This window comes from Caballeronia sp. ATUFL_F2_KS9A (assembly GCF_023630765.1).
Lineage (GTDB): Bacteria > Pseudomonadota > Gammaproteobacteria > Burkholderiales > Burkholderiaceae > Caballeronia > Caballeronia zhejiangensis.
Genome location: NZ_JALQEK010000024.1, coordinates 57,672 through 149,098, shown reverse-complemented (window position 1 = coordinate 149,098; position 91,427 = coordinate 57,672). Strand labels below are relative to the sequence as shown.

Here is a 91,427-nt window from a genome sequence, read left to right as displayed (position 1 = left end):
CCGGTCGCGTTCTCGTTCAACGCGGCGCGACCGTTCAGTTCGACGTTCATCGACTTGACTTGCGTGGTGAAGAGCCATTCGGCTGCGCTTACCGTGCTGTCCTTGGTGGCCTGCCATGCGCCGCAGCCGGCGAGCGTAAGCGCGCCGATGAAAAAGAGCGCCGAGTTCACGCTTCGGGTCGCGCGGGCGACGAGGCCATCGCCGCGTAATTCGTTCAATCTGTTGTGCCGCATTGCTGGTTATTGTCGATTTCGATTCGGTTTGATGTTTGAAGCCATCGGTCTTTTGTCGCGACCGCCCTTTAGCTACGATGCCGACGACAGACGCTGCCGCGCGTCATTTCTTGCCCGCCTTCGCCTTGCTTTCCATATCGAGCTTGCTGTCCGCCAGCGTCAGCTTTACCGGCGCGTCGTCAGGGAGCTTCCTGGCCGCGATGACCTGCTTCCAGCCGCCCGCCTGATCGGCGTTCCGATAGAACGCGGCAATCGCGATGAACGCGGTCTCCTTTTGCATCGGCTGCGACACGCTCGCCGATGCGCCGGGATTGACCACGGCAGACACGCTCGCTTGCAGATCGCGCCCAAGCACGCTGCGGTCGTGGTGGAGGAGCTCGTTGAACGACGCGCTGTCGAAGCGCGCGCGATCCTTCAACTGATAGACGCGCACCGCCACCGGATGCGGATGGCCCGAAGCGTCCGGATTCAGGTCGGCACGGGCGCGCATGTCGACGTCGACCGCTTTCACGCGCCAGTCGGTCATCGCTTGATAAGCGCTCGTGGCTCCGTCGGAGGTCGCCTGCCAGAGGCCGCAGCCTGACAGCCCGAGAATGAGCAACACCGCGCAGGCCATTTGATTCGGTTTCGACATCATTCGGCCTCTCATGCGGCATGCGGTTCGAGGTACGGGTTCGGCTGCGGTGCCGGAAACGCTTCGCAGACGCCCAACTCGACCGTGATCTCGCGTTCCTGCCGAACGGGCAGCACCACCGTCCAGCCCAGACGCGGCGATACGGGCGCACGCGCTTTGCCCACCATTGGCTCGGGCGTGAATCGCGAGGACATCTGCATGCGCAGATGCACGTCCGCCTTCGTGCCGATATAGAGCCGCGCCAGCGCCATCAAATCGCGATGGAGCCACGCACCAGGCAACAAGTCGTGCGCCTGTTGCGCGTTCGTCGGACGCAGCGTCACGCGCACCGCGCGACTGCGGTAATGCACGCGCTTGCCGAGCACGTAGCCGCCGCCCAACCCGCGTGGCTTGCCTTCCATCATCGCTTTCGCGCTTAGCGGCTGGCCTTGTCCCGCGCGCCTCGCCACGGGCCAGAATTCGTCGACGCGCACATCCACGCCCGGCGCACCCAAAGCGATCACGCCCGCCAGCCCTTCCGGCGTGCGCGTGCGCTGAATGAGCAGACCAAGAAGCGCGAGCATGCGGGAGTCGGGCAAGCCCGCACGCGCGGGTTTATTGCCCCAGCCGAAGCCGGCGAGACACAGCAGGTTCCTTGAGTACGGATCGGCGCCGCCGTGCCGGAAGGTCTCCGGATAGCGGTACTTCTTCCACGCGCGATACAACAGCGTCACGAACCGGTGATTGAACTGGTCCAGAAACGCTTCGACGGCTTCGTGCCCTTCCTCGCGCATGGCGATGTCGTCGAGGTAGTGCGTCGGCATCACCGCGTCTACGCCGTACAGGCCCATGAAGGTCGTGCGGATCGTCGGCGGCAGCGGTTCGCCGTATCCGCCGTCATCGAGGTCATCGAACTCGACGGCAGCGATTTCGCCAGCGGGAAAACCCATGCGCGCGCGCGACCGGAAACGCACCGGCTCGTGCGCGGGCGTATCGCGTTCACCGAAACCGGGACGATCCGGCGCGCTCGCTTCGAACAGCCGGCACAACTGCATGAAGTTCATGCGCGGGGCGCGTGCGAGCAACGCCGCGACCAGCGGCTCGACATTCGGAAAATCGCGCGGCTTCATAGCGGCGCCCGATGCGTCTTGCTGCGCGGCCATTCGATGCGCGCCTTCGATGGCAGCGTCACCAGCGCGAGCTTCGTGAAGAGGTTCACCTCTGCATACAGCTCGAAGAAGCGATGCAGCAGCTCCCCGAACAACATCACATCGCCTTCGCCCGAGAACGCTTGCGAATCCAGCGTGACTTCGACCAGCACGCCGCGCTCGACCGCGCCGCCCGTGATCTCTTCGAGCAATTCCTCCGACACATGCAGGATGCCCGCCAGCCGCCTTCGATTCAACTCGTCGTTGGTCCAGTCGTAGAGCGCGAGGGCGCCACGCAGCACTTCTGCGTTCATCATCGACAGGAAGTTCGGCGCGAGATGCGAAAGCACGCGCCATTGAAAGCGGTCGCCCGTGGGCGGATAGAGCGGTAACGTGGGCGCCACGAGATTGCGCACGCCACCGACGTTCGGCGTACTCTCGGCGAGTTCGTCCAGACGTGCTTCGCGCAGGCCCTTGCGCGGCAGCAGCCCGTTGGTGCCGGTCACGCGCAGCGACAGGCTTTCCTCGGGCAGATCCGCCATCGACTCCCATGCGTTGCCGCCCAAGATCAGCCACGTTTCATGCAGACCATCCAGCCCCGCGCGCACCCGCGTATGGAAATACCGCTCGGGCGACTCGTGCCGCAGCATCCCGCCGCGATGCCGAAAGGTCGCGAACGGCACGTACTCGTAGCGCTCCGAGGTAAGGTGATCGAACGACTCTACCGCGTCGACGGAATACGTTTCGACGTGCCCGCCCTGATAGCCTGCCGGCACCACGCGATACTCGGTCTCGTGATGATCGATCGTGACGGTTTCCGCGTCGAGTTGAAACAGATTGATGACCGGCGAACAGAACAGGCGCACGTTGTCCTTCGTGAAACGCTGGTCTGCCGGATACGCCTTCTTGAGCACGAACTCCAGTTCGAATTGCGTCGATGCTTCGGGAAGCTGATTGAGATCGAATCCGCAGATATCGACGAAGAGGAACTTCTCGCGGAACGTGAAGTATTCGAGCAGCAGTTGATAGCCGGAAAACGCGGCGTCCGCCTTCGGCCACAGGCGTTCTTCCGGCGAGAAACCCGCTGCTTCGAGCGTGACGCCCGAGAGAGCGCGCGCCTCGCCATCGCGTATTTCCGGCACGCGCCATTCGACCGATTCGACATGGCGGGTAAGCGCCAGATGCATCGCGAAAGCCGTCGGAAGTTCCGCGCTCAAGTGAAGGCGGATGCGGGACAGATCCGTTTCCGCCCGACGCGTCGAACGATCCAGCTCGAACGCGATGCGAATGACCGATTTGCCGTCGTGCCGCACGGCGGGGCCGGCGCGCGCGATCTGGATCGGCTGAAGCGTCACGGCCTGCGTCGTGCGATAGAGGCACTGCACCGTCTCGGGCGTGATGCCTTCACCGCCGTCCTTCGGGACCGGAATCGGCGCGGACCGTACAGCCACGCCCGCGGGGACGAGAATCGTGCTCTGCATCTTCTCGCCGAGCGGAATCAGCTCCACGACCGACAACGACGGAATCATCCGCAGATAGTGCGGCCACAAGAGGCTGACGAGGCCTTCGGTCAACTCGGGCAGTTCGTCGTCGAGCTTCTGCTGCAGACGGCCGGTCAGGAACGCGAAGCCTTCGTAGAGCCGCTCGACATACGGATCGCGGTCACCGACGCGGTCCAGATTGAGCATGCGCGCACGGTCCGGATGCGCGCGGGCGAATTCGCGCCCGGACTCGCGCAGATAGCGCATCTCGGCTTCGTAGTAGCCGAGCACCGGATCGTCGTAACGGCTGTCGACATCGGCGTTCAGATCGCCGTCGATTACGTAGGGGTTCTTCATTGCCTTGTTATGAAAGCGTCAGCGCGCGGGCGGGATCGAGCACGGTCAGTTCGTTGCGCAATTCGTTGATGCGCGAGCCCAGAGCGATTTTGTCGGCGTCTTTGCGCGTGGTTTGCGTTTTGAGCGCGCGCATCAATTGCTGCTTTACTTCGAAGACCAGCGCCGGTTCCCAGCGCGTGAGCGGCAGCGAGTGCGACGCGGCGTCCAATTCGGCGAGCAGCGCGAGCGCGGTATCCGCACGGCCCGCCGAGTCGGCGACGCGCGCCATCACCAGGCGTTGCAGATATCGATGGCGTTCGGTCTTCATGCCCGGTAACGCATCGAGCCACGCAAACGCCGCTTCGATGCCTTCGCGTGACGACAGATCGCGCGCTTGCGCTTCGATTTCGGGCCAGTCGCCTGCCGCGTGCTCATCGGCATCCGCGGATACCGGCAGCGACGCCACGCTCTCGCCCGCTTCCAGATCGCGCACCACGGCGTGGCGGGCGATCCATTCGAGCGTGGCGTCGTCGGCGAACGGAGTGCCGTCGTTGAACGCGAGCCGCTCGATGCCCGGCAGCCGTTCGAGAAAGAGCGCGAAGTCGGCGCGCAGCAGATCGCGCCATGCGTTGTAGGGCGCGCCCACGTTATCTAGCGCGACGTGCTGGAAATACTGCAGGTCGAACCACAGGTGGTTGACGCCCTCCATGAACGCGCCTTCGACGCGTTCGAGCAGTTCGTTCCACTGTTTCTGCAGCACGAGCCGCTTGAAATGCTGGCGGATTTCGCTGCGTGGCGGCTCGATCCGCGTGCGCCCGCTCGCATCCCCCGGCGGCACTTCGTGCAGCGTGTCCCAGCGGATGCTGCGCACCAGACGCGCCGCCGGCAGATAGCCGTTTTCCTGATCGCGCAGCCATGCGGCCATCGTGCGTGCCTGGTCGAGCAGATCGCGTGCGGAGACTATCGGACCGGATGACGGCAGCGACGAGCTTGCGGGAATCGGCGCGCTCGCGCTCGGTTCGGCGCTTTGTATGGCGTCGTCGTGGCGCTCAAAGCGCGCGACGAGCGCCTGCAGGTTCGGACGCGCGCCTTGCGCCCATGCGTTGGTGCGCCCGACGATCACATCGAGCGCGGCGATCGCGCGTTCAAGATCGGCGGGGGCGAACGCGCCACGGGCGTCGAGCAGATCGAGGATGCGCGCGGTCGCCAGCATCTCGAGCGCGCCCTTCCTGGCTTCGGCACGGGATGGATGCACCGACTCGCCGAACCGGTCTACCAGCGCGGCCGTCAGTTCGAGCCCATCGGCAAAGCCTGCTGGCCCATCCTGGCGCAGACGCGCGAAGGCATAGAAACCCGCCACGCGCAGATCCTTGCCGACTTCCGTGGTCAACTGCTCGCATGCGCGAACGATCGACGCGTCGTCGATATTCGAGAGCTTGCCCGCTTCGTCCTTCACTTCGAAGAAGGCATCTTCATAGCCGGGATCGCGGCCGACGCCGTTCTCGCCAGACAACGGCGTGAGCCACGCGTTCCATGCATCGAGACGCGCTCTAGTGAGCTGCTCGGCGTCCTGAGACGGGAGAAGTTTCTTGAGCAATCCGGCCAGCATCATCGACCTCCCGGCAGCGGCACGCCAACTTTCTGCGCCGCTGAGAACGCGCCTGGCGGTAAAGGCGGCGGGTTCGGGCCCGAACCTCTCTCAGCAACGGACTTTGTCATGAAGATGTGCGTCGGCAGCGTGAAGTGGCGCAGCGCCAGCACATCGAGCGGCCCCGCGCCGCTTTCAGCGCGCAGTTGCACCGAAAGCGCCGGACCCACGCCCTGGTCGGGCGTCCACGACAACACGTAGCGCGCGTTGTCCTGCTGCGAGACCTTGGCGCGCTCCATCAGACGGATGAGCGCAAAGCGGCCTTGCGCGTACATCGTCGAGCGCAGGCCGCCTTCCTCCGTTTCCCATTGAAGCTGCGCGTCGTTATCCAGCGCCTGGCCTGGCCATTCGAACGGCACCCACTGTTCCATCTGATTGAAGTAATGAAGCTGCTGTCCCGATGACACCAGCTTCATGTCCGTGATGCCCGGTGTGGGCGCGCCGCGTAGCTCGAAGCGCACGCGGGCGTCGCCCGAGGGGAACAGCGCGGTCGATACACGCGTCAGCTTGTTCAGCGCAGCGAGGAACGCGGGATCGAGCGTCAGCGTGCCCTGGTCGGATCCCTGCGCCGCGACCCACTGATCACCTTGACGCTTGACCACGCCCGCCAGTTCCGTCGCCACAAACTGAGCGATGACACCGTTATCCATTCGCATGAAGCGCGCCATGTCGGGCAGCGACGCGTCGTTGTCGGAATCCGCGAACGGATAGCGTCCGCCAAACGCGCGGTTCCAGTCCGCCAGAATCGACGTGCGCCAGATCTCGTTCAGGCTCGATGACGCGGGCTGCACGACCACCTGCCAGGTCTGCTCGAGCGGCGCTTCGAAGAGCCGGCCGAAACCCGACCATTGCTCACCGAGGCTGGCGGCCAGCCGGCTCGCGTAGTCGCGACTGTCGGCGATATCGGATGAGCGCCACCTCCGTGCCGTGGATCAACGGCATGTGATGACCGTAGTCCGCCCCCGCATAAGGCTTGGCCATACGAATAGGACGGCTCGCGCCCCCCGGACTCCACTCGTCCAGATCGAACGGCATCTTGACGACATACCGTCCCTTTTCATCCAGATAGCCATAGTGATAGTTGCCGGGAGAATCCACCCTGGCCGGCCAGATGCCTTCGGCCTTGGGACGCTCGATCACGTCGATGCTCGTGCGCCACTTGCGATCCGCCGGGATCGCCCGGAAAGTGTTCCAGTACGACACGCCCCGGCCGCCGCCGCAACGCATCGACGTAACGAGCAGGCCGTTGGGCGCATCCTTGGGATTCACGTCCAGCCGGATCACCTCGCCCACTTCGAGCGAGAACGGATTGCCCCGAGCGCGATAGCTGATCTGGGTGGCGATGTGCGCTTCATGGCGCAGACGCGCGATCTGGCGACCTTCCTCCAGCGTTTCGTAATGCTCGCCCCACGTCCCATCGACACCATCGGTGGTCTTGTCCGCGCGCGCGGTGTTCTCCTCGACCAACAGATTGACGTCCGCCTGACGATGGTTGTAGTCGTTCAGTTGCACCGCCTCGGGCACGCGCTGCGTGATCGTCCTGAGCGAACGGATCGATTCGGCGCCCACGCTTTCCAGCCCCGAGTGGCTGCGATACGGAACCACCCGCTGCTTGCGGGCATACGCATCCAGATCATCCCCGAAGATGATCACCGTCCGATCGCTCTTCTGCTCGAAGCGAAACCAGATGCCCGCTTCGGCGCAGAGGCGCTGAATGAACGAGAACGTGGTCTCGTAGAACTGAGTCTCGTATTCGAGCCGCTTATACGTGCCGCGCAGACTCTTGAAATCGAAATCGACACCGAGGCGATAATCGTAGTGGCGCAGCGTATCGGTGATGATCTCGACGACCGATTGCTTCTGAAACAATCGGCATGTGCGGCCTCTCGCCAATTCAGCGATCTTCGGCACGAGGGTGACGCGATACCGGGTTTCATCGGCCGATGTGCCGAGCGTCTCAAACCTGTCAATGACGCCATGCGTGACGCTAGGCTCCGGCGCCTTGCTGAAGTCCTTCCATCGTTCACCGAACATCTGCCGCAGATAAGCTTCTTGAGGATCGATGGGGGCGATGGTCAACACCGCAGACCGCCCAACGACCTGATCCATCGGAATATCGGCGACAGGGCTCGTAAATTCGATATTGAACTTGTAGAGCGCGCTAATTTGCGCCTCGCCATTGAAGCTCAATACTGAGATGGGCGCGGGGTGGGGCTTCAACTGGAGGCCGTAGGCCTGACTTGGCAATACCATTGACATGCGAAAGCACTCTCCCTGATAAGCGCCACCTTCGACGACAACTTAGGTAGACGTTTTAACGTCCCGAGGATTGCATCGCGCAATCGCTTGGCATTCCGAATCGGGACAATTTAGCCGGGGATTGTGACCTAATATTCCGTCGCTCGGAGCGACGTCATTGTCATTTAGGAATGGTCCGAAGACGCTTGCGGCACTGATCGGACGTGGGGCCGCTCGACATGGAAACTGCACCCAGCCTTTAGCATGTCCAGGTTAAAGCAGCGATCGCAGCGATCGCAGTGACGCGCACCCGAACTGCAATTCTGCACGTTGCTCGTGCTCGCAGAGGCGGTGCGGAGTGGGAGGTCATGACACAACTGGTTGCGCGCATCGGGCTCGACCGCCCGAGCTTCGGTCAAACGATGATCGTTAACGTCCGCTGATGGGCAATCGTCGCGCGTATCGAATATTTGAGAAAACTAAGCCCGATTCCGCATCAACAGCAGCGTCTCCCCGTCCTGCACGACGTTCCCCAGTTGATTCAGCACGCGCAGCTTCAGCGTCGCGATTCCTCGGTCGATGCGCTTCGTCACCCGCTTACCGACGACTTCGATTTCGACCTGAATGCGATCGCCGATATGAAGCGGCGCCCGAAACGACCAGTTCCATCCCAACGTCGCCAGCGCGCTCATGCGCACCGGTGAGCGCGTCTTCAGACCATCCGTGAGCGCGAGGCCGAGCAGTCCGTGCGCGATCCGGCCGGGAAATCCCGCCTGCTGCGCGGCCACATCGTCGAGATGGATGTCGTACATATCGCCCGATACACCCGCGTAATTGACGATATGCGCTTCCGTCAACGTCATGCCCGACGTGACGAAATGATCGCCTATCTCGAGGTCGTTCAGGTCATACATGCCCGGCGCGAGCAAACGCCCGCGCTGTACGGCGGCTTCTTCGTTCTGTAATTGGGTCATGTCTTCCATCTGTCCTTGTAATGTGCCTTCAAGAAAGTCGGCGTTCAAAGTCCGAGCGTCTGCATGACGAGCCGCATTCGCTGAACCGCGAGATCGGGATTGCGCAGCAGGCCGGCCTTATCGGCGAGACGGAACACGTCCGCGAGATAAACCGGCGGACGTGCGCCGTGGTGACCGCCGAGCATGAAGAAATGCGGCTGAAATCCGTTCAGGTAGGCGAGAAAGACGACGCCCGTTTTGTAGTACTGCGTCGGCATGCGAAAGATGTGGCGCGAGAGCGCCACCGTCGGCGCGAAAACCCGCTCGTATCGCGCGAGATCGCCTGCAGCGAGCGCCGCGAGCGCCTGCGATGCAGCCGGCGCGATCGCATCGAAGATGCCGAGCAACGCGTGCGAGTAACCTTCTGCATCGCCCTTGATGAGCGACGGATAGTTGAAATCGTCGCCCGTATACATCCTGACGCCTTCGGGCAGGCGTCGCCGGAAGGCAATCTCGCGGGCATCGTCGAGCAGGGAAATCTTGATGCCGTCGATCTTGCCAGCGTTCTCCGCGATGACCGTCAGGCACGCGTCGGCTGCTTCGTCGAGATTGTCGCTGCCCCAGTATCCCTTCAACTCCGGATCGAACATGTCGCCGAGCCAGTGAAGGATCACGGGCTTGTCGCACATCGCGAGCACTTCGCCATACACACGCAGATAGTCATCGCGACTTCGCGCCACGCGGGTGAGCGCGCGGCTTGCCATCAGGATCACCCGGCTGCCCGTGCGCTGAATCGCTTCGAGCTGCGTCGCATAGGCGCGGATGACGTCATCGCACGACGTGGCCGACTGCGCGGGAAGATGATCCGTGCCGCATCCCGACGCGATCCGCGCACCGGCCATGTCGCGCGTTTCCTGCATCGTCCGCTCGATGAGCTCGAGCGCCGTGTCCCATGTGAGGCCCATGCCGCGCTGCGCGGTGTCCATCGCCTCCGCGATGCCGAGCCCCTGGCCGATCAGATATCGCCGATATTCGATCGTGCGCGCCCAGTCGAGTGCGGCGGGCTGATTCAGTTCGCCGCTGCGAAGCGGATCGGCCACGACGTGCGCGGCGGAATAGGCGATGCGGTTGAATGTCGATCCCGCCGGCGCGCCGCCGATCGGATCGCCTTTGAGCGTGTAGTTTTCGAACTCGCCGGAAGCGGTCGGAAGAACGATATGCATGGTAGTCAGGTCCGGATAGGCGCGTCGAAAAGGATAGGGAACGCTGCGGGCATGTCGATGCCGAAAAACGTCGCGAACGCCGCGAGCTGCCCTTCGATCATCGGCCGTCCGTTGGTCGCGCGACAGCCGCACTGCCGCGCATGTTTCAGCAGCGGCGTTTCGGCGGGCGTCATGATGATGTCGACGACCTGCATCGCTTCGGAAAATGCGCCAAAGGAAGCCGGCATGCCATCGCCCGGCTTCATGCCGACCGGCGAACAGTTGATGAGCAGATCCACGCCCGCGACATTCGCCGGATCGACATCGACGCGAGCCTCGCAATCCGGATAGAAGCGGTTCAGTCGCGCCGACAACTGCTCGGACAGCTCGCGCTGCGGATCGCTCAGCGCGATGCTCGCCGCGCCCGCCTCGGCCAGCGCGTGCGCGACCGCGGCGCCCGCACCGCCCGCGCCGAGCTGCTTCACGCGCTGGCCGCGAACCTCGAAGCCGAGACGCGTCAGTCCCTGCACGAGGCCTGTGCCGTCGAACATATCGCCGTACCAGGTGCCATCCGGCTGCTGCCGCATCACGTTGATCGCGCCGACGCGCCGCGCCGTGTCCGACATGTCGTCGACCATCGCCATCGCGCGCACCTTGTGCGGCACGGTGACGACCAGGCCATCGAGATTGCCGAGCGCCTGAAGTCCGGCTACGGCCGGCTCGAACACGTTCACGGGCACATCGAACGGCAGGCATGTCGCATTGATGCCGCTTGCGTCGAAGAGCGCGTTCATCAGTTGCGGTGTCTTCACCTGCGTCACCGGACTGCCGACGATGCCGAAGAGGCGCGTCGATCCATCGATTCGAAGAGCTTGCAACTCGCGCTTCACCGCTCGCCCCCCGCTAACGCAGCAAGCCGCGGATGACACGGCCAGCCTTGCGACGCCATCACGGCATCGAGGCCCATCGGTTCGGGACGGAAGAGTCGCTCGTCCATCAGCTTGAGATCGGGCGAGATGACGGGGCGAAACGCCATGTGCGCGAGCACGTCGCGCTCGAGATCGACGCCCGGCGCGATCTCGATCAGTTCGAGCGCGCCGTCGATGGCGCGGAACACCGCGCGCTCGGTGACGAAGAGTGTCGTCTGCTTGCGCTCCTGCGCGAAAGGTCCGCTGTACGACACCTGCTGCAGCTTCGACACGAACTTGCGATGCGCGCCTTCCTTCAGGATCTGCAGCTTGCCGCCTTCGCAGGACACTTGCAGGTTGCCCGCCGTGAACGTGCCGCCGAAGACCATCTTGCGCGCGTTCTGGCTGATGTTGATGAACCCGCCCACGCCGATCAGCTTGTTCGCGAAGCGGCTGATATTGACGCTGCCCTGCGCGTCGATCTCGACCGCCGAGAGAAACGCGATATCGATGCCGCCGCCATCGTAGAAATCGAATTGATACGGCATGTCGACGATCGCGCTGTAGTTGCGCGCGGCGCCGGCATCGAGTCCCGCCGCGGGCGCGCCGCCGATCAGCCCTTGCTCGTTCGTCAGCACGATGTGATGCAGCACGTCCTCTTCCGCCGCGACGAGCCCGATGCCCGTGCACACGCCCGAGCCGACGTTGCACACCGCGCCCATGCTCAGTTCCATCGCGAGACGCCGCGCGATGATCTTGCGTTCGTCGAGCGGAAGGCGCGGAAAACCGCCGAGCGGAATACGCATTTCGCCGGTAAACGACGGATCGTAAGCCGTCTGATACGTCACCGGCTGATCCTTCTGAACGACGACCGCGTCGACGAGCATGCCCGGAATCTTCACCGTCTTCGCGGGCAAGGTGCCGCGCTTCGCAAGCCGCTTCACCTGCACGATCACGACACCGCCGTTGCGCTTCGTCGCCTGCGCCATCGAGAGCATGTCCGCGAAAACGGCTTCATGCTCCATCGATATGTTGCCGTCTTCGTCCGCCGTCGTGCCGCGCAGAAAAGCGACATCGACTTCGAACGGCTTGTAGAACAGCCACTCGCGGCCGTCGAGCTCGATCAGGCTGACGAGTTCGTCATCGCTCGGCGCGCCCTGAAGCCCACCGCCATTGCGCGGATCGACGAAGGTATGCAGCCCGACATGACTGACGAGCCCCGGCCGCCCCGCCGCCATCTCGCGCGTGAGCTGCGAGAGCGCGCCCTGCGGCAGTGTCCACGCTTCGACTTCATTGTTCAGCGCCATCTGCGCGAGCGCCGGCGAATCGACCAGCGTGCCGCATACGACACGCTTGAGCAGCCCCGTATGCGCGAGCCGCGATGCGCCGCGTTCGCCGCGATCGCCGAGGCCGACCGGATGAAACGACGTGATCCGGCGCGGCTCGCCCTGCGCAAGAAAGCGCCGCTCGAGCGCCTCGATCAGCGCTTCCGGCACGGCGTGCCCGCTTCCCGATCCGCCGATCATCAAGGTATCGCCATCCTTCAGCAGGGATGCAGCCTGGTCGGCGGTCAAAATTTGCATGTCATCTACTCCGGTATTGTCTGTGTTTGCGTCGATGCCCGCATCGGCGTCAGATTGCCGAATGCGATTCCTGGAACACGGGCTGATCGTCCCGATGACGCGAGAGGCGTTTGCCGAACAGCGCCGCGATCAGCGTGAGCAGGCAGAAGACGGCGAGGAACACCATCACGTAAGTCGGCTTGCCGCCCGCGTATGCGACGAGCGCGGTCGCGATGAACGGCGTCGGCCCGCCTATCAGCGCGCCGGAAAACTCGCGGCACATCGCGATGCCGGAGAAGCGGTACTGCGTCGGAAACAGATTCGACAGGAACGCGCCCTGTGCGCCGCAGGTGCAGCCCCAGCTGATTCCATAGACCGCGCACATCGCGATCGTGGCGAGCACGATGTCCTTCGAATCGATGGCGCGGAAGAGCGGCCACACGAGCGCGAGCGCGATCATCGCGCCGGCGGCGAACACATTGCCGCTGCCGTATTTGTCCGCGAGCATGCCGCCGACGGGCGCGCAGAAAAGCGAGAAGCCCAGCGCGATGATCAGTACGACGAGGCTGTCTGCCTTCGCCATGCCGACCGTGTTGGTCATGTAGCTCAGCGCAAACGTATTGAGCACATAGCTGAGCGCCTGATGGCCGCCCATCGCGAAGAAGCCGCACAGCAACTCGCGACGGCTGTTGCGAAACAGGTCCGCGACGGGCACTTTCTCGGCCTTGGCCTTCGCGCTCGCCTTCTCCATCGCGGCGACGTATTCGGGCGTTTCATCGAGCTTCGAGCGGATGTAGATCGCGACGCCGAACAACCCGAGCGACAGGATGAACGGCACGCGCCACGCCCACGTGAACAGGATGTCTTCCGGCACGTACGAGATCATCAGGAACGTCGCGATCGCGATCATCACGCCGAAGTTGGTGGCCGCGTTCGGAATCGACGTAAAGAACGCGCGCCGGCTCGGCGGCGTGTATTCGGCGATCAGCGTGATTGCGCCGGCGAGTTCCGCGCCGGCGCCGAAGCCCTGCATCATGCGCAGCAGCACGAGCAGGATCGGCGCGATCACGCCTGCCTGCTGCCACGTCGGCAATATGCCGAGGCCGACGGTCGCCGCGCCCATGATCGTCACGCAGAACACGAGCGCGGGTTTGCGGCCGTATTTGTCGCCGATATGCGAAATGACGATGCCGCCAACCGGCCGGATGATGAAGCCGACCGCGAAGGTCGCGAACGCCGCGAGCGTGCCCGCAAGCGACGACAACTGCGGAAAGAACAGCTTGTTGATGATGAGGCCCGATGCCGCTGCATAGAGCCCATAGTCGTACCATTCGATGATGGTGCCGAGCGTCGACGCGAACACGGCGCGTCGGATGTTCCTGCGGTCTGCGTTCTGCGCATGTGCGACTTGCATGGCGCTGTCTCCTGCTTCTCTTTGGTCTGGTTATGTTCGACGTGACGTACTTGTCCGCGAATCAGTTCCGGCTTGCGCGATTGCCGAATGCGTTGGCGCCCTCCTCGTAGTTGCCCGAGGCGAAGCACAGCGACGTCAGCTCGTTCTCGTAGCGAATGCCCTGTTCGACGCTCATCGAAAGCGATGCGCGCACGGCCGCCTTGACCGACTGCGTCGCGATCGGGCTGAACTCGGCCATCTTGCGGCACAGCGCCATCGCGGTTTCGACGACGGCCGCATCCTCGACCACCATCTCGACAAGGCCGATGCGGAGCGCCTCGTTCGCATCGATGGTGTCGCCGGTCAGCAGAAGGCGCATGGCCTGCCCGTAGCCGATGAGGCGCGGCAGCATTTGCGACGCACCGCCGCCGCCGACCCAACCGCGCACCACTTCAGGCGCGCCGAACTTGGCGCTTTGTCCCGCGACGCGGACATCGGCGCCAAGCATCATTTCCAGGCCGCCGCCCAGCACCCAGCCTTTCAATGCCGCGACGACGGGCTTGGTGAATTCGCGCACGACCATCGCGTAATCGGTGCGGGCGCGAAACTCCCACGTCGTGCGATACGTCTTGAGCGAATGGAGATCGCTTCCCGCGCTGAATGCGCGCTCGCCTTCGCCGCGCAGCAGCACCGCGCGGATCGCTTCGTCACGCTCGATGTCCTGCCGGATGCCGGCGAGCGTCTGCGTCATCTCGGGCGTGATCGCGTTCATCTTCTCCGGTCGATTGATGACGATCTCCGCGACCGCGCCGTGTTTGCGCACCACCATGTGTTCCTGCATCGCGCCTCCTTTTTTTTCACTGCCGAAGCAGTGATGTCCCATTCGAGTATTCCCTTATACTTACTTACTAGTAAGTACGTTGAGCGGACATTAACATCATTTCCGGGCACTACGCAACGAGATTTTCGGGAGGCGAAAAATGGAACGCGCGCAGTCGTTTGCGGAGAAGGCGGCGAAGAGCTCGACAAATGGGGGTCGTGTAAAATCAACCGCAAATTCCGCAGCATCCCCGTCCGTTGCTTCGCCTCGTTCGAGGCCGAGCCGGCAGTCCGATCCCCACCGAGATGAACCGTTGAGTCAGAACGACAAGACCGACAAAACAAGCGCCGCGCCCAAAAAATCTCCGATGTACGACAGCATCAAGGATCTGGCGAAGAAGCTCCTGATCGCGCACGGCTATCACAAGACAACGTTTGGCGTGATCGCGAAGGAGCTCGGCATCACGACCACCAACATCCACTATCACTTCGGCAACAAGAACAGTCTCGTCGAGGAAGTGGTGAAGGAATACGTGGCCGGCGCCACCGCGGGACAGAAGAAAATCTGGCTCGACGAAACGCTGTCGCTGCGAGAGAAGCTGCAGGCGGAAGTCGCCTACAACCGCAATCTGTTCCGCAAATACAATCCCGGCGGCAAGACGCGCAGGCCGTGGAGTCTGATTGGCCGGCTTCGCCTGGAAAGCGACGTCCTGACCGACGAGGCGCGCGCGGCGCTCGCGGGCTTCACGACCGAGATCCACGCGGCCGTCGAAGTCGCCGTCGAGCATGCGAGCCGCACCGGCGAGCTGAAGCGCGACACGCCGAAGGAAGACCTGATCTTCCTGCTCACGCACCTCGTCGACAGCCTGTCGGTATTCGCACAGGACGCGGGCGGCTTCGAGCGTGTCGAACAGTTCATGAACTCTTTCTCCGTCGTGGTGCTCGCGAAATACACCAAGTGAATCTTTCCCGTCGATGTCATCGGCGGCTGGACAATTAGATCGATCTACCTTATTGTCTTTCAACGGAGACAATAGACATGAACGAGACCGGTTTCAAGCTCGCAGTCGTCGGCGCGGGCATGGCATCCGCGCCGCATCTGGCGAGTCTGCTGGCCTTGCAGGACCGCGCGACCGTTCGGTATGTCGTTGCGAGGTCGCGGGAACGCGCAAGCGCTTTCGCCCGACAATTGCCGCATGCGCGCGTCACGCTCGATCTCGACACCGCGCTCGCCGATGACAACGTCGACGGCGTGCTGCTGCTGACGCCGCCGAACACGCATCTCGAACTCGGCGCGATGATCGCGGCGGCGGGCAAACATCTGCTGGTCGAGAAGCCCATCGACCTCACCACGTCCCGCGCGCGCGAGCTGGTCGCGCTATGCGAGCAACGCGGCATCGTCGCGGCTGCGGTGCTGCAACATCGCACGCGCGACGCAGCGCGCAAGCTCCGTCAATTGCTCGACGCGGGCGCGCTCGGCGACATCCACAGCGCGAGCATCGCCGTTCCGTGGTGGCGTCCGCAGTCCTATTACGACGAACCCGGACGCGGCACGCGCGAGCGCGACGGCGGCGGCGTGCTGATGACGCAGGCCATCCATACGCTCGATCTTTTCTTGTGGCTGGTCGGCCTTCCCGACGAAGTGTTCGCCTACGCGATCACGAGCCGCGCGCACCGCATGGAATGCGAGGACACCGTCGCGGGCGTCATGCGATACCGAAGCGGCTGCGTCGCGTCGCTGCACGCCAGCACGGCCATCTTTCCCGGCTTTCCCGAACGCATCGAATTGAGCGGCAGCAACGGCAGCGCGACGCTCGGCGGCGGCAGGCTCGTCGTGCAGTACATGGACGGCACCACGCTCGACGAAGGCGAAACCGCTTCGCTCGGTTCAGGCGCGAACCCGATGGCCTTCTCTCATCACGCCCATCAGGCCGTGATCGCCAATTTCATCGACGCCGCCACGCACGGAATCGAGCCGGTCGCGTCATTGCGCAGCGCCTTGAATGCGCATCTGCTGATCGACGCGCTGATCGCCTCGTCGGATGAGCATCGACTCATGATCGTCAACCCGGACTCGTCATCATGACTTTCGCACTGAACGCCGCTGTTTCCGGAGACACGCGCCTCTTCGCCATCGTCGGCGATCCGATTGCGCAAGCGCGCTCGCCGCTCGTCTTCAACGAGATATTCCAGCGCATGGGCGTGAACGCGGTGCTCGTGCCGATGCAGATTCCCGCCGCGTCGCTCGCGACCGCCATCGCCGGGCTGAAGACGATCGGCAATCTCGATGGCATCGTCGTCACGGTGCCGCACAAGATATCGATGACCGGCCTCGTCGACCGGCTCCTGCCGATGGCGCGGAAAGTGGGCGCGATCAATTGCATGCGCCGCGTCGAATCGGGCGAATGGGTCGGCGAGATGTACGACGGCGAAGGCTTCACGCGCGGACTGCGAAAACAGGGCCACGAGCCGCGCGGCATGTCGGTGTTTCAGGCGGGCGCGGGCGGAGCCGGAAAAGCGCTCGCGCATGCTCTGTCCAGCGCGGGCGTGAAAGCGCTGCAATTGATCGATGTGGATCGCGCGAAGCAGGACGCGCTGATCGCGGAGCTTGCGCACGCTTATCCCGATGTGAACGTCTCGGCCGGAAGCGCCAGTCCCGCGGATGTCGATATGGTCGTCAACGCGACGCCGTGCGGCATGGCGGCCGGAGATCCGTTGCCGTTCGACATCGCGCGGCTCGACCGCCGCGTGCTGGTGGCGGACATCATCATGAAGCCTGAACGCACACAACTGCTCTGTCAGGCCGAAGAACGCGGCCACCGCATCCATCTCGGGCGTCGTCTGCTGGAGAATCAGGCGGAGATCGTCGCCGAGTTCTTCGGCATCGCGCATGGCTGACCGGAAGACGGATCTCGCGGCCGATTCGGATACACTCCGGGCATACGACTCATCGACCGTTCCAATGACCCGAGGCAAACCAGGTTCTCCCGTCACGCTGCTGGATATCGCAAACGATCTCGGCCTGTCCCGCGCAACGGTCTCGCTCGTGCTGCGCAACAGCCCGCGCATCTCCGAAGCCACGCGCGAGCGCGTGCTGGAAGCGTTCAAGCGCAAAGGCTACGTCTACAACCGCCATGCGGCGGGCATGCGCAGCAATCAGACGAACACCGTCGGCGTCGTCGTCAACGACCTCGCCAATCCGTATTTCACGATGCTCGTCCGCTCCATCGAGGCGAGCCTGAGCACGCAAGGGTTCATCACGCTGCTCGGCAACACCGACGAATCGCTCGAACGCCAAGGCCGCTTTCTCGATACCGTGCGGCAGCACAATATCGACGGTCTCATCGTCTGTCCGACCGAATCGACGACGGCCGCGCAGATGCGTCAGGTGCTCGCGTGGGGCATTCCGTGCGTCTTCGCTTCGCGTTACGTGCCGGGCCTCAAGGCCGATTACGTCGGCGTGGACAATCGTCGCGGCATGGCGCTCGCGACCTCGCATCTGATTTCGCTCGGGCACACACGCATCGCGATGATCGGCGGCGTGATGCGCGCGTCGACCGGCAGCGACCGCGCCGAGGGCTATCGCGACGCGCTGCGCGACGCGAAGATCAAACTCGACGAACGGCTGCTCGTGCCGTCGCCGCTGACGCGTCACGACGGAAAGCGCATCATCACCGAACTGCTTGCGCTGAAGAATCCGCCGACGGCCGTCGTATGCGGCAACGACATCGTCGCGTTCGGCGTGATGCTCGGACTGCGCGCCCACGGCATCGAGCCTGGCGCAGACTTCGGCGTCGTAGGCTTCGACGACGTGCCGGAAGCCGAACTCTGGGAGCCGCCGCTGACCACGGTCCAGGTCTTGCAGGACGACATCGGCCGCGCCGCCGCCGATCTGCTGCTCAAGCGCATGACGGAGCCTTCGCGCACGCCCACGCGCATCGTCTCGGAGCCGGTTCTCGTCATCCGCGGAACCTGCGGCGCGCGCAAATAAGCGCCTCATACCCGGACGTGCTCCGTTCGGGTTTCCCTTATAAAAATCTCCTTGCACCGTATCCGCGCAGCTTTTACCCTGTAGTAGATCGATCTAACAGATTTTCGCAGTCGCATCGGCAGCGTCTCTTCGCGCCTTTTTCGTCGCAATGCAATATGGACATCAGACCCATAGGAGTCCGAGACATGCATGACTATCTGCTTTCTCGCCGCAAGATTTTGATGCTCACGGCTGCGTCGGCGGCCGCGGGTTGCCTGCCGCGCCTGGCGAGCGCCGACACCCCGACGATCCGCATCGGCGATGTCGTCGACCGCCACAATCCCGAGGTCATCACCGAGAATCTGATGGCCAAGCGTCTGAAGGAAACGACCGGCTTCGACGCGCGCGTATTTCCGGACGGCGTGCTCGGCTCCCACACGCGCATGAACGAGCAACTGCGCAACGGCACGCTCGAAGTCACGGTGACCAACGTGGCGGACCTGGAAGGCTACGACAAGCGTCTCGGACTCTTCGCGATGCCCTTCGCGTTTCCCGACCGGAAGTCGCTCTTCGCGGCTCAGGACGGTGCGCTCGGCAAGGCCTATGCGGGCATCCTCGACAATCTCGGCTTCGTGCTGCTGGGCTGGTTCGACTCGGGCTTGCGCAGCGTCTACAACCGCACGCGTCCGATCAACGAACCCGGCGATCTGAAGGGCCTGAAGATCCGTACGCAAGGCAATCAGATCATGATCGCGACGTTCAACCAGCTCGGCGCACAGGCGACGCCGCTCGACACGACGCAAATCTATTCCGCGTTGCAGCAGGGCGTCGTCGATGGTGCGGAGAACTCGGTGACGTTCTTCGTTCAGCAGCATCACAGCGAGGTGGCGAAGCACTACTCGTACACGAATCACTTCTTCTCGATCGATCCGATGCTCGCCAGCAAGAAGTGGTTCGACTCGCTCGACCCCAAGAAACAGGACGCCGTGAAGGAAGCCGCCGCGCAGGCTCAGCAGCACGAACGCGATCTGTGGCTGGCTTCCGATGCGAAGTATCTGGCCGAAGCGAAGAAGGCCGGCGTGGCGTTCAACGACGCGAATCTTCCCGCGTTCCAGGCAGCGGTCAAGCCGATCTATACGAAGTACCGCGCCAACTTCGCCGAACTGGGCACCTACCTGCCCGCCCTCGGATAACCGCCGGAGGTTCCCGACATGAAACCCGATCCGCGTTCGCGCGAGCCACGGGACAGCATCAACAAGGTTGCGGCGTTGCGCGTGCTCGCGAGCGTCGAAGACCTGCTGATAGCGGTCCTGGTTTTCGCGATCTTCTGCGTCGTTCTTGCGGGCATCCTGTCCCGCTTCGTCTTCCACGTCTCGCTCTCGTGGAACATCGAGGTCAGCGTCACGTTGATGATCTGGATGACCTTCATCGGCATCGCGGTCGGGGTGCGCGACAAGGTGCACGTCGCTTTCGAACTCTTCGAAGACAAGCTGAGCGGCCGATGGCTCGCGCTGGCGTCATTCGCGCAGATGCTGTTGATGGGCTTCCTGCTCGTGGCGCTCACTTGGGGCGGCTGGCAGTTCATGCAGCTCGGGCTCAACCAGATGACGCCGAGCGGCATCCCGCAATGGATATCGTTCGCCGCGATTCCCGCCGGCAGCGCGCTGGGTCTGCTGCATCTCGCGGCGCACGCATGGGACCTGGCCGCCCACGCTAACCTCGAAAGCGCGCAACACGGCCACGGCCATACCGAGACGAGGACGCAATGATTCTGACCGTCGGACTGCTCGCGCTATTCGTCGTCGCCGGCGCGCCGATCATCGCTTCGCTGGGCGCGGTCGGCACCATCGACGGCCTGATGCAAGGCCTGCCGCTGACCAACATCGCGCAGGCGATGTATCACGGCGTCGATTCGTTCACGCTGCTCGCGGTGCCGCTGTTCATCCTCGCCGGAGAAATTCTCTTTCATTCGGGCTCGGCCGGGCGCCTCGTCAACTTCATGAATCTGCTGGTGGGCCGCGTGCCCGGCGGGCTCGGCGTTTCCGCCGTCGCCTCGACGATGGTCTTCTCCGGCTTGAGCGGCTCCGTCAACGCGGATGCCGCCGCGATCAGTTCGGCGATGCTGCCGTCGATGGAAAAAGCCGGCTATCGCAAGGAATGGTCGTCCGCGATTATCGCGGCGGCGGCCGGCACGGGCATTTTGATTCCGCCGTCGATCACGATCATCGTGCTGGCGACGGTCGCGAACATGTCGGTCACGAAGCTCTTTCTCGCGGCGACGCTGCCTGCCCTGCTGGTCGGCATCACGAAGATGCTCATCATCATGTATCGCGCGCGCTCCGAGCCGCCCGTCGCGCCGGTCCACTTCAGCGTGCGCGAGCTCGGCCGCGCGTTCATGCTCGCGATCCCCGCGCTCGGTGCGCCGATCATCATCCTGGGCGGGATCTTCATGGGCTTCTTCACGGCGACCGAGTCCGCTGCGGCGGCGGTGGCCTACGTGACGATCATCACGCTCGTGCAGCGATCCATTCCGAACCGCGCATGGCTCGGCATTCTGATCAAGGCGGGCCGCACCAGCGCAATCGTGCTGTCGCTCGTCGGCGTCGCGCAGATTCTCGGATACATGCTGGCGTACAACTCGGTCGGCGAGCAGGTCGCCGAATTCGCTACGCAACTGACCGGCAACAAGTTCGTCTTCACGGTGTTCATCGTGGTCGTGTTTTGGCTGCTGGGCGCGTTGCTCGACGGCATTCCCGCGCTCATCCTGCTGATTCCGCTATTCCTGCCGATCGCGCAGGACGCCGGCTTCAGCGACATCCATTTCGCGATTCTCGCCATCGCCATCGTCGGCATCTCGCTCGTGACGCCGCCCATCGGCACGGCCTGCTTCATCGTCACCGGCGTCGCCAACATCCGAATGGTGAATCTTGTGCGGCCCATGCTGCCATTCATGGCCATAATGTTCGTGACCATCCTGCTGCTGGCTTTCGTGCCGGCGTTCTCCGAATGGCTACCTCATCTCCTGTACTGACGCCGCGCCGCGCCCCGCCGCTCGCGCTCGTCACCGGCGCGCGCCGCGGCATCGGCGCGAGCATCGCGATCGAGCTGGCGACGCGCGGGTTCGATCTCGCGCTGATCGACATCGATGACGACAACGCGAACGAAACGATGGCCGCCGTCGAAGCGCACGGCGCGCGCGCACGCTTTTACCGGCACGATCTCGCCGATAGCGCCGCCCATCGCGCGCTCGTCGAGCGCATCGTTTCGGACTGCGGGCCGATCACCTGTCTCGTCAACAACGCGGGCGTCTCGGCCGGGCAGCGCGGCGATCTGCTGGAGGTAGACGAGCAGTCCTATGACCGCGTCGTCGATATCAACATGCGCGGCACGTTCTTTCTCACGCAGGCCGTGGCGCGCCACATGGCCGCGATCGGCAGCGAAGATTCGCGCAGCATCGTCTCGGTGTCGTCGGTCAGCGCCGAACTCGCGTCGACGGAGCGCGGCGAATACTGCATGTCGAAGGCCGGGCTGGGCATGCTCACCAAGCTGTTCGCGCTGCGCCTCGCGCCGCTCGCAATCGGCGTATTCGAAGTGCGCCCCGGCATCATCCGCACGCCGATGACGGAAGGCGTCGCCGCGCGCTACGACGAACGCATCGCCGGCGGCATCGTCCCGATGAAGCGCTGGGGCGCGCCGCAGGACGTCGCGTCGGCCGTCGCGGCGCTCGTCTGCGGACAGATGGCGTTCGCGACGGGCAGCGTGCTCAACGTCGACGGCGCGCTCTCCGTTCCGCGCCTGTGACCACGACGACCGAGGAACCATCGATGGGACACATTCTCTCGCGTCGCGAAGATGCCGTGCTCGTGCTGGAACTCAGCAATTCGGGCAAGGCCAACGCGCTCGACTTCGCGATGCTGGCCGCGCTCGACGAGCAGATCGCGCAAATCAACCGGGACGACGGCATTCGCGCCGTCGTGCTGCGCGGCACGCCGGGCGGCGTGTTTTCGTCCGGCGCCGACATCCGCGAATGGTCGGCGCTGAGTCCGGAGACATTCGCGACGCAATGGGTCGGCGAAGGCAACGCGGTGTTCCGGCGCTTCGAACGGCTGCGCTGCCCGACCGTGGCCGTCATCGAAGGACTGTGCTTCGGCGGCGGCCTGGAACTCGCGCTGTGCTGCGATCTGCGGCTCGCTGGCACCGGCGCGCGCCTGCGCTTTCCGGAAGTTTCCATCGGCGCCATTCCCGGCTGGGAGGGCGGCGACCGCTTGCAGCGCATCGCGGGCCGCGGGCGCGCGCTCGAAGCGGTGCTGCTGTCGCAGGAGATCGATGCATCGACCGCGCTGCAGTGGGGCATCGTCAATGCGGTCTGCGCGCCGCAGGAAGTCGAAGCGCAGTTGCAGGAATGGACCGCGCGCCTGTGCCGCGTATCGCCGCGCGCCGCCGCGCTTGCCAAGGCGCTGATCGTCGATGACCACGACGATCCGCACGCAGCCTATACATCGGCCGCGCTCGCGGTCCGCTCCAGTCCCGACGCGGAGCTCGGCATCCGCGCCTTTTTCGCGAAGACGGCCGCCGTCTTCTGATGTCACGACACCATGAACATACTTTTCCAACGCACGCATCAACGATCTTTCGGCACCTGGCCGCTCAACGGACAGCAACTGCGCGACGCGCTGACGGACGCGATCGAAACCGGCTATCGCGCGATCGATACCGCGCAGCTCTACGACAACGAACTCGGCGTCGGCTCGTCGCTGCGGGCGATCGGCATCCCGCGCGACGAGTTGTGCATCACGACCAAGATCGCGCCCGCCAACGATTCCGACGAACGTTTCATGCCGTCGCTGCGCGAAAGCCTCGAGAAGCTGAAGATCGAGCAGGCCGACGTCCTGCTGCTGCACTGGCCGCCCGCGGACGGCAACGTCGCGCCTTCCGTGCGGCGCCTCGAAGAAGCGGCGCGCGCGGGCTTGACGCGTCATATCGGCGTCAGCAACTTCAACGCCGCGATGATGCGCGCCGCGAAAGCCGCGACCGCGCTGCCGCTCATCACCAATCAGGTCGAGTTCCATCCGCTCTTGAATCAGCGTGTGCTGATGGATACCGCCATCGAGACCGGCATTCCGCTTTCGTCGTACTGCTCGGTCGCGCGCGGCGAAATCTTCAACTATCCGCTTTTCGAGGAAATCGGTGCGCGCTACGGCAAGTCGGGTGCGCAGGTGGCGCTGCGCTGGATTCTCCAGAAAGGCGTCCCGATCAACACGATGTCGACGCAGCGCAGGAACATCGAGGCCAACTTCGACGTGATGGACTTCACGCTGTCGAGCATCGACATGCATCGCATCGACGCGCTGAACGACACCAATTACCGCATCGTCAATCGCGAACGGGTGCCGTATGCGCCCGAGTTCGACTGATAAGGAACCGCATGAGCCATCCCCTGCTCTTCGACGAGATCGAGCCCGGCCTCGGCTTCACGACGTCGGGCATCGTCGTCACCGAAAGCCATGTCGTGCAGTTCGCGGGCATCTCGGGCGATTTCTTCGATGTCCACATGGACGACGAATTCGCCCGCGATGTCGGCTTTCCCGGCCGCGTCGCGCACGGTCTGCTGTGCCTCGCCATGCTCGACGGCCTCAAGAACCGCGCGGCGACGCGCTTCGCCGCCGTCGCGACGCTCGAGTGGACGTATCGCTTTCACAAGCCGGTGCTGATCGGCGACCGCGTCCAGGGGCGCATCCGCGTGCTGGACAAGCGTCCGACGCGCCGCTCCGATCGCGGCATCGTGCGTTTGCAGGTCGAAGTACACAACCAGGACGGCGTGCTGATCCAGGACGGAATCAACGTGCTGATGGTCCGCGCGGGCGCACGGACGGACAACGAGAACCGATGAAATGAAGCGTGCACACCTGACCGATGCGGATTTCATGGCGGCGGCGATCTTCGACGGCGCGGTCGTCGTATTGAGCGGCTCGGGCGGCGGACTCGTCGAACCCGATCACATCACGGAAGCCATCGAGCGCCGCTTTCTCGCGACGGGCCATCCGCGCGATCTCACGCTGATCCACGGCCTCGGCATCGGCGACGGCGTCAAGAGCGGCATCAGCCGCTTCGCGCACGAAGGCATGGTGAAGCGCGTGATCGGCGGCCACTGGACCTGGTCCAAGCCGATGCAGAAGCTCGCGCGCGAGGAACGCATCGAGGCCTACACCCTGCCCGCCGGCGTGATCCAGACGCTGATCCGCGAAGCCGGCGCGGGCCGCCACGGACTCGTCACGCACATCGGCCTCGATACCTTCGCCGATCCGCGCCACGGCGGCGGGCGCGTCAACCTGCGCGCGCGCGACGATCTCGTCGAAGTCGTCACGCTGGGCGGCAAGGAACTGCTCTGGTACAAGCCCTTCGAAATCGACTTCGCGATCGTGCGCGGCACCACGGCGGACATGCAGGGCAATCTGACATCGCGCGAAGAGCCGGCCGATATCGACGCTTTCGCCGCCGCGCTCGCCGCGCACAACCGCGGCGGCCGCGTGTTCGCGCAGGTGCGCGACGTATGCGCCACGCCGATCACGCCGGCGCGCGCGGTCACCGTGCCGGGCGTTCTCGTCGACGATATCTGCGTGTACGCGGATCAGAAGCAGACGACCAGCGGGCACTACGATCCGGCCATCAGCGGCGAAGCGCCCGCGCCCGACACGCGCATGCCGCCGCCGCTGCCCGAGGGCATCCGCTACATCATCGCGAAACGCGCCGCGAAGGAGCTGGAACCCGGCGCGTGCGTCAACTTCGGTTACGGTTTGCCCGATGGCATTCCCGCGGTGGCGCATGCGGAAGGCGTGGACATCAGCTGGACCGTGATCGAGCAGGGATCGCACAACGGCGAACTGCTGGGCGGCGATCTGTTCGGCGCCACGCGCCATGCGAGCGCGATCCTCAAGTCCACCGATCAGTTCGACCTGTTCAGCGGCGGCGGCATCGATATCGCGTTCCTCGGCATGGGCGAACTCGACGCGCAAGGCAACGTCAACGTCTCGTGGCTGGGGGAGAACATCGTCGGGCCGGGCGGCTTCGTCGACATCACGCAGCGCACGCGCAAGGTCGTCTTTTGCGGCACGTTCGAGGCGAAGGGGCTTGAAGTCGAGCTGGAAGACGGGCAAGTGCGCATCCGGCGTCACGGCGCGGTCCCGAAGCTGGTCGAGCAAGTGCGCCACATCACGTTCAGCGGCAAGCGCGCCCGCGCGGACGGCCAACAAGTGCTTTACGTCACCGAGCGTGCCGTCTTCGAACTCGCGCCCGAAGGCTTGCGGCTGATCGAAATCGCGCCGGGCGTCGACCTCGTTCGCGACGTGCTCGAACGTATGCCCTTCGAAGTCTCGTTGCATCCGTCGCTGCGTGTCGCCGCGACCAGTGCTGACTAAAACTCGAATCGGAGAGATCGATGGACTTCACGCTGAGCGACACGCAGAAAATGATGATCGAGACCGCGCGCCGCTTCGTCCGGTCCGAGTTGCAGCCGCTCGAACAGCAAGTGGAAGAGGAAGGCGCGCTCGCGCCCGAGATCGCCCGCGACTTGCAGGCGCGGGCGCGTGCGCTGGGTCTTTATGCGGTGAACATGCCCGCCGAACTCGGCGGCGGCGGACTGAACACGGTCGATTCGATGCTATGCGAGGAGCAGTTCGGCCACAGCTCCGACATACTCGTGCGGCGCGCGTTCGGCAACGTCTACGACGCGCTGCTCGCCTGCGAAGGCGAACAGATCGACCGCTGGCTGAAACCGGCGATTGCCGGCGCGCGAACCTGCGGCCTCGCGATCACCGAAACGGGCGCGGGTTCGGACGCCCAGGGCATCGAAACCACGGCGCGCAAGACGTCGTTCGGCTGGGCGCTGAACGGCAGCAAGCACTTCATCAGCGATGCGCAATGGAGCGATTTCTTTCTCGTCTCGGCCCGCACCGGCGAGAAGGAAATCTCGCTCTTCGCGGTCGACAAGAATCTTCCGGGTTTCACTGTCGGCCGCGATCAACGGATGATGGGTCTTCGCGGCACGCCGCACCACGAACTCTTCTTCGACGACGTCCCGCTAGAGCCGATGGCCCTCATCGGACGACAGGGCGAAGGCTTCAAACTCGCGATGAACATGCTCGGCCGCGTGCGCCTCGCGTTGATCGGCGCGCGCGGCATCGGCAAGGCGACGCACGTGCTCGAAATGATGATCGAGTACGCCGGCGAACGGCGGCAGTTCGGCACGCGCATCGGCGATTTTCAAATGATCCAGCAACTCATCGCGGACAGCGTGATGGAGATCAACGCGGCGCGGCTGATGCTGCTCAACACCGCGAGCATGATGGACGCGGGACAGGACGCGCGCGACTGGATTTCAATGGTCAAGGTGCAGGCTTCCGAGACGCTTGGGCGCGTCGTCGATCGCGCGGTGCAGGTCTTCGGCGGCATGGGCTTCTGCAAGGAGCTGGCCATCGAACGCTATTACCGCGATGCGCGCGTCTATCGCATCTTCGACGGCACCTCGGAGATTCATCGCGGCATCATCGCGCGCAACGCGATGAAGCGCGGCGCAGCGCTGTTCGACCTTCATCGATAAAAACATGAGAAAGCTCATTACCGCGGACGCGGCGGCCAGGCTCGTGCGAACCGGCGATGTCGTCAGCATCAGCTCGTCCAGCGCGCTCGGCTGCCCCGACAAGATTCTCGCGGCCATCGGCGAGCGCTTCGAGCGCGAGGGACAGCCGCGCGACCTCACGACGCTGAACCCGATCGCCGCGGGCGACATGTACGGCGTCAAGGGCATCGATCATCTCGCCCGGCCCGGGCTGCTCGCGCGCACGCTCGCGGGCTCGTATCCGAGCGGCCCGTCGTCGCTGCCGATGCCGAACATCTGGCGCATGATCGCCGACAACGAAATCGAGGCCTACAACGTTCCGAGCGGCATCCTGTTCGACATGCACCGCGACGCCGCCGCGAAGCGTCCCGGCGTGCTGACCAAGGTCGGAATGGGCACGTTCGTCGATCCCGATTTACAGGGCTGCGCGATGAACGCCGCCGCCGCCGCGCGTCCGGTCGTGCGCAAGGTGTCCTTCGATGGCGATGACTGGCTCTACTTCCCGGCGATCGCGCCGCGCGTGGCGATCATCCGCGCGACCACGGCCGACGAAGCGGGCAATCTCGGCTACGAACACGAAGGCGCGCTGCTGGGCGGCATCGATCAGGCGCTGGCCGCGCGCAACAACGGCGGCATCGTGATCGCGCAGGTCAAGCGCGTGGTGAAATCCGGCACGCTGCGGCCGCACGACGTGCGGGTGCCCTGCAATCTGGTCGATTACGTCGTGGTCGATCCGGACCAGTGGCAGACCACGCAGACGCCCTACGATCCCGCGATCAGCGGCGAAGTCACGCTTCCGATGGATTCGTTCGAGCCGACGCCGTGGGGACCGGAGAAGGTCATCGCCCGCCGCGCCGCGATGGAGCTCGCGCATGGGTACGCGGCCAATCTGGGCTTCGGCATTTCGGCCAATGTGCCGCGCATTCTGCTCGAGGAAGGCTTGCACGGCGAAGTGACGTGGGCGATCGAACAGGGCGCGGTCGGCGGCATGCCTTTGCTCGGGTTCGCTTTCGGTTGCGCATCGAACGCGGACGCGATCGTCGCGTCGCCGAACCAGTTCACGTATTTTCAGGGCGGCGGCTTCGACATCGCACTGCTGTCCTTTCTGCAAGTCGACGCCGATGGCAGCGTGAATGTCTCCCGGCTCGCGTCGAAACCGTATCTGACGGCGGGCTGCGGCGGTTTCGTCGATATCACCGCTCATGCGCGCCGCATCGTGTTCTCGGGCTTTTTCACCGCGGGCGCGCAGCTGGAAGTCGGCGGCGGCAGGCTCGCGATCGTCAAGGAAGGCCGCACGCGCAAGTTCGTCCGGACGGCCGAGCAGATCACGTTCAGCGGCCGCGTGGGGCGCGAGCGCGGGCAGCGCGTGACCTACGTGACCGAACGCTGCGTCATCGATCTTCTCGATGACGGGCTGACCGTGCGCGAGATCGCTCCCGGCGTGGATTTGCAGCGCGACATTCTGGATCAGGCCGAGGTTGCGCTAAAGGTCGCCTCGGATCTGCGTCAGATGGATGCAGCGCTTTTCACCGATGCGCCCTTCGGACTCCGGCTCAAACCTCCCGAAGGACGCCATGACTGATCGCTTCGTTTCCATCGTTCGCGATGCGGCTGTCGCCATCGTCACGCTGAACCGGCCGGACAAGCTCAATGCGCTGACGCCCGCCATGCTGGATCAACTCGAAGATGCGGCCCGCGCGATCGAAGCCGACGATGAGACGCGCGTCGTCATCCTCGCGGGCGGCGGCGTGAAGGCGTTCTGCGTCGGCGCGGACATCAACGAATGGGCCGCGCTCAGGCCGCTGGACATGTGGCGCCACTGGGTGCGGCGAGGTCATCAGGTCTTCGACCAATGGGCGCGGCTGCGTCAGCCCGTGATCGCGGCGATCAACGGTCATGCCTTCGGCGGCGGGCTGGAACTGGCGATCACGGCCGACGTGCGTATCGCGGCCGAAGAGGCCCGTTTCGCGCTGCCGGAGGCATCGATTGCCACTTGCCCCGGCTGGTCGGGCACGCAGCGGCTCGTGCGTCTGACCGGCGCGAGCCACGCAAAATACCTCGCCTTGAGCGGCGCGCGCGTGACGGCCGCGGACGCGCGGGCGTGCGGCCTTGTGCACGAGGTCGTGCCGCAGGACCGCGTGCTGGAACGTGCGCATCGACTGGCGCTGGACATGGCGGCGCGCGCGCCGGTGGCGCTGCAACTGACCAAACAGTTGCTCAACGCCGCGAGCGGCGAGGAAACCGGCTCGACTCTCGAAGCGATGGCGGGCGCGCTCGCCGCGAGCACCGAGGATGCCGCGGAGGGCATCCGCAGTTTTAGCGAGAAGCGGCCGCCGATTTACGTCGGACGTTGATGCTCAGCAGCACTCGAACAGGCGCTCGCGGCAGATCCGCAACGTCTCGTCGGCCGGGCGCGCCCACCAGTCGAGCCGGGAAAAAATCTCCACTTCGACGGGACCGTCGTAACCGGCGGCTTCCACCGCCGCGCGCAGCCGCTTGAGATCGATGACGCCATCGCCCATCATTCCGCGGTCCTGCAACGGATCGCGGGTTTCGACCAGCCAGTCGCATACGTGCAGCGCGAGGATGCGGTCGCCCGCGCGCGCGATGGCGGGCATCAGCGCCGGATCCCACCAGACATGGTAAGCGTCGATGGCCACGCCGAAGCCTCCCTCGCGCGACGGGTCGAGCCGGTCGCACCAGTCCAGCGCCTGGTCGAGCGTATTGAGCAGGCTGCGATCGGCCGCGTACGCCGGATGCAAGGGCTCGAGCGCGACGCGCACGCCCGTTTCGTTCATCGTCGGCTGCAAGGCGGCGAGACCGTCGAGAATCTGCTCGCGTGCATCGTCGATATCGCGCGAACCGGGCGGCAATCCGCCGACGACGGCGACGAGCATCGGCGCGCCCAGCACGGCTGCCGTTTCCAGTGCGCGGCGGTTGGAGTCAATCGCGGCGCGACGGCCCGCGGCGTCGTTGGCCGCGAAATACGCCGTGCGGCAATACGCGCCGACCTTCAGGCCGGCCGCGCGGATCGCACTGGCGGCTGCTTGCGGATTGTTCTCGTCGATTTCCTGACGCCACGGCGTGATCCAGCCGAAGCCCTGTTCGGCGATGCGTCCGGCCGTCACTTCGATCGGCTCGCGATAGCCGAGCGTGCCCGTGTTGATGCAGCAGAGATCGCCGCGCCCGTTAAGTTCACGCATGGTTCACCTCAGAAACGTTGGATCATCGGGCCGCCGTCGACGCAGCCATCGTGCGGATCACGCGGGCCACGTTTGCCCGCGAGGCCGAGCGCGGCGGCCGCGTCGGGGTCGCGTTATCGGCGAGCAGATTGTTCGTGCATCGACCTGGGCGGGGCGGTCAGGGCACGCTCGGCCTGGTCAAAAGACTCTAAGGCAAGTAGATCGATCTAGCAAGTGCTATGCGGCCGCGTTACGTTCAGCGGCATCGGATTGTGCGCGGTGAAACGCTGATCTGCGAATTTCGCGCGACGCGCGCGCTGTGTGTCAAGCAAGCCGATGGAAAGCTGAAAGCCGTCGAGATTCCCGACTTCATCCGTGCGGCGTGCGCGTGAAAGCATGTGACTGCCGTCCTTCAGGCAGAGCGCTCGCTTTCATCGGCGGCTGGCGGCGCTTTCACGAAGCTCGCGATGCTCGCGTCATATCTCGATCCGTTTCCGCCCAGTGCGACGGTCGCTCGCCGCGCGCTATCGAGCAACATCGCCAATGCTGCATCGATGACCGCCGGAGCATCGAAACGGCCCTTTGGTCCTGAAAGCGTCAACGCGCCCTGCAACTCGCCGGTCGAATTGAACACGGGCACCGAGGCCGATGCCGTTTCCGGATCCCTCTCGCCAAACGAGGTGGCCCATAGCCGTTCGCGGATCTCTTGCCAGCGCGGATCCTGTGTCTCCGAGAACGCGAGCAGGACTTTGCCGGAGGCGCCCTTATCGATCGCGAACTCCTCTCCGACGCGAATCGATACCCGAACGCTGCGGCTAGGTTCGACGCGATACAACACGAGACGTTGATCGCCCTGGCGTACGTAGAAACTGGCCGTTTCGCCCAAGTCCCGGCTCAACTGCTGAAGCAACGGTTCGATCACAGGCCCCACCTGAAACGACCGCTGATAGAGCGTCGCAAGCCGCAACGGCTGATGACCGATTGCGTATTGCCCGTCGCTCAGCTTCCGGATGAATCCGCCATGCTCCAAAGCGCCGAGCAGTCTCAAAACCGTACTCTTATAAAGCTCGGTCCGGCGTGAAAGCTCGGTCAGGGTCAGCCGGTCGTCGGTCGGCCCGAAGGCATTGAGTATGGCGAACGCCCGGTCAAGAACGGCGACGCCGCTCGACGCCTCGTTCGTATCGGACGGCTGGTCTTCCTTGGTCATGCACCGCTCCCGAATCAATTTCCACGACTATACAGTTCTATCCAGTAGAACTCCAGTTCTGAAATCCGGGGTTAACCCCGCTTTCAGCGATAAACGTCTTCGCCTAAAGTTCTCTCTAACAAAACACAGGTCTATCTGACAGAACTAAGGAGCGAAATGAGCGCCTCACATCGCCGAATACTGATCAGCGAAGTCGGCCCGCGCGACGGCTTGCAGAGCATCCGAAGCGTCATGCCGACGTCCGCGAAACTCGAATGGATATCCGCGCTGGCGGCAGCGGGACTCAAGGAGATCGAAGTGGGATCGTTCGTTCCGCCGAAACTTCTGCCCCAAATGGCCGATATCCGCGAAGTCGTCGCTCACGCGTTATCCATTCCGGACCTTCGTGTCGCTGTCCTGGCGCCGAACCTGCGCGGCTCGCAAAGCGCGTTCGAAGCCGGCGTCCATAAAGTCACGTTGCCGGTGTCCGTCACCGATGAACACGCGTTGGCTAATGTCCGCAAAACGACCGCGCAGTTGATCGATGAGGTGCGCAGCATCGTCGCGCTGCGCGATGAGCAGTTCCCCGGAACAGAAATCGAAGCGGGTGTATCGGTCGCATTCGGCTGCACGATCGCGGGCACCGTGACCGACGACCAGACGATGCGCATGTGCCTCGCGATGGCCGAATGCGGTGTCGACGAAATCGGCCTGTCCGATACGAGCGGTTATGCCAACCCCGTTCAGGTTCGCCGCCTGTTTCGCCGGCTGCAATCGGAAGTCGGCGCGAAGGCGGGCGGCGCTCATTTCCACAACACGCGCGGTCAAGGCCTGGCAAATGTCGAGGCGGCACTCGATGCCGGCGTCACCACGATCGATTCGAGTCAGGCGGGCCTCGGCGGCTGCCCCTACGCGCCGGGCGCGACGGGGAACATCGTTACCGAAGACCTCGCGTTTCTGCTCGAGGCGATGGGCTACGACACGGGCATAGACATCGACAAGCTCATTGCCGCGCGCTCGATCCTCGCACAGGCGCTTCCGGGCGAAGCGCTCTACGGACACGTACAGGACGCGGGATTGCCGAAAGGTTTCTCGTACGCAGACGGGCGCGCGCCGAGTGCGCCCCAGCCGGAAGGCTGTTTGTTGGGAGCGGCGCAATGAGCGAAGTGCATTCGGACCAGTCCTTGCCGTACAGCGGCGTGCGCGTCGTAGAGATGACGCACATGGTGATGGGGCCGACGTGCGGCATGGTGCTGGCAGACCTCGGCGCGGAAGTGATCAAGGTCGAGCCGATCACCGGCGACAGCACCCGCAATCTGCGAGGCTCGGGAGCAGGCTTCTTCAGCACGTTCAACCGCAACAAGAAAAGCATCGCCGTCGATCTGAAGGACCCGCGCGGCGTGGAGATCGTGCACAAGCTGCTTGCGAACGCCGATGTCTTCAGCGAGAACTTCAAGAGCGGCACCGTGGACAAGCTCGGCCTCGGCTATTCGGCCTTGTCCAGACTCAATCCTCGTCTGATCTATGTGTCGCACAAGGGCTTCCTGCCCGGTCCCTACGACCATCGCACCGCGCTCGACGAAGTCGTGCAGATGATGGGCGGTCTCCTACCGTTTCGCAGCGAATTCGAGCATGGGTGCGCGGTGACGTCCGAAGCGTTGCGACGGCCGGAAGTATGGAGGCGAGTGCTGGCGCTGACTGATGAGCTCGAGCGGGCGGGCAGCATGTATGCGGAGGCAATCGGCGAGTTTCTGCCGGCACCGGAGCTCGACTGGCCGCCGTCAGCTGCAACCAGGTGGCGCGGCCGCAATCGCGTCAAGCCGTGACATACGACCTGGCGTTCGCGCTGGTGTTTTGAGCGGCGAGGGCGTCGTCGATGCCGCCGCGTTTCGGCCGTCTGTTCGAAGAAGCGGCAACCAGGAAGCCGACGGAGCACCGACAAAGATCGCAGCCAAGAAAGTGGCTTGGCGAGTGAAAAAAGTCGGCGAATCAGCCTCGAAAGGCTCCTTGCTTTTACGGCAGACCGCATCATCCGATGCCGTCGAAGGGACCAGCGCAATCCGCTCATCCACGCCATGCCCATCGACAAATCGGACGCCGAGGTCGAGATGGAGTTCGTGTACTCCGCAACGGCGGATACTCTTCGTCGACGGCTCGGGCGCGCCGGCTTCAACCGCGCATCGTTGGGTGAAGAGTTCCGCAACTACTACGACAAAGTCTGCCACATGTCGGAAGGACGGCATCTGCACTTCATCGGCGAATCCGCCGAGGCCCAGGGTGACGCGTTCTGTCACGCTACGCTTGACGATTGGCTGGACGCGTTGGCCAACGCCGTAAAAGCTGGGGTGACCCCAGCTCGGCGTGCAACCGAAGTGTTCAAGCCGTCAGGCAATCCGCTCGTAGACATTATCACCGGACCAGATAAACCCGAATTCGACGAGCTTCAACCGGCACATGGTCTCCTGGGCTTTCCATGCAGTTCGTTCGACAACATGGCAGTTGCAATGCTCGAAGTCACGGCCGGAAACGCGATATGCGAGCTGAATGTAACGTCGTTCATCTTGCATCGAGGCGACATCACGTTCGACGACATGCTCGGACGTAGGGACGAATACTGAACGCGGTGTGCGCGATCCAGAATCGCGCTCGTGCTCAAACGAACATTGTCTTCGAGACATCAAGAATTGGCGACGTAGCCAGCGAAGTCGCCTGGCACTCTCACAACGGACCCAACACAATGAGCATCAAAGAACCCAACCAACAAGCTGCAACGAACAATTTCCAAGAAGTCGCCAGAACCATCGTAGCCTTCATGATGGACTGCGGCCTCCGTGACGCCGACGTGAACGCGGGTAGTCTGGGCCTTGCCTTCGAATACGCGTACAGGCCGCTTCCAAGATTCTGGCGCGACTTTGACTTAACGGCGCTCGTCGAGGCCATCTCAGAGCGTTTTCCCGATTGGCGCGCCGCCGTCCAGAAGCCCGACCGGACTGCCGAGGACGTATTGCGCGAAGTTAGAGAGATTTTGCAATGCCACGCGTTCGACGAAGCGAACGCTGAGATGATGATGGGTGTCCCCAAAGAAGCTCGTCCAACTGAATGGCAAGCAGCCGCCGATTGGATATGCAAAGAGCTTCGCAAGCAGAAGCTCGGAGCGGAGCTTGAATTTGCACTTCAAGACGGCAACCGTTGCGGCGAAGGCGCATTGCAAGAATTGCACTGCCTCGAGTGCGCTGCGAACGGCCTTGAGTTCGAGCGAATCGGAACTAGCGTCGCCCGGACCTGGCGCAACCGGGTGTTGGCTGAGCGGCAGAAAAACGGCTGCAGCGCCTGAGAGGAATGGGTGCAATCGGACGATGCGATTGTGGCGTTCGGTGTCGTCTATTAGGCAGCCCCACATCTCTTTATCGCGTCCGCTGGGTGCGCCGCCATTCGCGCGGTCGAGAACAGCATTCGCTGCAATCCGGGACGATACCGAGCGCCGAAAACGGCATCAGCTTCAACGATTGGTGCCGCTCGATAAACGCACCGCGAACGCGCCCTTTCCGATGCACACGCTGCTCCCATATGTAACGCGGCCTTCTCAAGTGTCTTCGATTGAGACGAGCGACTCCTGCGCCGGAGGTTTGTTTGAGGCGTCGCACGAGTAATCGATATACCAGTGCCGCGGGAATTAGCCCACGAGACAAGGTCTCCCGTACGGAGTTAAACGCGCGCGTATCTACAAGGAAACCAGCGACGAAATCAAAGCAATACGCCACTCAACGCCTTTCGAACTCTCGCGAAGTGAGCCACCGGCGCACTGCTTTTATGAAACCCATGCTCCGATGCTCGCCATCCTCCCGTTCGGTCAGTTGCGCGACAGCGGGGGTACCCCGCTCAGCGACATATCTTTCCAGATAGCGCCGAAGGTCATCAGGCGTTGGATGTGTGCCCCATTCGCTTCCTTCCGCTACCGAATTTAAAGCGATCCAGGAGTCGGGAGGAACAATGTCCTCGATGAACGCAGCGTCGCTCGTGATCCGAATCCGGCCGACCGTCACGTCATAGTCCGCCGCGACCTGTCGATCACCTACCATCACCACCGCTGCTACAGTCTTCATCTTCATACGACCCCATACGCTCATGCACTCGCAACGGTAGGGCGATATGCTTGATGTAGCGTAAAGCAGCCAAAAAAGACGTGAGGCCTAAGAATTGTTCGAAACGCGCCCCGTACTCGCGGCAACTGCAGCCGCCGAATCACGGCCTCGCCCGGAACCCGTTTCTCAACCAGCGCAAATACAGCACGGTTGTTATTAAGGGCTGTCTGGCCGACGACCTTCGGTGAGGCCGTCATCGCCAATGCCCAAAGCCCAGCGCAAATCTCGCGCAAATTCGAGGCAGGTGTTTTTCCATTCAGGCGTACCGAAATCGACGTCGCGCGGATTCTTCTTCCCCCGTGCGCGCCGGATTGTCTCGATGCTAAGAGCCAGCGCCCGGGCATCTCCGTGTAGCTGCTCGTCCGCAATTGGTCGTCGTTGTTCCTTATCCATCACTCGATTTTCGGCATTCGCTTCAAAAACTTTATGGGCCGGAGAGCGCTCGCAGGGTGCAATTGGCGATTGAGATGCAGGAACTGGTGGCAGCCCTGGTGAGTAATTGCTCGAATCACACCAGTCCCAGCGCTAGCTACGATTGACAACTCACGCCGTGCTGAACAAATCGTCATTGCGCGTGCGGCGATCGAGTCGGGTTGTGGCGAGCAAGGAAGGAGATTAGAGACGATGAAGATGTCGGACATCCTCAAACGCTTGCGCCACTGCCACAGCTGCAGCAGGCGAATCTGGCTCCAATCCCACCCAGTTGCCTCTTCGTCGCTGCATCCACGCGGCGTCAAGAAGACGTGGAGACCGGGAGAAAATCCTTGCTGCTGGGGCAGCAATCGGTTCATTTCCTCGACGAACAGAGACGGCCGAATCGGAGGGAGGCTTGCGTTTATCAAGTTGAATGCTCGGCATGGGTATCCGTTCGGCGCCTCCACGCGGACAAGAAGGCGAGTTTCGCCCATGCAAACGCATCGGCGCCGACGTTCGCTTCTCGAAGCCCGGTGTATGCGCAGAAGTATTCGAAATCCTCTTGCCCCGCGTGCCCTAGTTCGTTACGCGGCGGGAGAGCGCTCGTAACGAGTTCGAGAAGATCGTGAGGGTTTCCGTAGCATATGGATGCCTCCTTCGACGGTGACATCATTTCAGCAACGAGCGGGCCAAGCTTCCAACGAGAACGATGACTCCATGCTGCGATGCCGCGAGCGGTACGAGTCAAAGAAGTGCCGGATTGCGCCCAATGCAGGACACGTCCGCGCAAACCGCGCGCGAGGGCGGCCAGACAAAGGCTCCGAACCCATGGCGCGGCATCAAGACAAACTTCAGCTCGGCCGCGACGATCCCGCACTCGCGTTCGGGGTAGCCAGGCTGTACTTCAATGACATCTCGTCCATTTCGCTCGTCTTCCCTGCTCTCGCTCATGAGAACGCCGCCGACGGCCTCGGTTGCACTGACAGCGAGTCACGCGCCCTGGGCGTGCGCCGCCAAGGAAGCGCTGAAGAACACGCCCGAGTTTGAGCACAACAACGTCAAGCCGCCGCCCAAACCGCACAAGCTGAAGGACGCGCGATAGCGCAAAAAAGACGAAGCCCCGACCGATAATTCCGCCGAGGCTTCGCATACTACGATTGCGTCAACTTTCTACAATGGTTTGCTACCGCGGGACACAACATCGACATGGACGCACGGTCTCGCGCTAGCGTGTGAACCGGGCGCATGCCCAAAACCCCGACTAGCCGCTCTTCTGCGAACGCGCCGACTAGCTCAAAGCCGGCGAGAGACTGAATGGCAATTCGCCGAAGGTACTCGGCCTCATCGAGTGATCGTAGCTGCGATATGAAAGGGAACGCCAAGGCCCATTCGTGCAGCGACAGGCGTCGAACATGCATGTTGATCCTTCGACGGATCGTCACGGATCGGATGGTAGTGATGACTCGCGATTTTTGCACGGAAGCTTGACGACACAAACCGGCCAGTTGCAGACGTTTCACTAATCCGGACTTCGGTCATTTGAGAGACGGCTTCTTCGGGGAAAGCGGTCGTACACCTGAGATGTGGATGCCGGGGCAGAGACCCCGCCCGGGCGCTTACCGCCGCTGCACATGGAGCACAACGTGCAAGGCGCTTCGCCAGCCCCGTTCCCCAGCGAGATTGGTTCTTGTGTGTTGGTGTTGACGAGCGTGACGCTTTAATGCTTCCGCTAGGTTACATTAGATAGTCCGACCTGCAAAATTCGATTTCCATCGCAGAAGTTTTCCTGCGGTCGACCGAATTCCGGCGCACTCCGTCAAGTCAGGCAGTTGCGGAAGGTGCAGACAAGGTTTCCTGCCACATCTCTGGCAGGCAGCGCAGCCATGCACGTCGAGCACCGGACGGACAATAGCGCGCAACAACCAGCGCACCTTATAGCCCACCGCGCACAACACCGCATGTAACGCGTCGCCGGTTTGTCCTTTGACCCAGCAACGCTGCATGCCATGGTCCTGCTTCACGTGTCCGATTATCGGTTCTAGCGCTTGGCGACGTTTTAACCATCGTCGCTTTGTACTGGTTAGCGCCTTGTGCTTACCTCCGTGAATCAACTGTACCGGCGCGATATGGGCATCTACGCCACGACAACGGAGATCGGCCAACACGGTCCTCGGCTTAGAGACGCCCGACAGATCCCGAAGGAAAATGGGCGTTTGTTCAGGTTGTTTGGCCAAGGTATGCCCGTCATCGTGGCACTCGCCAACAAGATTGCCAGGACGATTTGGGTATTAATCGCACGCGATCAGAAATAAGAACCGACAGCATGAACGAGGTGCCAGATCGTATGCGGCAATAGCTTTCTCTCTTCATCTATCTTCACCTTCGCAATTAGCCGATCGGACTGTAAGATAGCGCCGGATCGCCGTGCTTACACACAGAATTGTGAGCTTTCTCGTTCGAGCGACTCCTGAAATTCGCCTCCCGCAGTCCACGGATCTAAGTCGATTAGATCAAGCGCTCGTTCTAAGAAGGGTCGCATTGATTTCATCGAAAATCGTTCGCTTTCACGTATTGAGCGTAGCGAGGTAAAACCGCCGTGGAAACAATCTCGCCACTTTGGCCATCCAACAGCATATACGAAATAATTGCACCGCCGCTGAAATAAAAGTTCGTTGTAAATAAGTTTTTTTCGGCCAACGTGGCACCACCCGCCGCGACTGTCTTCAATTTCAGCACATACGCGGACTTGAAATTCGATGTCAACGTTTCGGCTATGTACAGATCCTGCAGCACGGAACTTCCACTTTTGTCATCCACTTTGCTCAAAAATTCTTGATTATTGGATACCAATTTCTGGAGTGTCTTATTACTTTGTTCCATTCTTTCCAGAGTTTTTACGTCCGTTTCATACATGCTCTTGCACGAAGCGGAGGTTTTTGCCGAGCCGATCGCCGCAGCAAGTGTCTTCTTCCGCGAATCGATTAATGTGGAAAGCCGGTCTAACGCACCTTTGTATCGTTCCAATTCATCGACCGCGTCGAGCACCGCAGACTTCACTTCAGGTCTGGGAACAGCTGGAAACGCGTTCGGCACATATACCGTCGGATAGACAATGTTCAGCGACGGCCGCGCAGATTTTAGCTTCCCGACGACCGCAGAAGAAAGTGCGAAATCATCATCGCTAACGTCCGTGCCTGTCATAACCTTATCTGTCTTAAACAGCGACAAAACCTGCAATCCCGCTGCGACCGCAATCAAGGGAGGAATCACCTCTTTAACTGGGCCTCTCTTACACGAAGTTAATGACTCGTCTGACGAAAGCCCTGGAAGTCGCGGCTCATCGAGGTTACCGCCGACGATTTGGACAATCGATTTATTCAGTTTTGAAAGCTGCGTCCTAAACATCCAATATCGAGTGATTGCGCTAAATTGGGCATCACCAAATATGACGATATTGGTCGCCTTCGGAGCTGCGTTTAGAACTTGTGTTGCAATATCGCTCGCAACTGCGTCCACTGCCCTGTATGCCAGGATCTTACCTTCAATGTTCAATGCTGTAGCCGTTCCCGAACCCGTTGGCAGAGATTGCGATGACAACTCGCCAATATTGGCTTTCGCCCTGGCTGCATTTGCCTCGGCCGTCTCCTGCTTTGCTTTCGCGAGGTCACGATCTCTCTCCGCTTCTTGCACCTCTTCAGGAGTTGCCGCAAATGATCCAATTGATGCGCAAACTAAAAAGGCTAGGGCCGGTAATTTCTTGAGCATGGCTTTCACTCCCCCTTCTTCTGGCTTCAACGGGAACCCTTCGGAATTCTTCGCATTAGCGCAATTCTACTCTTAAGGTCTGAATGGTAATCATTGGCGGCCCACTTGCTTCAGTCGAACCTGGTATGAAGTTGATATTCAGTCTGTCAGGGCTCCAGGCGCCGCTTACTCTTAGAGAGGGAATGTATTTGTCGAGCCTTATCTCAATTTTGTGCTGTTGATGTTGACCTGACGCATGGTCTTGAGCGAGGCCGAAAGAGTTGATTTGTCCGACTTTGTAACTTCCAGCGGACGGGGGGCTTTCTTGTGGAGTCGAACGAGGAAGATTTATGTATATGTCGTAAAGGACGCGTTCGCGCCGGCCCCTTTCCGTGAGGACGACGCCATCTAAAACGATCCATAATTGTCGCTTCGATGTTTCAGCGCCTACGGCCTCAAGTGTTCCGCCCGCATTATTTGGAAGCGGAAACTCTACCGATTTTGCGTCTCCGCCAAGTCTCAAAGATCTGTATTGTGAGAGCGCAACTTTGGCGTCACTTGCCGCCAACCCCTCTGGAATATGCACCGCTTCGGCAACTTCAGGTTTGCCAGGCGGCCTCAACGGCGCTCGAACCACTTTGGATGCAATCGAGAAATCGTCATACTTGTAGCCAAGATCAGCTGTGGTCAGCATATCTGCCACCTTTATTTCCCTACCGTCGCGCGTTAAAAGAAACGAAAATTTGTTTTGTGCCCAGAGACTATTTCGATCCGGACCTGCGTGCGTCTGATCCGCTGCCCAAATTTCCCAGAGCCGGTCCATCGCCGCGTGATGCGGCCAGAACACCGGATCTCGCGCCGCGGTCGCCGGAGTGCTCATTTCGCCGGAAAAATTTAGATGGATATTCGAGTGGGGGTCCCCGAAAGAGAATTGGTTGAAATCGTTGTACTCTCGAGTTCCGGGGCTCGATAATACGGTCGTAGAAACAGGGAACTTTACTGTGTACTGACGCTTCTCCCGCCATAGCGGATTCCCTGGGCCAGACGGCTCTGTAAAGTGCTCAGGAAGAAGTTCCGAGGAATACCAGTCCCAATAAGGCATTGCGAAGTTTCGCTTACCACTTATGTGTGCGATAACCCGCTCAAAGAAGGCAAGATACATTCGGTGCCATGCTAGAAAGTAGTTCCCGTGGTCGCACTTATCCCAAACGCCAATGAGAGCGTTGGGAGCGCTTGTTGTCATCCCATGAACGTTCGCCCAATACATCCAACTGTTTGGATTAGTCGCATCCGAAACATTTTTCATATTGGCAACCGCCATGCTGAAGGCTTCAACGTCCTCCTTTGCGAGAGGATCCGAGATTCTACGCCGTATCCGATCCGGCGGAACCTGGCCGTAACCTGGTGCGTCAGGCAAAAGGATGCCGAGGGCAACCAGGGATTCTAGAAAGGAGCGCCGATTCATTATTTTCCTTCAATTAACGAGTAATTGCGCCATGCGTTCATTTGCGAAAAAATGGAGATGATTTCGCAATCGCAGACATTGTGACCCCCACGTTCGCACCTCCGTTAGCATTGCAACCACCCTCGATGTGGACAGCGACCAATTGCCCATTCTGGTCGAGAACGCCCGCACCAGACGATCCGCCTAAAGTATCGATATCGCTGTACGTAATTTCAGATGGATTCCGCTCTATACCGATACCAGCGTCAATTCTCTTTGGTTTTCCAAGCGGATGTTGGATCACGGTTAGCCGGTCCGCAGCTTTGAGTGCAGTTTCACTGGTTACCGTCTTCGCGATCGGGAACGTACTTCCGGGCAACTTTCCATTGGCGCCAGGTCCGACTTCGAGGATGGCATAGTCCAATTTGTTTTGTTCGTTCCCGCGTTCAATCAGAGCGACTACCGGATACGAGACCGGAGTGCGCAACTCCCCTGTCGCCCTATCTAATTGATAGTTGAACTCGATCTCCATCAATGTTGCAAGTTTTTCTGGAGGAAGCGCCGTCCCATTGACCCGAGGTGTCCTCCAAGACCCGCTGTCAATGTCCGTACAATGCCGTGCCGTCAGCACTTTCGATGGCGCGATGAGGGTTCCAGAGCACCATCTGACGCCCGCCACGTTTCCGGGATCTCCGTCGGGTCCGATTCGCCCTTTTACATCGTCTATCCATTTGATAAGCACGACCGCTTTTTCATGGTCAGAAACAAATTTCGCTGATGGTCCTCTTGTCCCGTCATAAAACTCGACGTCTTGGCTATCATCAAGAGGACCACACTGACTCTCCAGATCAAAGTTCTCAAGATATCGCTTCCACGATGCAAGCTCGCGCGCGGTTTCCTCTCGCTGTTTGCTCAGTTGTTGGATGGCCGAGGTATTTTCGGTGTTCGTGACAGAAGGTGGGCCGAATGCCTCTGGGGCGCGCTGCGTCAAGATTTCTTTATTCAGATCTCGCAATCGCGACGCAGTGATACTGACCATTGCAGTAATAGAAGCCCGTTTCTTTTGACGCATCTCCGCCGTATCCGACGATTGAAACAGATACGAATCCGCCTTCTCGGTAGCTGCGGTCGGAACCGGGGGCAAAGGTAACGATCGGACCGATACGTCTGTCGATTGTCCGAAGGCGAAGGCGCTAATGGCTATCAATCCAAGGACGAGTAGATTGGATGGCATAAGTTTATGGCTCAGTCGCATATTCGAATGTCTCGATTACTTCTCTAAGACAGCATTTGCGAATGTTGCGTTGTTTGCTTTTATCCCGAGATTGCAATATTGACCGACTCCACCGAGGTCGCGGAAACCTGACACCTGCAAGCCAATAACTTGACCTGTCGCAGCATCAAGGATCGGAGCACCGGAACTCCTATTGAGTGTCGTGGCATCGTGAGTAACATGTAAAGATGCTGAATTTTCACAAGCAGGTACGATCATTCCCGGTGCAACACGTTTTATGTTAGTCACGGGAAACATTCCGCCCCCTTCGATGGGAACGCTCATTGCCGACCGCCACAATATCTGGTTCACACGGTTGTCATTCGCCGGGTACTCGACTACGATAATAAATGAACTTACGGGGATATTTACATTCTCCGCAATGGTGAGCGTCGCGTTCAATGGCTTCTCGTCGGAGGCGATTCTGAGTATCGCGAAATCGACAGGCGCGTTTTTCGGAGCGACATTTGGCGTATATTTGTATTCAGTCGCAGTCGCGATACGTACGGATCGAGCATCGGGACTTGGTTTTTTGCATCCGAACTCGTACTCGCCCCCGGTATCAAAAATCACAGATTTCACGCCGTCGCGAAACCCGTTCGTCTTCGGATCCCAGAACATTGCTGCGACATGCCCGGCAGTAACTACTTGGTGTTGAGAGATCGCAAATGCACTACCTACAGACGTGCGTACATTTTTCTTAGCCGGAATTCCCGACGCATCGGGTGGGCCAACGGTTTCTGTTTCAATCTCGAGACGCCCGACGCTCGAGAGTACATCACCGTGGTCTTTAAGAAATTTACCGAGTATATCTTGCCATCCAGCCTGTGCAGAATCACCCAGATAAGACAGACTCGTACCGCATGTGGGAAGCATGGGATTTGACGCTATCGCGATGCTTTCGAGCATGTCCGGCACAATCTGCTCCAAGTCTTTCGGCGGTAAATTGACCGCGGTCCCGGAAACCACCTGTTTTGCGACTTGCGATGCCACAAACGCACGACGTGTGTCAATCAAGTCCTGCTCTTTGGCGTTCAGAGCTAAGTCCTTGGTCGTGGTGGCTGTTACTGTGTCGGAACGTATATTCAATAGCGTCGTTTGGATCTCCTTTATCTGGCTTAAGGTTATCGATTGAATCTGTGCGAGCTTCTCTGCGATTCGGGGACGCTCAGCTTTGGGGATTCGGGCGACTGATGCGCTCAAATCATCTGCAGTGGTCGGTACCGACTCAGCGAAGCTGAGCTCTGACAGAGTAGTGACAAGGGCCACCGCCGACACTATGAGTTTTTTTATCATCACAAGGTCCCCGGCTCGATATAGGTACCCTTACCCTAGTTCCTTCGTTAGCAGACACTTGACGACCGGAATGTCAGCTTTCCTCACATCAAACTACGCACGGTATGCCACGACTTGCTCGGTGACCGTTTAGCAAGACTAGCGCATAAGTAAAAGCTTTCAAGTAATTTTAGAATAGATCTGGTGCGATCTGGGTTCTCTTGGTCGCCTAACGGTGTGGACCAATAGACTATGAGCCCTCGGTCAAAATCGGTCAGCTAACTGCAGTCGGAGCGGTCGCCGCCGCGTAACAAGGTGTTGACGCCTTGAGCGTTACTGATCCGCTTTCAGTTGTGCCCTTTTCCCGGTAAATGCCGACAGGGGAAGGTGGCTTCAATGCGCCGTGCGACGTCGGTCGCGATCCGACTAGAGACTCGTTTCGCGGTCTGAGCAGCAGTTACATGATCCGATCCCAAGTTGGTTCAGATCTGATTTCGTTCAGCGCAAGGATTCGCCCTTCGGTTACACCGGTTAAGAAGTCGCAAGTAGATGACACCGGCGCGTCAATCGACCCATTTGTAGTATGCATGTCGCCTGGGCAACTGTGGCAGGTTTTTAAGATAGAGCAATTAGCGCAGATTGGATTCTGAGATTTTAGGTTGCCTTTAAATATCTGCACGACCTTTCTAAACTTTCGCTCGTCGTGATTTTTTATGTTTCCCATAGAAAACTGTTCATGCCCGATGAGCGTATAACAAGGGGTCAAATCGCCGTTAGCCTTGACCGTTATCGTATGTATAGCTAGACCACAGTGAGCGTCTGCGGATTTCCGTGCACTGACAATACTCGTCAGCGCCGCACGTGCGTGCGCGGGAACATCAGTTCGCAGCGCAGCGAGCATTAGGTACCTACCGTACTCAAGCGCCAGATCGTACATTGCTGCGCGATATCGCGCCATCGTGGCCGGGCGATGGGGCAGAGTGTCACTAGATATTGCTTGTACGGGATGAAGGATTATTGATGATATGCCATAACGTTCGACCAGGTACTTATGCGTATCAACCATCGAGTAACCCTGCTCGAAGTGAGACGGCGAATAGACACACTCGAGCGCGGTTGGCCTACCGGTCTCCTCCAGCATCCGCTTGATATTTCTGTCGACAGATTCGAAGCTTCCCCGGCCATTAGGAAATATCCGAAATAAATCGTGCAATTTTTTTGGGCCATCGATGCTAGCTGTTATGGCTGGTTGATGTTCCTCTATCCATTCTCGAACTTGGCTATCGTACCGCGTCGCATTTGTTATCGCGACCAACTTGGGAGCCTCATGCCCAAGCGAAAGCGCCTTTTTCAATGCGTATTCACTTGCCGCCCGAAGAGTCGACAGCCTGAGAAGTGGTTCACCGCCAAAAAATTTGATGGCCTTCAAGTTTCCATACGACGTATAAGCCCAGTCAATAGAACGAAACGCGGTATCGTCGGACATCCAGCGTGCGTGCTCCGCACCATACTGACCTCTATCAGCAAAGCAATAGCTGCATGCTAGATTGCATCCTTCGCTAATGTTAAGCACGAGCAGATCTAGTCCGTCCTTCGGACCCTGCTGCTTGAGCAGATTGACGTCAGCATTCAACCGCTCGTAAATAAGCCGCGCGGCGTCAGTTCTAAAGATCGGCATATCCAGTTTTCGGTTGAATGTTCTGACGCTCGGCGATCACACTTCGATGCTGCCACCGCAATTAAGGATTCCGCACCACAAAGGCTGAAGCGGTTCCTTTCCCGCCAGACCGGGATTCGGCTGGCCAGCCCCGGTCGGAGCCAGCGCAACGGATTTACGCGCGGCCGCAGTGGCCTCGATGATCTTAACCAAATCATCGGCGGTCAAATTGATAGCGATCCCTGGATTATCGGCCATGCTTGCTCCTATTTGGTCATAAGCTACATGAAAGATAGGAAAAAGTTGACCCGACTGCAAGATGTGCTTCGAGCCTTTATCTTCGTACCTTTCTAGAAGAGACCGGGGAGCACCGATTCGAGACAAGTATCCTACTGTATGTATCTAAGAGGTCGTCGTTTTTCACCTTGAATACATTTCATCGTTGATTCAATGCACTCAACCACTAAACTTAAGTTTGCCCTGATGTTTCACCTTGTGAGGGTCGCCGTGCAAACTTGATCTTAGTAAGTCGGCCCTTCTAAATTCAATTTAGCTCGAAAGCGCGCAACGATGGCCCAGCCTGAAGCGGAACGATGCAGGGCTCTCGGCCGGGTTTACAGAGCGCATGAGCGACGGTTGTCGGACGGCCGTTGATGGCCAGTAAAGTCATGCAATTTCTGTGAACCAATGCGGCGAGACTTATACGACCGCGAAGCTTGCTGGAGCGTAGGCGTTCAAAAGTCGGATGCGCATTCTAGCCGCCACTAATGTGCATAGGTCCGATGGGCGGCTCAGGGTCATGAGTGTGAGTTCGCCGATGCTGGCGTTTGCGGTCCTGCCGCGACGCCGCCAAGGTCAGCAATCCGCCTGGCTGCAGACGTTGAATAAAACCCGCCTCAATGACGGCAAAGGCCGACGACGCGTCAGCGAGGATCGCGAGCGACAGGCCGTAGCAGTTCATCAAGAGACGCTCGGCATTCCGGGCGTCGAGCGGCCGAAGTGGGTCGACAAGACGCACTGGCTCGACGTTACTCGCTCAAACGAGCGCCTATTCGAAACGCAACAGCGCAAGAATTTGAACCGTGACAGGCGTTCTGAGACAGCCTTGCTGGACAAGCCCTTGCATGGCAACGCGCGGTGAGGTGCCTATTTGTACTTGATCTTGTAGAGCCGGTCGCCTGCTGCGGGCGGCCGCCGTGCGAGCGTGGCCAGTCGCGGAGCGATGGACTCCGGCAATGGCTCGTCGGTGCTCGGCCCGCCAGCGCGCGAGGAGCGCTTTGTCATGTGGTGGCAGAATCGTCGGCGACCTTGATCCGCGCGTTGCGATAGAGGCGCGCGGCAAGATCCAGCGCCTCTTGTCTCTCCGCCACAATAGTTACGAAGACACCTCGGGGGCGATCAGGATCGGGAACCTCAATGCGCCATCCTGCATGTTCGTCTGGACAGACGACTACCTCGTGCACCGATTCGTTGTTGGGGGTCATAGCGCGATACCTGTAAGAAGGGTTCCCAGAGTCAACGCAGGCTTTTTGCCCGAGCGCTCCAGCTGTCAGCGTTCGCAAAATTCTCTTCTAGCCATGCCTCGCCTAAGCGATAGCGCGGTCATCCTCGCAGCACGAGCGCCATATGGTGGCGTTTTGGTACGGGCCGCGAGTCAATGGTCCGTTCCCGTTACTCGGCTTTCTGGGCCTGATTCGTCGGTGTAGGTCATGTAGCGCGTCGTCGGCATCGATCGAACGAAGCTACCGTTGCCAAACGCCGATAGCAAGTGGCGAACCCACGGTTTGTCAAGAATCCTGGCCTGCGGCCGTTAAACGAAGGTTAGATTCCTTGGCCGAGGGGTTACAGCGGCAGTGGTCGCGCTTACGCCTTCTCCTACGATGCAAACCACGCTCATTCACATCCCATCCACGGGGCGCCACCGCGCGATGGCCGCTGCTACGGCGGCTCTGTCGATTTTTGCGGCCGTCCTCGTCTGGCCGCACGCCAAGGACACAGGTCCGGTCATTCCCGCCTTCCTACCCGTATTCGCCACTTGGGTCGCCGTCACCGAGGGGCTGACCGCGCTGCTGCTCTGGACTCAGTACGCAGTCTCCGGAAGGTTGCTCTTCGCAGCGCTCAGCGGGGCGTACGCTTTTACCAGCGTGATCGCCGCCATTCAGTTAGTTGTGTTTCCCGGGATCTTCTCGCCCACGGGTTTGCTCGGCGCGGGGCCGCAAACGGCAGTCTGGATATGGATGTTCTGGCACGGCGGCTTCCCCGCTCTCGTGATGGCCTCCTTGATTTCCCGCTCCGTTCCATCGAGTGTGACGCGCCGGGGGCGCGGCAGAGCGGTCGCCCTAGGCGCGGTCGCCGTAGCGATCGCCCTCTGCGCGCTGGCAACCATGAAATATTCCTGGCTTTTAGTGATTTGCTCGCAATTACTTGCTTGGCTAGTGCCGGGGGCTTTGCAGTCGTCCGGGTCGAGTGGCTGGGGCGGCCACTTTCGTGGCCGGTTGCGCCGTTGAATCGTGGCGAGGCTTGTTCGCTATGGCTTGGATGGTGCCGCAAGTTGTCCACGGCCGGTCGGCGGGTCGGCTATCTCCGACCACGACGCCGGCCGGCGGTGGGCAACTTGCCGGTAATGCAGATTCGTTTTGTTGTTCATGGAGTTGCTCAAAGCGGATTGGCGAGCGGTCAACTCCAGGCAGGTGGTCGGCGGTGCACTGGATAGCCATCAAGCCACGCTATGGGGCGCCTGAGGCGATGCGCTTAGGTGTGGGCTTGCCCAGCTCCAGGGAAAGCCCGCTGCGAGCGTCCGGCGACGGCGATTTCGTAGGTGCAGGTGTACGGACGGTTGCTGGAGCAGGACCGGATTGTGGGTCCGTTGACAGTTCGAGCGAAGTCGGTAGTGAAGAGATAGATCAGCGCGGAGTTGGCGCCGGATGCAGTATGGCGTCACAGCGAGGCTTGTAGGCGGGGAGGCAAGGATCGCCAGCCGCAGGCGCCACAGAGCGAGACGTTAAAGCATAAAGTGGCCTATCGGACAATAAAGCATAACCTGTCCAGGTGGCCATTTTATGCTTAACGGCACACTAACCCCCTGATACTTTTGAGCAAGTGCTGGTGGGCCGGGTGGGGCTCGAACCCACTATCGGTCGATTATGAGTCGACAGCTTATACCAGTTAAGCTTCCGGCCCTGTGCAGGCAGAGCGTGCAAAAAGAAAGCGCCGCAAACGGCGCTTTCTGTCACTTCAGAACATTGCGCGAGGCGACTACGAAGGGTAGCGAGTTTGCCTGACAACGCCTCTCAAAACAAGTCCCGTCAGTTGCCTTCGAGGAACGACTTCAACTTGTCCGACCGGCTCGGATGCCGCAGCTTGCGCAGCGCCTTCGCCTCGATCTGGCGAATCCGCTCACGCGTCACGTCGAACTGCTTGCCGACCTCTTCCAGCGTGTGATCCGTGCTCATCTCGATCCCGAACCGCATGCGCAGCACCTTCGCCTCGCGCGGCGTCAGCGAATCGAGCACGTCCTTCACGACGTCGCGCATCGATGCATGCAGCGCGGCATCGGACGGCGCCACCGTGTTCGTATCCTCGATGAAATCGCCGAGATGCGAATCGTCGTCGTCGCCGATCGGCGTTTCCATGGAGATCGGCTCCTTCGCGATCTTCATGATCTTGCGGATCTTGTCCTCGGGCATTTCCATCTTCTCGGCGAGCGTCGCCGGATCCGGCTCGAGCCCGGTCTCCTGCAAGATCTGCCGCGAAATACGGTTCATCTTGTTGATCGTTTCGATCATGTGGACCGGAATGCGAATGGTGCGCGCCTGATCCGCGATCGAACGCGTGATCGCCTGACGAATCCACCACGTCGCGTACGTCGAAAACTTGTAGCCGCGACGATATTCGAACTTGTCCACCGCCTTCATCAAGCCAATGTTGCCTTCCTGGATCAGATCGAGGAACTGCAGGCCACGATTCGTGTACTTCTTCGCGATGGAAATCACGAGGCGCAGATTCGCCTCCGTCATTTCGCGCTTCGCCTGACGCGCCTTCAACTCGCCCGCCGCCATCTGACGGTTGGTTTCCTTCAGATCCTTCAACGGCAGAACGACGCGCGCCTGCAAATCCAGCAGACGCTGCTGCTGCTCGCGGATCGCCGGAATATTGCGCTCCAGCACCGCGCTGTACTCGTGACCCTCGGCGACGACCTTGTCGGACCATTCGAGATCCGTCTCGTTGCCGGGGAATCGCGTGATGAACTCGGCGCGCGGCATGCCGCACTTGTCGACAACCGTATGCAGGATCTGCCGCTCGACCTGACGCACTTCGTCCACTTGCGCGCGCAGCGTATCGCACAGGCGCTCGACGGTACGCGCGGTGAAGCGAATGTTCATGAGTTCCGTCTGAATGGCTTCCTGCGCCTTCAGATATGCCTTCGATTTATAGCCTTCCTTCTCGTAGGCGCGGCGCATCTTGTCGAACCATTCGCTGATGAGCGCGAACTTCTCGAGCGACTGGAGCTTGAGTGCTTCGAGTTGAGCGGCGTTCGCGCTTGCCTGCGCGCTGCCGTCGTCCTCTTCTTCCTCTTCCTCTTCGCCCTCTTCCGCGGTCTCTTCTTCTTCCGATTCGATCGCTTCCGCTTCCTGCTCGGAGAAGCCATCGGTGTCCTGCGCGTTCGGATCGATCAGGCCGTCGACGAGTTCATCGACGCGCACTTCCTCGTTCTGCACGCGCTCGGCCATCGCGAGAATGTCGGCGATGGTCGTCGGGCACGCGGAGATCGCCATGACCATGTGCTTGAGGCCGTCTTCGATACGCTTCGCGATCTCGATTTCGCCTTCGCGCGTCAACAGTTCGACGGTGCCCATCTCGCGCATGTACATGCGGACCGGATCGGTCGTGCGGCCGAATTCGGAATCGACCGTGGAAAGCGCGACTTCGGCCTCTTCCTCGACTTCGTCGTCGGACGACGCGTTCGGCGCGTTGTCGTTCAGCAGCAGCGTTTCGGCATCGGGCGCTTGCTCGTACACCGCCACGCCCATGTCATTGAACGTGCTGATGATGCCTTCGATCGCCTCGGTTTCCGTGAAGTTGTCCGGAAGGTGGTCGTTGATCTCGCCGTAGGTGAGGAAGCCGCGCTCCTTGCCGAGCTTGATGAGCGCGCGCAGCTTGCCGCGCCGCTCTTCCAATTCCTCGACGGTGCCGGGCGCGCTCGACGAGAACGCGTCCTTCAGCAGCGCTTTTTCCTTCGCGCGGCGATCGCGGGCCTTCGCCTTTTCGACCTTCGCCGCAGGAGCGGCGCCAGACTCTGCGTTTTGCATTGCGTCGTCTTCGACGGATACATCGTTCAGCTTTTTCGTCATGGAGTTCGCCATACCGGCTTTAGTCTCGACTCGCGGCTGCTGGACAACAGCCGATGGAACCGTGAATACCCAATACGCGCACGCTGCTTCGTCCTGCGTGCCCTGCCCGGGGCGCCATCGCGGTTCGGACGAGTGTGAATCGTCTCCTCGCCCTACCCTCGATAGCAGCCGCTTCCCTTGCGCCCGTCTGTTCGCCGGCGTGCTTATCGGCCCGTTTCGTGTGACTTATGCGGCGTGTGCCACCTTCGTCGCCTACGGCCCATTCAGCCAGCGCCTTCCTGCTTCGCTTCCCTCTGCAAACAACTTCACATGCCCTTTGCCAACTGCTCGACCGCTGTCGCCCATCTACCGTGAAAAAACGACGAAAGCGCCTGAACAGTTGACAAAAAGCAATTCACTTGAACTTTTTATTATAGCATTCTCACCTTGCGCCATCCGCGCCGGCGCCCCGCCCAGCCTTGATCTGCGCCACTCTCGCCGACAACTCCGAGAACTCCGCGACCTCTTCCGCCGACAGACTCGATTGCCGCGCCAGTTGATCCAGCCGCGCCCGGTAGCTGTCGTGCCTCAGCTTCACCACTGTTGCTTGCAATTCTTCCGCCAGCAGACGCTTTTGTTCCTCGACTCGCTGCGCCGCGTCCTCATCGGACGGATCGCGCATCAGCAAATCGCGAACGTTTTCATCATAGGCGAGAATTTCCTGAAAGATATCGTCGTATGTGGGCGCGTTTGCTGCATTTCTCAAGATCTCCGACAGCAACTGGAACTGCGCGGCATCGCCGAGTTCGCGCGCGTGCGAGATCACTTCGCTGAACAATTCGCCGTGCTCGGTCATCGTTACGAGGGTGCGCTCGCTGTCCTGATCGAGCGAAACCGCGATGCCCGGATACATCACCAGATTGCGCAGCGCGCGCTGTTCCTGTCCGGTGACGCGGCGCCGCTCGCTCTTCGGCACGTTTGCCCGCGCGACGGCCGCAGCGCGCGAATCGATGTCGCATAGCGCGGCGATTTCGGTGAACGGCGTGTCGAGCCGGTCCGCGAGCATATGCAGGATCTGCACCCGCAACGCGTTTGCGGGCAGCGCCTGCAGCAGCGGTTTAGCGTCGAAGAGCGCTTTCGCTCGGCCTTCGGGCTGCTCCAGCTCCTTGTCGTTCAGTACCTCGTTCAGCAGGAACTGCGACAGCGGCATCGCGCGATCGACCTGCTCGCCGAACCCGTCCGTGCCGAACTCGCGCACGTAGCTGTCCGGATCGTGCTCCTTCGGCAGAAAGAGGAACTTGATGGTCCGGTTGTCCGCAGCGTGCGGCAGCGCCGCTTCCAGCGCGCGACGCGCGGCTCGCCGCCCGGCCGAATCGCCGTCGAAACTGAAGACGACGGTATCCGTCTGACGAAACAGCTTCTGCACGTGGATCGGCGTACACGCCGTGCCGAGCGTCGCCACGGCGTTCGCAAAACCCAGTTGAGCGAGCGCGACGACGTCCATATACCCTTCGACGACGAGCACGTAACCCAGTTCACGAATCGCCAAGCGCGCTTCGAACAGGCCGTACAGCTCGCTGCCCTTGCTGAACAGCGGCGTCTCCGGCGAGTTCAGATATTTAGGCTCGCCACCATCGAGCACGCGCCCGCCGAAGCCGATCACGTTGCCCTTCACATTGCGGATCGGGAACATCACGCGTTCGCGAAAACGATCGTAACGTCGCGCCTGTCCTTGAGAATCCGTTTTTTCGCTGACGATCACCAAACCCGACTCGACCAGGTTTTCATCCCGATAATCGGGAAAGGCCGCTTCGAGGTTCTGCCAGCCATCCGGCGCGTAGCCGAGCCGGAAGCGCGCGGCGACCTCACCGGTCAAGCCGCGCTTTTTCAGATATTCGATGGCGTTCGGCGCGCCGCGCAACTGCTTGCGATAGAAATCGCACGCGGTCTGCATGACGTCCGTCAACGCGACGCTGACCGCCTTGCTCGGTGCGCTGTCGCCGCCGCCACCGCGGAACGAGTTGGAAGGCTCCTGCGGAACCGTCAGGCCGGCGCCTTGCGCCAGGTCTTTCACGGCCTCGGGAAACGTGAGCCCGGTGTGCTCCATCAGAAAGCCGATCGCGGTGCCGTGCGCGCCGCAGCCGAAGCAGTGATAGAACTGCTTGGTCGGGCTGACCGTGAACGACGGGCTTTTCTCGTTGTGAAACGGGCAAAGGCCCATGAAATTCGCGCCGCCCTTTTTTAACTGGACGTAGCGGCCCACCACGTCGACGATGTCGACGCGGTTGAGCAAATCCTGCAGGAAAGCGTGCGGAATCACCGATCGAAAGCTGCGGACGTTACTTGGCGAGTGCGGCTTTCACCTGCGCGGAGACGGCGGTCATGTCGGCCTTGCCGGCGAGCTTCGGCTTCAGCACGCCCATCACCTTGCCCATGTCCTGCGGCCCGGCGGCGCCGGTCGCGGCGACGGCTGCCTGGACTTCGGCAGCGATCGCTTCGGCGGAAAGCTGTTCGGGCATATACGCCGCCAGCACCGCCAGCTCCGCTTTCTCCTTGTCGGCGAGATCGGTGCGGCTCGCGGCTTCGAACTGGCTGATCGAATCCTTGCGCTGCTTGATCATCTTGTCGATGACGGCGGTGATGCCCGCGTCGTCGAGCGTGACGCGATCGTCGACTTCGCGCTGCTTGATTGCCGCGAGCAGCAGGCGAATCGTGCCGAGACGCTCGGTTTCCTTCGCGCGCATGGCAGTCTTCATGTCGTCGTTGATCTGGTCTTTGAGGCTCATCGTTCACCCGGTGCAATTGCGAAAGTTTGAATTCCGGCCGGCGCGCGGCGGTCCCGCGAATGCAAAAACCCGCTTGGGAACGCCTCCTCAAGCGGGATTAGCAGACAGCCTTCCTGGCGCCAGCGGAAAGCGGAGAGAATCCTCCGATGACCGTCCGAGTATAGCAAACGGGTCCGCGTTTCGAGACTCGCCAAAACCCCCGGACGGACGCCCTCAGGCGGTCGTCGCCGCGTCTCGCGCGTACTCCGCGGCGGCCTTGCCCGCGGCGACGCCCGAAGCCCACGCCCACTGGAAGTTATAGCCGCCGAGCCAGCCGGTGACATCGACCGCCTCGCCGATGAAATAGAGCCCCGCGACGCGCTCGCTCATCATCGTCGCGGATGAAAGCTCGCGCGTGTCGACGCCGCCGCGCGTGACTTCCGCCTTGCGATAGCCTTCGGTGCCGCTCGGCGTGAGCGTCCAGTCCGATAGCGATGCGCCGATCGCTTTCAGCGTGCGATCCGGCAGATCGGCGAGGCGCGCGTCGACCGGCACGCGCTGCGCTTCGAGCCACGCGTGCGCGAGACGCGCGGGAACGTGCTCGGCCAGAAAATTGCCGATCTGCTTTTTCGAGCCGGCTTTGGCTTCGATCAGCATGGCGGTCGGATCGAGGTCGGGAAGCAGATCGACGTGAATCGGCTCCGACGTGTTCCAGTAGCTCGAAATCTGCAGCACGCCCGGCCCCGACACGCCGCGATGCGTGAGCAGCAAGTCTTCGTCGAATTCGCCGCGCGTCTTGCCTTTGCCCGTGCTGATGCGAACCGGCAGCGAAAGCCCCGACAGCTGCGCGAACGGCGCCCAGTCGGCGGACGTGAACGTGAGCGGCACGAGCGCGGGACGCGTATCGACGAGCTTGTGGCCGAACTGCTTGGCGACGCGATAGCCGAAATCCGTCGCGCCGATCTTCGGGATCGACAGGCCGCCGGTCGCGATCACGAGCGCCGCCGCGCCGATCGTGCCCGCGTTCGTATCGAGCGCGAAACGCGCGCCGTCGTGACGGACCTCATGCACGGCGACCGGACGCCGCCACGCGACGCGACCGGCATCGCACTCGCTTTTGAGCACGTCGATGATGGTCTCGCTGGAGTCGTCGCAGAAGAGCTGGCCCTTGTGCTTCTCGTGCCACTTCACGCGGTATTGCTTGAGCAGCGCGAGAAAATCGCGCGGCGTGTAGCGGGCGAGCGCGGAGCGGCAAAAATGCGGATTCGCCGACAGAAAATTGGCAGGCTGCGCGTTGATGTTCGTGAAGTTGCAGCGCCCGCCGCCGGAGATGCGGATTTTTTCGGCGAGACGCTCTGCGTGGTCGATGAGGACGACGCGGCGTCCGGATTGAGCGGCCACGGCCGCGCACATCATGCCGGCCGCGCCCGCGCCGATGACGGCGATATCGAAGGATTCCATGGCGCGCATTTTACCTTCGACACGCTCGATCACGCCCGCTGCTATACTTTTCTGTTCCTCTAACGCATTGAATCCATGCTAGTTCTAGGCATCGAAAGCTCCTGCGACGAAACCGGCCTCGCACTCTACGACACCGAGCGCGGCCTGCTTTCGCACGCCCTTCATTCGCAGATCGCGATGCATCGCGATTACGGCGGCGTCGTGCCCGAACTGGCTTCGCGCGATCACATCCGCCGCGCGCTGCCGCTGCTGGAGGAAGTGCTCGACAAGTCCGGCGCACAGCGCGGCGACATCGACGCCATCGCGTTCACGCAAGGGCCGGGGCTCGCGGGGGCGCTGCTCGTCGGCGCGAGCATCGCGAATGCGCTGGCGATGGCGTGGGACAAGCCGACCGTCGGCATCCATCATCTGGAAGGGCATTTGCTGTCGCCGCTGCTCGTCGACGCGCCGCCGCCCTTTCCGTTCGTCGCGCTGCTCGTGTCCGGCGGACACACGCAGTTGATGCGCGTGACCGATGTCGGCGTCTACGAGACGCTCGGCGAAACACTCGACGACGCCGCCGGCGAAGCCTTCGACAAGACCGCGAAGCTGCTCGGCCTCGGCTATCCGGGCGGGCCGGAAGTGTCGCGGCTCGCGGAATTCGGCACGCCCGGCGCGGTCGCGCTGCCGCGTCCGATGCTCCATTCCGGCGATCTCGATTTCAGCTTCAGCGGCCTGAAAACCGCCGTGCTCACGCACAGCCGCAAGCTCGGCAACAACGTCTGCGAGCAGGCCAAGGCCGATCTCGCGCGCGGTTTCGTCGATGCGGCCGTGGACGTGCTCGTCGCTAAATCGCTCGCCGCGCTGAAGAAAACGGGGTTGAAGCGGCTCGTCGTGGCGGGCGGCGTCGGCGCGAACCGGCAGTTGCGCGAGGCGCTGTCGGCGGCGGCGAAAAAGCGCCGCTTCGACGTGCATTACCCCGACCTGTCGCTATGCACCGACAACGGCGCGATGATCGCGCTCGCGGGCGCGCTGCGCCTGTCGCGCTGGCCGGAGCAGGCCGTGCGCGACTACGCGTTCACCGTGAAGCCGCGCTGGGATCTCACGTCGCTCGCGCGCGCCTGAGCCACTTTATCGAGGCGGATTGAACGGCTGCACGATCGCCTTGAAGACGGGCAGCGTTTCGCAGCGATCGCTATGGCCGATGAGCGTCGGCCAGCGCGTCGAGCTGAAAATTTCCGGATGCGCCTCGCGCGCGAAGCGCAGCGCGCAGGCCACGGCGATATCGGCGTGGCCGATTGCATCGCCGAACCAGTAAGGCGTCGCGCGCGCAGCGCGGTCCGCTTCCAGCGCATTCAACACACGCTCGACCTGCCCCGTGCAGCGATCGAGCCACGCCTGCGATTTCTCCTTGTGCAGCACGCGTTCGTAGACGAGCGCGACGGCCTTGTCGGCGAGACCGGTCGCGAGCGCGCAGACCTTCAGCGCCTGACGTCGCTCCGGCCCGCCCGATGGAATCAAAGCGCGCGCATCGCCCGCCTCTGCGTCGAGATAGTCGAGGATCATCGTGCTTTCGATGAGCGTATCGCCGGAATCGAGCACGAGCGTCGGCACGCGGCACAGCGGGTTGTACGGCGCGATCTTGTCGGCGTCGCCGAACACCGACCACGGGCGATGCTCGAACGCCATGTCGTAGAGCTTCAGCGCGATGCCGACGCGCCGCACGAACGGGGAATCGTATTGGCCGATGAGAATCAAGATGCGCTCCGCGTGGTGGTGATGACGTGGACGGCCAGTTTAAGCGCGCGCGGGCCTCGGAAACAACGGCCACGCGAGCGACGCGCACACGCCCGCCCCGAGCCAGACCATCGGCCAGGAACCGATCGCGAGCACGTGCGGAATGGCGAGCGGCGTCACGAAAAAGCCGACGAAGACCGCCGTGTTCGCCATGCCGAGCGCGGTGCCCGCGCGTTCGGTGCCCGCGAGCGTCGCCAGTTCCGTGTACGCGACGCCGTGCCATGCCGACACGCAGACGCCCGCGAGAATCAGCATCGCCGCGAGCAAAACGGGCCAATGGACCGCGCCGAGCGCCGTCGCGATACCGAGCACGACGAACGACGCGCACGCGACGATCGTCGATACGCGCAGGTACGTGCGGCGGTTGCGGTGCCGGTCGGTGTGGCGGCCGCTCCAGACGCGCATCGCGATCGCACCGATCTGGAGCGTGGCCATCGTCGCGCTGATCGCGGTCAGGCCGAAGTGCGCGGCGTCGTGCATGAAGATCGTCGCGAAACTCAGCACCGCGAACTGCGGCACGCACAAGATGCCGATGCCCAGCACGACGCGCCAGACCAGCGCGTTTTTCAGCGGCGCGGCGCCTGCGCTCCGAATCGCCCGATGAACGGCTTCAGCCGGCTCGTGAAGCCAGCGCCAGGCGAAAATGCCGGACAGCGCGCACATCGCGGCCAGCGCGCCGAATACCGCCCCGAAACCATGCGACGACGCGAGCCACGGCAGCAACGCCGCGCCGATGCCGCCGCCGAGCGGCACAGCCGTCTGGCGAATGCTCATCGCGAGGCCGCGCTCGCCTTCGCCGAACCACGCCATCACCGCGCGTCCGCTCGACCCGTTGACGCTGCCGCCGAGCAGGCCCAGCGCGCACATCGCGAAGACGAGCCAGCCGAAGCTCGCCGTCGCGGGCGTCGCGAACAAAGTCATCGCGACGAGCACCGCGGCCGTCGAAAAAAGACCGGTCAGCAGGACGGGACGGTCGCCCCACTTGTCGGTGAGAACGCCCCACGGCAATTCGGACAGCGCGACGCCCAAGCCTAGGGCGCCCAGCACGACGCCCAGTTGCCCGTTGCTCAGATGGTAGGCGCCGCGCACCCAGACGGCGGTCGTCGGAAAGCCCGTCGCCGCCGCCGACACGCTCGCGTTCGCCGCGACGCCCACGCCGAGCACTTTCCAGCGGTGTCCATCGCCGAGTGCGGTTTTGGTGTTCAAAGCGAGAGAAATGGCCATGTCGCAGTCCATCGAAAAGTTGACTGGGGCCAGTTTGAACGCTTAACATCATCCTGAAAATCGCAAAGTTTGCGACGGACCGTTCATCAAATCGGGACTGTCATCATGAGCCAGACAACCTTCGACCTCGCGGTGTTGCGCAGCTTCGTCGCGGGCGTGGACCTCGGGAGTTTCGCGAAAGCAGCCGATCGCGTCGGGCGTTCGACGTCCGCCGTCAGCGCCCAGATTCACAAGCTGGAAGAACAGGCGGGCACACCGCTGTTTCGCAAATCGGGACGCGGGCTCGCACTCACCGATGCCGGCGAGGTCATGCTCAACTACGCGCGGCGGCTCGTCGAGCTGAACGACGAAGCCGCAGTCGCGGTTCGCGGCGTCGATCTGGAAGGCTGGATCCGGCTCGGTCTGCAGGAAGATTTCGGCGAAGTCGTGCTGCCCGATGTGCTCGGACGCTTCGCGCGAGCGCACCCGAAAGTGCGGATCGAAGCGCGCGTCGCGCGCAATACGGAACTGCTGGAGCGCATCGGCGGCGCGCAGCTCGATCTCGCGCTCGTGTGGGGTGCGGCGGGCGTGCCGGATGAAAGTCAGGCGTCGAATCTGCCCGAGCCGATCGCCGCGCCGCCGATGCGCTGGATCGCGTCATCGACCGTTCCCTGGCATTTCGACGCCGACGAGCCCTTGCCGCTCATCGTTTTCGATCGGCCGTGTCTCTTCCACAGCGCGGCGGCGGCGGCGCTCGACCGTGCGGGCATCAAATGGCGTGTGGCGTTCACGAGCCCGAGCCTGTCCGGACTGTGGGCGGCGGCAGCGGCGGGACTCGGCGTGACGGTGCGAACGAGCTACGGCCTGCCGTCGACCGTTCGTCCGCTCGATGGCGGCGAAGGCGGTTTGCCCGCGCTGCCGTCGATTCCGCTCGCGCTGCATCGCGCGTCGGGAAAGGGCTCGCCGCTCGTCGAGCGGCTGGCGTCGCTCGTGGTGGAATCGGTGCGGGAAGCGCACGTTTCCGCGGAAACGGCGCTTGCCTAGACGTTCAGGCGTCGCGGCGCTTGTCGCACTCGATCACGGCATACGCACTGTGATTGTGGATCGACTCGAAGTTCTCGGCTTCGAGCGTATAGGCGACGATGCGCGCGTCGGCGTTCAGGCGCGTCGCGACATCGCGCACGAGGTCCTCGACGAACTTCGGATTTTCATACGCGCGCTCGGTGACGAACTTCTCGTCCGGACGCTTCAGCAAGCCCCACAGTTCGCACGACGCCTCTTCCTCGGCGATGCGGATCAGTTCCTCGACCGGCATCTCGTCGGCCAATTCCGCCGCGATCGTGACGTGCGAGCGCTGGTTGTGCGCGCCGTACTGCGAAATCTTCTTCGAGCACGGGCACAGGCTCGTCACCGGCACGAGCACTTTGATCGACATGCGCGTGTCGCCGTCACGCCGCTCGGCGATAAACGTCACTTCGTAGTCCAGCAAGCTCTTCACGCCCGAGACCGGCGCGGTCTTCATGACGAAGTACGGCATCGTCACTTCGATACGGCCGGAGTGCGCTTCGAGCTTCGCCAGCATCAGCGAGAGCAATCCGCGCAGCGCGTGCTGATCGACCGGCAGCCGGTTCTCTTCCAGCAACGCGACGAAACGCGACATGTGCGTGCCCTTCTGTTCCGCGGGCAGATGCACGTCGAGGTTCCATACGCCGACGGTCGGCTTCAGCCCGTCTTCCGTCAGCACCGTCAGCGGATAGCGCACGCCCTTGACGCCGACGCGCTGAATCGCGATCTGACGCGTGTCGGGCGTGCTCTGGACGTCGGGCATCACGAAGGCGGGATTCATCTGATTCATTTGTTTTGTCCTTATGCGCCGCGCGTCGCGCAAGACGCGAGCGGGTCGATACGTTCAAGCGCACACGGCGCGGGACGATGCCCGCGCCGTGTGCCAAAGCGTTGATGCACGGCGCACCCCGAGCGCGCCGTTCGAGCGAGGCGTCGTCAGGCGACGCGCTTCGTCAGCTTCCCTGCGTTGGCGCTTTCGATTGCGTCGATGAAGCGCTCGCGAATCGACTTGGCGATGCCAGCCGCGTCCAGTCCGACGCTCGACAGCAGCTTGGCCGGATCGCCGTGATCGATGAACACGTCCGGCAAGCCGAGTTGCAGCACGGGCTTCACGATGGAGCTTGCAAGCAGCGCTTCGACGCACGCGGAACCCGCGCCGCCCATGATCGTGCCTTCTTCGATCGTGACGATCGCGTCGTGCGTGGCGGCGAGTTCGCGCAGCAGATCGGCGTCGACCGGTTTCACGAAGCGCATGTTGGCGACGGTCAGATCCAGTTCCTCGGCGGCGGCGAGCGACGGCGCGACCATCGTGCCGAACGCGCAAATCGCGATGCGCTTGCCCGAGCCCAGCTTTTGCGACGACTCGCGGCGAATCTCGCCCTTGCCGACCGGAATCGCGGTCATCTGCTTGACCGTCGCCACGCCGGTGCCCGCGCCGCGCGGATAGCGCACGGCCGTCGGGTTCGGCTGCTGCAGCGCCGTGTGGAGCATCTGGCGGCACTCGTTTTCGTCCGACGCGGCCATCACCGTCATGTTCGGGATGCAGCGCAGGAACGCGAGATCGTAGTTGCCCGCGTGCGTCGCGCCGTCCGCGCCGACGAGGCCCGCGCGATCGATCGCGAACACGACTGGCAGATTCTGCAGCGCGACGTCGTGGATCAGTTGGTCATACGCGCGTTGCAGGAAGGTCGAATAGATGGCGACGACCGGCTTCATGCCGTCCGCGGCCAGGCCGCCCGCGAAGGTCACCGCGTGCTGTTCGGCGATGCCGACATCGAAATAGCGGTCCGGGAAGCGCTTCTCGAACTCGACCATGCCGGAGCCTTCGCGCATCGCCGGCGTGATGCCGACCACGCGCGAGTCTTGCGCTGCGGCGTCGCACAGCCATTCGCCGAACACCTGCGTGTAAGTCTTCTTCGATGGCGCCGTCGACGGCTTGATGCCTTCAGCCGGATTGAACTTGCCCGGACCGTGATACAGCACCGGATCGGCTTCCGCGAGCTTGTAGCCCTGGCCTTTCTTCGTGACGACGTGCAGGAATTGCGGGCCGCGCAGTTCCTTGATGTTCTGCAGCGTCGGGATCAGCGAATCGAGATCGTGACCGTCGATCGGGCCGATGTAGTTGAAGCCGAACTCCTCGAATAGCGTGGCCGGTACGATCATGCCCTTCGCGTGCTCTTCGAGCTTGCGCGCGAGATCGAGCACGGGCGGCGCATGGCGCAGCACGCGTTCGACGCCCGCGCGCGCGGCGGCGTAGAAACGGCCCGACATCAGACGCGCGAGATGGCGATTCAACGCGCCGACCGGCGGCGAAATCGACATGTCGTTGTCGTTGAGGATGACGAGCAGCGGCACGTCGTCGGCGACGCCCGCGTTGTTCATCGCTTCGAAGGCCATGCCCGCGGTCATCGCGCCGTCGCCGATCACAGCGATCGAAAAGCGGTTGTCGCCCTGCAGCTTGTTGGCGATCGCCATGCCGAGCGCAGCCGAAATCGACGTGCTCGAATGCGCGGTGCCGAAGGTGTCGTATTCGGATTCGGCGCGGCGCGGGAAACCGGAGATGCCGCCGAGCTGACGCAGCCCCGGCATCTGATCGCGGCGGCCGGTCAGGATCTTGTGCGGATACGTCTGATGACCGACGTCCCAGACGATGCGGTCATTAGGCGTATCGAACACATAGTGCAACGCGATGGTCAGCTCCACCGTGCCCAGATTGGACGACAGATGGCCGCCCGTCTGGGACACGCTATCGAGCACGTAGGCTCGCAGCTCGTCGGCCAGCGGTTGCAATTGGCGGCGATCGAGGGCGCGGAGATCGGCCGGATCGTCGATGGTTTTCAGCAAGTCGTACATCGTCGTCCCATTTTAGGAAAACTGGCGTGATTCGTTCGGTGCGATTGTTTCTTTCTTCGCACCGTGGGGTTCGTCACGCGTTCAACAATCAATTCACCCGGTTCACGACCAGGTCGGCAAGCTCGGCGAGACGCTGGCCGCGCGCGCCGAACGGCTCGATCGCGGCGTGCGCGTCGCGGCCCAGTTGCGCAGCGAGTTCGCGCGACGCATCGAGCCCGATGATCGATACGTAAGTGGGCTTGTCGTGCTGCGCGTCCTTGCCGGCGGTCTTGCCGAGCGTGGCGGAATCGGCGGTGACGTCCAGGATGTCGTCGACGACCTGGAATGCGAGACCGATCGCTGCCGCATACCGATCCAGCGACGTCAGCGCTTCCGCGCCGGGATGCGTGCCCGCGAGCGCGCCCATGCGGACCGATGCGCGCAGCAGCGCACCTGTTTTCTTGCGATGCATCGTCTCGAGCTCGGGGCGCGACAGCTTGCGGCCGACGCTTTCCAGGTCGATCGCCTGACCGCCCGCCATGCCGAGCGAGCCGCTCGCGACCGCCAGCTCGCGCACGAGCGCGGCTTGCTGGGCATCGCTCAAACCGTTGCCTTCCGCCGTCAATGCGACGAACGCCTGCGATTGCAGCGCGTCACCGACGAGCAGTGCCGTCGCTTCGTCATATTGGATGTGTACGGTAGGCTTGCCGCGACGCAACGCGTCGTCATCCATGGCGGGCATATCGTCATGCACCAGCGAATAGACGTGGATCATCTCGAGTGCCGCGCTCGCCGCTTCGACGGCCTGCGCGCTCGCGCCGGTCAGCTCGCCCGCCGCGTGGACGAGCAGGGGCCGCACGCGCTTGCCGCCGCCCAGCACCGCGTAGCGCATGGCTTCGTGCAGGCGCGCCGGCGCGACGTCCGTGCCCGGAAGATAGTGTTCCAGCGCCGTCTCGACGCGATCGAGCGTCGCGCGCATCCATTGTTCGAAGGTCATAGGTCGTCGTCCCCGTCGTCGTTCGTCGCTCCGGCACCCTGCGTGGCGCGCTGCACCTCGGCGGGCAACGGTTTGAGCGTCTCGCCATCGAGAACGCGTACCTGCTGCTCAACTTTTTCGAGTTGCTGTTGGCAAAAGCCGACAAGCGCTGCGCCGCGGCGGTATGCCGCAAGCGATTCCTCGAGGCTCAGCGCGCCCTCTTCCATGCGCGCGACGAGCGATTCGAGTTCTGCCAGCGCCGCCTCGTAATTCTCGGGAAGCGGGGCGGCGTCCGCGCTCTGTGCGCTTGCGCCGGTTTGCTCGCCTGTTTCCTGGACAGCGGTCTTCGCCATGAATCGTGGATGTGCAATTGAATTTTTGGAACCAAGTCGCACATTCTACGGCAAAAGCCAAATTTTCGACCCGCATCCCGTCCACGCGGGACCGTCGAGATTGCTTTGCCGGATTCTCCGCCAATCGGGAAGGAACGTGCGATTCAAGCGCGCGGGCGCAACGATTGCGAGGAACTCTCGCGACAATTTATACCCAAATCAAGACCTTAAGCACCCCAAGGATGCGGATTTCGGTATAATCGCGGGCTCCCTAAATCGAATCTTCGATGGTTGGGTTGTTCACTGCTTTCACGTCTTAACGGGAGTGGGAATGTCCAATCTGAGCAATGCATTGCAGCTGAACGCCATTCACAGTCAGCTGCCAGTCACGGCTTACTTTGACGAAGCGCTTCTTACGCGCGAACTCGACACACTTTTCAAGCAAGGTCCACGCTACGTCGGGCACGAACTCATGGTTCCCGAAGCGGGCAACTATTTCGCGCTTCCGGGCGAAGGCGAAGGGCGCGTGCTCGTCCGCAATCAGCAGAACAATATCGAACTGCTGTCCAACGTGTGCCGCCATCGCCAGGCGATCATGCTCAATGGCCGCGGCAGCGCGGACAACATCGTCTGCCCGCTGCATCGCTGGACCTACGATCTCAACGGTCAACTGCTCGGCGCGCCGCATTTCGCGGACAAGCCTTGCCTGAACCTCGGCAAGACTTCGCTGCAGAACTGGCAAGGCCTGCTCTTCGAATCGGAGGGCCGCAACGTCGCCGCGGATCTCGCGCGGCTTGGCACCGCAAAGCACTTCGATTTTTCGGGCTTCATGTTCGATCACGTCGAAGTGCACGAGTGCAATTACAACTGGAAGACGTTCATCGAAGTCTATCTCGAGGACTATCACGTCGCGCCGTTCCATCCGGGACTCGGCAGCTTCGTGTCGTGCGACAACCTCGAGTGGGAATTCGGCGACTGGTACAGCGTCCAGACCGTGGGCGTCCACAAGAACTTGGAAAAGCCGGGCAGCCCGACGTATCGCAAGTGGCACGACGAAGTCCTGCGCTTTCGCAACGGCGCGCCGCCCGAGTTCGGTGCGATCTGGATGGTGTATTACCCCGGTCTGATGATCGAGTGGTATCCGCATGTGCTGGTCGTGTCGTGGCTGATTCCACAAGGCACGCAGAAGACGACGAACATCGTCGAGTTCTATTACCCCGAGGAAATCGCGCTTTTTGAGCGTGAGTTCATCGAGGCCGAGCGCGCTGCGTATATGGAAACCGCGCGTGAGGACGACGAAATCGGCGAGCGCATGGACGCGGGCCGGCGCGCGCTGATGTCGCGCGGCGAGAATCAGGTCGGGCCGTATCAGAGCCCGATGGAATCCGGCATGCAGCACTTCCACGAGTTCTTGCGGCATCAGCTCGGCGCGATCTGATATAGGCCGTTCGGCCAGAGTTACGAAAAGGCGGGCTTTCAGGCCCGCCTTTTTGTTTAGACTAACGGTTCAAGTCTCGCACATGAGCGACGCACAGGAGCCGTCATGCCGCACACCCACTACACCACGCTCATCTCGGCGGCGAATCTCGCCGAACGGCTCGCCGCCGCGCCCGGCAGCATGCTCGTCTTCGATTGCCGCTTCGATCTGGCCGCGCCCGAATCCGGCGAAGCGGCCTATGCGCAAGGGCATATTCCCGGCGCGCACTATCTTCATCTGGATCGAGATCTGTCCGGCGTCAAGACGGGCACGAACGGGCGTCATCCGCTGCCGGAGCGCGCCGCGCTCGTCGCCAAACTGGCCAGCTTCGGCCTGAACGAGGGCCAGCAAGTAGTCGCGTACGATGCCCACGGCGGCATGTACGCCGCGCGTCTCTGGTGGCTGCTGCGCTGGCTCGGGCACGATTCCGTCGCGTTGCTCGACGGCGGCCTGCAGGCCTGGGAAGCCGCGGGCAATCCGCTCGATACCGCCGTGCCGCCGAAGAGGCAGGGCACGTTCAAGGCCGGCGCGCCGCTTCAGGTGACGATCGACGCCCCGGCGATCGAGCGCAGCATCGGCACGCGCGATCATCTGCTGATCGATGCGCGCGCCGCCGATCGTTACCGCGGCGAGAATGAGACGATCGATCCTGTCGGCGGGCACATTCCCGGCGCGCTGAATCACTTTTTCAAGAACAATCTGACGGCGGAAGGCCGCTTCAAGACCGCGCACGAACTGCGCGAGGCGTTCGGTTCGCTCGTCGGCACGACGCCGGCGGACCGCGTCGTCCTGCAATGCGGCTCGGGCGTGACGGCATGCCATAACGCGCTCGCGATGGAGATCGCCGGCCTGCACGGCGCGGCGCTCTATCCCGGCTCGTGGAGCGAGTGGAGCGCCGATCCGGGCCGGCCCGTCGCGACCGGCCCGAATCCGTGAACGCCGTTATTTGACGCCGTGCTCGCGGAACCACGCGAGCGCGCGCTTCCATCCGTCCTCGGCGTCGGCTTTGCGATAGCTCGGCCGATAATCCGCGAAGAACGCATGCGGCGCGTCGTCGTACACGACGAACTGCGAGTCTTTCGCGGGCGGCGGGTCGTTCGCGAGCGCCTGTTTCATCTGCTCGATCGTATCCTGCGGGATGCTCTGATCCTGCCGGCCATATAGGCCGAGCACCGGCACTTTGAGCTGGCTCGCGAGGTCGATCGGATTGGCCGGCGTGTTCTCGGTCTTGTTGCCGACGAGCCGTCCGTACCACGCCACGGCCGCCTTCACATTGGGATTGTGCTCGGCATAGAGCCAGGTGATGCGCCCGCCCCAGCAAAACCCGGTAATGCCGACGCGCTTCGGATCGCCGCCATGCTCGCCCGCCCATTTGACCGTCTGATCGATGTCGGAGATCACTTGTGCATCGGGCACTTTCGACACGAGTTGTTCGTTGAGCTGCTGCATCGACTTGTAGGCCGACGCATCGCCCTGACGCGTGTAGAGATCCGGCGCGATGGCGAGATAACCCTGCTTGGCGAAGCGCCGGCAGACGTCGGCGATATGCTCGTGCACGCCGAAAATCTCGTGAATCACGATGATGACCGGCAAATGCGTCTTGCCTTTGGGCTGCGCGCGGTACGCCGGCACGAGCGTGCCATCCGCGCCGCGTATGCCGATGGCGCCGGCTTCCAGCCCATCGCTGTCGGTGTGAACGGTTTGCGCGGACACCGGCAGCACGGCGGCCGCGAAGCCGGTGCCGAAGGTCGCCTTGATGAAATTGCGTCGGTTGAACGGGACGTGCGGAATGAGGCTGTCGACTTCAGGGTCTAGCATACGAAGCTCCCGCGGCAATGCCGTCGCGGCGCGTACTCGATCGCGCGACGGCGAGGATCGTTGAAATCCGCGCGACGCGATCAAGGCGTCACGACGCGCGGCGCTGCACGACGATGAACGCGCGTTATGCATTAAGCGCGCCGCTCATTCTAAACAGCTTTAAACGAACGGCGCAGCGGATCTGTTCCGTCAGTGCAGCTTGACACGCGGGGCGGTGGAACGGCGCAGCCAGTGCGCGACAGTATCGAGCACCATGCGCGCATAGCCGTGCAGCGCGGCCACATGCAGGCGATACAGCGACATGTACATGAAGCGCGCGAAGAGGCCTTCGATCAGCATGTTGCCACCGATCAACCCGCCCATCAGATTGCCGACCGCGCTGTAATGGCCGAGCGACACCAGCGAGCCGAAATCGCGATACGTGTACTCGGGCAACGGCTTGCCCTGCAACATCCGCTCGAACGACTTGAAGAGGAAGCTCGCCTGCTGATGCGCGGCCTGCGCGCGCGGCGGAACGTTGCGCTCGTTGCCGGGCCACGGACACGCGGCGCAATCGCCGAGCGCGAAGACGTTCTCGTCGGTTTCGGTTTGCAGCGTGCGGCGCACGACGAGCTGGCCGAGACGATTGGTCGGAAGTCCGTCGAGATTGTTGAGAATCGCGGGCGCCTTGATGCCCGCCGCCCAGACTGTGAGATCCGCGCGAATCGTCTTGCCGCTCGCCGTGCGGATCGTGTCGCGCGAGACCTGCGCGACGGTTTCGCCCGTCATCAGCTTTACGCCGAGCTTGGTCAGCAGTTCCGCCGTCGCGCTGGACACGCGTTCCTGCAATGCGGGCAGAATGCGTGGCCCGGCCTCGATCAGCACGATGCCGATATCGTGCTTCGGATCGAGCTTGTGCAAGCCGTATGCGGAAAGCACTTGCGCGGTATTGCGCAATTCCGCCGACAATTCGACGCCCGTCGCGCCCGCGCCGACGATCGCCACCTGAATGCGCGGCACGGGATCGACGCCGGGCTCTTCGTCGACTTCGTCCACGCCCGCCGCGACGGGTTCCGGTGCGAAATGCTCCGCGCGCATGCAGGCCGCGATCAGGCGCTTGCGGAAGAGCTCCGCCTGACCGACGGTATCGAGCGCGATCGAATTCTGCTGCGCGCCTTCGACGCCGAAGAAATGCGTCGTGCTGCCGATCGCGATGACGAGCGTGTCGTACTCCAACTCGCGCTCGGGCAGCAGTTCGCCGGCTTCTTCATCGCGCAACGCGCCGATCGTGATGCGCTTCGCCGCCCGATTCAGTCCGACGAGTTCACCCTGCTGAAACTCGAAGCCGTGCCACAGGGCTTGTGCCGCGTATTCGAGTTCCTGCGTGAAGGGATCCATGCTGCCCGCCGCGACTTCATGCAGGAGCGGTTTCCAAATATGCGTCGGGTTGCGGTCGACGAGCGTGACTTGCGCTTTCGGCGGCGTTTTGGAATCCGTCGAGCCGAAACGGTCGCCGAGACGAGTTGCGAGTTCGAGGCCGCCTGCGCCTCCGCCGATGATGATGAAGCGATGCATGGAACTCTCCCTGTGCTTTTATATTCGATCGGCCTTCGTGCTTATCTTCCTCGATTGAAACATTGTGCGGAGCTTCGGTGACAGTCACAAGCGAGTCACCAACATGTCGGACATATGCGACATCCGCGCATATGTCCTTGCACCGGGAATTTCAGTGCGCTTCTTCCCAGTTGGTGCCGACGCCCACTTCCGCGACGAGCGGCACTTTCAGCTTCGCGACGCCGCACATCAGTTCAGGTAAGCGCTTCCTGACCTCGGGCAGCGCCTCTTCGGGCACTTCGAGCACGAGTTCGTCGTGCACCTGCATGATCATCTTCGCGCCGATGCCCGACGCTTCGAGCCAGTCCTGCACCGCGATCATCGAGAGCTTGATGAGATCGGCGGCGGTGCCCTGCATCGGCGCGTTGATCGCCGCGCGCTCCGCCGCCTGACGGCGCGGCCCGCTGCCGCCATTGATCTCGGGCAGCCACAGACGCCGGCCGAACACAGTTTCGACGAAGCCGTTCGCCTTCGCGATCACGCGCGTATTTTCCATGTACGCGGCAACGCCGGGATAACGCGCGAAATAGCGGTCGATATAAAGCTTCGCCGCATCGCGTGTGATGCCGAGATTCGACGCGAGCCCGAACGAGCTCATGCCATAGATCAGGCCGAAGTTGATGACCTTCGCGATGCGGCGCTGATCGTTGTCGACTTCGAGCGGCGTGACGCCGAACACTTCCGACGCCGTCGCGCGGTGCACGTCTTCGCCTTCCCTGAACGCGCGCATCAGCGATTCGTCGCCGGAAATGTGCGCCATGATGCGCAGCTCGATCTGCGAATAATCCGCCGATACGATCTTGCAGCCCGGCGATGCGATGAACGCTTCGCGAATGCGCCGCCCTTCGCCCGTTCGCACCGGAATGTTCTGCAAGTTCGGCTCGTTCGACGACAAACGCCCCGTCACCGCGACGGCCTGCGCATAGTTCGTATGCACGCGTCCCGTCGATGCGTTGACCATGCGCGGCAGCTTGTCCGTGTAAGTGGACTTGAGCTTGGACAGCCCGCGATGCTCGAGCAGCACCTTCGGCAGCGGATAGTCTTCGGCGAGCTTCTGCAGCACTTCTTCATCGGTGGAAGGCGCGCCGCTCGGCGTTTTCTTCACGACCGGCAATTGCAGCTTCTCGAAGAAGATCTGGCCGATTTGCTTCGGCGAGCCGAGATTGAACTCGCCGCCCGCGAATTCGTACGCCTGCGCCTGCAAATCGATGAGCCGCTTCGCAATCTCGTTGCTCTGCGCTTCGAGCCGTTCGCGATCGATCAGGACTCCGTTTCGTTCCATCTTGCGCAGCACGCGCGAAGTCGGCATTTCGATGTCGCGATACACGCGCAACAAGCCTTCCTCCTGCGCCACTTGCGGATAGAGCGCCTGATGCAGACGCAACGTGATATCGGCGTCTTCGGCCGCATACGCGGAGGCTTTGTCGAGCGGCACTTCATCGAAGCCGATCTGCGATGCGCCCTTGCCCGCGACGTCTTCGTACTTGATCGTCTTCACGCCGAGATGACGCAACGCGAGGTTGTCCATGTCGTGCGGACGATGCGATTCCAGCACGTACGATTGCAGCAGCGTGTCGTGCTCGACGCCGCGCATTTCGATGCCGTAATTGGCGAGCACCTGCTCGTCGTACTTCAGATGCTGGCCGACCTTTTTCTTCGATGCATCTTCGAGCCACGGCTTGAGTTTCGCGAGCACTTCGTCGCGCGGCAGTTGCTCGGGCGCGTCCGGCCCGCGATGCGCGACCGGAATGTACGCCGCATGCCCCGGCTCGACCGAGAACGACATGCCGACGATCTGCGCGGTCATCGGATCGAGCGACGTGGTTTCGCTATCGAACGATGTGAGCTCCGCTTCATTGATGCGCTCGAGCCACGCATCGAACTGCTCCCATGTCTGCACCGTCTCGTAGTGATGCACGATTTCGGTAACTTCGGCGGGCGGCGTATCGGTCGGGCCTTCGACGGCATCAGCGATTTCGACTTCGCGCAGCCACGTCTTGAAGCCGTGACGCAGGAACACGTCGCGCAGTTCGTCGCGCGACTCGGGACGCGATTGAAGCGTCGCATCGATCGATTCGATTTGCGATGTGAGGTCGCACTCCGTGTGCACGGTAACGAGCTTTCGCGCCATCGGCAGGAAGTCCAGAGCCTTGCGCAGATTGTCTCCTACCGCACCCTTGATCTCGTTCGCATGCTCTACGATGCCATCAAGGGTTTCGTATTGCGTGAGCCATTTGATCGCTGTCTTGGGACCGCATTTTTCGACCCCCGGCACGTTGTCGACGGTATCGCCGATGAGCGACAGATAGTCGACGATGCGCTCCGGTGGCACGCCGAACTTCGTGAGCACGCCGGCGCGGTCGAGCGTTTCGTTGGTCATCGTATTGATGAGGGTGACATGATCCGTCACGAGTTGAGCCAGATCCTTGTCACCCGTCGACACGATCACCTTCATGCCGCGCTTTTCGGCTTCGACCGCGAGCGTGCCGATGACGTCGTCCGCCTCGACGCGCTCGATCATCACGAGCGGCCAGCCGAGCGCGCGCACGGCGACGTGGATCGGCTCGATCTGCTTCGCGAGGTCTTCGGGCATCGAAGGGCGGTTGGCCTTGTAGTCGGCGTACCAGTCGTCGCGGAAAGTCTTGCCTTTGGCATCAAATACGCACGCGCTATACTCTGCATTGATTTCGCGCCGCAAGCGCCGCAGCATGTTGACCATTCCATACAGAGCGCCGGTGGGCCCGCCGTCGGGGCCTCGCAAGTCCGGCATTGCATGGTAGGCCCGGTACAAGTAACTAGAACCGTCGACCAATAGCAGGGTCTTACCTTCAAGACTTAGTTCTTCAGGCATTATGAACAAGAGAAAAGTGATTCCGAGTCTGCGATCGCTCGCAGATCAAGAGCGCGCGACGGCCAAGAAGGCTCGCGCATCGTGGCAGATGTTCACGATTATGGCAGAGTTTATCGAGGCGACCGAGTACCTCTCGGAGATCCGCCCTGCCATCAGCATCTATGGTTCGGCGCGTCTGAAACCGGAGTCGCCGTACTATCAGCTCACGATCGAAATCGCGCAGAAATTCTCCGACGCGGGCTTCGCCGTCATATCCGGCGGCGGGCCGGGCATCATGGAAGCGGCGAATAAAGGCGCGCACGCGGGCAAGTCGCCTTCGGTCGGCTTGAACATCGAGTTGCCGCACGAGCAATCGGGCAATCAGTGGCAGGACATTTCGCTCCGCTTCCGTCACTTCTTCACGCGCAAGGTCACGTTCGTGAAGAACTCGGACGCGGTCGTGGTGATGCCGGGCGGCTTCGGTACGCTGGACGAGCTCGCGGAAGTGCTCACGCTCATCCAGACGAAGAAGTCACGTCACGTTCCGATCGTGCTCGTCGGCGCGGAGTTCTGGGCCGGCCTGCTCGACTGGTTCAAGAACACGTTGCTGACCAACGGCGTCATCAGCGAAAAGGATCTCGACCTGATGCAAGTCATCGACGATCCGGATCAGGTGCTCGAAGCCGTGTTGCGCTTCTATGAAGATCGCGAGGAATCGGTCGAACAGCCGGCTGAGAGCAAGTCGGATGAGGATCGGATGTTCTATCTTTAATCGAGACTCGATGCGAGCGGTTTCATGAACCGCTCGCATCGTCTCACGCAGAAGGCATCATTGAAACGCCACTTCCGCGAAGCTGCGCAACTTCCGCGAATGCAGCTTCGACAACCCATTCTCGCGCAGCAGTTCCATCGCCTTGACGCCGATTTGCAAGTGCTGATCCACCTGCGCGCGATAGAACTGATCCGCCATTCCCGGCAGCTTCAATTCACCGTGCAGCGGCTTATCGGACACGCATAGCAGCGTTCCGTACGGCACGCGGAATCTGAATCCATTGGCCGCAATCGTCGCACTCTCCATATCGAGCGCCACCGCGCGGCTTTGCGACAAACGCCGCACCGGCTCGCGATGATCGCGCAACTCCCAGTTGCGGTTATCGACGCTCGCGACGGTGCCCGTACGCATCACGCGCTTCAGTTCGACGCCTTCGAGCTGCGTCACCTGCGCCACCGCGCGCTCCAGCGCAACCTGCACTTCCGCGAGGGCAGGCACCGGCACCCAAAGCGGCAGATCGTCATCGAGAACGTGATCCTCGCGCACATAGCCGTGCGCCAGCACGTAATCGCCGAGACGCTGCGTATTGCGCAGCCCCGCGCAATGTCCGAGCATGATCCACGCATGTGGACGCAGCACCGCGATGTGATCCGTGATCGTCTTCGCGTTCGACGGCCCCACGCCGATGTTCACCATCGTGATGCCGCTGCCGTCCGCGCGTTTCAGGTGATACGCGGGCATCTGCGGCAGACGCGCGGGCTGCGCGCCTTCCTCCGGCTGCTCGCCGAGATTCGCGTTGTACGTGACGACATCGCCCGGTTCGACGAACGATGAATACGCGCTGCGATACGCGCGCGTTTCCTCGTCGTCGGCGCGCGACATCATCGTGCGGCCGAGCTTCACGAACTCGTCGATATAGAACTGGTAGTTCGTGTACAGCACGTAATTCTGGAAGTGCGTGGGCGACGTCGCCGTGTAATGCCTCAGCCGATGCAGCGAGAAATCGACGCGCGCGGCCGTGAAGAGCGCAAGCGGGTGCGGCTCGCCCGGCCCCGGCTCGTACGTGCCGTTGACGATGCGATCGTCGAGCAGCGCGAGGTCGGGCGTATCGAAGATATTGCGCATCGCGAGCAGCCGGTCGCGATCGAGATCGCCTTCGAGATGGATGCCTTCCGCGAACGCGAAGTGAATCGGAATGGGATGCGCCGACACACCGACTTCGAGCCCGACGTGATGGTTCTTCGTCAGCAGTCGCAATTGCTCGCGATAGTAATCGCCGAAAAGATCGGGACGCGTCAGCGTCGTTTCGTAGATGCCCGGCCCCGCCACGAAACCATATGAGCGCCGCGAATCGATCTGCGAGTTGAGCTCGGTACGCACGCGCACGAACGGATAGCACGCGCGCACGCGATGCGTGAACTGCTCGTTGCGGCGATAGCGCGCGAATGCATCGCGCAGAAATGCGGTATTCGCTTCATAGATCGCCGACAGACGCGCGACCGCCGCAGCGGGATCTTCGAAGGATTCGGTCGGAAAATCGTTGGCAGGCGTGCCCTGCGTGCTTTGAGTCCGGTCGTTTGTCATGATCTTGTGTCTTTCTTCGATGCCCTCGTAATGAATCGACATTAACACGGAAGAATGTGCGGACCATGAAGTCCCTCCTCACGTGAGTGCGTGCGATCACACCTCGCAACACGTTTTTGACGTTCGAAGTCAAATTTCGCGAAAGCGGCGCAAAATAAGGCGTTGGCTGCGCGCGCGCCGCTCAGTCAGCAACCGTTTTGTTAGAATCCGGCCATCGCCTGGAGAACCATCATGAAGCCGCACCTTTGCGCCGCCGCCGCGGCAGTCCTCGCCGCAGCAAGCTTCGGCGCATTCGCGCAGCCGGCGCAGCAAGCCGCGAACGCAGAACCCCAACCGGCGGTGCAGAAAATGTCGCCGGAAGAAGCGGCGGGCCTGCCCGATCTGAAATCCATCAACCGTCCGCCCGCGAACGTCAGCTCGAAAGTCGAGATTTCGCCGCCGCGCACACCGAGCTATCACGAGCTGAGCACCAACGGCACCGAGATCACCGAATTCCGCGACAAGGGCAAGCCCGTCGAAATCGACGTGCGTTCCAATTTCGGCACGCGCTATCAGATGAGCGCGCCCGCCGACACGTCGCCGCAAGTGCGCGACAACGGCAAGGCCAGTACGCGCCTGCCGTCGATCAACCTGCATTACTGATCACTTAAAGATGGCTTCGGACCCGCTCTTTCCGGGCGGGTCGCGGCACCGTGGCTGCATGCCCGGCGCCACCGTTCACCGGCCTCTTCCTGGCCGTCCAACCTGACCGACGTTTCCCGCATGGCCGTCTTCACTCCCGTCACCAACGCCGACCTCGGCGACTGGCTGCAAGACTACGATCTCGGCGATGTCGTCGAATTTCGCGGCATCCAGTCGGGCATCGAGAACAGCAATTTCTTTCTCACGACGACGCACGGCGAGTACGTGCTCACGATCTTCGAGAATCTCACGGCAACGCAACTGCCGTTCTATCTCGATCTGATGCGCCATCTGGCTTCGCATCGCGTGCCGGTGCCCGATCCGATGCCGCGCCGCGACGGCTCGCTCTTCGGCATGCTGCATGGCAAGCCCGCGTCGATCGTGACGAAGCTCGAAGGCGCGCCCGAACTCGCGCCGACGTCCGCGCATTGCATCGAAGTGGGGCAGATGCTCGCACGCATGCATCTCGCGGGGCGCGACTTTGCGCAGCATCAGCCGAATCTGCGCAGCCTTTCATGGTGGCAGCAGAAGGCGCCGTCGATCGCCGAATTTTTAAGCGGCGAGCAGCGGGCATTGTTCGAAGACGAACTCGCGCATCAGGCTGAATTTTTCGGCTCGGCGGATTACGCGTCGCTGCCGGAAGGCCCGTGCCATTGCGACCTGTTCCGCGACAACGTGCTGTTCGCGCACGGCCGCGGGCACGCGCGCCTCGGCGGTTTCTTCGACTTCTACTTCGCGGGCGTCGACAAGTGGCTGTTCGATGTCGCCGTAACGGTCAACGACTGGTGCATCGATCTCGCCACCGGCGTGCTCGATCCCGCGCGCGTCGATGCGATGCTGCGCGCCTATCAGACGGTGCGTCCGTTCACGCCCGCCGAAGAGCGTCACTGGAACGACATGCTGCGCGCCGGCGCGATGCGCTTCTGGGTCTCGCGCCTTTTCGACTTTCATCGCCCGCGCGAAGCGCAAATGCTCAAAGCGCACGATCCCGGCCATTTCGAACGCATTCTGCGCGAACGCGTCAAAGCCGCTTCTCCCGCCAATCGATAACCAGCAACATGCGACTGATCGAAGTTCCGGCCAAGACCGGCTACGTGTGGTTCCGTCAGGGCATCTGGCTGTTCCGCCGCAACCCGTTTGCCTTCCTCACGGTGTTCTTCGCGTATCTGTTCGTGATGACGCTGATCTCCCGTGTGCCGCTCGTCGGCCCGTTGCTGCCGCTGCTGTTCATTCCGGGGGTCGCGGTCGGCTTCATGGCGGCGTGCCGCAACACGATCGCGGGCAAGCCCGTCTGGCCGACCATTCTCGTCGACGGATTCCGCTCGTACGGCAGCGTCGTCGCGCGCAGGCTGCTCGCGCTGGGCGCGCTGTACATCGTCGCGATGATGGTCATCTTCATGGCGTCGGCGCTCGTGGATGGCGGCACGCTGCTCAGCATCATGATGGGCGACGGCCCGAGCGGCGATCCGGAAACGGTTGCCGCGAGCTTCAGTCCGCTCGCGGTGCTCGTCGCGATGGCGTGCTATGTCCCGATCGCGATGCTGTTCTGGTTCGCGCCGATCCTCGTCGCGTGGCACGACGTGCCGCCCGCGAAGGCGCTGTTCTTCAGCCTCGTCTCGTGCTGGCGCAATCGCGGCGCGTTCATTTTTTACGGCGTGCTGTGGATCGTGATCGCGCTCGCGGTCTCGTTCGGCCTGACCACGCTGATGCAGGCGCTCGGCGTGGGACAGGAAATGGCGCTCGCGGTGCTGATGCCGGCATCGATCATCGTCACGACCGCGCTGTATTGCTCGTTTTACGCGACTTATCGCGGCTGTTTCGGCGTGCAGTCCCCCGATTCGCCGGACATTCCCGACGCACCGGGCACGCCCAAGGCTTGACCGGATGCCGCGCTCTTCGAACGGGCGCGGCGATGATTCGTGCGCGAAGCATTGCACGTACACTAGCGAGATCGGCCATCCCGGCCTTTCGCCGCGCCTCTGTCATGACCTCGTCAAACGTTTTGCCTGAGTTTCCGCTCGAACTCGATCAGCAGTTGTGCTTCGCGCTCTATTCGACTTCGCTCGCGATGACGAAGGCGTACAAGCCGCTGCTGGAGAAGCTCGGGCTGACGTATCCGCAATACCTGGCGATGCTCGTGCTTTGGGAATCCGACGACCTCACGGTCAAGGAAATCGCCGCGCGTCTCTCGCTCGATTCCGCGACGATGACACCGCTTCTCAAGCGTCTCGAAGCGCAGGGCTATGTCGAGCGCGTGCGCGGCGTGGAAGACGAGCGCCAGGTTCACATCCGACTGACCGACGCCGGCGCCGCGCTGAAACAAGCCGCCCGCGCGATTCCCAGCGAAATCTACTGCGCCTCCGGTTCGGACATCGACGCGATGCTGCGTCTGCGCAACGATCTGGTGCGGCTGCGCGCCTCCCTCGGCGAGTACATCGACGGCTGATCCGAACCGATAGCAACACGCTAACGGCCCCATCGTGGAATTTTAATTTGCACACTAATTAATAGCGCGATATATTTACGCCGTGGTGAACGCAGTATTGATCTGAGAACCGAAACATAAGGAGAGAAACGATGAGCATCCTGTACAAGGCGACGGCAACCAGCACCGGTGGACGCGATGGCCGCGCCATTTCCTCGGACGAGCAATTGAATGTGAAGTTGAGCGCGCCGAAGGAACTGGGCGGAACGGGCGCACCGGGTACGAATCCCGAGCAATTGTTCGCTGCGGGCTATTCCGCCTGCTTTCTCTCAGCGATGAAGTTCGTCGCGGGTCAGCAAAAGCGCGCAGTGCCGGCCGATACAAGCGTAACGGCGGACGTGGGCGTCGGTCCCAACGATGCAGGCGGATTCAAGCTCGATATCGAGCTGCGCGTGTCGCTGCCGGGCCTCGACGCGCCCGACGCTCAGGCATTGGTCGATGCAGCACACAAGGTTTGCCCGTACTCGAACGCGACACGCAACAACGTGGATGTGCGCGTGAAGCTCGTCTGAGACGACGCGAGCGGAAACAAAAATGCCGGCCTAAAAGGCCGGCATGTTCCAGAACCGTCGAAGGCAGAGCTTAGTTGGACATCCACGCCGGGTGACGCGCCGTAGCACGCTGATCCAGCTTCTTCATACGATATTCGAGATCGTAGATGTCCGTGGCTTCGGCGAGATAAGCGTCGTCGCGCGCGCGATCGCGTTCATCGGCGGATTTGGTCAGGAACAGGAAAATGCGGCTGAGCAGGAACATGGTGGGCCTCGCTTGAATACTGGGGTTACTACCTATGAAGCGGATTATAGGGTAATCCCTGATCCAACGCCAGCCCTAATCGCTAGAACGCTGATACTAAAGACTAAATTGCAACACCTGCAACACGGCACGCTGGGCGTCAGGCGACGTACGCATCGCGCGCGGCCTCGCTCGGACGCCGCTGGTGCTTGAAAAACTCCCACATCACCGCTGAAGAATCCGGTCCTTTGGACGAGTGGAAAGCGACGGTATCGTCGCCGCCGGCCCATGAATGGCCCAGGCCGCGCACGATCGACGTCTTCACCACACGTCGGCCGTTCTTGAAATAGTCCGTCACGACACCATCCGGATGCGCTTCCTCGCGCGCCTCGCCCGCGCGGCGATTGCCTGCGGCGTCGATGAAGCCGTTCAGCCGCAGGAACTGCTTGGCGAGCTGCTCGGCGTTCGCGGCCGCGACCACCGAATCCAGTTCTCCGTGCACGATGATCGCCGGCATGCCCGGATAATCGCGAACGTCGACAGCCGCGTCGATGAGCGTGACGGGATCGCTGCGCGCGCCGCGGCGCATGACGTCCATCGCGCCGATGGCCGAACGCGCCTCGCCGAACACCACGCCCGAGTGCAGGCCGACGGCCGCGAACACGTGCGGATAACGCACGGCGAGCAGCGCCGCGAGTCCCGCACCGGCGGACATGCCCGCAAGATAGACGCGCTCCGGATCCAGATCGTGCTGCTCGACCATCGCGTTCACCAGCGAGACGACGGACGCAGCTTCGCCACCGCCGGCGCTACCGGAATCGTCATACCAGCGCCAACAACGATGCGCGTGATCGTGCTTCGATTGCTCCGGATACAGCACCGCGAATCCGTATCGATCGGCAAGCAGATTGATGCGCGTGCCTTGCGCGAATTCGTCGGCGTTCTGCTTGCAACCGTGCAGCATGACCACGAGCGGAACCGGCTCGGACCCGGCTTTCGGCGGCAGATAGAGCGCGTAGGACATGTGATTGACGAAGCGGCCGCTCGTCGGCGGGGCCGAATGATACGAGCGCGCCCACTTCCCGCGCGCCCACGCCGACGCGCGCGGACGCACACGCGATTCGCGCGGCACGGGACGCGCGCTGGCGCGGGGCGCTGTTGCCGCCTTCGCAGACGCCCCCGATTTCAGTTTCGACTTGACGGTTTTCGCGCGCGCGGGCTTGGCCGCCGCACGGGGCTTGGGTGTGCGGATCGCTTCGACTTGGCCGGCGACCAGGCGTCTCAAGCCGCGCAACCAGAGCTTGGTAAGGCTTTTGGACATTTCGGCTGGGTCCTCCACTTCATGCAATGGGATGGCGCGACGAAAACGCGCGCCGTGTTGTGCATTGCACAATAACATTAAAACGGCTGGATAACCTGCCTTGAGCGCACAGATCTCGGGATGAATTAACAGCAAATCGCGAAGATAGCCAAAATTAGACGATAGTTACGCGATGTAACCGTCAACTCGCTTTAAGCAATGTCGGATAATTCAGTATGTTCCCAAGCGTTATACTGGAGCGAATTTGCGGCAGCGTGTCGAAGCGCCAGCCGCCGGCAGAACGGCCCGCTCGCCGCTGCCGCACTGCAGCAACCCTTATTCCCACAAAACCAATGACCGTAGACCTACCCGTTTCCGCCTGGATCTCCGTGACCGCGCTCGGCAGCGTCGGCGTGATGGGGCCGGTGGCCCTCATCGTCGCCGCATGGCTCGCCGTCGGCTATCGATGGAAATATTCTGTCGCGTGGCTCGCACTGCTCGGCGCGGCGAGCGGCCTCGTCGCGTTGAGCAAGATCGCGTTTATCGGCTGGGGTATCGGCGTGCGCCATCTCGACTTCACCGGCGTCAGCGGACATGCGCTGATGTCCACAGCGGTGCTGCCCGTAGCGATTTTCGTCGCGCTGTTGCCCGCGCGCGGCGCGTGGCGCGCCATCGGCGTCGCGCTCGGTCTGTTGCTGGGCGTATGGGTGGGCGTGTCGCGCGTCGTGCTCGACGCGCATTCGGTATCGGAAGTGGTCGCTGGTTGCGCGCTCGGCGCGGTCGTCGCGCTCGCGTTCGTGTGGTTCGCGTGGCGCGCCGAGTCCGGCAGGCTCGCGCCGGCGCCCGTCGCCGCGAGTCTCGCGGCGGTCGTCGTGGCGCTGCACGGCGTGCCCGTGCCGACGCAGCAATGGATCACGGAAATCGCGCTCGGGCTGTCGGGCCATGAGCGTCCGTATGTGCGGGCAAGCTGGAAGTCGAAGAAATTTCGCGCGCCGGAACGCCGCACTGAACTGCCGCAGGACGACCGCGCGGCCGCCTGACGCGGCCGCTGCGTTCACTGCATGATGCCTTAATCGTTCACGCCGATAATCACGCTCGACGCCTTGATCACCGCAACGGCCTTCTGACCTTGCGTCAGGCCGAGCGTGTCCGCGCTCTGGTTCGTGATGATCGCGGTGATGGTCGTGCCGCCGTCGAGCGACAGCGAAACCTCCGCGTTCACCGCGCCCTTCGTCAGACTGGCAACCGTGCCACGCAACTGGTTGCGCGCCGACAGCTTTGCGCCGGTGTCTTCCATCAGCATGACCCACGACGCCTTGATAAGCGCGAACGCATCGCTGCCTTCCTTCAGGCCCAGCGCCTGCGTGCTCTCGTGCGTGACGACCGCGACGATCGTCTGCCCGCCGGGCAAGCCGAGTTCGATTTCGTCGTTCACCGCTCCACGCGTGACCTTCGTCACCTTGCCGGCCAGTTGGTTGCGTGCGCTTGTTTTCATTCCCAATCTTCCGATCAGTTCCCAATCGTGGGCGAAGCCTTCGATGGCCGCGCCCGCCCGTTCCAGAAATTTCCGATGCTCGCGTTCGATCGCGTGATACGTGTCGATGAGACGCAACGCTGATGGCGTGAGCGTTGTGCCGCCGCCGCCCTTGCCGCCCGCCGCGCTGGTCACGAGCGGTTCGCCGGCAAGGTTGTTCATGGTGTCGACGGCGTCCCACGCGCCCTTGTAGCTCATGCCCACGGCCTTCGCCGCGGCGGTGATCGATCCCGTGTCGCGGATCGCGGCCAGAAGCGCAATGCGCGCCGCGCCCCCGAGCGTCTCCGTGCCGCTGCGCAGCCATACGGAGCCACCGAGTTCCAGCGGATCGCGCACCTTCGACGGTGCTGTTTTACTCATCTCTAGCCTCTGTGATCGTGCTGAAACAATGGGACGGATTATATCGATGCCTTCACACGCGGACGGTGCATCGAACGCAGCAGCCGCTCGCCTTCGCGCGCGTCCTTGCGCGCCGACGCCGCACCCCAGGCCCGCGCGAAACCGCGCTGATAATCGGTGGCTTCGGGGAGCGCCGCGAGCCGATCGGCGGCGACGGCTGCATCGTTTGCTTCGCCGAGCACCGTCTGCAATTCGCCGAGCAGCTTCGCCGTGTCGGTACGCGTTCTCCGCGACGTCACCGAGCGGAAGAATTCGAGCGCATATCGCAGGCGCTTGGCATGGATGCGGACGCGATGCCGCTCATGCGCTTCGAGCGACGCGAGATCGGGCGCGCGCGCGATACGCCGGTAGTCCTTGCGGATGCGTTTTTCGGCAAAGCTGACAAAGCGCATCGGCGACTCGTCTTCCTGCGATGAGAACCGCGCGAGCCATTCGACGAACGCGAGCATCAGGCGTGCATGGCGCTTCGACGCCAGCGCGTCGTGCACCTTGTCGCGCGCGACGCGGCGCTTCACGTCCGCAGCGGCGATGACCGGTTGCCAGCGCGCGGCGTCGTCGTCCGATTCGGCGTAGGCAGGCAGCGTCCTGTCGGTGAAGACGTCCCAGTCGCGTGCATCGGCGAGCAGGTCGCCGAACCACTTCAGATCGGGCGCGATGCGCGCATTCCACGTGTCGTCGATATCGTCGCGAAAGAGCTTCAGCAGCGTCTTCAGCCGACGCTGCGCGACGCGCAACTGATGCACGTGCTCGTCGCCCAGACCCGCGCGCGACGCGGCCGCGTTGCCGAACCACTGCCCCGCCACCGACGCCGCGATGGCGACGAACGCTTCGCGGCGCGTCGCCGTGCGCGGCAGGTCGAGTTTCGCGGCATGCACAGGTTCCGCTTGCGATGCGTGCTCGTCGTCCGGCGCGATGAAAAACGGCGCGGCGTCGATCACCTCGCCCGCGAGCCCGAAGACGGCGTCCAGCGCGCCGTTCAGCGCGGGCGCCGCGAGCCGCAAGATCGGCGGTTCCCCTTCCGAAGTTTCGAGCGACGCGAGAATGTCCGCGCCGCCGGCATCGACGCGCCATTCGATGCGTTCGATCTCGCGCCCGGCTTCCGAGTCCGCCGCCATACCCCGATGCGCGTTCGCGAGCGGCTCGGCGAGCGCGTCGTCGGCATGCGCGAATTCGACCAGCGACGCCGCCAGATCCTCACCCGCGGGCCGCGCGAAAGTCCGATAGCGCGTGAAGCCGGGCATCGGCACGCTCTCTTTTTGCACGGCGCACAGCGTGCGCGCGCCCTCGAGCGTTTCGATCGACAACCGCCATCGCGGCGTTTTCAGCGGAATCTCGCGCGTCGTGAAGCGCGTCCGGACGGGTTCCGCGCCCGCGAATGCGGCCACGCGATGCAGCGCGTCCTCGGCTCCATCGTCCGATCGATGCGCGTGCAGCGTCACCTCGATCCACATCGTCATGAAGTCTCCCCGGGCGATCTGACGCCGCCCGTCAATTCATACGAAATGGCTGCCGTTTCCCGATTCATGAAATCGACACACGCGCCGGGAAACATGCCCATTTGAGCTTCTGAAACGCTTCTCGTCTGCTTTTTCACCTTTCCGATACGACCTCGCGCAGGACCAGCCCCAGGGACGCGTTCATGAACCAGATTGCCTTTCCTCAATCCCAGACGGGCCGCACGCTCGGACAACGCCTCGCGCTACTGCTCTTTCTGCTCGCCATCGGCGCGGGCGCGGCGTACTGCGTCCTGCATCTGCTCGAAGATCTCGCGCCGGTGCGCGAATCGTCGGCGTTTCCATACATTCTGCTCGGCGTCGCGCTCCTGATTGCGCTCGGCTTCGAATTCGTCAACGGTTTTCATGACACGGCGAATGCTGTCGCCACTGTAATTTACACGCACTCGTTGACGCCAAACTTAGCGGTAGTCTGGTCGGGAGCATGGAATTTCATCGGCGTGTTGATTTCGAGCGGCGCGGTCGCGTTCGGCATCCTGCAATTGCTGCCGGTGGAACTGATCATCGGCGTCGGCAGTTCGCAGGGCTTCGCGATGGTCTTCGCGCTCCTCATCGCGGCGATCATCTGGAATCTCGGCACCTGGGCGCTCGGCCTGCCGTCGTCGAGTTCGCATACGCTGATCGGCTCGGTGATCGGCGTCGGCCTCATGAACCAGATGTTGCACGGCACGAACGGCACGTCGGGCGTCGACTGGAGCCAGGCGATGTCCGTCGGCAAGTCGCTGCTGTTTTCGCCGCTCGTCGGCTTCATCCTCGCGGGTTTTCTGCTTTACGTGCTGAAGCTCGTCGTGCGCGTGCCCGCGCTCTACAAAGAGCCGGAGAAGAACACGCCGCCGCCGTTCTGGATCCGCTGTCTGCTGATCCTGACATGCACGGGCGTGTCGTTCGCGCACGGCTCGAACGATGGCCAGAAAGGCATGGGCCTCATCATGCTGATCCTGATCGGCACCGTGCCGACCGCCTACGCGCTGAACAAGGCCGTGACGGCGAGCGAAACGCAGACGTTCGTCGCGGTGAGCCGCAGCGCATCGGACGTATTGCAGCGCTACAGCAACGGCGCTCCGCCCGCCGCCGACGCGCGCGCGCAGGTCGAGAAAATACGTGCAGACGAAGACGCTCGCGCCGGACACGATCGCGTCACTGAAGCGCGTCGTCGACTCGATCGAAGCGCAGATCCGCCCGAGCCACACGATGGCCGAAGTGCCGCAGGGCAACGTCCGAAACGTGCGCAACGAGATGTACATCGCGTCGGAGGCGCTGCGCATCATGGAGAAGCAGAAAGCGCCCGCCTTTTCCAAGGACGACGACGCCGTGCTCGGCAACTACAAGAAGCAGCTCGACCACGCGACGAAGTTCATCCCGACGTGGGTGAAGGTCGCCGTCGCCGTCGCGCTCGGATTGGGCACGATGGTCGGGTGGAAGCGGATCGTCGTGACGGTCGGCGAGCGCATCGGCAAGACGCATCTGACGTACGGACAAGGCGCGTCGGCGGAACTCGTCGCGATGCTGACCATCGGCGCCGCCGATGTCTACGGCTTGCCCGTCAGCACGACGCACGTGCTGTCGTCGGGCGTCGCGGGCACGATGGCCGCGAACGGCTCCGGCCTGCAATGGCGCACCGTGCGCAGCCTCGCGCTCGCGTGGATCCTGACGCTGCCGGTTTCGATCGCGCTCGCGGGCCTGCTGTTCTGGGCGTTCCGCGGCCTATTCTGAGCGGATCGCTTGCGTAAAAAGCGGCGCGCGAAGGCTTTCGCGCGCCGTGCAAGTTTTGCCCGTCCCGCCTCGTTTCGCCTCTCCTTTTCGACATTCGTCTGCGCTGGCGCACATTCGCTCACTGCCCGCAATGCCTGATGCCGCGGGCTTTCGTCGCTACTGGCACGGCCATTGCTCGTATGCAGTCGTCGATCGCAAGACTGATCGTGCCGGCGGCCACGAACCGCCGCTCCTTCGGCGCATGACTGTCGATGACAGTTGGGAGGCTGCGCCGGACGCCGATCCGTCACGCGATCATTTGAATAAGGAGAAGTCGAAATGACGATCGGAACCATACTGCTGATCATCCTGATCCTGCTCTTGATCGGCGCCATTCCTTCCTGGCCGCACAGCCGCAGTTGGGGCTACGGGCCGAGCGGGATCGTCGGCGTCGTGCTGATCGTAGTGATCGTTCTGTTGCTGATGGGTCGGTTGTGACATCGCGCGGCTGCTGTTGGCCGCGTAAGAAAAAAGGGGCGCTCCCGGCGGGACGCCCCTTTTTGTCGATTGCGGCCGCGGTCTAGACGCGCATCACCTGGCCGTTCGGCTCGATCTTGCGCGGGATGACCGGCTCGCTCTGCTTCGGCGACGATGCCTTCGAACGCGGCGTGACCGGCGCCTGTTCGATAGCGGCTTTATCGGCGACCTGCTTCACGGACGTGGCGCTCTTGTGCTTCTTTTTGGCTGCCGTCTGCGGCGCCGCGTGCGTCTTGCTCTTGCCCTTGACGGACTGTGCTTCGGGAGGATTCCAGACTTCCGTGTAGCGCTCGGCCGCAAAAAGCGACGACGAGCCGATCAGAAGAACGACGATCAGGAATACGCGCTTCAAGTGATTCGCTCCAACGGTTAGTGGCCCGCTCTGCGCGAGAGGATGGCGTCGAGCGTCTGCTCGGATGTTTCCAGCTCGAGCAACGCGGCGTCGAGACGCTCGATCGAGCGCGCGACGGAGCGCCCGTCCCGCTCGAAATCCGGCTCGCCGCGCGTGGCGTCGAACGCCGCGTTGACCGCGCGCGTCGCGCGCATGAAACGTTCGAGCGCAGCGGCTTCGAGCGGATCGTTGCGTGGGTTCATCGGCGAGCTCCTGTTGCGGACAAGCTGTACGAATATACAGTAAGCCGACGCCGCGGCAAACAGGCGGCGCGCGTCGTGGCGAAAATGCCGAAGCGCCTCTTGACCGGCGCATGCATCGGCCTTCGGCGGCTCGCAGCGGCGTTTTGCCGCGCATCGATGCGGCGTCGCGCGCGATTAAGTCCCTCTTAATTCTGCGCCGACACACTCGTCTCGCGATCCGGCTCCGTTGCCGCCGTCCGCACCGGACGGCCGAGCCATCACCGTGAGGAACGTGCCATGCCAGCCAACACCGCCGCGCGCCGCAGCTTCGCCAATCTCGCTCCGACAATGCGCAAACAATACGCGCTCACCCTGCGCGAATGCCGTCTTTCCCTGCCGGTCGAGCCGCCGTGGGGCGCGCCTTACCGAATGGTCGAATGGGCGTCGAAGACCGACCAGCGCGTGCAGCGACGCGTCTTTCCCGCCGACTGCACGCCGTCGCAAATCGCCGATGCGCTCAAATCCCACGTACCGGGCCGCCGCTACGGCCCGACCGACGACGAAGACTGATCCGGCGCTTCGAGTCAGAAAGCGCATGGCGGGCTTGCATTAATCCAAATGTGGACTAATATTATTGCAAAGTTCCTTTGGAGACTTAACGACATGCCCAACGCCGCACGCGCCGAACATGCGTCGGCCGGCCGTCCGGTGCCGCGTCCGGCGCTGGATTCGGGTGATCTATCCGCTGCCGGTCTACGCGCCTTCTTCAATATCGCCCGCGACTGGGCGCTATCCGCCGAGGAGCAGATCACGCTGCTCGGCTCGCCGGGGCGCTCCACCTATTTCAAATGGAAGCAGGACCCCGAATCCGCCCGCCTCGCTCGCGACACGCTCGAGCGCCTTTCGCTGATTCTCGGCATCTACAAGGCGCTGCAAATCCTTCTCCCCGATCCGAAAGCCGCCGATACCTGGATCCGCCGCCCCAATGCCGCGCCGCCGTTCGGCGGGCGTCCGGCGCTCGATCGGCTGCTGGCGGGCAATATCAGCGATCTCGTCGCCGTGCGCCAATATCTCGACGCGATGCGAGGCGGCTGGGCGTGATGGGAATTGCATTCAGCAAGGACACACCGAACTGGCGCGAACAGTGGCCCCACAGTCTGCTCGACTGGTCGCCGGCGTATCGCGTGATTCCCACGCGCTTTCCTGCCGTCAATCTCTTCGATCGCGTGGCGTCGCCGCAGGACTTCGAAGCGCTCTACGCACTGGAGGCGATGACCAACGACCGCCTGCGCACCGAAATCGGCGAACTCGATCTCGTGCCCGCGGAAGAGCGCTGTTTCGGGCCGGGCTGCGGGCCGATCATGGCGGCGTTCACGCATCTGAATCCGAACGGCAGCCGCTTCTCGGACGGCAGCTACGGCGTGTTTTACTGCGGCCGCGAGCGGCAGACGGCGATCGCGGAAACGCGCTATCACTCCGGGCTTTTTCTCGCCGCGACGAACGAAGCGCCGACGCGCCAGCAGATGCGTCTCTACACAGTGCGGGCGCACGGCGATGTCGTCGATCTGCGCGGCGACGCGATCGCGCGAACGGGCCTCGATCCGCGCATCCTCGCGCCGGACGACTACGGCCCGGGCAAGGCGCTCGGACGCGCGATACGGGCGGCCGGTGCGCCGGGGATCGTGTATCCCTCGGTGCGCGATCCGCAGGGCGAATGCCTCGCCGCCCTGCGCACGACGATGCTGCGCGACTGCCGGCACGCGGCGTATCTCGAATACAACTGGAACGGCGAGGCGATCGACTACGTGTTCGAGCTGAATCAGGTCGGCTGAACGGGCAAACGTTTCACCTTCCCGAGCCGATCGCCACAGCCGTTTCGGTGCGCGTGCGCGAGAGCTTCTTCGACGCCGGGCGCGCCGCCTTTCTCGCCGCTTTCTTGCCGACCTGCTCGAGCGCCTGCGACGCCGCGTTCTTGCCGCTCGATTTCAGCGCACCCGCGCGCGCCTTGCGGCTCGATTCGCCGAGCAGCCGGGTCAGGCGCGCGTCGCTTGGCGTCGCGCCTTTGCGGTTCTTGCGCGCCGCCTCGCGCGTGCGGCGTTTCGCTTCCTTTTCGAGGAAGATCGCGAGCGCGGCTTCATCGGTCTTGAGACCGTGACGGCGCGACGCGGGCATCGATTCGGCGAGCTCGCCGGCTTCGAACGCCTCGATCACGGCCGGATGCACATAGCATTTGCGGCACACGGCGGGCGTATTGCGCAGCAGTTGCGCGACTTCCTTCACCGTGCCGACGACATGCTTGCGCGCCTCGGTCACCGTCTCCCATTTCAGCTTTCTCAGCGCCGCGAGCGCGAACACGCTGCCCGCCCACGTCCGGTAATCCTTCGCCGTGAAATCCGCGCCGGTGATCTCGCGCAGATATTCGTTGATGTCGGATGAAGAAACCGAATGGCGCTCGCCGTCCTCATCGAGATACTGGAAGAGATCCTGCCCCGGCAGATCCATGCAGCGCTTGACGATGCGCGCGACCCGCGCGTCGCTCACGGCCACATCGTGCTCGATGCCGCTCTTGCCGCGAAACTTGAACCGCAACGTTCCCGCCGACACTTTCAGATGCCGCTTTCTCAACGTCGTCAGTCCGTACGAGCGGTTTTCGCGCGCGTATTCCTCGCTGCCGACGCGGATCAGCGTCGTATCGAGCAGACGCACCACGGTCGCGAGCACCTTGTCGCGCGGCATGCCGTCGAGCGCCAGATCGCGCGTAACCCGCGAGCGCAGTTTCGGCAGCACCGCCGAAAACGCGAGCATGCGTTCGTACTTGTTCGCGTCGCGCGTTTCGCGCCATTGCGGGTGATAGCGATATTGCTTGCGACCGCGCGCATCGCGTCCGGTCGCCTGGAGATGGCCGCGCGAGTCGGGGCAAATCCACACATCGGTGTAAGCGGGCGGAATCGCGAGCGCGTTGATGCGGCGAATCTCGGCTTCGTCGTCGATGCGCTTGCCCTGCGTGTTGAAGTACGCGAACGCGCCGTCGATCCATTCGCGCGTATAGCCGCGCCGCGAATCGTCCACGTAGCGCAGGCCGGGCGGCAAATCATCCGGGCAGCCCTGCACGTCGGCCGTCAGGCGGTCGCCGGCGCCGCCGCCTGTCTCGTTGTTCGTTCCGATTTTCGCCACCGCGCGCCTCGCCTGATTGGTCTTCTATCGATGGCGAAGATTCGAGCAACGTGCGTGCCGCGTTGCACCGGAGTCACGGCAGCGCGAGTTCGCGCGCGCCTTCGGACGACGCCCAGCGCTCTTTTACGGACCAGCGCTCGTCGGTGCCGGCCTGCACGATCGTGAGCCGGCCTTCGGGCGCGAACGCGCACGTATCGATGTAAATCTGCGAGCCGATCTGCTTCACCGCGCGCGTCGGCGTATGGCCGCAGTAAGTGGGCGACAGGCCGAATTGCAGCCCGGGGTCCGCGTGACCGAGCGCAAGGCTGCGGCCCCAAAGGATCTGCCCGCGGACGTCTTCGTGATAGTCGCCGGCATCGAGTTCGGCGTCGTTGCCGAAGAACTCCGCGTGCAGCACGTTGAAGCGCCGCTCGCCCTCGCCGACGATCCGCACGAGCGGCAGCGTCGAGAGCCGCGCGGCGAGCGCGGCAAGGTGATCGTCGGGGACGGTTTCAGCCCACGCGCCGCCGATCGCGTACCACGATTGACGGCGCATCGCGCCGGTCGCGACCGCGATCAGCGCATCCTCGTGATTGCCGAGCACGGGATAAAACCACGGCTTGTCGATGAGATCGATGGCCGCGAGCGAATCCGTGCCGCGATCGACCAGATCGCCGACGGAGAACAGCCTGTCCCGCGCGCCGTCGAAACCGATTTCGTGCAGAAGATAACGCAGCGCATCGACGCAGCCGTGCAGATCCCCGACCACGAAATCGCGGCCGAGATCATTGGCGGGATGCCTGCAGACGATAGGATAGGTAGGACCATTCATGCGCCGATGATAGCGCTCGTCAATGACGCCGTGTGCGGGGTGGATCGCTTTTGCAAGCAATACGCAAGCCGCGCGCACACTCGTTACAGCGGCGTTACCGGGGCGCGTCCGGTCGACGTAAAAAGTGCTGTTCCCGACCTTTTGCAACCGCAGTTATTGCTCGATGACGCGAAGCCGCGCGACGGCTTTCGCATCGATCGACGCGCGTGGATCGCCGAATTGACGCGTCACGAAGTTGCTCAGAACGGCGATCTGCTCGTCGGTGAATTGCGCGTCGAATGCGGGCATCAGCGCGTGCGCATCGCGGGTCTTGCGATTCACGCCGCGCAGGATCACGAGAACGAGATTGCTCGCCGCCGCCGCGCCGCCATCACGCGCGAGCGGCGGAAACGGCTTGCTGCCCTCGCCTGTCGCGCCGTGGCAACTGGCGCACGCGGCGGCGTAAAGACGCGCGCCTTCCGAATCGATCGATGTCGTGTCCGCCCTCGCCGGGTCGCTCACGCGCGCGTCTTTCGCCGCGACGGGCGGCACGGCGCGCAGATACACGATCATCGAACGCAGATCCGCGGGCGTCAGATGCTGCGTGCCAGTCGCGACGACTTCGGCCATCGGTCCGAGCGCATGGGCACGGCCGGGCGCGGCGCCCGTCGACAGAAAGCGCAGCAGTTCGTCGTCGCGCCACGCGCCGATGCCCGCGACGCGATCCGGCGTCAGATTGCCCGCCTGCCATCCCGCGACCGTCGCCCCGGCAAGCCGCTTGCTTCCCATCAGCCCGCCGATGCCGTTGCGCGGCGTGTGGCACTCACCGCAATGCCCGAGCCCTTCGACGAGATACGCGCCGCGATTCCACTCCGCGCTCTTCGACGGATCGGGCACGAAGCGCCGCGGCGAAAACTCGAGAAGATTCCACAGCGCCATGAGCCAGCGCTGATCGAACGGAAACGCGAGCGTGTTGCGCGGCGTCGCGGACCGCACGGGCGGCACGGTCGCGAGATAGGCGCGCATCGCGAGCAGATCGGCGTCGGAAAGCAGCGTGTACGACGTGTACGGAAACGCGGGATAAAGCCGCTCGCCGTTCCTGCCGATGCCCTCGCGCATCGCGCGGATGAACTGCGCGTCGGTCCATGCGCCGATGCCCGTTTCGCGATCGCTCGTGATGTTCGGCGCGAACACGTCGCCGAACGGCGTCGGGATCGGCCTGCCGCCCGCGAACGGCCGCGCGGATTCCGAGCGGGCGGTATGGCAGCTCATGCAGCCGCCCGCGCGCACGAGATATTCGCCTTGCTCGACTCTGGTTTGCGCCTGGGCGGCGCCGGACGCGCACGCCAGCAGAACGATCAGGCACGCGAGCCGCGCCTTCATCGCAGGGACGCCTCGATCGTGCCGGCGAGCCGCAGCGACAACGCCGCGATCGTCAGCGTGCAGTTGACGGAGCCGCCCGCGGGCATCACCGCGCTCCCGGCGATGAACAGGTTCGGATGATCGTGCGCGCGGCATTCGTCATCGACGACGGAATCGTTCGGATCGCGGCCCATGATCGCCGTGCCCATGATGTGGCTGCTCGCGCCGAGCGAATCGTCGTGCTCGATTTCCGTGCCCTCGAAAATCCCGGCGATGCGCGCGAACTGCGCGTGCGTGTCGGCGGCGCTCTTGCGCACGTAATCGTCGATCGAATACGCGATTTCCGGGCGCGGCAAGCCGAGCGCGTCCTTTTGCGCCGACAGCATCACGCGATTTTCGCTCGACGGCAGTTGCTCGTGAAAGCTGCCGAACGTGAGCCTGCGCGCGCATTGCTCGCGAATCTGCCGGTCGAGCTCGCCGCCGGTCAGCCCTTTATCCAGCAGATTCCGGGTGACGGCGAGCGTCGGCGCCGCGTTCGACAGATGCAGCTTCTTCGCCGCCTGCTGCGCGCGAAACGGCCCGTCGCGCAAATCGACGATCGACGACATCTCCACTGGCCCGCGTCCCGGCCACAGCGCCTCGTTGGCGAGAAAGCTGACGCTCGCGGCGGGATGATCCATCAGATTGCGCCCGACCTGATCCGAGCCGTTGCCGATGCCCTTCGGAAACCGCGCGGACGTCGACATCAGAAGCAGCTTGGGCGTCTCGATGCCGTTCGCCGCGATGACGAAGCGCCTGCCGGTCACGCGCGTCGAGAGGCCGTTCGGGTCCTTGCAATGGATCGCGACGATCTCGCCGCGATCGTTCGCCTCGATGCGATACGCGACCGCCTGCGCGACGAGCGCCGCGCCCGCGCGTTCGGCCTTGTCGGCGTGCGACGCTGCGTGATACAGCGCGCCGATCGGACAAATCGGCATGCAATTGTTGTTGCCGCAGCACGCGGGGCGCGCGTCGTACGGACGGCTGTTGCGCGCCATCGGCTCGGGCACCACGCGATACGACTGCGCGCCGAGCAACTCGGCGACGCGCCGGTCCATCCACGAGAGCGGCAGCGCGTCCATCGGATAAGGTGTCGAGCGCGGCGAGCCGAGATCGATGTCCGGTCCCGCGACGCCCAGATCGGCTTCGGCCTGCCCGTACCACGGTTCGAGCGTCTCGTAGGGAAACGGCCAGTCGCGCCCGACGCCGTACAGCGTTTTCACGCGAAAGTCAGAAGGCAAAAGGCGCCACGCCGCGCCGGCCCAATGCCACGTCGTCCCGCCGACGAGCCGCAGATATTGCGGCTGGTACGGCGTCGCGCCGCGATCGACGAGATAGGCGCCGGGATTCATCGGCTCGGGGC

The 91,427-nt window shown here is 62.6% G+C and carries 81 protein-coding genes, 1 tRNA gene and 6 pseudogenes (1 of these 88 only partly in view); 38 read left to right on the top strand and 50 right to left on the bottom strand.

The window, feature by feature from the left end; all coding sequences use genetic code 11:
* The 13 genes and pseudogenes from NCS67_RS14495 to NCS67_RS14435 all read right to left on the bottom strand — a co-directional run.
* Window positions 1–218: pseudogene (locus NCS67_RS14495) on the bottom strand (type VI secretion system lipoprotein TssJ); the annotation flags it as partial.
* 118 nt (window positions 219–336) lie between these two features.
* The gene (gene tssJ / locus NCS67_RS14490) at window positions 337–870 is read right to left on the bottom strand and encodes a type VI secretion system lipoprotein TssJ (protein ID WP_175983084.1); all 534 of its coding nucleotides are present in this window, start codon (window positions 868–870) and stop codon (window positions 337–339) included.
* 8 nt (window positions 871–878) lie between these two features.
* Window positions 879–2,009: a type VI secretion system baseplate subunit TssG gene (gene tssG, locus NCS67_RS14485; RefSeq protein ID WP_008353912.1), complete on the bottom strand. Its 1,131-nt coding sequence runs from the start codon at window positions 2,007–2,009 to the stop codon at window positions 879–881.
* Window positions 1,973–3,832 (bottom strand): type VI secretion system baseplate subunit TssF, encoded by a 1,860-nt coding sequence (gene tssF / locus NCS67_RS14480; protein ID WP_250435518.1) that lies wholly within the window; start codon window positions 3,830–3,832, stop codon window positions 1,973–1,975. The genes tssG and tssF overlap by 37 nt, the downstream gene beginning before the upstream one ends.
* 7 nt (window positions 3,833–3,839) lie before the next feature.
* Window positions 3,840–5,423, bottom strand: coding sequence for a type VI secretion system protein TssA (tssA, locus tag NCS67_RS14475; RefSeq protein WP_250435517.1), 1,584 nt, complete (start codon window positions 5,421–5,423; stop codon window positions 3,840–3,842).
* Window positions 5,420–6,373 (bottom strand): annotated as a pseudogene (locus NCS67_RS14470) (type VI secretion IcmF C-terminal domain-containing protein); the annotation flags it as partial. The gene tssA and the pseudogene NCS67_RS14470, both read right to left, overlap by 4 nt.
* A pseudogene (locus tag NCS67_RS14465) lies at window positions 6,366–7,718 on the bottom strand (type VI secretion system Vgr family protein); the annotation flags it as partial. The pseudogenes NCS67_RS14470 and NCS67_RS14465, both read right to left, overlap by 8 nt.
* A 458-nt stretch (window positions 7,719–8,176) precedes the next feature.
* Window positions 8,177–8,671: a MaoC family dehydratase gene (locus NCS67_RS14460; RefSeq protein WP_250435516.1), complete on the bottom strand. Its 495-nt coding sequence runs from the start codon at window positions 8,669–8,671 to the stop codon at window positions 8,177–8,179.
* 44 nt (window positions 8,672–8,715) lie between these two features.
* A complete protein-coding gene (locus NCS67_RS14455) occupies window positions 8,716–9,873 on the bottom strand; it encodes a dihydrodipicolinate synthase family protein (protein ID WP_250435515.1) in 1,158 nt (385 codons plus the stop codon).
* 5 nt (window positions 9,874–9,878) lie between these two features.
* A complete protein-coding gene (locus tag NCS67_RS14450) occupies window positions 9,879–10,730 on the bottom strand; it encodes a shikimate dehydrogenase family protein (RefSeq protein ID WP_250435514.1) in 852 nt (283 codons plus the stop codon).
* 8 nt (window positions 10,731–10,738) lie between these two features.
* A complete protein-coding gene (locus NCS67_RS14445; protein ID WP_250435513.1) occupies window positions 10,739–12,343 on the bottom strand; it encodes an acyl CoA:acetate/3-ketoacid CoA transferase in 1,605 nt (534 codons plus the stop codon).
* Window positions 12,344–12,392: 49 nt separating this feature from the next.
* Window positions 12,393–13,736, bottom strand: coding sequence for an MFS transporter (locus tag NCS67_RS14440; protein WP_250435512.1), 1,344 nt, complete (start codon window positions 13,734–13,736; stop codon window positions 12,393–12,395).
* Window positions 13,737–13,797: 61 nt separating this feature from the next.
* Window positions 13,798–14,556, bottom strand: coding sequence for an enoyl-CoA hydratase/isomerase family protein (locus NCS67_RS14435; protein ID WP_008353925.1), 759 nt, complete (start codon window positions 14,554–14,556; stop codon window positions 13,798–13,800).
* A gap of 346 nt (window positions 14,557–14,902) precedes the next feature.
* On the opposite strand from NCS67_RS14435, the gene NCS67_RS14430 reads away from it, so the two are divergent.
* The 15 genes from NCS67_RS14430 to NCS67_RS14360 all read left to right on the top strand — a co-directional run bounded on the left by NCS67_RS14430 (window position 14,903) and on the right by NCS67_RS14360 (window position 29,472).
* Window positions 14,903–15,496 carry a TetR/AcrR family transcriptional regulator gene (locus NCS67_RS14430; RefSeq protein WP_033536083.1) on the top strand — a complete coding sequence of 198 codons (594 nt, stop codon included), beginning with the start codon at window positions 14,903–14,905 and terminating at the stop codon, window positions 15,494–15,496.
* Window positions 15,497–15,573: 77 nt separating this feature from the next.
* The gene (locus NCS67_RS14425) at window positions 15,574–16,620 is read left to right on the top strand and encodes a Gfo/Idh/MocA family protein (RefSeq protein WP_250435511.1); all 1,047 of its coding nucleotides are present in this window, start codon (window positions 15,574–15,576) and stop codon (window positions 16,618–16,620) included.
* Window positions 16,617–17,432, top strand: coding sequence for a shikimate dehydrogenase family protein (locus NCS67_RS14420; protein ID WP_250435510.1), 816 nt, complete (start codon window positions 16,617–16,619; stop codon window positions 17,430–17,432). Before NCS67_RS14425 ends, NCS67_RS14420 begins: the two co-directional genes overlap by 4 nt.
* A gap of 64 nt (window positions 17,433–17,496) precedes the next feature.
* The gene (locus NCS67_RS14415) at window positions 17,497–18,525 is read left to right on the top strand and encodes a LacI family DNA-binding transcriptional regulator (protein ID WP_250435509.1); all 1,029 of its coding nucleotides are present in this window, start codon (window positions 17,497–17,499) and stop codon (window positions 18,523–18,525) included.
* Between the two features lie 185 nt (window positions 18,526–18,710).
* Complete coding sequence (locus tag NCS67_RS14410; protein WP_008353932.1) at window positions 18,711–19,697, top strand: TRAP transporter substrate-binding protein; 987 nt, start codon at window positions 18,711–18,713, stop codon at window positions 19,695–19,697.
* A gap of 18 nt (window positions 19,698–19,715) precedes the next feature.
* A complete protein-coding gene (locus tag NCS67_RS14405; protein WP_008353934.1) occupies window positions 19,716–20,273 on the top strand; it encodes a TRAP transporter small permease in 558 nt (185 codons plus the stop codon).
* Entirely contained in the window at window positions 20,270–21,535 is a 1,266-nt protein-coding gene (locus NCS67_RS14400) for a TRAP transporter large permease (protein WP_008353936.1), read from the top strand. Before NCS67_RS14405 ends, NCS67_RS14400 begins: the two co-directional genes overlap by 4 nt.
* On the top strand, window positions 21,511–22,305 hold the full coding sequence (locus tag NCS67_RS14395; protein ID WP_008353938.1) for a 3-ketoacyl-ACP reductase: 795 nt from the start codon (window positions 21,511–21,513) through the stop codon (window positions 22,303–22,305). Before NCS67_RS14400 ends, NCS67_RS14395 begins: the two co-directional genes overlap by 25 nt.
* Before the next feature lie 23 nt (window positions 22,306–22,328).
* Entirely contained in the window at window positions 22,329–23,087 is a 759-nt protein-coding gene (locus NCS67_RS14390) for an enoyl-CoA hydratase/isomerase family protein (RefSeq protein WP_250435508.1), read from the top strand.
* A 12-nt stretch (window positions 23,088–23,099) separates the two neighbouring features.
* Window positions 23,100–23,918, top strand: a complete 819-nt coding sequence (locus NCS67_RS14385) for an aldo/keto reductase (protein ID WP_250435506.1) — start codon at window positions 23,100–23,102, stop codon at window positions 23,916–23,918.
* Window positions 23,919–23,929: 11 nt separating this feature from the next.
* Window positions 23,930–24,394 (top strand): MaoC family dehydratase, encoded by a 465-nt coding sequence (locus NCS67_RS14380; protein WP_175982492.1) that lies wholly within the window; start codon window positions 23,930–23,932, stop codon window positions 24,392–24,394.
* A 1-nt stretch (window position 24,395) separates the two neighbouring features.
* The gene (locus NCS67_RS14375) at window positions 24,396–25,919 is read left to right on the top strand and encodes an acyl CoA:acetate/3-ketoacid CoA transferase (protein WP_250435504.1); all 1,524 of its coding nucleotides are present in this window, start codon (window positions 24,396–24,398) and stop codon (window positions 25,917–25,919) included.
* A 20-nt stretch (window positions 25,920–25,939) separates the two neighbouring features.
* Window positions 25,940–27,100 carry an acyl-CoA dehydrogenase family protein gene (locus NCS67_RS14370; RefSeq protein ID WP_008353943.1) on the top strand — a complete coding sequence of 387 codons (1,161 nt, stop codon included), beginning with the start codon at window positions 25,940–25,942 and terminating at the stop codon, window positions 27,098–27,100.
* Between the two features lie 4 nt (window positions 27,101–27,104).
* Window positions 27,105–28,700 (top strand): acyl CoA:acetate/3-ketoacid CoA transferase, encoded by a 1,596-nt coding sequence (locus tag NCS67_RS14365; protein WP_250435503.1) that lies wholly within the window; start codon window positions 27,105–27,107, stop codon window positions 28,698–28,700.
* On the top strand, window positions 28,693–29,472 hold the full coding sequence (locus NCS67_RS14360; RefSeq protein WP_034471896.1) for an enoyl-CoA hydratase/isomerase family protein: 780 nt from the start codon (window positions 28,693–28,695) through the stop codon (window positions 29,470–29,472). The genes NCS67_RS14365 and NCS67_RS14360 overlap by 8 nt, the downstream gene beginning before the upstream one ends.
* 3 nt (window positions 29,473–29,475) lie before the next feature.
* Here the strand turns inward: NCS67_RS14360 and NCS67_RS14355 are convergent, their stop codons facing one another.
* Window positions 29,476–30,321, bottom strand: a complete 846-nt coding sequence (locus tag NCS67_RS14355) for a sugar phosphate isomerase/epimerase family protein (protein ID WP_250435502.1) — start codon at window positions 30,319–30,321, stop codon at window positions 29,476–29,478.
* A 391-nt stretch (window positions 30,322–30,712) separates the two neighbouring features.
* A complete protein-coding gene (locus NCS67_RS14350) occupies window positions 30,713–31,507 on the bottom strand; it encodes an IclR family transcriptional regulator (protein ID WP_250435501.1) in 795 nt (264 codons plus the stop codon).
* Window positions 31,508–31,663: 156 nt separating this feature from the next.
* Here NCS67_RS14350 and NCS67_RS14345 point away from each other — a divergent pair, with 156 nt between their 5' ends.
* From NCS67_RS14345 to NCS67_RS14330, 4 genes and pseudogenes are all read left to right on the top strand, one after another.
* The gene (locus NCS67_RS14345) at window positions 31,664–32,647 is read left to right on the top strand and encodes a hydroxymethylglutaryl-CoA lyase (protein WP_250435500.1); all 984 of its coding nucleotides are present in this window, start codon (window positions 31,664–31,666) and stop codon (window positions 32,645–32,647) included.
* Window positions 32,644–33,093: pseudogene (locus NCS67_RS14340) on the top strand (CoA transferase); the annotation flags it as partial. The gene NCS67_RS14345 and the pseudogene NCS67_RS14340, both read left to right, overlap by 4 nt.
* Window positions 33,094–33,561: 468 nt before the next feature.
* Window positions 33,562–34,104 carry a HEPN/Toprim-associated domain-containing protein gene (locus NCS67_RS14335; protein ID WP_250435499.1) on the top strand — a complete coding sequence of 181 codons (543 nt, stop codon included), beginning with the start codon at window positions 33,562–33,564 and terminating at the stop codon, window positions 34,102–34,104.
* A gap of 119 nt (window positions 34,105–34,223) precedes the next feature.
* Window positions 34,224–34,820 (top strand): hypothetical protein, encoded by a 597-nt coding sequence (locus tag NCS67_RS14330; protein WP_250435498.1) that lies wholly within the window; start codon window positions 34,224–34,226, stop codon window positions 34,818–34,820.
* Window positions 34,821–35,247: 427 nt separating this feature from the next.
* Here the strand turns inward: NCS67_RS14330 and NCS67_RS14325 are convergent, their stop codons facing one another.
* Window positions 35,248–35,595 (bottom strand): hypothetical protein, encoded by a 348-nt coding sequence (locus NCS67_RS14325; RefSeq protein ID WP_250435497.1) that lies wholly within the window; start codon window positions 35,593–35,595, stop codon window positions 35,248–35,250.
* A gap of 189 nt (window positions 35,596–35,784) precedes the next feature.
* On the bottom strand, window positions 35,785–36,021 hold the full coding sequence (locus tag NCS67_RS14320; RefSeq protein WP_250435496.1) for a hypothetical protein: 237 nt from the start codon (window positions 36,019–36,021) through the stop codon (window positions 35,785–35,787).
* A gap of 849 nt (window positions 36,022–36,870) precedes the next feature.
* On the opposite strand from NCS67_RS14320, the gene NCS67_RS14315 reads away from it, so the two are divergent.
* Window positions 36,871–37,089 carry a hypothetical protein gene (locus NCS67_RS14315; protein WP_250435494.1) on the top strand — a complete coding sequence of 73 codons (219 nt, stop codon included), beginning with the start codon at window positions 36,871–36,873 and terminating at the stop codon, window positions 37,087–37,089.
* An 854-nt stretch (window positions 37,090–37,943) separates the two neighbouring features.
* Here the strand turns inward: NCS67_RS14315 and NCS67_RS14310 are convergent.
* The 7 genes and pseudogenes from NCS67_RS14310 to NCS67_RS14280 all read right to left on the bottom strand — a co-directional run.
* Window positions 37,944–38,288 (bottom strand): annotated as a pseudogene (locus tag NCS67_RS14310) (IS5/IS1182 family transposase); the annotation flags it as partial.
* 298 nt (window positions 38,289–38,586) lie between these two features.
* Window positions 38,587–39,816, bottom strand: coding sequence for a hypothetical protein (locus tag NCS67_RS14305; protein ID WP_250435493.1), 1,230 nt, complete (start codon window positions 39,814–39,816; stop codon window positions 38,587–38,589).
* A gap of 46 nt (window positions 39,817–39,862) precedes the next feature.
* Window positions 39,863–41,107: a tyrosinase family protein gene (locus tag NCS67_RS14300; protein ID WP_250435492.1), complete on the bottom strand. Its 1,245-nt coding sequence runs from the start codon at window positions 41,105–41,107 to the stop codon at window positions 39,863–39,865.
* Window positions 41,108–41,288: 181 nt separating this feature from the next.
* The gene (locus tag NCS67_RS14295) at window positions 41,289–42,464 is read right to left on the bottom strand and encodes a trypsin-like serine peptidase (RefSeq protein WP_250435491.1); all 1,176 of its coding nucleotides are present in this window, start codon (window positions 42,462–42,464) and stop codon (window positions 41,289–41,291) included.
* A gap of 36 nt (window positions 42,465–42,500) precedes the next feature.
* On the bottom strand, window positions 42,501–43,799 hold the full coding sequence (locus NCS67_RS14290; RefSeq protein WP_250435490.1) for a trypsin-like serine peptidase: 1,299 nt from the start codon (window positions 43,797–43,799) through the stop codon (window positions 42,501–42,503).
* Between the two features lie 436 nt (window positions 43,800–44,235).
* The gene (locus tag NCS67_RS14285; RefSeq protein ID WP_250435489.1) at window positions 44,236–45,456 is read right to left on the bottom strand and encodes a radical SAM/SPASM domain-containing protein; all 1,221 of its coding nucleotides are present in this window, start codon (window positions 45,454–45,456) and stop codon (window positions 44,236–44,238) included.
* A gap of 36 nt (window positions 45,457–45,492) precedes the next feature.
* Window positions 45,493–45,693: a hypothetical protein gene (locus tag NCS67_RS14280; RefSeq protein WP_250435488.1), complete on the bottom strand. Its 201-nt coding sequence runs from the start codon at window positions 45,691–45,693 to the stop codon at window positions 45,493–45,495.
* A 541-nt stretch (window positions 45,694–46,234) separates the two neighbouring features.
* On the opposite strand from NCS67_RS14280, the gene NCS67_RS14275 reads away from it, so the two are divergent.
* A complete protein-coding gene (locus NCS67_RS14275) occupies window positions 46,235–46,576 on the top strand; it encodes a hypothetical protein (RefSeq protein WP_250435487.1) in 342 nt (113 codons plus the stop codon).
* A gap of 139 nt (window positions 46,577–46,715) precedes the next feature.
* Here NCS67_RS14275 and NCS67_RS14270 read toward each other — a convergent pair whose 3' ends face one another.
* Window positions 46,716–46,919, bottom strand: a complete 204-nt coding sequence (locus NCS67_RS14270; RefSeq protein WP_250435486.1) for a hypothetical protein — start codon at window positions 46,917–46,919, stop codon at window positions 46,716–46,718.
* A gap of 396 nt (window positions 46,920–47,315) precedes the next feature.
* Here NCS67_RS14270 and NCS67_RS14265 point away from each other — a divergent pair, with 396 nt between their 5' ends.
* A complete protein-coding gene (locus NCS67_RS14265) occupies window positions 47,316–47,942 on the top strand; it encodes an MASE4 domain-containing protein (RefSeq protein ID WP_250435484.1) in 627 nt (208 codons plus the stop codon).
* 596 nt (window positions 47,943–48,538) lie between these two features.
* Here the strand turns inward: NCS67_RS14265 and NCS67_RS14260 are convergent.
* The 5 genes from NCS67_RS14260 to NCS67_RS14240 all read right to left on the bottom strand — a co-directional run bounded on the left by NCS67_RS14260 (window position 48,539) and on the right by NCS67_RS14240 (window position 54,991).
* Window positions 48,539–48,615: transfer RNA gene (locus tag NCS67_RS14260), tRNA-Ile, on the bottom strand.
* Between the two features lie 125 nt (window positions 48,616–48,740).
* Entirely contained in the window at window positions 48,741–50,798 is a 2,058-nt protein-coding gene (gene rpoD, locus NCS67_RS14255; RefSeq protein WP_075583507.1) for an RNA polymerase sigma factor RpoD, read from the bottom strand.
* 409 nt (window positions 50,799–51,207) lie between these two features.
* Window positions 51,208–53,085, bottom strand: coding sequence for a DNA primase (dnaG, locus tag NCS67_RS14250; protein ID WP_250435482.1), 1,878 nt, complete (start codon window positions 53,083–53,085; stop codon window positions 51,208–51,210).
* A 19-nt stretch (window positions 53,086–53,104) separates the two neighbouring features.
* Window positions 53,105–53,551 (bottom strand): GatB/YqeY domain-containing protein, encoded by a 447-nt coding sequence (locus NCS67_RS14245; protein ID WP_008353959.1) that lies wholly within the window; start codon window positions 53,549–53,551, stop codon window positions 53,105–53,107.
* A gap of 213 nt (window positions 53,552–53,764) precedes the next feature.
* Window positions 53,765–54,991 (bottom strand): BaiN/RdsA family NAD(P)/FAD-dependent oxidoreductase, encoded by a 1,227-nt coding sequence (locus tag NCS67_RS14240; protein WP_250435481.1) that lies wholly within the window; start codon window positions 54,989–54,991, stop codon window positions 53,765–53,767.
* Between the two features lie 75 nt (window positions 54,992–55,066).
* Between NCS67_RS14240 and tsaD the strand changes: the two genes are divergently transcribed.
* Complete coding sequence (gene tsaD / locus NCS67_RS14235; RefSeq protein ID WP_250435480.1) at window positions 55,067–56,095, top strand: tRNA (adenosine(37)-N6)-threonylcarbamoyltransferase complex transferase subunit TsaD; 1,029 nt, start codon at window positions 55,067–55,069, stop codon at window positions 56,093–56,095.
* Between the two features lie 6 nt (window positions 56,096–56,101).
* Here the strand turns inward: tsaD and NCS67_RS14230 are convergent, their stop codons facing one another.
* Together NCS67_RS14230 and NCS67_RS14225 are read right to left on the bottom strand one after the other, a co-directional pair.
* Complete coding sequence (locus tag NCS67_RS14230) at window positions 56,102–56,728, bottom strand: glutathione S-transferase family protein (RefSeq protein WP_175982501.1); 627 nt, start codon at window positions 56,726–56,728, stop codon at window positions 56,102–56,104.
* 39 nt (window positions 56,729–56,767) lie between these two features.
* Window positions 56,768–57,991 (bottom strand): MFS transporter, encoded by a 1,224-nt coding sequence (locus NCS67_RS14225; protein WP_250435479.1) that lies wholly within the window; start codon window positions 57,989–57,991, stop codon window positions 56,768–56,770.
* Between the two features lie 105 nt (window positions 57,992–58,096).
* Between NCS67_RS14225 and NCS67_RS14220 the strand changes: the two genes are divergently transcribed.
* Window positions 58,097–59,014: a LysR substrate-binding domain-containing protein gene (locus tag NCS67_RS14220; protein WP_175982503.1), complete on the top strand. Its 918-nt coding sequence runs from the start codon at window positions 58,097–58,099 to the stop codon at window positions 59,012–59,014.
* Window positions 59,015–59,018: 4 nt separating this feature from the next.
* Here NCS67_RS14220 and folE2 read toward each other — a convergent pair whose 3' ends face one another.
* The 4 genes from folE2 to NCS67_RS14200 form a co-directional block, all read right to left on the bottom strand.
* Window positions 59,019–59,825 (bottom strand): GTP cyclohydrolase FolE2, encoded by an 807-nt coding sequence (gene folE2, locus NCS67_RS14215; RefSeq protein ID WP_250435478.1) that lies wholly within the window; start codon window positions 59,823–59,825, stop codon window positions 59,019–59,021.
* Between the two features lie 146 nt (window positions 59,826–59,971).
* Complete coding sequence (gene dxs / locus NCS67_RS14210; RefSeq protein WP_250435477.1) at window positions 59,972–61,888, bottom strand: 1-deoxy-D-xylulose-5-phosphate synthase; 1,917 nt, start codon at window positions 61,886–61,888, stop codon at window positions 59,972–59,974.
* A gap of 88 nt (window positions 61,889–61,976) precedes the next feature.
* A complete protein-coding gene (locus tag NCS67_RS14205; protein ID WP_008353968.1) occupies window positions 61,977–62,864 on the bottom strand; it encodes a polyprenyl synthetase family protein in 888 nt (295 codons plus the stop codon).
* The gene (locus NCS67_RS14200) at window positions 62,861–63,196 is read right to left on the bottom strand and encodes an exodeoxyribonuclease VII small subunit (protein WP_008353969.1); all 336 of its coding nucleotides are present in this window, start codon (window positions 63,194–63,196) and stop codon (window positions 62,861–62,863) included. Before NCS67_RS14200 ends, NCS67_RS14205 begins: the two co-directional genes overlap by 4 nt.
* Before the next feature lie 310 nt (window positions 63,197–63,506).
* On the opposite strand from NCS67_RS14200, the gene NCS67_RS14195 reads away from it, so the two are divergent.
* Both NCS67_RS14195 and NCS67_RS14190 read left to right on the top strand, forming a co-directional pair.
* Window positions 63,507–64,613, top strand: a complete 1,107-nt coding sequence (locus tag NCS67_RS14195; RefSeq protein ID WP_008353970.1) for an aromatic ring-hydroxylating oxygenase subunit alpha — start codon at window positions 63,507–63,509, stop codon at window positions 64,611–64,613.
* Between the two features lie 105 nt (window positions 64,614–64,718).
* Entirely contained in the window at window positions 64,719–65,588 is an 870-nt protein-coding gene (locus NCS67_RS14190; RefSeq protein WP_008353971.1) for a sulfurtransferase, read from the top strand.
* A gap of 6 nt (window positions 65,589–65,594) precedes the next feature.
* Here the strand turns inward: NCS67_RS14190 and NCS67_RS14185 are convergent, their stop codons facing one another.
* From NCS67_RS14185 to polA, 3 genes are all read right to left on the bottom strand, one after another.
* Complete coding sequence (locus NCS67_RS14185; RefSeq protein WP_175982507.1) at window positions 65,595–66,470, bottom strand: dienelactone hydrolase family protein; 876 nt, start codon at window positions 66,468–66,470, stop codon at window positions 65,595–65,597.
* Window positions 66,471–66,659: 189 nt separating this feature from the next.
* On the bottom strand, window positions 66,660–68,024 hold the full coding sequence (locus NCS67_RS14180) for an NAD(P)/FAD-dependent oxidoreductase (protein WP_250435476.1): 1,365 nt from the start codon (window positions 68,022–68,024) through the stop codon (window positions 66,660–66,662).
* Window positions 68,025–68,175: 151 nt separating this feature from the next.
* Window positions 68,176–70,914, bottom strand: a complete 2,739-nt coding sequence (gene polA, locus NCS67_RS14175) for a DNA polymerase I (protein WP_250435475.1) — start codon at window positions 70,912–70,914, stop codon at window positions 68,176–68,178.
* A gap of 1 nt (window position 70,915) precedes the next feature.
* On the opposite strand from polA, the gene NCS67_RS14170 reads away from it, so the two are divergent.
* Window positions 70,916–71,665 carry an LOG family protein gene (locus tag NCS67_RS14170; protein ID WP_008353977.1) on the top strand — a complete coding sequence of 250 codons (750 nt, stop codon included), beginning with the start codon at window positions 70,916–70,918 and terminating at the stop codon, window positions 71,663–71,665.
* 57 nt (window positions 71,666–71,722) lie between these two features.
* On the opposite strand, the gene NCS67_RS14165 is transcribed toward NCS67_RS14170, so the two are convergent.
* Window positions 71,723–73,249 carry an AMP nucleosidase gene (locus tag NCS67_RS14165; protein WP_008353978.1) on the bottom strand — a complete coding sequence of 509 codons (1,527 nt, stop codon included), beginning with the start codon at window positions 73,247–73,249 and terminating at the stop codon, window positions 71,723–71,725.
* A 231-nt stretch (window positions 73,250–73,480) separates the two neighbouring features.
* On the opposite strand from NCS67_RS14165, the gene NCS67_RS14160 reads away from it, so the two are divergent.
* The 5 genes from NCS67_RS14160 (at window position 73,481) to NCS67_RS14140 (ending at window position 76,927) form a co-directional block, all read left to right on the top strand.
* Window positions 73,481–73,891, top strand: coding sequence for a hypothetical protein (locus NCS67_RS14160; RefSeq protein WP_008353979.1), 411 nt, complete (start codon window positions 73,481–73,483; stop codon window positions 73,889–73,891).
* Between the two features lie 120 nt (window positions 73,892–74,011).
* A complete protein-coding gene (locus NCS67_RS14155; RefSeq protein WP_250435473.1) occupies window positions 74,012–74,980 on the top strand; it encodes a homoserine kinase in 969 nt (322 codons plus the stop codon).
* Window positions 74,981–74,988: 8 nt separating this feature from the next.
* A complete protein-coding gene (locus tag NCS67_RS14150) occupies window positions 74,989–75,810 on the top strand; it encodes a BPSS1780 family membrane protein (RefSeq protein WP_008353981.1) in 822 nt (273 codons plus the stop codon).
* 104 nt (window positions 75,811–75,914) lie between these two features.
* Window positions 75,915–76,376 (top strand): MarR family winged helix-turn-helix transcriptional regulator, encoded by a 462-nt coding sequence (locus tag NCS67_RS14145; protein ID WP_250435472.1) that lies wholly within the window; start codon window positions 75,915–75,917, stop codon window positions 76,374–76,376.
* A gap of 131 nt (window positions 76,377–76,507) precedes the next feature.
* A complete protein-coding gene (locus NCS67_RS14140) occupies window positions 76,508–76,927 on the top strand; it encodes an organic hydroperoxide resistance protein (RefSeq protein WP_175982510.1) in 420 nt (139 codons plus the stop codon).
* Window positions 76,928–76,997: 70 nt separating this feature from the next.
* Here NCS67_RS14140 and NCS67_RS14135 read toward each other — a convergent pair whose 3' ends face one another.
* Window positions 76,998–77,171 carry a DUF3563 family protein gene (locus NCS67_RS14135; RefSeq protein ID WP_008353986.1) on the bottom strand — a complete coding sequence of 58 codons (174 nt, stop codon included), beginning with the start codon at window positions 77,169–77,171 and terminating at the stop codon, window positions 76,998–77,000.
* 139 nt (window positions 77,172–77,310) lie between these two features.
* Entirely contained in the window at window positions 77,311–78,471 is a 1,161-nt protein-coding gene (locus NCS67_RS14130; RefSeq protein WP_008353987.1) for an extracellular catalytic domain type 1 short-chain-length polyhydroxyalkanoate depolymerase, read from the bottom strand.
* A 332-nt stretch (window positions 78,472–78,803) separates the two neighbouring features.
* Here NCS67_RS14130 and NCS67_RS14125 point away from each other — a divergent pair, with 332 nt between their 5' ends.
* Window positions 78,804–79,490 carry a phosphatase PAP2 family protein gene (locus NCS67_RS14125; protein WP_033536080.1) on the top strand — a complete coding sequence of 229 codons (687 nt, stop codon included), beginning with the start codon at window positions 78,804–78,806 and terminating at the stop codon, window positions 79,488–79,490.
* Between the two features lie 29 nt (window positions 79,491–79,519).
* Here NCS67_RS14125 and NCS67_RS14120 read toward each other — a convergent pair whose 3' ends face one another.
* Complete coding sequence (locus tag NCS67_RS14120) at window positions 79,520–80,344, bottom strand: TOBE domain-containing protein (RefSeq protein WP_034471893.1); 825 nt, start codon at window positions 80,342–80,344, stop codon at window positions 79,520–79,522.
* A gap of 38 nt (window positions 80,345–80,382) precedes the next feature.
* Entirely contained in the window at window positions 80,383–81,840 is a 1,458-nt protein-coding gene (locus NCS67_RS14115; RefSeq protein WP_250435471.1) for a CHAD domain-containing protein, read from the bottom strand.
* A gap of 182 nt (window positions 81,841–82,022) precedes the next feature.
* Here NCS67_RS14115 and NCS67_RS14105 point away from each other — a divergent pair.
* Window positions 82,023–83,610, top strand: a pseudogene (locus NCS67_RS14105) (inorganic phosphate transporter).
* A gap of 318 nt (window positions 83,611–83,928) precedes the next feature.
* Complete coding sequence (locus tag NCS67_RS14100) at window positions 83,929–84,087, top strand: DUF3309 family protein (RefSeq protein WP_008353994.1); 159 nt, start codon at window positions 83,929–83,931, stop codon at window positions 84,085–84,087.
* An 82-nt stretch (window positions 84,088–84,169) separates the two neighbouring features.
* Here the strand turns inward: NCS67_RS14100 and NCS67_RS14095 are convergent, their stop codons facing one another.
* Together NCS67_RS14095 and NCS67_RS14090 are read right to left on the bottom strand one after the other, a co-directional pair.
* A complete protein-coding gene (locus NCS67_RS14095; RefSeq protein WP_008353995.1) occupies window positions 84,170–84,478 on the bottom strand; it encodes a hypothetical protein in 309 nt (102 codons plus the stop codon).
* Between the two features lie 17 nt (window positions 84,479–84,495).
* Window positions 84,496–84,720: a hypothetical protein gene (locus NCS67_RS14090; protein WP_008353996.1), complete on the bottom strand. Its 225-nt coding sequence runs from the start codon at window positions 84,718–84,720 to the stop codon at window positions 84,496–84,498.
* A gap of 276 nt (window positions 84,721–84,996) precedes the next feature.
* On the opposite strand from NCS67_RS14090, the gene NCS67_RS14085 reads away from it, so the two are divergent.
* The 3 genes from NCS67_RS14085 (at window position 84,997) to NCS67_RS14075 (ending at window position 86,531) form a co-directional block, all read left to right on the top strand.
* A complete protein-coding gene (locus tag NCS67_RS14085; protein ID WP_008353997.1) occupies window positions 84,997–85,269 on the top strand; it encodes a DUF2866 domain-containing protein in 273 nt (90 codons plus the stop codon).
* Window positions 85,270–85,362: 93 nt separating this feature from the next.
* A complete protein-coding gene (locus NCS67_RS14080; protein WP_008353999.1) occupies window positions 85,363–85,800 on the top strand; it encodes an MbcA/ParS/Xre antitoxin family protein in 438 nt (145 codons plus the stop codon).
* Window positions 85,800–86,531 (top strand): RES family NAD+ phosphorylase, encoded by a 732-nt coding sequence (locus tag NCS67_RS14075; protein ID WP_250435470.1) that lies wholly within the window; start codon window positions 85,800–85,802, stop codon window positions 86,529–86,531. Before NCS67_RS14080 ends, NCS67_RS14075 begins: the two co-directional genes overlap by 1 nt.
* Window positions 86,532–86,544: 13 nt before the next feature.
* Here the strand turns inward: NCS67_RS14075 and NCS67_RS14070 are convergent, their stop codons facing one another.
* The 4 genes from NCS67_RS14070 to NCS67_RS14055 all read right to left on the bottom strand — a co-directional run.
* The gene (locus NCS67_RS14070; protein WP_008354002.1) at window positions 86,545–87,873 is read right to left on the bottom strand and encodes a DNA topoisomerase IB; all 1,329 of its coding nucleotides are present in this window, start codon (window positions 87,871–87,873) and stop codon (window positions 86,545–86,547) included.
* A gap of 73 nt (window positions 87,874–87,946) precedes the next feature.
* Window positions 87,947–88,684, bottom strand: a complete 738-nt coding sequence (locus tag NCS67_RS14065; RefSeq protein WP_250435469.1) for a metallophosphoesterase — start codon at window positions 88,682–88,684, stop codon at window positions 87,947–87,949.
* 153 nt (window positions 88,685–88,837) lie between these two features.
* Window positions 88,838–90,046 carry a cytochrome c gene (locus tag NCS67_RS14060; protein WP_250435468.1) on the bottom strand — a complete coding sequence of 403 codons (1,209 nt, stop codon included), beginning with the start codon at window positions 90,044–90,046 and terminating at the stop codon, window positions 88,838–88,840.
* A protein-coding gene (locus NCS67_RS14055; protein WP_250435466.1) for a GMC family oxidoreductase crosses the window boundary here: on the bottom strand, window positions 90,043–91,427 show its 3' portion. The gene runs 211 nt beyond the window's last position; 1,385 of the gene's 1,596 nt are visible here — the last part of the coding sequence; the start codon falls outside the window, past its right edge; it ends in the stop codon at window positions 90,043–90,045. Before NCS67_RS14055 ends, NCS67_RS14060 begins: the two co-directional genes overlap by 4 nt.

Excerpts from the sequence above, each read along its gene's own strand:
- tssJ (WP_175983084.1), bottom strand. The coding sequence starts at position 870 with ATGATGTCGAAACCGAATCAAATGGCCTGCGCGGTGTTGCTCATTCTC.
- tssG (WP_008353912.1), bottom strand. The coding sequence starts at position 2,009 with ATGGCCGCGCAGCAAGACGCATCGGGCGCCGCTATGAAGCCGCGCGAT.
- tssF (WP_250435518.1), bottom strand. The coding sequence starts at position 3,832 with ATGAAGAACCCCTACGTAATCGACGGCGATCTGAACGCCGATGTCGAC.
- tssA (WP_250435517.1), bottom strand. The coding sequence starts at position 5,423 with ATGATGCTGGCCGGATTGCTCAAGAAACTTCTCCCGTCTCAGGACGCC.
- NCS67_RS14460 (WP_250435516.1), bottom strand. The coding sequence starts at position 8,671 with ATGACCCAATTACAGAACGAAGAAGCCGCCGTACAGCGCGGGCGTTTG.
- NCS67_RS14455 (WP_250435515.1), bottom strand. The coding sequence starts at position 9,873 with ATGCATATCGTTCTTCCGACCGCTTCCGGCGAGTTCGAAAACTACACG.
- NCS67_RS14445 (WP_250435513.1), bottom strand. The coding sequence starts at position 12,343 with ATGCAAATTTTGACCGCCGACCAGGCTGCATCCCTGCTGAAGGATGGC.
- NCS67_RS14440 (WP_250435512.1), bottom strand. The coding sequence starts at position 13,736 with ATGCAAGTCGCACATGCGCAGAACGCAGACCGCAGGAACATCCGACGC.
- NCS67_RS14435 (WP_008353925.1), bottom strand. The coding sequence starts at position 14,556 with ATGCAGGAACACATGGTGGTGCGCAAACACGGCGCGGTCGCGGAGATC.
- NCS67_RS14430 (WP_033536083.1), top strand. The coding sequence starts at position 14,903 with ATGTACGACAGCATCAAGGATCTGGCGAAGAAGCTCCTGATCGCGCAC.
- NCS67_RS14425 (WP_250435511.1), top strand. The coding sequence starts at position 15,574 with ATGAACGAGACCGGTTTCAAGCTCGCAGTCGTCGGCGCGGGCATGGCA.
- NCS67_RS14420 (WP_250435510.1), top strand. The coding sequence starts at position 16,617 with ATGACTTTCGCACTGAACGCCGCTGTTTCCGGAGACACGCGCCTCTTC.
- NCS67_RS14415 (WP_250435509.1), top strand. The coding sequence starts at position 17,497 with ATGACCCGAGGCAAACCAGGTTCTCCCGTCACGCTGCTGGATATCGCA.
- NCS67_RS14410 (WP_008353932.1), top strand. The coding sequence starts at position 18,711 with ATGCATGACTATCTGCTTTCTCGCCGCAAGATTTTGATGCTCACGGCT.
- NCS67_RS14405 (WP_008353934.1), top strand. The coding sequence starts at position 19,716 with ATGAAACCCGATCCGCGTTCGCGCGAGCCACGGGACAGCATCAACAAG.
- NCS67_RS14400 (WP_008353936.1), top strand. The coding sequence starts at position 20,270 with ATGATTCTGACCGTCGGACTGCTCGCGCTATTCGTCGTCGCCGGCGCG.
- NCS67_RS14395 (WP_008353938.1), top strand. The coding sequence starts at position 21,511 with ATGGCTACCTCATCTCCTGTACTGACGCCGCGCCGCGCCCCGCCGCTC.
- NCS67_RS14390 (WP_250435508.1), top strand. The coding sequence starts at position 22,329 with ATGGGACACATTCTCTCGCGTCGCGAAGATGCCGTGCTCGTGCTGGAA.
- NCS67_RS14385 (WP_250435506.1), top strand. The coding sequence starts at position 23,100 with ATGAACATACTTTTCCAACGCACGCATCAACGATCTTTCGGCACCTGG.
- NCS67_RS14380 (WP_175982492.1), top strand. The coding sequence starts at position 23,930 with ATGAGCCATCCCCTGCTCTTCGACGAGATCGAGCCCGGCCTCGGCTTC.
- NCS67_RS14375 (WP_250435504.1), top strand. The coding sequence starts at position 24,396 with ATGAAGCGTGCACACCTGACCGATGCGGATTTCATGGCGGCGGCGATC.
- NCS67_RS14370 (WP_008353943.1), top strand. The coding sequence starts at position 25,940 with ATGGACTTCACGCTGAGCGACACGCAGAAAATGATGATCGAGACCGCG.
- NCS67_RS14365 (WP_250435503.1), top strand. The coding sequence starts at position 27,105 with ATGAGAAAGCTCATTACCGCGGACGCGGCGGCCAGGCTCGTGCGAACC.
- NCS67_RS14360 (WP_034471896.1), top strand. The coding sequence starts at position 28,693 with ATGACTGATCGCTTCGTTTCCATCGTTCGCGATGCGGCTGTCGCCATC.
- NCS67_RS14355 (WP_250435502.1), bottom strand. The coding sequence starts at position 30,321 with ATGCGTGAACTTAACGGGCGCGGCGATCTCTGCTGCATCAACACGGGC.
- NCS67_RS14350 (WP_250435501.1), bottom strand. The coding sequence starts at position 31,507 with ATGACCAAGGAAGACCAGCCGTCCGATACGAACGAGGCGTCGAGCGGC.
- NCS67_RS14345 (WP_250435500.1), top strand. The coding sequence starts at position 31,664 with ATGAGCGCCTCACATCGCCGAATACTGATCAGCGAAGTCGGCCCGCGC.
- NCS67_RS14335 (WP_250435499.1), top strand. The coding sequence starts at position 33,562 with ATGCCCATCGACAAATCGGACGCCGAGGTCGAGATGGAGTTCGTGTAC.
- NCS67_RS14330 (WP_250435498.1), top strand. The coding sequence starts at position 34,224 with ATGAGCATCAAAGAACCCAACCAACAAGCTGCAACGAACAATTTCCAA.
- NCS67_RS14325 (WP_250435497.1), bottom strand. The coding sequence starts at position 35,595 with ATGAAGATGAAGACTGTAGCAGCGGTGGTGATGGTAGGTGATCGACAG.
- NCS67_RS14320 (WP_250435496.1), bottom strand. The coding sequence starts at position 36,021 with ATGGATAAGGAACAACGACGACCAATTGCGGACGAGCAGCTACACGGA.
- NCS67_RS14315 (WP_250435494.1), top strand. The coding sequence starts at position 36,871 with ATGGCGCGGCATCAAGACAAACTTCAGCTCGGCCGCGACGATCCCGCA.
- NCS67_RS14300 (WP_250435492.1), bottom strand. The coding sequence starts at position 41,107 with ATGGCGGTTGCCAATATGAAAAATGTTTCGGATGCGACTAATCCAAAC.
- NCS67_RS14295 (WP_250435491.1), bottom strand. The coding sequence starts at position 42,464 with ATGCCATCCAATCTACTCGTCCTTGGATTGATAGCCATTAGCGCCTTC.
- NCS67_RS14290 (WP_250435490.1), bottom strand. The coding sequence starts at position 43,799 with ATGATAAAAAAACTCATAGTGTCGGCGGTGGCCCTTGTCACTACTCTG.
- NCS67_RS14285 (WP_250435489.1), bottom strand. The coding sequence starts at position 45,456 with ATGCCGATCTTTAGAACTGACGCCGCGCGGCTTATTTACGAGCGGTTG.
- NCS67_RS14280 (WP_250435488.1), bottom strand. The coding sequence starts at position 45,693 with ATGGCCGATAATCCAGGGATCGCTATCAATTTGACCGCCGATGATTTG.
- NCS67_RS14275 (WP_250435487.1), top strand. The coding sequence starts at position 46,235 with ATGAGTGTGAGTTCGCCGATGCTGGCGTTTGCGGTCCTGCCGCGACGC.
- NCS67_RS14270 (WP_250435486.1), bottom strand. The coding sequence starts at position 46,919 with ATGACCCCCAACAACGAATCGGTGCACGAGGTAGTCGTCTGTCCAGAC.
- NCS67_RS14265 (WP_250435484.1), top strand. The coding sequence starts at position 47,316 with ATGCAAACCACGCTCATTCACATCCCATCCACGGGGCGCCACCGCGCG.
- rpoD (WP_075583507.1), bottom strand. The coding sequence starts at position 50,798 with ATGGCGAACTCCATGACGAAAAAGCTGAACGATGTATCCGTCGAAGAC.
- NCS67_RS14245 (WP_008353959.1), bottom strand. The coding sequence starts at position 53,551 with ATGAGCCTCAAAGACCAGATCAACGACGACATGAAGACTGCCATGCGC.
- NCS67_RS14240 (WP_250435481.1), bottom strand. The coding sequence starts at position 54,991 with ATGGAATCCTTCGATATCGCCGTCATCGGCGCGGGCGCGGCCGGCATG.
- tsaD (WP_250435480.1), top strand. The coding sequence starts at position 55,067 with ATGCTAGTTCTAGGCATCGAAAGCTCCTGCGACGAAACCGGCCTCGCA.
- NCS67_RS14225 (WP_250435479.1), bottom strand. The coding sequence starts at position 57,991 with ATGGCCATTTCTCTCGCTTTGAACACCAAAACCGCACTCGGCGATGGA.
- NCS67_RS14220 (WP_175982503.1), top strand. The coding sequence starts at position 58,097 with ATGAGCCAGACAACCTTCGACCTCGCGGTGTTGCGCAGCTTCGTCGCG.
- folE2 (WP_250435478.1), bottom strand. The coding sequence starts at position 59,825 with ATGAATCAGATGAATCCCGCCTTCGTGATGCCCGACGTCCAGAGCACG.
- dxs (WP_250435477.1), bottom strand. The coding sequence starts at position 61,888 with ATGTACGACTTGCTGAAAACCATCGACGATCCGGCCGATCTCCGCGCC.
- NCS67_RS14205 (WP_008353968.1), bottom strand. The coding sequence starts at position 62,864 with ATGACCTTCGAACAATGGATGCGCGCGACGCTCGATCGCGTCGAGACG.
- NCS67_RS14200 (WP_008353969.1), bottom strand. The coding sequence starts at position 63,196 with ATGGCGAAGACCGCTGTCCAGGAAACAGGCGAGCAAACCGGCGCAAGC.
- NCS67_RS14195 (WP_008353970.1), top strand. The coding sequence starts at position 63,507 with ATGTCCAATCTGAGCAATGCATTGCAGCTGAACGCCATTCACAGTCAG.
- NCS67_RS14190 (WP_008353971.1), top strand. The coding sequence starts at position 64,719 with ATGCCGCACACCCACTACACCACGCTCATCTCGGCGGCGAATCTCGCC.
- NCS67_RS14185 (WP_175982507.1), bottom strand. The coding sequence starts at position 66,470 with ATGCTAGACCCTGAAGTCGACAGCCTCATTCCGCACGTCCCGTTCAAC.
- NCS67_RS14180 (WP_250435476.1), bottom strand. The coding sequence starts at position 68,024 with ATGCATCGCTTCATCATCATCGGCGGAGGCGCAGGCGGCCTCGAACTC.
- polA (WP_250435475.1), bottom strand. The coding sequence starts at position 70,914 with ATGCCTGAAGAACTAAGTCTTGAAGGTAAGACCCTGCTATTGGTCGAC.
- NCS67_RS14170 (WP_008353977.1), top strand. The coding sequence starts at position 70,916 with ATGAACAAGAGAAAAGTGATTCCGAGTCTGCGATCGCTCGCAGATCAA.
- NCS67_RS14165 (WP_008353978.1), bottom strand. The coding sequence starts at position 73,249 with ATGACAAACGACCGGACTCAAAGCACGCAGGGCACGCCTGCCAACGAT.
- NCS67_RS14160 (WP_008353979.1), top strand. The coding sequence starts at position 73,481 with ATGAAGCCGCACCTTTGCGCCGCCGCCGCGGCAGTCCTCGCCGCAGCA.
- NCS67_RS14155 (WP_250435473.1), top strand. The coding sequence starts at position 74,012 with ATGGCCGTCTTCACTCCCGTCACCAACGCCGACCTCGGCGACTGGCTG.
- NCS67_RS14150 (WP_008353981.1), top strand. The coding sequence starts at position 74,989 with ATGCGACTGATCGAAGTTCCGGCCAAGACCGGCTACGTGTGGTTCCGT.
- NCS67_RS14145 (WP_250435472.1), top strand. The coding sequence starts at position 75,915 with ATGACCTCGTCAAACGTTTTGCCTGAGTTTCCGCTCGAACTCGATCAG.
- NCS67_RS14140 (WP_175982510.1), top strand. The coding sequence starts at position 76,508 with ATGAGCATCCTGTACAAGGCGACGGCAACCAGCACCGGTGGACGCGAT.
- NCS67_RS14135 (WP_008353986.1), bottom strand. The coding sequence starts at position 77,171 with ATGTTCCTGCTCAGCCGCATTTTCCTGTTCCTGACCAAATCCGCCGAT.
- NCS67_RS14130 (WP_008353987.1), bottom strand. The coding sequence starts at position 78,471 with ATGTCCAAAAGCCTTACCAAGCTCTGGTTGCGCGGCTTGAGACGCCTG.
- NCS67_RS14125 (WP_033536080.1), top strand. The coding sequence starts at position 78,804 with ATGACCGTAGACCTACCCGTTTCCGCCTGGATCTCCGTGACCGCGCTC.
- NCS67_RS14120 (WP_034471893.1), bottom strand. The coding sequence starts at position 80,344 with ATGAGTAAAACAGCACCGTCGAAGGTGCGCGATCCGCTGGAACTCGGT.
- NCS67_RS14115 (WP_250435471.1), bottom strand. The coding sequence starts at position 81,840 with ATGACGATGTGGATCGAGGTGACGCTGCACGCGCATCGATCGGACGAT.
- NCS67_RS14100 (WP_008353994.1), top strand. The coding sequence starts at position 83,929 with ATGACGATCGGAACCATACTGCTGATCATCCTGATCCTGCTCTTGATC.
- NCS67_RS14090 (WP_008353996.1), bottom strand. The coding sequence starts at position 84,720 with ATGAACCCACGCAACGATCCGCTCGAAGCCGCTGCGCTCGAACGTTTC.
- NCS67_RS14085 (WP_008353997.1), top strand. The coding sequence starts at position 84,997 with ATGCCAGCCAACACCGCCGCGCGCCGCAGCTTCGCCAATCTCGCTCCG.
- NCS67_RS14080 (WP_008353999.1), top strand. The coding sequence starts at position 85,363 with ATGCCCAACGCCGCACGCGCCGAACATGCGTCGGCCGGCCGTCCGGTG.
- NCS67_RS14075 (WP_250435470.1), top strand. The coding sequence starts at position 85,800 with ATGGGAATTGCATTCAGCAAGGACACACCGAACTGGCGCGAACAGTGG.
- NCS67_RS14065 (WP_250435469.1), bottom strand. The coding sequence starts at position 88,684 with ATGAATGGTCCTACCTATCCTATCGTCTGCAGGCATCCCGCCAATGAT.
- NCS67_RS14060 (WP_250435468.1), bottom strand. The coding sequence starts at position 90,046 with ATGAAGGCGCGGCTCGCGTGCCTGATCGTTCTGCTGGCGTGCGCGTCC.